The sequence below is a fragment of the Paenarthrobacter sp. NPDC089988 genome, from assembly GCF_044748465.1.
Taxonomy (GTDB): Bacteria; Actinomycetota; Actinomycetes; order Actinomycetales; family Micrococcaceae; genus Arthrobacter.
On sequence record NZ_JBIVGD010000006.1, the window covers coordinates 113,738 to 205,622 of the forward strand.

The following is a 91,885-nucleotide window of genomic DNA, read 5'->3' on the forward strand; positions in this document are numbered from 1 at the left end:
GCTGCCGTAGCCAAGGAGGTCCGCGATGGCCGCGTTGCCCGTCACGGAACCCGAGGCCAGTGGCGATACTGCAGTGCCCTGCTTGGCCAGGATCAGTGTCCCCGCGGTGCCGCTCGGGTTCAGCGTTCCCGTGGCCTGGATGTCAGCCGGTGGAAGGGCCGGGGCAGTGGACGTGCCGCTGTTGGTGGCGCCTTGGATCAGGAAGTAGCCCTTGGCCGGGATGCTTCCCGTCAGTGCAGTGATGCCGGTGGGTGCAGCGGTTCCCGTTGCCGAACGGTACTGCAAGGACCAGCCGGCCAGGCTGACAGGTGAGTCGGAGGAGTTGTACAGCTCAACGAACTTGTTCTTGAATGCTGCGCCGCTGCTGCCTCCACTCAAGTAGGCCTCATTGATGACCACAGGTGACGTGCCCGGAGTGGGATCATCAGCTGCGAAGGCCGGAACGGCCGTCAGCGGGGCCGCTAAGAGCCCCGCCGACAGGACCGTGCCCGCCAAGAGTTTCCAATTCTTATGGTTCATCCGCTCTAACTTTCATCAGGGAGCCCTGTAGGGCTCTATGGACGACGCCCCCTGTCTTGCGCAGGGGGCGTTGTGCCGGAAGTTACTCCCGGGTAAAGCTGCCTCGGACAAAGCTGAACACGAACGGATGAATGGGGAGTGGCTTGCCGGTGGCCGGAGGGTGGCCCCGGTCACCGGCAGGAACTACTTGGCAGCGCCTTTCAGCGTGCCAGTGACGGCAGCACCGGACGCGCCGCCGATAAGGCAGACGATTTCGCGGTCCTTTTGCTTCCATGTCTGGCTGCTGGGGTAGAAATAGGTCATATCCAGCGTCGACTCGTCATAGGGAATACCAACGAACGTCGCGAATTCTGCGCCGCAATACTCCTCCGACTGCGCTTGCACCTCGGACTGGCCCGGGTAGGAGTCAGCCACGATGTTCTTTGCCGCGAACGCCTCAAGATCGTGGCTTTGCTCGCACGGAATGATGGACACATCCTGGAATTCGTCGCTGGATGGCTGGGCCATGCAGTCCCCGACCTTGACCTTGAAGGCGTCAGCGACAGACGTCTCGGTGGGGCGGCCGGATTCGTCCCGCTTGGCATCGCCGCTGCTGATTAAGGAACAACCGGCCAACGCGATGGACGCAACGCCGAGCACGGCGGCAGCTTTGATGGTTTGTGAAAGGTGAAGCAATTCCGGTCCTCATTCCCAGAAGGACCACAGCCTGGTTTTTCGAAGGGTGCGGTCTAACGATGGGGGACCAGAAACTATGCCCACGCCGAACGATCCCCCAGACCCGGGAGTGGGCAGGTCCCGCCGGCCATCCTTGGGTAGGGGATGGCCGGCACGACCCGAAAATCAAGAGTCTAAGCCGTCTGGCCCAAATCCTGGATGACCTTGAACGTGGCGCCTGTTGGATCCGACAACGTAGCCAGGCGTCCGAACGGAGTGTCCTCGGCTGCTTGGACCACAGTGGCGCCAAGTCCCAGGGCCTGCTCAACCGTGGCGTCCGTGTCCTCTACGGCGAAGTACACGCTCCACATGGACGGCACCTGCTCTGGAAGGAAACCAGCGGCGTCCATGATCCCGGCCTTGGCGTTGTCGCCGGCGCCCAGCGTGGTGTAGCGGAACTCCGGAGTGTCGCTCATGACCTCCGTTTCCCAGCCGAACACGTTTTGGTAGAAGGACACTGCGGATTCATAGTCCTTGGACAGGAGCTCGTGCCAGGCGGGCGTTCCGGGCTCGGCCGCGAGTTCGTAGCCCTTCATCTCACCGAACTGCCACGCTCCGATGGAGGCGCCGGAGGAGTCGCCGTACATGGCCATGCTGCCCTGTTCGGGAACGTCCATTGGTTCCATGAAGACGTGGCCGCCATTCGCGGCAGCGGCTTCTGTGGTGGCTTTGATGTCATCCGTGCGCAGGTAGGTGGACCAGAGGTCCGGCATGGCGCCCATGTCTTCCTGCTTCTGCATGATGCCGGCTACGAGCTTCCCGTCCTTGGACGCGGTGATGTAGCCGCCGTACTTCTCTTCGTCTCCGGTCTCATAGGTCCAGCCGAAGAGCGCGTTGTAGAAGGACTTCGCCTTTTCTGTATCGGACGTCATCAGGTCGATCCAACATGGCGAACCGGCGGTGATATCGGGCGTAGGCATGTGTACAGCTCCTGTTGTCAGGCCGCGGCAAGCTCCGCGGCTGATGGTGTAGTGGTGGAGACACGAAGAACACTATGCGGGGGCTCTGACACTTTTCAACGAAAAATGCCCCGGATCAAAGACCCGGGGCATTCGCGTGGCGGAAGGTAAGGGATTTGAACCCTTGGTACGGGGTTACCGCACACTGGTTTTCAAGACCAGCTCCTTAGGCCGCTCGGACAACCTTCCCTGCCTAGTAGTGTTTCATAGGGAGTTGGCTGTACCAAAACATCACGTGCTTCCCGTCCCGGCCCCGGGTCTGGAAGTGCCAGCAAGAATCCGGGAGTTCGTCATGAAAGCCGTCTACATTTCCCAGCCAGGCGGGCCCGAAGTCCTCGACGTCAGGGAAGTCCCGTCTCCGGTGCCCGGCGAGGGCGAGGTGCTGATCGACGTCGTGGCCGCGGGGCTGAACCGCGCCGATGTGCAGCAGCGCCGCGGTTTCTACCCGCCGCCCCCTGGCGCCTCCGAGGTTCCCGGCCTTGAGGTTTCCGGCAGGATCGCCGGGTTCGGCCCTGGAGTCACCAAAGCCTTCTCGCTGGGGGACAAGGTTGTGGCCCTGTTGGCGGGCGGCGGCTACGCCCAGCAAGTGGCCGTTCCTGCCGAACAGGTACTGCGGCTTCCCGACGGCGTTGACCTGGTCACCGCGGCCGCTTTGCCCGAAGTGGCGGCCACCGTCTACTCGAACCTCATCATGACGGCGCAGCTCCAACCCGGCGAAACTGTGCTCATCCACGGTGCCACGGGCGGCATTGGAACCATGGCCATCCAGATGGCCAAAGCGTACGGCGCCAACGTGGCCACCACCGCGGGCACTGACGAAAAAGTGGGCACCGCCAAGGCGTTCCTTGGTGCGGACATCGCCATCAATTACTCCGACGAGGACTTCGTCGAAAGCCTCAAAGCGCAAAACGGCGGCAAGGGCGCGGACGTGATCCTCGACGTCGTGGGCGCCAAATACCTGCAGCAGAACGTAGACGCACTCGCCGACTATGGCCGCCTGATCATCATCGGGCTGCAAGGCGGTACCAAAGCCGAGATCAACTTGGGGCAACTGGTCAGCAAACGGGCTGCCGTGATCGGCACGGCCCTTCGTCCGCGGCCCGTGGCCGAGAAGGGCGTCATTATGTCCGCCGTGCGTGAGGTGGTTTGGCCCATGCTCGCCGACGGCCGGATCAAGCCGCTGGTGGCCAAGTCCTTCCCGTTGGACCGCGTGGCGGAAGCCCACGAGTACTTCGATTCCGGCGAGCATGTGGGTAAGGTCCTGTTGCTGCTCTGACCGGCCCCCCTACAGCAAGGAGCTCCATTGTCCATCCGGCACAGCCTCCTGGCCCTGCTCCAGGACCAGCCCCGGTATGGCTATGAGCTGCGCGTGGAGTTCGAGGACCGGACGGGCGCGGCCTGGCCGCTGAACATCGGCCAGGTCTACACCACCTTGGACCGCTTGGAGCGGGACGGGCTGGTCAGCAACGACGGCGACGACGGCGGCGGCCACGTCGTCTACAGCATCACCGACGCCGGGGTCGCCGAAGTCGGGGCTTGGTTTGACGGGGCAGTGGACCGCGGCACTCCGCCCCGCAACGAGATTGCCATCAAGCTTGCGCTCGCGGTGACCCTCCCGGGCGTGGACGCCTCGGCCGTGATCCAGTCGCAGCGCGAAGTGTCCGTGCGCGCCCTGCAGGAACACACCCAAGCCAGGAAAGCGGCGTCGGCCAACCAGCGCTCAGCCGATACTGCGTGGTTGCTGGTACTTGATTCCCTGATCTTCCAAGCCGAGGCAGAGGTGCGCTGGCTGGACCTGTGCGAAGCGCGGATGCTGCAGGTGCAGGAGCGCGCGGGGGAGTGAACTCCTCCGGCATTACTCTTATCTAATTCCACCGTTTATGGCGTGTTTTGAAAAAGACAATGAGTTTTGACATGATTTTGATCAAATCATCGTAGTACAAGCAGACGTTTACTCTTGCTCCTGCAGTTCTCTCTTGCTAGAAACGAATCTGAATCCAGAATCCTGGATTGCAAAACAAGGAGTCTATCTTGAGTTCTCGTGTATTTAAGAAGGCAGTTTCGGGTGCCAGCGTCGCCGTGCTGGCAGGCGGAATCGCTCTTTCGGCCGCCATGCCGTCCTCAGCAGCAATTGATGGCATGACCAACAACTACTCAAGCTGGTGGGTCGCCCATGCTCAGGTCTGGATTTTCAACAGCAGCAGTCGGCTTCAGTCTGTGGCACATCTCGGCAACGTTTGGTATTACGGACCACCCTCCTGGTCCGAATCGCGCGCACACGTGGATGGATATAGCTGGACTCACGAGGCCTATCAAATTCGCTGGGCCTAGAGGAGTCACTGCGTAAATGGCACTGAAGAGCCTGAGAATCCAGGTATCGCTCGCATTGGCGGCCTGCGTGATTCCTCTGATGGCGGCCTGCTCGGGTGAATCATCGGAAAATTCTGAGCGCCGGTATATTGCCAAAAACTTTACCGAACTTGTCATCACCGGGTTGAAAGATCCCAAGCTCCAGGAATTCGACAGGGACGTCTTGGAGCGGGCCAAAGTTTCAGGGCGAATTGAACAAGCGGACTATGACGAGGCGTACAGCCGTTTTGAGCGGTGCATGGCGGCATCCGGAAAGCCTGTAAAGCTAACAAAGCTAAGCAACGGACTCTATAAGATCGAGAACCAGCCGTTATCCGACGGGGAATCGATTGAGTCTGCCATGTCGATAGTAGTCAAGTGTCAGGAAGGTACGATTAACGAGATCGGAGAGCTTTTTGGCATTCAGCAAGGGAATCCCGACTTGCTTGCTGATGCTGATGAAGTCGCATACAACTGCTTGGCGGCTAAAGGTATCGTTAATTCGAATTTCTCGAAAGATGACCTGAAGAAGGCCTTCAATGATCCCGGGAACGGCAAAAGGGGCCTAAAGGATAGGCTCCCGTTCGACCCCTACAGTGACGAGGCCCAGGCCTGTTTCGTGGGGGCCAACATGGCTGTTGGCCAAGGAAGGTCATAGTGAGCCGGAATCCCTGCGTCAGTCTCAGACATCGAATCCTTTCGATGCGGACAGTGACCAAGCGTAGGCGTGGTGCGGAGGAACCGAAAAGGCTGTGGGGTTAGCGGAAAAGCCATGAAGAAGGGAGCCTGGCTGCCATATGCCCTTGTCGCCATTTCGAGTGCGGCGTTGACCGCGGTCTGCATCTTGGGGACGACTGCCAACGTTCCGCCGTCGACCCTGAGCGTGGCGCATGAGGCGACAGTTGCCGCCGTCGTAATGAGCGAATACCGGGACGAACGAACAGTGGCTGCCGAGATCGACGCTGCCCAGCCAGTGGAAGCGTCACTCGGCCTTTCCGGTACCGTGACTGCGTCGGCGTGCGTTGCCGGTGGCGGGATTGAATCAGGCCATGTGGTCGCTTCGCTGAGTGGGCGTCCGGTGCTGGGCCTGCATTCGGGGGTGCCTTTCTACCGGGACATTGGACCTGGAACCAAAGGCGATGACGTGGACGCGCTTCGTCAGCAACTCAGGTCCATGGGCTTTGATGTGCAGGACAAGGGCGCATATAGCGCTGACCTGAACACGGCAATCTACAAGATCCAGACGGACTTCGCGTTGAAAAATCGTGACGGAATTCTGCATCAGGACGAGACACTTTGGCTACCTGCGGACAACGTTCGTGTGAAATCCTGCGATGCGCTGCTTGGTTCCCAATACCTTCCAGGTTCCCCGTTTCTCACCATCGTGGGGTCGGTGAGCAGCCTGCGTGTTGTCTTTCCTCCGGACCAGCCGCCGGCCGCGGGTGCCAGGACCGTGACGTTCGGCAATGTGTCTGCACCCGTAACTGCCGACGGAACGGTTTCAGATCCGGCATTGATGGCTGAGGTGTCGCGGAGTCCCGAATTCGCTGAATCGCAATCTGGTAGCGCTCCAAAGCCACTCAGCATCAAGACGGCGCTGAGTTCGCCGTTGGTAGTCGCCAAAGTTCCGGTCGCAGGGGTTTTCGGTGCCCGGAACAGCAGCGCATGTGTCAAGTCACCGGATGGGATCACCTTTCGTATCACAATTGCCGGTTCAAGTGCTGGTTCTGTACTCGCTACCTTTGAGAAGGACGCTCCGAAGGAGATTCTCTTGGGCTCAGGCATCGGGAACAAGGAATGCGCCTAAACGCCCGTGCAGGAGCCGCCAGTGATATTCCGCGGGTGGCGCTGAGGGGCGTAGGGCATGGCTTCGCAATAGACCACTATCTCTTTCGGCATCTGGACATTGAAATCACATCGGACTTGGTCACCGGAATCTGCGGCCCGTCCGGGTCTGGGAAATCGACTCTTCTGTCCGTCATTGCCGGATGGGAGAACCCCAAGGAAGGAACCGTGGAGCGGACAGGGATTTCCTCTGTCCGCTGGGTCTTCCAGAATCCTCTGGGCGTCCCACAACGAACTGCGCTCGAACATGTCGCCTTGCCGTATCTTGCCTCGGGGCTGAGTCTCGATCATAGCGAGGAGTTGGCCCTCCAGCGGCTGATGGAATTCGAACTTCGAGCAAGTGCGCACAAACGATTTTCCCAGCTCTCGGGCGGTGAAGCGCAGCGATTGATGCTCGCACGGGCGGTTGCCGGGGATCCCGACCTCATACTGGTCGATGAACCGACGGCCCAACTTGATCGGGCAACGGCTGCCACTGTCAATGGCGTTCTCGGCAGTCTGGCTCAAAGCGGGGCGGTGGTCATCGTAGCAAGCCACGATCCGGACACCCTTGCCTCGTGTGGAGAGGTTCTGGACTTGTCAACGGTGAGTCGAGAGGATGCTCGCCCATGATGCGCCCGGAAACCGTCTTTCACGAGGCCTGGCGCAATGTTCAAAGTGGCGCGTCCAAAGCCAGTTGGCTTGCCTTGGCACTCATTCTTGCCATCGCCCTGACGTCTTCGACCGAAGTTTTGACGGTCTCGGCACTGGACAGGCAAGCCCGCGACTATTACGCCTCTGGGGCATCTATACGAGTCCTCAAAACCGAGGGCACGGTGGACCCGCAACGATGCGAGGCACTGGCCAAGACCACGGGCGTGCAGTCGGCCGGAGCCTTAAAGGCGGCATCTCCGATCCATATCTCAAGCCTTCCCGGAATCACCACGCCGTCATTCGAAACGACGATCGGGCTCCAAGCCGTCCTTGGCCTGGACACCACTCTGGACCAAGGCGTGCTTATCTCCGAACCGCTCGCCAAGCGTTGGCGGGTTCGCTCCGGAGAATCGGTAGAAACCGACCGGGGTCCAATGAACATCGCGGCAGTCTTTCCCTACTCTGACAGCGATGGTCGCGACAGCCGTCTCGCTAACGCGGTGCTCATTCCGACGTTGGGCGAAGGCTCATTTGATGAATGCTGGGCCGACGTGTGGCCTTCAACTGCGGCGTTTGATTCTCTCCTGCGAGGCTCCCAACTCGCGGTGACCAGAGAAAATGTGGCAATCGTTTCAACGCTTAATCCCACGCTCGGCCTCGTGTTTACGGGTGCTGACGAATACCAAAACCGCCTCACACGGTATGCACCCCTTGCCTCCGGTGCGCTCGGACTCGTCATTTCGTTGCTGGGAGGACGCCGTCGGCGACTTGAGTACGCGTCCTCGCGACATGCCGGCGTGGCAAGGGCTGACCTCACGCTCATCGCACTGGTCGAGTCTGCCATTTGGGCCGGGGTCAGCAGCTCAATCGCCACGGCCCTCGTCCTAGTGATGGCCCGTTTCGCCGCACCTAACGTTGCGGATCCCCTTTACTGCCAGCTCGTCATCATTGGAGCAGCAGGCTTCTTGGGTGCCACAACCGGTGGACTTCTGGCTGCTGCATCCAGCCGTGAATCCCGCCTCTTCACGTACTTCAAAGAACGAAACTAGGCAGCCATACCGTTCACCGCAGCACAACCGCCGCTCGTCGCACCACGGCTGACCATCCGGTAGCTTCCGCCACGCACGGGGAACCTTCATTGCTAGCGTGCCCGTGACGCCCGGCTGTGCCCTAACGGAGCCACGGCAGCAAGAAGGTTCTCAAGGAGGAGACATGAACGCCATCCCGGAACAAGAACTCGAAAGGGAGCTGGACCCCACATTGCCGCCGCCGGCCGTGGATGAGTCCCGGCGGGAAAAGGAAGAGCGGAAGTGGACCCCGGCCAAAATCGCCCTTTGGGTGGCCATTGCCCTGCTCGGCGGGGTGGCTTGGGTAATGCTGGCGCTGGTCCGTGGCGAGACGGTCAACGCCATCTGGTTTGTCTTTGCTGCCGTGTGTACCTACTTGATTGGTTACCGCTTCTATTCCAAGGTCATCGAGCGGTACCTCCTCAAGCCTGATGACCGGCGGGCAACCCCTGCCGAGTACAAGGCTGATGGCAAGGACTATGTCCGCACCGACCGGAACGTCCTGTTCGGCCACCACTTCGCTGCCATTGCCGGTGCAGGTCCGCTGGTTGGTCCGGTCATTGCTGCACAGATGGGGTACCTCCCCGGCACTATCTGGATCATCATCGGCGTCGTACTTGCCGGTGCGGTGCAGGACTATCTGGTGATGTTCTTCTCGATGAGGCGAGGCGGCCGGTCCCTCGGCCAGATGGCCCGTGAGGAACTTGGCGCTATTGGCGGCACAGCCGCCTTGGTCGCCACCCTGCTGATCATGATCATCATCGTGGCCATCCTCGCGCTGGTGGTGGTCAACGCCCTGGGCGAGAGCCCGTGGGGTGTCTTCTCGGTAGGCATGACCATTCCGATCGCGCTCTTCATGGGCGTCTACCTGCGGTACCTGCGGCCGGGCAAGGTCATGGAGGTCTCGATCATCGGCTTTGTGTTGCTGATGGCCGCGATCATCGGCGGCGGTGCCGTGGCCGGAACGGAATGGGGCGCAGCCTTCTTCCACCTGGATAAGGTGACCATCGCCTGGGGCCTCATCATCTACGGCTTCATCGCGGCGATCCTGCCCGTCTGGCTGCTGCTCGCGCCGCGTGACTACCTCTCGACGTTCATGAAAGTCGGCGTCATTGTGATGCTCGCCCTTGCCATCATCGTGGTGCGTCCGGAAATCAACGTTCCGGCCTTCAGCGAGTTCGCCGGCCGAGAGAACGGCCCGGTTTTCTCCGGAGCGTTGTTCCCCTTCCTGTTCGTGACCATCGCGTGCGGTGCCCTGTCCGGATTCCACGCATTGATCTCCTCCGGCACCACTCCGAAGCTCATCGAGAAGGAACGGCAGACCCGTTTCATTGGCTATGGTGGCATGCTCATGGAGTCCTTTGTGGCCATCATGGCGCTGGTGGCGGCCATCTCGATCGACCGTGGCATCTACTTCGCCATGAACGCACCCCTCGCCCTGACCGGCGGCACGGTGGAGTCCGCGGCCCAATGGGTGAACAGCCTGGGCCTGGCCAACGTCAACATCACCCCGGACGTCTTGGCGCAGACCGCCAAGGACGTGGGGGAGGAGAGCATCATTTCCCGTTCGGGCGGCGCTCCCACCCTGGCTGTTGGCCTGGCGCACATCATGCAGCAATTCATCGGCGGCCCCGGCATGATGGCCTTCTGGTACCACTTCGCCATCATGTTCGAGGCACTGTTCATCCTGACTGCGGTCGACGCCGGCACCCGGGTTGCGCGCTTCATGCTGCAGGACTCGATCGGCAACTTCGTTCCCAAGTTCAAGGAAGCCTCGTGGCGGCCGGGGGCCTGGCTGTGTACGGCGATAATGGTTGCTGCGTGGGGAGCCGTGCTGCTCATGGGCGTCACTGACCCGCTGGGCGGCATCAACACACTGTTCCCGCTGTTCGGTATTGCCAACCAGTTGCTCGCTGCCATCGCCTTGGCCGTGTGCATGGCCATTGCTGCGAAGCGGGGGGTGTTCAAGTGGCTCTGGATCGTCGCGGTCCCGCTGGCGTTTGCCGCCGTCGTGACCATCACGGCAAGCTTCTTCAAGATCTTCTCGCCCGTTCCGGCGGTGGGCTACTTTGCCAACAATGCCGCTTTCAGCAAGGCCTTGGCGGACGGAAAGACCTCGTTCGGGACGGCCAAAACGGTTGAGGCCATGGAAGCGGTGGTCCGCAACACCATGATCCAGGGCGTGCTCTCGGTGATCTTCGTCGTCTTGAGCATCATCGTGATCATCACGGCTGTCATTTCCACAGTCCGGGCCTTCCGTGCCGGTGGCGGGCAGGACCACGAGGATCCGGCGGTGCCGTCACGGGTATTCGCGCCGGCCGGACTGATCCCGACGGCGGCGGAGAAGGAACTGCTTGCCGAGTGGGAGTCCCTGCCGGCGGACAAGCGACCCGTGAGTGCAGGGCACCACTAGTGGGAGCCCTGGCAACAGGTTTTCGTGGATTCGCCGGATACATGCGGGGTCTGATGGGGGCCGATGCCTACCAGAAGTATTTGGAGCACTTCACGTCCTCCGGCCACGAAGGTCCCGCCATGACTGAGCGCGACTTTTGGCGGGACCGCATGGACCGGCAGGACAGCAACCCGCAAGGGCGCTGCTGCTGAGGCTACCGGGAGTTTCGCTACGAACGAAGTCCAAAATCCGGTCTTGGCCGCGGGCTTGCGGGAACCACGTGAGAGTATGAAACGCATGAGCGATCTGAACGACATTCAGCCCACGGATGAGGCTTCGGACGACCAACCCGTGGAGGGTACTCCAGTGGAAGGCACAGCCTTGAACGGCGCTGACCAGCGGGCAGCGGAGGCGCCGGACCCGGCCGAGGACAGGCCCAAGGGCACCAACCTTCAGGAGCTCGTGGATGAGCCGGCCAAGGTGATGCGGATCGGAACGATGATCCGGCAGCTTCTTGAGGAAGTGAAGAGCGCACCGCTTGATGACGCTGCACGTGGTCGCCTGGCAGAAATCCATGAACGTTCCATCAAGGAACTGGAAGACGGCCTGGCGCCGGAACTCATTGAAGAGCTGGAGCGCATCAGCTTGCCGTTCCCGGAGGAGAAGGCGCCTTCGGACGCGGAACTTCGCATCGCCCAGGCACAGTTGGTGGGTTGGCTCGAGGGTCTGTTCCACGGCATCCAGGCTGCCATCGCTGCCCAGCAGGCTGCCCGTGACCACGCAGCAGCCCAGCACCAGTTGCGCCAACTTCCGCCCGGAACGGTGATCGCGCCCGGCATTGTGATCGGCGAGAACGGCCAACCCCAGCGGGCCAAGGCGCCGGGCGGGCCCGGCATTGTGTCGCCCGGCCAGTCAGATGACCCCGATCACGGCCCGGGCCAGTACCTCTGAGCCTGGCCGTGGGTTTCTTTGGGGCCGTCCGGCAGGGACGGAAAGACGATCTTGAGCTTGGCAAGGGGCTGTGGCGCCGCGCCCATGACCGCTTCCACCGTGGCTTGGACCGGTATCACCAGGTTCTGGAAGGCGTTGACGACGAGGAGTTGTACAACGAGCTGGTGCAGATCGCCAACGAGCTTGCAGACTTGCTCCCCCGCGTTCGGGTGATCTGCGTAGAGGCGCAAAAACGCGCCCCCAGCGACGGCCTCGACGTGCCAGGTTCCCTTGCCGGCGTCCACCGTGCACTGTCCAAGGCCGGCAATTCGCTGGCCACGACGGCAGAGGCCGCGGCCATGCTGCGGCTGGCCGTTGGTCCTGTCCCGGTGGGCGCGCTGTCCGTACGGCGCCGGGCCGAGTCTGTTTTTGAACAGGTCGCCGACGCCGAGCGCCTCCTTTCGTACTGACTGAAGGCCAATGGACTGAAGACCGCCCGGATAAGTGTGCAGCGTATGCAACTACCAGCGTGCGCGTTTATTCCACTGACGCAATAAGTTAAGCGGATAGCTGATCTGCGTAATATTTGGTGCTTTGAGCAACTTCATGCTGGCAGGATTGCAGACATGACTTCCTCACCAACGCTTACGTTCAACGACGGCAACACCATTCCCCAGCTCGGCTACGGGGTATGGCAGGTTGAAGACGATGTAGCCGAAAAGGTGGTCCGCCAGGCATTCGAGGCCGGCTTCCGCCACATCGACACCGCCAAGATCTACGGCAACGAATCCGGCGTTGGCCGCGCCATTGCCTCCTCCGGCCTCTCCGCGGAGGAAATCTTCATCACCACCAAGCTGTGGAACGCCGACCAGGGCTACGAGGCAACGCTGGAGGCCTTCGAGAAGTCCTTGGACCGCCTCGGCATCGAAACGCTGGACCTGTACCTGATCCACTGGCAGCAGCCCAAGCAGGACAAGTACGTGGACACCTGGAAGGCCCTGATCGAGCTGAAGAAGCGCGGCCGCGTCAAGTCCATCGGTGTCTCCAACTTCACCACCGAAGGCTTGCAGCGCATCATCGATGAGACCGGCGTTGTCCCGGCGATCAACCAGATTGAACTGCACCCCTTCTTCAACCAGTCCGAGCTGCGTGCCTTCAACGCTTCCAAGGGCATCCTCACCCAGGCCTGGTCCCCGCTGGGCCAGGGCGGCGAGCTGTTGGAGAACCCCACTGTGGCTGAGATCGCGGCCAAGCACCAGGCCACGCCCGCCCAGGTGGTCATCGCCTGGCACCTGGCCATCGGCAACGTCGTCATCCCCAAGTCCGTCACGGAATCCCGCATCCAGGAGAACTTCGCGGCCCTGTCCGTGAAGCTGGACGATGCCGACGTCGAGGCCATCAACGGCCTGGATCGCGGCGCCGAAGGCCGCATTGGCCCGGACCCGGCGGTTTCCGACTTCGCCTAGTCCCGGCACACAAGTGCCCCGCGCCCGGTTGGGTGCGGGGCACTCGTCGTTAAGGCAGCGCTCGTTGCTAGAACACCGCTCGTTAGGGCACGACGGCGGGTGGCCGGGTGCCACGGTCAGGCAGCGCTTGCGCCTTCGCCACCTGCGCCGGAGGCAGCCGGCTGTGGTTCCGCGCCCGAGGACGGATGAGCCGCCACGTTCGCGGCATGCTCAGCCAGGATGCCTGTCTGGTGCCGGATCTTCAGGCGGTAGAGAAGGGCCCCACCCACGGTGACGGCAGCCACGAAGATCACTCCGCCCCACTGCAGGTACCACTCGAAAGGCGGCACGGAGTTGTAGATCTCCTGCCGTGGCCAGATCAAGTTGATGGTCATGCCACCGCCCCACAGCACGGCGAGGATGTTCACCGGCAGGCCCCACTTCCCCAGGGAGAAACCGGACTCGGAGCCGGGTGCGTCCGCGATCGGCCACTTCTTCAGGAACCGCTTGCGCAGCAGCGGAACCGTGACCAGGAGGTACGACAGGTAGATCAGCACAATGCTGATGCTGGACAGGATGGTGAAGATGGCCGGCTGCATCACGTTGATGAGCAGCGGAATCACGGCCAGCACGCCGATCACGATAGCTGCCACAGTTGGGGTCCGGCGTACCGGGTCCACCTTGCTGAGCTGGCGGCTGAACGGGAGGTTGTTGTCCCGGGCCATGGCGAACATCATGCGGATCGCGGCGGCATGGACGGCCAGCGTACAGACCACCACGGCGACTACGATGCACACCAGGAACGCTTTGCCGAAGGGTCCGCCGAGGACACTGAGCACAATGTGCTGGAGCCCGCCGTCGGCTGCGCCCACCTTGGGGTCGGTGAGGTCCGGTGCTGCCAGGATGCCAAACAACAGGATCAATCCGCCCAGCAGGAAGGACGCCGTGACCGCCCGGATGATCGCTTTCGGTGCCGTCTTCTTGGGGTCCTTGGTCTCCTCGCCCAAGGAACTGGCGGTGTCGAACCCGTACATGACGTAACCGGAGGCCATGGCACCGATCAGGAAGACGCCGAAAAAGCCCAGGTCATGGCCTTCGCCGAAACCTGCCGTGTCGAAGAAGACTTCCGGACCGCGGACCACATGCCAGCCGAGCGCCAGGATCAGCAGCACCGCGGCAATCAGCTCCACGAAAACGCCGATGCTGTTGATTCGCGTCATGAGCTTGACGCCGAACGCGTTGATCAGCGTGGAGATGGTGATCATGATCGTCGCCAGAACCACACCGTTCATGGCGAAATCAAAGGGTCCGGTGCCGTCGCCCACAAACTGGAAGCCGGACCAAAGTTGGGGCAGGGTGATCTGCAACGCCAATGCTACAGAACCCAAGGCCATGATGGAGGACAACATCAGCAGCCAACCTGCCAGCCAGGACGGGGTCCCGGAAGAAAGCCGCTTGGCCCAGTTGTAGACCGACCCGGCCACCGGATAGCGGCCGGCAAGCTCGGCGAAGCAGAGGGCAACCATGAGTTGGCCTACGAAGACGATGGGCCAGGACCAGGCGTAAGCCGGTCCGGCCATGGAAAAGCCGAAATAGAACAGCTGGAAAACACCGGTAAGGATGGAGATATAGCTGACACCGGCCGCGAAACTGGCGAATTTGCCGATGCTGCGGTCCAGGGTCTGCGTGTAGCCAAATTCGTCCATGCCGCTTGAATCATTACTCTTGATGGGTTCCATGGTGGACTCCTAATCAGGAAAGCAAGATGGGATCGGCCGCCCTGGGGCGCGGCGAATCGAAGTTTTGCTGTGGTGGTTGTGCCCGGCAGGAACAGCCCAGCCGGGCTTGGCGCTTAGGCATACGAAGGCGAGAAATCCTCCTCTTCCCGTTCGAGGGCTGCGCCGTTGGCGTGAAGACGGCCGGACCGGATCAGATCGGCACACCGCTCGCCGACCATCATGACGGTGATGTTGGGGTTGACGGTGACGTGTTCGGGCATGACGGACGCATCGGCGACCCGGAGGCCGGTGACCCCCTTGACCCGCAACTCGGGATCCAAAGGTGACATGTCGTCGTCGTACGCTCCCATACGGACCGTGCCCACCGGGTGGTACACGGTGTTGTGGGTCTTGCGGATGTAATCCCGCAATTCCTCGTCCGTCTGCGCGTCGATGCCGGGCGAGAGCTCCCTGCCAGTCCATTCAGCCATTGCGGGCTGCGCGGCGATCTCCCGGGCCTTGCGGATGCCCGCAACCATCACACGCATGTCGTGGCCTTCGGGGTCCGTGAAGTAGCGCGGGTCCACCATGGGCTTGTCGCGGAAGTCCCTGCTGCGCAGGCGAACCGTGCCGCGGGAACGGGCGTGGGTGACGTTCGGGGTGAGGCTGAAGCCGTTTTCCGTGGTGGGGTAGCCGTGGCGCAGGGTGTTCATGTCGAACGGGACCGAGCCGTAGTGCATCATGAGGTCCGGACGGTCCAGGCCTTCTTCGGTTGGAGTGAAGATGCCGATTTCCCACCACTGGGTGGAGGTCTGCACCATGGGCTGCTTGGCCTCGTATTGCACCAGGCCTTCGGGGTGGTCCTGCAGGTTTTCGCCAACTCCGGGAGAGTCGACCAAGGCCTCGATGCCGTGCTCCGCGAGATGTGCGGCCGGGCCAATGCCGGAAAGCATGAGCAGCTTGGGGGAGTCGATGGCTCCCGTGGAGAGGATCACTTCCTGGCGCGCTGCCAGCCGGTGGGTGCGGCCGAACGCCGAATCAACAACGTCGACGCCGGTGCAACGCTTGTCCGCGTCGAACACCAGTTGGCGGGCCCGCAGGCCGGTCAGCAGAGTGAAGTTGGGGCGCTCGATGATGGGATGGATGTAGGACACCGAACTGGAGGACCGGGTGCCGTCCGAGCGGCGGTTGATTTGGAAGAAGTTGGCTCCGTTGACCACCGTGGTGCCTGTGTTGAACTTCGCCCGGGGAATGCCTGCCTGCTCGCAGGCATCCAGCAGTGCGACTCCGGAAGGATCTGCCGGCGGGACGTTCATCAGGTGCACAGGGCCCGAGTCTCCGTGGTGCGGGGAATCAGGACCGGCGTCCTCGTTCGTTTCCAAGCGCTTGTAGAGCGGCCAAGCGGCTTCTGAGTTCCATCCCGTGGCGCCGTACTTCGATTCCCATTCGTCCAGGTCCTCGCGGGGAGCCCAGAACGCGATACAGGAATTGTGGCTGGAGCAGCCGCCCATGACCTTGGCACGGGCGTGCCGCATGAACGAGTTGCCGTTCTCCTGCGGCTCGATGGGGTAGTCCCAGTCATAACCGGATTCCAGCAGCTCCATCCAGCGGTCCAGCTGGAGGATTTCGGGCAGGTTGCGGTCGTCCGGACCCGCCTCGACGAGGGCCACTGTCACGTCCGGATCCTCGCTCAGCCTCGCGGCCACGGCTGCGCCGGCGGACCCGCCACCGATCACGACGTAGTCGAACGTGCGCTCGCCGAGGTTGTCTATGGTGTCGAAGTGCATCTAGTTCTCCTTGCTGTGGTCAGCGAACCAGCCGGTTACCTGGGGGCTGGTGTTCTGGTAGATGTGCTTGGCTTCCTGGTATTCGGCCAGGCCGGTGGGCCCGAGCTCGCGGCCCACTCCGGATTGGCCGAACCCGCCCCATTCGGCCTGGGGGAGGTAGGGGTGGTAGTCGTTGATCCAAACCGTGCCGTGCCGCAGCCGCTTTGCCACGCGTTGTGCCTTGCCGGCATCCTGCGTCCACACGGCACCGGCCAGTCCGTAGATCGTGTCGTTGGCAGTGGCCACGGCCTCGTCCTCCGTCCGGAACGTCTCCACCGTCACTACTGGCCCGAAGGCCTCGTCGGTGACCACGGACATTCCCCGGGTGACGCGGTCCAGGACGGTGGGCTGGTAGTAGAACCCGGCGTCGTACGTTCCGCCTGCAACCGGCGCGCCGCCGGTCCGCAACCGGGCGCCCTCCTGGAGGCCCCGCTGGACGTAGGCGTGGACCTTGTCCCGGTGGGCCGAGGAGATCAGCGGTCCGGTCTCGGCTTCATCGTCGAACGGGCCGCCCAGGCGGATGCTTCCGGCGCGGCGGACCAGCTCATCGACGAAGCGCTCGGCGATCGATTCCTCCACCACCAGCCGGGCACCCGCCGAGCAGACCTGGCCGGAGTGGACGAAGGCGCCGTTGAGGGCATTGTCGACGGCGGCGTCGAAGTCCGCGTCAGCGAAGACCACGTTGGGGTTCTTGCCACCCAGTTCCAGCGCCACTTTCTTGACGGTCGCGGCCGCCGCCGCGGCGATCCGCTTGCCGGTTTCCAGGCCGCCAGTGAAGGAGACGAGGTCGACGGCGGGATGTTCCGAAAGCGGTGCACCCGCCTGGGCGCCGGGTCCCGTCACGAGGTTCGCGACGCCGTCGGGCAGTCCCAGGTCCTGGAGGAGCTGCATGGCGAGGATGCTGGTGGAAGGTGTGAGCTCCGACGGCTTGAGCACGAAGGTGCATCCGGCTGCCAGTGCCGGGGCGATCTTCCACGCGGCCTGCAGGAGGGGGTAGTTCCACGGGGTGATGAGGCCGCACACGCCCACCGGCTCGTAGTCGATCCGGCTGACGACGTCCGCGTTGCCCGCATCCACCAGCCTGCCCGCCTGCTGGCCGGCGATCCTGCCGAAGTACTCGAAGCAGGCGGCGATGTCATCGATGTCGATCCGGCTCTCGATGATCCGCTTGCCGGTGTCCAGCGATTCGGCGCGGGCGAACTTTTCCCGGTGCTCCCTCAGCCCGGCTGCGACCTTCAGGAGGAAGGCGCCGCGCTCCGGTGCGGGTGTGCCCGGCCAGATACCGGAATCGAAGGCCGCACGTGCCGCCTCGATGGCGCGTTCGGCGTCCTCCCTGCCGCCCTCGGATACGGTGGCGACCAGTTCGCCGTCGGCGGGGTTGCGGATTTCGCGGACGGCGCCGGAAGCAGCCGCCTCCCATGAGCCGTTGATGAAAAGCGTTTTTGGCATGGATCTCCCTAGGTATTGGGCCCTGTGTTCAATTTCCGGGCGGGTGTTTCAGGGGCGGAGTTGAGGTTCCGGCGCGGCGTTTTTGGGTACAGCGCAGCTACGCCTTGTAAGGCGCGGGGCTGGCGGGTGGCGCGGGTGCTGTCCGGTGTGTTGAGTTTTGCGGAGTGGTTCAGCGTTGACGACTTTGCAGAGGATTGGAACTGGGCGGGTGGTTCGCCGGCCCGGAGTAGGTGTGTCCTAAGTCATAAAAGAACACTAAACCACTTTGAACGATCGTTCAAGCGTTTTGAGGCGAGATATATCAATACGCGTGTTTGTGACTCTGTCTCGTTAGGAGACTTGTGGCGAGCTACTTGGCGTCGCGCGCCGGGGCGAAGGCGATTTCCTCCGTGCGGGCGATGCTGCGCTGGATGGCGCCTTTGTCTATTCCCAGCAGGGAGGTCAGCCACATGCCGTTTTGAATGACGACGATCTCAGCGGCGCGGTCCCGGCATTCCTCCCAGGAAAGCTCGGGCTTGGCGTTGTTGATTAGGGTTGCCACGCCGTCGAGGTAGCGGTCGAAGGCGGCAGCGTTGATTTCTGCGTAGCCCTCGTCGGCCTGGGCCAGGGCCCAGAGGTGGAGGCGCAGGGAAAGGTAAGGGGTGGTCAGCAGGTCGGGGCCGGCGACCCGGCGGAGGGCCTGGCGGAGTTGATCGGTGGGATCTGCGTCCGGCTTTGTTGCTACGAGGAGAAGGTCGTCCTCATCCACGCGGCGCAGGGCCGCACGGATGAGGCTCGTTTTGTCGTCGTAGTAGTAGTTCACCAGGCCCAGGGCCACTCCGGCTTCGCGGGACACTGCCCGCATGCTCACTCCGGCGATGCCGTGGCGCGAGAGCAGCTCCATGGCTGCGTCGAGAATGCGGGACTGTTTGTCCAGCTGTTCGCCGTTATTCTGCGCACCGTGGTTCAAGGCATTCTTCCCCATGAGGCCACACTATTGCCTGAGTTGGCTGGGGCGCACTTTGGGTCGACGCGGGTGTCACAGGGTGATGGGAGAAGACCGTCGATCAGGCGTCTGAGTCTGTAAAACTCAAAACAACGGCAATAAACTAAACTCTAAATCTTTGGTCCAGTAGGCTGGTGGGTGTGAAGTCCGGACCCCGCGAAGACCTTACGGTATCGCCTTCAGCAATCAGGCTGTTGCTGCTCCTTCGAGGCAGTGAGCCTGACGGGCTTGGCCGCACGGAACAGGTCACGTACATGCTGGAGACAGCCATCGCTATGGGCATCTTGGGCGAGGGGGAGAGGTTGCCGCGGGAGTCTGTCTTTTCCGCGGAACTTGGCATTTCCTCGATCACTCTCAGGCAGGCGTTGAACACCTTGCGTGTGAAGGGTGTGATCACCACCAGCAGGGGCCGCTCGGGTGGCAGTGTTGTCCAAAAGCCCAAGGAACCGACGGCCGAAGAGATTCGCCAGAGGCTGCGCCAGACCAGCACCGAGGATCTGCGGGACATGTGGGATCACTGCGGCGCCGTAGCTGCTGCCTCGGCGAAACTCGCAGCCCAGCGGGCTGATGAGCAGGACATTGAATATTTGGCCGGGCTCGCGGCCCGGTTCGATCAGAGCACTACTGCTCAGGAGCGGCGCCGGGCTGACACGCGCTTCCACGTGACTCTCGGAGTTGCGGCACAGTCAAGCCGCCTGACTGCGGCGATGCTTCAGATACAGGCCGAGTTGTCGAACTTCTTGTGGATCGAGCAGGACGCTGATTCGGCGGTGGCAGAGGCAACACGTGAACACGCGGGCATTCTCCGTTGCATTGCCGAGCATGACCCGGTGGCGGCAGCTGCGGCCGCGGAACTGCACAGCAACAGCGAGATGGAACGCATCATCAAACAGCACCTTCAGATGCTCATGGTGTCCGAGGAGGATGCATGACCGCCGACTCTTTGAACGAGATCCTGCAGCGCACCGCGCTGGCAGTCGCCACCAGTATCGACAGGGTCTTCAGCGAACTTCAGGTTCTCGAAGCGGAACTGGTCGCCACTGCCGCGGACATGCCGGATGCTCTTGAAAGTACCCAGTTCTCTTTCCTTCAGCCGCTCTTCGAAGAACTGCTGGTCAGGAACAGCCCTCTCATAGAGGGGGGTGGGATCGCGTATGCTCCTGGTTCCCTGGGGGACGCCGAGTACTGGTTGGAGTGGTGGCGTATGCAGCCCAACGGCCAGCCGAAATTCATCGGCCACGACCTGAACCCCGGATCCATCCGCTACTACGACTACGCCACCAGAGACTGGTTCAAAGTCCCGGCCGCAGCAGGGCATCCAATCGCCGTAGGCCCGTACATCGACATGGGAGGAATCGACGTCAATACCGTCACCTTGACCGTGCCGGCCCTGACCAGCCATGGAACCCACGTGCTGGGGTGCGACCTGTCGTTGTCCACGCTGGAAGGAATCTTTTTGCGTGCCGTCCGGGCCCCTGAGCCTCCCTTGGCCCTTGTGGGCCGAAACGGACGCATCATCGCCTCGAATTCACCACGCCTGGTGATCGGCACCCGGGCCGCCGTCGATGAAGCAACGGAAACCGTGCTCGTAGCGCCCCAGAAGTACGACGTTCTTCCGTGGACCCTGCTGGTCATGGACCAGCAACAGTAGCCTCCACACCCCCTAACTTTTCCTGACGAAACCAGGGCTGCCAGCGGGCTGCCGGGTCTCTCTGTGGACCTTGGCGTGTCCGCCTGGCGTCGTGCCCACCTCCAACCTTCACCGGGCTCTGCCGCCGTCGGCGCCCGCCATCTAGTGTTTCCGCAGGTCAGCGGGCTTGTCCAAAAGTTTTTCAAAAAAGTTCGCCTCTAGCTATTGAATTTAAGATGTACTTTATTATCTTTTAAGTGTGACAGTCCCCACAAGGGGTCGTGGTCAAAACCATTAGCTGTTCTGCAACGGAGTCTGAAAACTATGAACGCCACGCTCACCACCACAGCCGTACGCCGCGGCAGTGACGCCGAACTCGTCGCCAGTGACGAGTTCCCGCCGCTGCAGCATTTCATCGACGGTGCTTTCGTCGATGGGGAATCCGGTGCCCGGACACCGGTGGTCAACCCAGCCAACGGGCGTCTGATCTGCGACGTGCCCGAAGGAACTGCCGGGGACGTTGACGTGGCCGTGACCGCCGCACGGCGTGCACAGGGCCCATGGGGTGAGCTGACGCCCGCCGAACGCTCCGCAGTGCTGCTCAGCGTCGCCGAGAGGATGGAAGAGCACGGTGACTTGCTGGCCCGGCTGGAGTCCCTGAACACGGGCAAGCCACTGGCAACGTCCCAGGACGACGTTGCGGGTTCCGTGGACACGTTCCGGTTCATGGCCGGCGCCGGACGCGCACTGACCTCGCTGGCCGCGGGCGATTACGCCGCGGACCACACCTCCGTGATTCTCCGTGAGCCCGCGGGTGTCGTGGGCGTCATCACCCCGTGGAACTACCCGCTGCTGATGGCAGCCTGGAAGATCGCCCCGGTCCTGGCTGCCGGCAACAGCCTGGTCCTCAAGCCCTCCGAGCAGACACCACTGACCACCCTGAAGCTCGCCGAGATCATCGCCGACGTCCTGCCTGCCGGTGTCTTCAACATCGTCACCGGCCTGGGCCCGGGCGTGGGGGAGCGGTTGGCAACCCACCCTGACATTGATCTGGTTGCCCTGACCGGAAGCGTCACCAGCGGCAAGGCCGTCGCCGCAGCAGCCGGTGACACTGTCAAGCGGGTGCACCTGGAACTTGGCGGCAAGGCACCCGTAGTGGTCTTTGCCGACGCCGACTTGGCCGCGGTCGCCGAGTCCCTGCGCACGGCAGCGTTCTACAACTCCGGCCAGGAATGCGGTGCCGCGTGCCGGGTTCTGGTCCACGAATCCGTCGCCGAAGAATTCACCGGCCTGCTGGTCGAGCAAGTCCGCTCCTTCGTCGTTGGCGACCCGACCGCCGGCGGCGACGTCGAGATTGGCCCGCTGGTCTCCGAAGCCCACTTCAACCGCGTCGCAGGTTTCCTGGAACGGGCGAAGAGGGACGGCCTCACCGCAGCCATCGGCGGTGCCCCGCTGGATGGCCCGGGCTTCTTCATCGCCCCCACAGTCCTGACCAACGTCCCCGCCGGGGCCGAGGCAAGCCAGAACGAAATCTTCGGCCCCGTGGTCACCATCGAAACCTTCTCCGACGAGGACGAAGCCATCGAACGGTCCAACGAAACCCCCTACGGCCTCGCCGCCTCGGTCTGGACCCGCGACGCTGCCCGCAGCATCGACGTTCCCCGCAAGCTGCACTTTGGCACAGTCTGGGTCAACTCCCACCTGGTCCTTGCCAACGAAGTGCCCTGGGGCGGATTCAAAGGCTCCGGCTACGGCCGTGACCTGTCCATCTACGCCCTGGAGGACTTCTCCCGTACCAAGCACGTGATGATCAACCACGCCCGCTAAGGACACCCCCCCAACCATCACGGGCACCACCAAAGCTCCCAGGTGACACCGCAACAAAAATTCCCGGGCGGCAAAGCCGCCGCCCCGGACCAACTGAAGGAAAGCATTCACATGCCTCAGCAGCTCTACCCCCTTCCCCCTATCACCCACGACACGGAAACCCCTTGGACCAACTGGGGCGGCAACCAGTCCTGCACCCCGGCCTTCACCGTCCGCCCGAAGACTGAGCAGGAAGTCCTCGACACGGTCCGCTTCGCCATCAAGGAAGGTCTGCCCGTGCGCGCCGTCGGCGCCGGACACTCCTTCACCCCGCTCGTCCAGACCGGCGGCATTCTGATGGACCTCCGGCTCCTCGCCGGCCTGACCGGAACGGACACCAGCACCAGCCGGGTTCGTATGTACGGTGGAAGCCGCATCAGCGATGTCGGTGCCCCGATGTGGGACAAGGGCTTGTCCCTGACCAATCAGGGCGACATCGACAAGCAGGCCATCGCCGGCGCAATCGCTACCGGAACGCACGGCTCCGGCATCGAGCTCGGAAGCTTCTCCTCGGCCCTGCGCTGGGCCAAGATCGTCAACGGCCACGGCGAAATCATCGAAGTCGGCGAAGACCAGCTCCGCGAGCTTAAGGCAGCGCAGGTCGCCCTGGGCACCTTGGGCATCATGGTCGAGGTCGAACTGCAGGCTTCCCCGGCCTACCACATCGAAGAAGAGATCACCTACCCGATGTGGGATGAAGTGGAGCGTGGCTGGGAAGAGAACATCCGCAACAACCGCCACTACTCCTTCATCTGGTGCCAGGACAACGGCTCGGCAGAGATGTACGAACTGCCCACCCCCGCGGGTGAATCCATGATCAACCGCACCTACACCAAGAAGTACCGGGCCGCGACCCTCAACGAACCCCACGAACTCTCCTACGTCGAGGGCGCCCGTAAGGACCGCGCGTACAACATCTACGCCGGCGGCTACATGATCCCGTTCCACGAGTTGGAGTATTACGTCCCGGCCGAGCAGGGCCTCGAAGCGGTCAAGGCCGTCCAGAACCTGCTCCACACCACGCACAAGGACCAGAAGTACCCGCTGGAAGTCCGCTGGGTGAAGGGCGACGAGGGCTACATCTCCCCGTTCTACAAGCGCGACACCACCGTGCTGTCGGTTTCCGGCGCACCGGGCACCAACTACTGGCCGTACCTGCGCGATCTTGATGCCCTTCTGGAGGACTTCGATGCCCGCCCGCACTGGGGCAAGATCCACTTCATGACGCGCGAACGCATGCAGCGGGTCTTCCCCGAATACGACACCTTCGTCCAGGTCCGCAAGGAATTCGACCCCAACGGTGTCTTCCTCAACGACCACACCCGCGCCCTCGTCGGCTAACCGGTCAAGGAAAACTCACATGTCCAAACACCAAGACACGAGTGGACTCGACGAATTCGGGTACACCCAAACCCTTGACCGCAGCATCGGTAAGTTCGCCAGCTTCGCCGCAGGCGTCAGCTATATCTCCATCCTCACGGGTGTCTTCCAGCTCTTCTACTTCGGCTTCGGCACCGCCGGCCCGGCCTACGCCTGGTCCTGGCCGATGGTCTTCGTCGGGCAGCTCATGGTCGCCCTGTGCTTCGCGGAACTGGCCGGCCGGTACCCGGTCGCCGGGTCCGTGTACAACTGGGCCAAGCGCCTGTCCTCGGCCACATCCTCGTGGATGGCCGGCTGGCTGCTGCTGATCTCCTCCATCGTCACCGTTGGCGCAGTTGCCCTGGCCCTGCAGATCACCCTCCCGCAGATCTGGTCCGGTTTCCAGATCATCGGCGATGGCACCGGACCGTTCGACTTCGCCGTCAACGGCGTGCTGCTGGCCTCACTGCTGATCACCTTCACCACTTTGGTGAATGCCTTCGGCGTGAAGCTGACCGCACGCATCAACAGCACCGGAGTTTTCGTCGAACTCATCGCGGCCGTGCTCCTCGTCGCAGCCCTTGCTTTCCACATCATCAACGGACCCGAGGTTCTCTTCGATGTCCAAAGCTTCGGCGAAGGCCAACCTCTCGGCTTCTTCGGGGCCTTCCTGATCGCCTCAATGGCCTCCGGCTACGTCATGTACGGCTTCGACACCGCAAGCTCACTCGGTGAAGAAACCAAGGACCCCAAGCGCACCGCGCCCAAAGCCATCATCAGGGCCGTCACCGCGTCCTTCGTCCTCGGCGGGGCTCTGCTCTTCCTCGGCATCCTCGCCGCACCGGACCTCTCAGACCCGAAGCTCGGTGAGGCAGACGGCGGCCTGCAGTACATCATCCTTTCCGTGCTCGGCGGACCCTTCGGCAAGGCCTTCCTGATCTGCATCGTCGTGGCGATCATCGTGTGCACCCTGGCCATCCAGGCGGCAGCGATCCGCATGATGTTCGCCATGGCCCGGGACAACAACCTGCCCTTCAGCAAGCAGCTCTCCAGGGTCCATCCGGTCCGGAAAACCCCGACGGTCGCGTCCATCACGACCGGTGTGCTAGCCATCATCCCGCTGATCGTCAACATCTCCCAGCCGGCGATCTTCACGATCCTCTCCAGCATCGGTATCGTCCTGATCTACATGGCCTACCTGCTGGTTACCACGCCCATGCTCCGCAACCGGTTCCTGAAGAAATGGCCGATCCAAGACGGCGCCGAAACAGGTTTCAAACTCGGCAAGTGGGGCTTCATCGTCAACCTCATCGCGGTTCTCTGGGGAGCGGCCATGACGATCAACCTCATCTGGCCACGACAGGAAATCTACAACTCCGTACCGCCGTTCGAGTGGTACCTGCAATGGGGCGGCGTCCTCTTCGTCGGATTCGTCATCATGGCCGGTCTCATGCTCTACAGGCTGAGGATCCGCCACCGCACTGGAGTTCTGGCCGAGCACTCCGCGGCCCTCCATGGTTTCGCCGACGCCGGGGAAGAAGGCCAGTCCCAATCGGTCAAAGCCGCGCACTGACAAACTGAACCCAGAAGTGCGGTGCCGCACACAGCGGCGCCGCACTTTCCAACGCTGGCACCTCCGCGAAAGGATCCTCGTATGAACACCGCCACCCTCTCCGGCAAGCGCCTGGCCTCCCTCGTCCAGCAGCGTGCCCAGGACCAGGCCCGGCTGGCCCAACACGAAGGCATCCACGCCACCCTTGCCGTGGTGGTGGCCACCGACGACGAGTCCACCCACTGGTACGTGCGTTCCATCGAACGGGCGGCGGACAGGGCAGGCATCGATTGCCGGATCGTGGACCTTGGACCCGATGCGACGGAACAGGTCCTCGCGAGCGTCCTGAAGGACCTCAGCTCCGAACCCTCGGTGCACGGCATCATCCTGCAGACGCCCCTGCCAACCGGCGTTGCGGCTGACAGCCTGGTGGGGCTGATCGCTCCGGAAAAGGACATCGACGGCGCCAATCCCCTGAGCCTGGGCCGCCTGGCTGTGGGGCGGCCGGCTTTCGCTCCGGCCACGGCCCGCGCGGTGGTGGAGCTTCTTGAGCACTTTGAGGTGCCGGTAGCGGGCCGCAACGTGACCGTCGTCGGGCGTTCCGCTGTGGTGGGCAAGCCGTTGGCCCTGCTGCTGCTGGAACGGGACGCAACCGTTACTGTCTGCCATTCCAAGTCAGGTCCCCTGGAGACGTACACCCGGCCGGCCGACGTCGTGGTTGTCGCCGCGGGCCGCACCGGCCTCCTGACGGGCGCGCACGTCACCGAAAAGACCGTAGTGATCGACGTCGGCACCAACGTCCTGCCCGACGGCACCCTGGTGGGGGACGTCGACGAGGCGAGCGTCACCGGCGTAGCGGCGGCCTTGACGCCGGTACCCGGCGGCGTCGGATCCGTCACGACGGCGTTGCTGCTGCTCCACACCGTCGAGGCGGCACGGGCACAATCCTTACCCTTCGCATCAAAGCTGACGGTCATGGCCTGATCAGGCAACGAGTTCCGGGCCCACACGGGAACCGCCCCGCTCAACCGCAACCCTGAACCCGTTCCAACCTCGCGGAGAACCGAAAGGACGCCAGCAATGGTAGTCACCACGCAAAGCACCGGCTTGCTCATCAATGACTGGACCTCTTTGGACGGATCCGACGCCGAAATAGTCCGCGAAGGAAAGAACGTTGTCCGGGGAATCATTGACGGGGTCGCGGAAGACGGCTCCATCATCTGGGTCCGGGACAACATCGGCTACCGCAGGCTTTACGAACGATGCGAGCACTATGAGGTATGGGTATCTCGTGGACACGCCGCGCTAAATTTCCAAATCGCGAAAACCGGTGCCTGACCGCTGACGGTCCTTAAGGCTTACTCCACAAGCTTGCCCACGGTCGAGACTTCCTTCATCAAGGCAGAGATCTCGTCAGGGATGGCCGGTATCTCTTCGCGGACCACGCCCAAGGTAGGTGACCAGACGAGGTTGACCTGCAGTTGCGCATCCATCCCGGGGTAGTCGCTGCGGTTGTGGCAGCCTCGGGTTTCGCGGCGTTCGACGGCGGATTCCAGGGTTGCGCGTGCGGCCAACGCCGAGGCTTTCAGATCGAAGGCGTGGGCCAGGTCCTGGTAACCGGCGAGGTCCGGGTGGACGCCGATGTTTTGCATGCGTTCTTCGATGGCGTTGAGTTTCGCGAGGCCGGTCATCAGTCCGTCTTCGTCCCGGACGACGCCGGCGTGTTCGGTCATCATGTTGCGGATGGCCCGCTGCAGTGCCCGCACGTTCTCGGTGCCATCGGCGGCGAGCAGATCGTCGATCTCCGCCCGGGCTTGGGCCAGGGCTTCGGCCGAGCGGGGCTGGGACGTCAGGGACGCAGAGTAGCCGGCGGCTGCTTGTGCGACGATCCGGCCGAAAACGAGCAGTTCGATGAGGGAATTGCCGCCGAGCCGGTTCGCGCCGTGGAGCCCGCTTGATGCTTCCCCGATGGCGTACAGGCCGGCCACGTCCGTGCTGTGGTCCTCCGGGCGAACCCAGACACCGCCCATCGAGTAGTGGGCGGTCGGCGCAATCTCGATCGGAGTCGTCGTGATGTCGAGCATCTGGACTTCCAGCATGGTCTGGTAGACCCGCGGCAGGCGGTCCATGATGGTTTCGCGGGGGAGGTGGGAGACGTCGAGCCAGACTCCGCCGTTGGGGGTGCCGCGGCCTTCCTTGATTTCGGTGTAGGCGGCCAGGGCCACCCGGTCGCGGGTGGACAGCTCCATGCGTTCCGGGTCGTAGCGTTCCATGAAGCGTTCGCCCAGGTTATTGCGCAGGATCCCTCCTTCGCCGCGGGCAGCTTCGGAGATCAGGGTGCCCGCGGCGTTTTCGGGTTCGATGATGCCGGAGGGGTGGAACTGCACGAGTTCCGCGTCGCGCAACCTTGCTCCCGCATCGACGGCCAGGCGGAACGAGTCTCCCGTGTTTTCATCGCGTCGAGATGAGGTGCGGCGCCAGATGCGGTTGTGACCTCCGGCGGCCAGGACCACCGCGTCGGCGTGGATGAGGTAGCGGGTGCCGCTGTTGAGGTCGAAGCCGTAGGCGCCGAAGACTTGGTTGTCTTTCACAAGCAGGCGGGTGATGTAAACCTCGTCCAGAATGGGGATCTCCAGTTGCTGGGCCCGGGCAACCAAGCTGCGTTGGATCTCCAGCCCGGTGTAGTCCCCGGCGAAGGCCGTGCGTCGGAAGGTGTGGGCGCCGAAGAAGCGTTGGGAAATGCGTCCGTCGCCTTCGCGGGCGAAGGCCATTCCGTAGCGTTCCAGGTCCTCGATGCCTTGGGCGGCTCCTCGGGCAACGATCTCTACCGTGTGGGGGTTGGCGAGGTAGTAGCTTTCCTTGATGGTGTCTGCTGCGTGTTGCTGCCAGCTGTCGTCTTCATCCATGGTGCCGAGCGCTGCGTTGATGCCGCCGGCGGCAAGGGACGTGTGCGCGTCGGTGCGCTGGCGCTTGCCGACGGCCAGCACGTCGACGCCCATTTCGGCCAGTTCAATGGAAGCGCGGAGGCCTGATCCGCCCGTTCCAATAACCAGGACGGTGGTGGAGATCTGCTTTTCAGTGGGTGAAGTGTTCATAAATTCATGCTAAAAACCCACTCGATGATCAGTCCAATGCATTGTTTGGCTCAACTTGATGCATATAGGCTATGGAGGTGAATCTTGAACAGCTCCGGAGCTTCGTGACGGTACACCAGATGGGGCACTTCACCCGGGCCGCCGCGCATCTGCATCTGGCCCAGCCATCACTGAGCCGGCAAATCTCCACCCTTGAGTCCGACCTCGGAGCGGCCCTTTTCCATCGTGTCAGGGGCAACGTCACCTTGACCGCGGCGGGGGAAGCGCTCTTGCCCTTGGCCACCCGGATGCTGGCAGATGCCGACACCGTTCGATTTGAAATGCAGGAGTTGGCCGGGCTCAGGCGCGGGAGGGTGCGCATCGGTGGTACCCCGACGTTGTGCATCAGCCTGGTTGCCGAAGTCCTGACCTCCTTCCATTCCGCCTATCCGGGCATCGAGTTGCACCTGTCCGAGGGTGGCTCGCTGGGCCTGCTGGAGGAGCTGGCCAATGGTGCGCTTGACCTTGCCCTCGTCACCACGTCGGAGGACTCGCCATCCCCGGCGCCCAGCCTGGGAATGCTTCCGATCCTGAGTGAGGAACTGGTGGTCATCTCTTCGGCCAGGAGCGATTTCCTGGAGGGGTTCGAAACACTCACGCTCACCGAATTGGCCGAACTGCCGCAGATCACCTTCCAGGAAAACTATGAACTGCGGGCAACCACCACACAGGCCTTCCGCGCTGCGGGCCTGACTCCCAGGATTGTCCTTGAGGGCGCCGAGATGGACGCGGTACTGCGCTGCGTGGAACGCGGACTGGGTGTGGCCGTGGTCCCGGCCATGGTGATGGTGGACAGGCCGGGCCTGCACTCGGTGCGGCTCACGGCCCCGCGCTTCACTCGTTCCATCAGCCTGGCGCACCGAAACGACGTACCGCTCACCCGCGCCGCCCAGGCCATGCAGGACCTGATCATTGAGACGGCCAACGACCTGTCCTCAACCAGCGCAGCGACGGCAGGCCTGCTCTCAGCGACACCGGCTCGCAAGCGGTGACCCTCATGCCAAGATAGGTCCATGGTCCCGACACCCCTGCCTGACCGTGCCGTACCGAACCTTCCGTCCGCGGACTTCGACGTGACCGAAACCTTCTACGGTGGGTTCGGCTTCGAACGGGTTTTCCGCGATGAGGGCTGGCTGATCCTGACGCGGGGCGGCGTGCAGTTGGAGTTCTTTCCCGCCCCGGAACTTGACCCGTTCAGCAGCAACTTCATGTGCTCCGTTCGGGTTGCCGACGTCGATGAGCTCTACGACGCCATACAGCGTTCAGGTGTGCCGGTGAGGGCCACTGGTATGCCCAGGCTGCACTCCGTAAGGATGCAGCCGTGGGGCCTTCGCGCAGGCTACCTGGTGGATCCAGACGGCACCCAGCTGGCGCTGATCGAGCAGTCGCTTTGAGCAGAAGCCGACGACGGCGGCGCTGGCGTTGGGCGCGCAGGCGGCAGTCCGTCGTCGTTCGCCTGGTTCGGCCTAGATCCGCTGGCCTGACCGCGCCGGCAGCGCGAGCAGTGCGTTCAGGCTGCGTCGAGCAACCGCCCAACAAAACCTTCACCCCACCCTCACCCGCTGTTCACAACGGCTCGAAAGGGTGGACGGCATGACTGACCTTTCACGCCGCACCCTCGTCAAGTCCTCGCTCGCTGGCCTCACCCTCGCCGGACTCGTCACTGCCGGAACCCCAGCGAATGCCGCCCCGAAGGCCGTCCCCTTGGTCCGCAAGCGACTCACCCTCCCCACGGGGATCGCCACCGGCGATGTCACCACCGATTCCGCCGTCCTGTGGTCCCGCGCCTCCGGGCCGGGTCGCCTCACCGCCACCCTCCGGGCCATCGACGACGCAGGAGAAATCCTTCGCGGCCGCTACGGCTTCAGCCGAACCATCCGTGGCCCCTTGGCCACTGAAGCCAGCGACTTCACCGCGAAGATCCACGCCAAGGGACTTCCCGCCGGAACCCGCTTCAAGCTGGAGCTGAACTTCGAGGACGAGAGCGGCCCGGGGGAGGCACTTCAGGGCACCTTCCGCACGGCGCCGGGCACGAACAAAGCCAACGACGGCGGCACGCAAGACGCGCGCGGTGGCGGCAGGCCGGCGTCGTACTCGCAGTCCTTCGTCTGGACCGGCGATACCGCCGGGCAGGGCTGGGGCATCAACCCGGACATCGGCGGCATGCGCGGCTACCAAGCCATGCACCAGACCCGCCCTGACTTCTTCATCCACTCCGGCGACACCATCTACGCCGACGGCCCCATCGCCGATACCGTCACCGAGAAGGACGGCCAGGTGTGGCGGAACATGGTTACTGAAGAAGTCTCCAAAGTGGCCGAGACCCTGAAGGAATACCGCGGCCGCCACCGCTACAACTCCCTGGACACGAACATGCGTGCACTGTTCGCTGATGTGCCAGTGATCGCCCAGTGGGACGACCACGAGACCACCAACAACTGGTACCCCGGCGAAATCCTGGACGACCCCCGCTATACCGAACGCAACGTGAACGTCCTCGCTGCGCGCGGCCGGCAGGCGTGGCAGGAGAACATGCCGATCGCGGACTCGGCTGCACTCTGGCGCCCGGGAACATACGACGCCGGCCAGTACCAGCCCGCGCGCATCTACCGGAAGATTTCGCGCGGCCCGCAGTTGGACATCTTCTGCCTGGACATGCGGACGTTCAAGTCGCCGAACACTGACGGCAAGGAGCCCTACTCCACCAACATCCTGGGCCAGGAGCAGGTGGACTGGCTGATCAAGGAAGTCCGGCAGTCGAAGGCGACCTGGAAGGTGATCGCCGCCGACCTTCCCCTAGGAATCGTTGTCCCGGACGGTGCCGTGAACCAGGAGAGCCTGTCCAACCGGGACAACGGTGCGCCGCTTGGCCGCGAGCTGGAGATCGCTGGGGTGTTGAGCGCGTTCAAGAAGTACGGCATCAAAAACACGGTGTGGCTGACGGCGGACGTGCACTATTGCGCAGCACACCACTACTCTCCGGAACGCGCGTCCTTCACGGACTTCGATCCGTTCTGGGAGTTCGTCGCCGGGCCCATCAACGCGGGTTCCTTCGGGCCGAACGATATGGATGGGACGTTCGGGCCGGAAGTAGTGTTCTCCAAGGCCGGGCGTTTCCCGGGTGAGTCACCCCGCGACGGCGAGAACCAATACTTCGGGCACGTCGAACTGGGTTCCGACAACACCTTCAACGTGAGCCTGCGGAACGCCAACGGTGCGGTCATTTTCTCGAAGACGCTGAACCCGGAGCGCTGACACTTCCCAGGCTGGGATGACACCCCTAGTGGACGCCGATCTGGTTGCGGACGCCGCGCATTTGCGAGGGGGTCATCTGGTAGGCGCGTTTGAACCAGTGGATGAGGTGTGAGCTGTCGGTGAAGCCGCACTCATGTGCTATCTGGGTGACTGAGCGGCTGCTGTTGAGGAGCATCCAGTGTGCCGCTTTGATGCGAATCTGCCTCCAGTACTGGGCGGGCGGGGTTCGCAGGTGCTGTTTGAACAGCCGTGTCAGCTCGCGTTCCGTGACGCCGACCGCTTTGGCGATGCCTGCCACGTTGCCGGTTTCGTACAAGCGCTGGCGCATCAGCCCGACGGCGTTGACCACCCGTTCGTCCGGGCATTTGAGGCCGATATCGCGATCCTCTTTCAGGACCTGCATTTCGTCGAAGCCTCGGTCTGCCATCAAATAGTGCAGGGTCTTGTTGGAACGGACGCTGCCGCAGTGCTCTGTGACGAGCTGCATGGCCAGGTTGATGGAGGCCAGGCCGCCCGGGCAGGTGATGAAACCGCCGTCGCGTACTACCGGCTGGTCGGTGACCGGGATGACTTGGGGCCGCGCCTGCTGCAATGCCTCCACCATGGAAAAGTGGACGGCGCAACGGAGTCCATCGAGCAGGCCAAGGCGGGCCAGGACGAATTGGCCGGTGCACAGGCCAATGACCGGAACACCGGCAGCGATGGCCGCTTCGACGAAATCAAGCAGGGCCTGCGGAACGGGTGTTGTGCCGTGCTGGATGCCACCGTGGACCACGACGTAGTCGTAGTCGCGGGGATCGCCGAAAAGCCGCGTCGGCGTCACAGGGAATCCGCAACTGGAGAGAATCGGTTGCTCGTCGTGGGACAGCAGGTCCCAGGCGCAGTAGAGCTGCCGGCTGTAGTCCCGTTCATCGGCTGATAGGCGCAGGAACTCGACAAAGCAGGACAGGGACAACAGGGTGAAGTCCGGTGTCGGGGCGATGCCTATCCGCAACGGTGTGTCGACTTGAAGGGTCGGCTTGGTCAAGCCCGGGTGGTCTACGAGTGCCTCCATCGACGCCATCTCCAGTTCCTGCCGATATCTACTATTACCGGTCTCAAATCTACAATTCCGGCCCGCAGATCATCAATACAGTGGTTCTCGTAAACAGCGTCGGGACGCGTTTTTTCTATCCAGGAGTTTGCTTTCATGAAGATCACCAGCATCGCTATCCACCAGGTCGACCTCCCGCTCAAGGAAGGTTCCTATAGCTGGTCCACGCAGAGCTTTGCGGCGTTCGACAGTACGGTGCTGATCATCGAGACCGACAGTGGCCTGACCGGCGTCGGCGAAATTTGTCCCTTGGGGCCGTCCTATCTTCCGGCCTACGCAGAAGGAGCAAGGACCGGCCTGGCGCAGCTGGCCCATGGGCTCATCGGCGAGGATCCCCTGCAGATCGGCTGGATCAATCAGCGCATGGACGACCTTCTCAAGGGGCATCCCTACGTCAAGTCCGCCATCGACATGGCCTGTTGGGATTTGCTGGGTAAAGCAACCGAACAGCCCGTTTACAACCTGCTGGGCGGCATGCTCCAGGAAAAGGTCACCCTGTTCAAAGTGATCAGCAGGCAGGATCCCGCTGCCATGGCGAACAAACTGGCCGACTACCAGGACCAGGGATTCCGCCAGTTCCAGATGAAGGTGGGCGCCGATGCCAGCGACGATATTGACCGTATCTTCGCAGTGTCAGAGAAGCTGGCTGCGGGCAATGTCCTCGCAGCTGACGCCAACACCGGCTGGAAGCAGCACGAAGCGATCCGGGTGGTCAAAGCCGTCCGCAACGTCGACATCTACATCGAGCAACCTTGCCTCACGTACGAAGAGTGCCTGGCAGTTCGCAGGCACAGCGACCACGCGTTCATCCTTGACGAATGCGTCGATGACCTGCGGGTACTGATCCGCGGTTACCAGGACAGTGCCATGGACGCCATCAACCTGAAGATCAGCCGGGTTGGCGGCATCACCAAGGCCCGCCAGTTCCGCGACCTCTGCGCCAGCCTCGGAATCACCATGACCATCGAAGACACATGGGGCGGCGAAATCGCCACCGCCGCGATCGCCCACCTGGCCCACTCCACGCCCCAGGGATTCCACTTCCAGTCATCCGCCTTCCACGAATACCACAGCCTGGCGATCGCCGAAGGCGGACCCGTCATCGAAGACGGCTACATGGTCGCCTCCTCCGCGCCAGGCTTGGGAGTCACACCGAATATGGACGTTCTGGGCAAACCCCTGGCCGTTATCCGCTGACCGCACCCGGAACTTCCAAGGCTTTCGCATCGCCAATCTGAAAACCAGTCTCCGGCATCACGACGGGGATCAATGTAAAGGAACAACCATGTCCCAAAAAACCCGCACCGTGGTGCGAGCACTCGCCGCCGGCACTGTCGGCGGCCTCCTCGCCCTCTCACTCAGCGCATGTGGTGGCAACGACGCCGCCAGCGGCTCAAGAGACTGCACCCCGGCGCACAAGGACCTCACAACGGTCACCAGCGGTGAACTCACAGTCGCCAGCTACGATTACGCACCTGCCACGATTCTCGACGGCGACAAGGTTACCGGCATGGAAGGCGATCTGATCAACGAAATCGCCGCCATGGAGTGCCTCAAGGTAACTGTCAGCACCTCGGGCGGAGCCGGCGCCGTCATTCCTTCTGTGCAGTCCAAGCGCGTTGACCTTGGTTCCGGCAACTGGCTCCGCACCAAAGTCCGCGAAAAGATCGTTTACATGAGCACGCCCCTTTGGCTGAACAACGAGGCGGTGATCTCCACGAAGGGCATCACGAGCGATCAACTCGAAGGCAAGAAGATCGGATCGGTTGCAGGCAACCTCTATAACGACAGCCTGCAGAAGTGGCTCGGCGACAACTTCAAGATCTACCAGGACGACGAATCCATCTACGGCGACCTCAAAGCAGGCCGCATCGACGCGCTCCTTGCATCCGAAACGTCCGCCAAGGGACGCTTCCAGAAGGCACCCATCGAGGGCGCCACGGTGATCCCGGTGAAGCCAAACGCCAACGTGCCGGAGTTCTCAGCGGTAGGCCAGGTCATGCTCCCGTCGAGCCTCGAGAACGAAGCCTTGGGCAAGGCGCTGGACGCGGATATCGAGAAGCTCCGCGAAAACGGCACCATCAAGAAGATCCTCGAAAAGTACGGAATCGACCCCTCCGTCGGAGAACCCGGCGCAGCCACAGAACTCTAATGCACATAATTTCAGCCGAACAGATTCAAGAAGTACTGGACTGGGAAGGGGTACTCGGGGCCCTGAACCAGGCCCACCTCGGCCCTCGACCGCTCGGGGGCAGCTATTTCCTCGGCGACGCCGATGACGGACTGTTCAGCCGCGGCGTGATCCTGCCCGGCACTGGCGCGGGATTCAAGCTGGTTTCCATCCATCCGGCAAATGCCAACGCCACACCGCCGCTGCCCAGCGAGCATGCAGCCTTCGTGGTGATCGACCCGACCACCAAGGCCATCGCCGCCGTGCTCGACGGCCCGCCCATCACGGCCTGCAAGACCGCCGCGGACTCGGCCCTGGCTGCACGACGACTCAGCCGCGAGGACAGCAGCGTGCTCCTGGTGCTCGGCGCGGGACCGGTAGCCAGGGCTTTAACGGATGTGTACTTGCACATCCGGCCGTCCATCCGTCAGGTTCTGCTGTGGAACCGCTCACCGCAGAAACTGGACGGGGCACAGGCAGACCTGCAGGGCAGGGGCGTTGATGTTTCCATCGTGGACGATCTGGATGAGGCCGTAAAACGCGCCGACATCATCAGTTCCGCTACCAGTTCGTCCGCGCCCCTCATCCACGGACGCCACGTCAGCCCCGGAACCCATGTGGACCTGGTGGGAGGCTTCCGCGCCGACATGCAGGAAGCCGACACCGAACTTCTGGGCAAAGCGCGGATCTTCGTTGACGACCACCAGTCGGCCTCGGCTGCTGGGGACATCCTCATTCCCTTGGAGGAAGGTGTGATCAATCCGGGTTCAATCGAGGGTGACCTCTTCGATCTGACCCAGTGGCCGGCCTTCGAACGAGGACGGGATGAGGTCACCGTGTACAAGAATGCCGGCGGCGCACACCTGGACCTGGTGGTCAGCCAGTATGTGTTGGGACGCCTGGCGCAGCCCTAGCGCCGGATCATCTCCAGCACGGAGTCACGCACACGCCCCATGGTCTGGGCGTCCTTGGCTTCGACGTTGAGCCGCAGCAGTTCTTCCGTGTTGGATGCGCGGACGTTGAACCACCAGTCTCCTGATTCCGCCGTCACGGTCAGGCCATCCAAATCATTGAGGTGGACGCCGTCCATGTCTGCATACGAACTGTGAATGTCCGCGATGGACCTGGCCGCGTCCGCCACAGCCGAGTTGATTTCGCCGCTTGAGGAATACAGTTCGTACTTTTGCGCCAAGCTGGAGAGTGGTCCGGGCTGCTCGCCGAGAGCGGCGAGGACGTGCATTGCGGCGAGCATGCCGGTATCCGCGTTGTAGAAGTCGCGGAAGTAGTAGTGGGCGGAATGTTCGCCACCGAACACAGCGTTCTCTTCGGCCATGCGGGCCTTGATGAACGAGTGGCCAACCCGTGTTCGGACGGAACGGCCACCGGCGGCCTGGATGAACTCCGGAACCGACTCGGACGTAATCAAGTTGTGGATCACGGCCGGCTCTGCCTCCCCGGCCGCCTGTGCCCTGGCGATCTCACGTACCGCGATCATGGAGGTGATGGCGGATGGCGTGACCGGTTGTCCCATCTCGTCGACGACGAAGCAGCGGTCCGCATCGCCGTCGAACGCCAACCCAAGGTCGGCGCCGTGCGCGACCACGGCAGCCTGCAGGTCGCGGAGGTTTTCCGGTTCCAAAGGGTTGGCGGGATGGTTCGGGAAGGTGCCGTCCAACTGGAAGTAAAGGGGAACAATCGTCAGCGGCTGGGCCTCCAGGTGCTGGCTGCCAAGCACCGCCGGAACGGTCATCCCGGCCATGCCGTTTCCGGCGTCGACCACTACCTTGAGTGGGCGGATGCCGGAAAGATCCACGAGGGACCTCAGCTTGCGCGCGTAGTCGCCAAGTACGTCCAGTGCAGCCACGGTCCCTCGTGAGCCGGCTGCAGGAATTCCTTCAGCGAGGTAGCGCTGGGCGAGGTCCCGGATGTTGAACAGCCCTGAATCGGAGGAAACGGGGACGGCTCCGGCCTTGGCCATTTTGATCCCGTTGTACTGTGCCGGGTTGTGGCTGGCCGTAAAGATGGCGCCGGCCGCGTTGAGGGATCCGCAGGCAAAGTAGAGCTCATCGGTCGAAATAGGGCCGAGGTCAAACACCTGCGCGCCCCGGGAAGCCGCGCCTTCCGAGAATGCCGAGACAAACTCCGGGGATGACGGACGCATGTCACCGCCGCAGAGCACGGTCTTCCCGGCAAGGCCCAGGACGTCGACGAAGGCGGCACCGATGGCTTCGGCAACCTGGCCGGTCAAGGAGACGCCGACGATGCCCCGGACGTCGTAGGCCTTGAATGACGAAGAAAGATCCATGATTCAGCGAGCGCCGAAGTCGGTATCCGTGTACGAGCCGGCGCGCCGCTCAGGGGCTCCGCTGCACCGGCAGTTGGTGTTGATCTCAAGTCGGACTCCGTTCGGGTCAACCGTGACGGACACGGGTTCCCCGTTGGAGGTGGAAACACGCAGCGTGCCTTCTTTGGGGGAGACGTCAAACATGGTGGTCCTTTTCTTAGTGAGTTATTGGTCTAACCGATGGCGTCCAGGACGCCCCGGACTATCGTTGCGGCCGCACCGAGGTAGGCCAGCACGATCAGCAGGATCTGCGCGGCGCGCGCCGATACCCGCTTGGAGGCGAGGTCGCCCAGGATGAGTCCCACCAAGCAGGCGACGGCGACTGCCACCCACATGGCTGCCGGCAGGACGGGAAACGAATCCGGTGCCGTGACCGCCTTGGAGATCAGCGACAAGGAGCCGATGGTGAAAAAGTAGGGCTGCATGGTGGCTGCGAACGATTTGTGCTGCCACCTGGTTGCGATGGAGTACATGCTGACGGCTGGTCCGCCCACCCCTGCCGCGGTATTCATGAAACCGCTGAGCCCTCCGGCGGTGAAGAGGTACCGGCGACGTTTGGGCAGCGTCGCGGATTTCATGAACAGCAGGACTGTCAGTCCGACGGCGAGGATGACGCCGATCGAGATCTCCAGGACCGGGGGCGGCATGAACCGGATGAGGATGGCCGCGGGGACAATCCCCAGGAGGGCTGATGCGGCCAGTGCCAGGTACCGTTTCCAGTCGATATCCCTGACTACCCGGAAGATGATGGCCCCGGCCGTCACGGCTCCGCACACGTTGACCAGCACTACGCCTTCCACTGGGCCCAGCAGCAGGACCAGGAAGGGAGCCGCCACGAGGGCGAATCCCATCCCGGTCACCCGCTGCATCCCGGCGCCCATCACGACGGCGCCCAGCACCAGCCCGGTGGTTAGCATCTAGGCTTTCCAGGCAACGTACTGGACCTCCTCGAATTCCTCGAGGCCCAGGCTGGATCCTTCCCGGCCCAGGCCGGACTGCTTTGCCCCGCCCATGGGTGCGAAGGCCACCGACGGAAGGGGATCGTTGACGCCGACGATGCCGGCTTCCAGCTGCTCGGGAATGTCCCAGCCGCGCTTGGGGCTGTTGGTCCAGACGTAGGCTGCGAGGCCCATTTCCGTGGCATTCGCCTTGCGGATCGCTTCCTCTTCCGAAGCGAAAGTTACGACGCCGGCTGCCGGGCCAAAGACTTCTTCGTTCACCAGAAGCGCGTCGTCCGGAACGTCCACGAGGAGCGTGGGTGCCATGAAGGATCCTTCGCGAGGAACCTCGGTGCGCTTGGTGATCCGTTGGGCGCCGCGGTTGAGGGCATCGTCCACCAGGGCCTGGACAGCTGCCACCCGTTCGGCGTCGATCACTGGACCAAGGTCCGGTACCGATGTGTCGCCGTCGGGAACGCCGTGCCCAATCGTCATCGCATCAAACCGCGCGGCCAGCTTCCGGGCGAATTCGTCCGCGATGCTGTCCTGGACCAGGAAGCGGTTCGCTGCAACACAGGACTGGCCGGTGTTGCGGAGCCTGCCAAGCACTGCGCCGTCGACGGCGGCATCGAGATCGGCGTCTTCGAAAACGATGAAGGGTGCATTGCCACCCAGTTCCAGCAGCGGCCGCACCACCCGTTCGGAGGCGGAGGCCATGATCTGCCGGCCGACACCGGTGGAACCTGTGAAGCTGACCGCCCGAACGGCGGGGTGCTTGAGCAGGGCCGCGGTTATCTCCCGGGATGGTCCATGGACCAGATTCACGACGCCGGCGGGGAACCCTGCGTCGTGCAGGATCTCGAACAGCCCGGTTGCGGCCAGGGGTGCCTTCTCGGACACGCGGCCCACCACGGTACAGCCCGCGGCGAGCATGGCGGCGAGTTTCCGGGCCTGGATGGACACCGGGAAGTTCCACGGTGTGAGGCTCAGGGCGACGCCGATCGGCTTGCGGGAGCTGAGGTGGTGGCGTCCCCGGAGCTCAGGTGGGCTGATTGTCCCAGTGGTTCGCCGGGCTTCCTCCGCGAACCACCGGAGGTATTCCACTGAGAAGTCCACTTCTCCCTGTGCTTCGGGAAGTCGTTTGCCGGCTTCCAGTGCCAGGGTTTGGGCCAGTTCGTCGCGGCGTTCGGCCAAGAGACCGGCAGCGTTGTGGAGCAGGTCGGCCCGGGTTCGGGCGGTGGTCCGGAACCAACTGCCGAACGCTTCGGCTGCGGCATCGGCGGCTTGGGTGGCGTGGTCCGCGCTGCCCCAGGCAACTTCGCCTACCGTGGAACCGTTTCCGGGATCCGTGACGTCTTTGGAGGTTCCGGCCGAATGCCAGGTTCCGTTGATCAGGTGTTGTGCAGATTTCAGGTTCATGCGTTGTGCCTTTCCGCTGGGTGGCGTGGTTATCCCTTGCTGGCGCCGGCAGTGATGCCTGCCACGAAGTAGCGCTGCAGGAAGATGTAGGCCACCACCACCGGCAGGGAAGCCAGGATGACTCCGGCGAACAGCAGCGGGTAGTTGGTCTGGAATTCGCCCTGGAAGCTCAGCAAGGCCAAGGGCAGCGTGCGGTTTCCGGGGGATTGGATGAACAAGAGGGGATACAGCAGTTCGTTCCAATGGATGACGAAAAGGAAGATTGCTGCGGCCGCGATTGATGGTGCGGACAGCGGCAGTGCGATCGAGGCGTAGGTCTTCCACGGCCCGGTTCCGTCGATGGAGGAGGCTTCGTAGAGTTCCTTGGGCAACGTCCGCATGAAGCCGCCAAGAATGAACACGGCGATGGGCAGTGTCGAGACCACGTTGGCCACGATCAGTCCCGCGAGGTTGTCCAGCAGTCCCAGACGTCCGAAAAGTACGTAGAGCGGGACCATGTTGGCTTGGGCGGGAATGGCCATGCCCAGCACCAGGAAGCCGAAGATGGCCCAGGACACGAAGCCCCTGAGCCGCGACACGGCGTAACCGGCCAGGCTGGCAATAAAGAGCGTGACTGGTACGGAGATGGCGGTGACGACGACGCTGTTCCAGAAGGAGGAACCCAGATCCTGGCCACCGATCACCTCGGCGTAGTTGGCGGGGGAGAGGGACTGCGGCAGGTTGAACGGACCCTCGAACAGTTCTTGCGTGGATTTGAAGCTTCCGAAACCAACAACGGTCAGCGGAATGATGATGATGATCGCGTAGATACCGAGGATGGCGCGGCGGCTGATTGAAGCGAGCATGCTGTTATTCCCCCTTCGGGGTCAGCCGGAGCAACCGGCGCTGCAGCCAGGTGACCAGGGCGATCATCGCCATGAAGATGATCGACTGTGCGGCGGCGTAGCCGAACTCCGAGTTGGCAAAAGTGCTGTAGATGCGGGTGGAGAGGATGTCCAAGGAACTCTTGGGTGGGTTGCCTGCGATACCAAGGATCAGGTCGAAAGCCTTGAACGACTGCACAGTGGTGTAGGCCACCACAATGGACGTTGCCGGGGCCACGAAAGGCCACGTGATGGACTTGAACTGCTGCCATTTGTTGGCACCGTCCATTTCCGCTGCTTCGTAGAGTTCGCGCGGTATGGACTGCAGCCCGGCGATGTACACCACCATCATTTGTCCGGCGTGGAACCAGACCTGGGTCACGGCCACCCAGTAGAGCGCCTGGTTGTTATCTCCGAGGTAGGACCCCTGGAGTCCTTCAAGTCCCACCGCACCCAGGGCCGAGTTGGCCAGGCCGAAGTTGGGATCGTAGATGAACTTCCAAATGAAGGCCACCGACACGGAGGACAGGATGGTGGGGAAGAAGAACAAGGCGCGGAGCAGGATGCTGCCGCGGGAGTTCTTGGTGAGGAGCAGTCCGAGCAGGAGCGAGAATGCGGTTTGGGCTATGACCACCAGCAACACGAACTTCAGGTTGTTGGTCAGCGCGTTGGTGAACAACGAGTCCTTGGTGAACGCCCGGATGAAGTTGTCCACGCCCACGTAGTTGAACGCTGCCGAGAAGCCGTTCCAGTCGGTGACGGCATACTGGAACGCCTGAAGGGTAGGCATCACCAGGAAGAAGGCGATGACCGCGACGGCGGGGAGCGGGAAAAGGTACAGCGCAGGATTTACGCGCGTAGGGGACCGGCGCTTCTTCGTGGCAGTTTCCGCGCTGCTGTCCGGTGCCTTTCGCTTCGCAGCCATTCCGGTGTGGGTGCTCATAACCGTTCGTCCACAATCTTCTGGGCAGCTTCGGCCGCCTGTTCAGGGCTGGTACCGGAGATGACCGCCGTCGCGCTTGCCTCCACGGCGTTGCGGATGTCCAGGTTCAGGAACTGGAAGCGGGCGGCCAGCGCCGTTTTCTTGTCCAGCCACGGGCTCAGCCGCTTGAGGTCCGCGTTGGTGTAGTCGACGTCCTTGACCGAGACGTGCTGGGCTGTCTGGTTGGCGTAGTACCCGGCGTTTTCCGGTTCGGACAGGAAATCGATCCAGGCTGCCGCTGCGGCCTGGTGCTTGCTGGCCGAGTTGACGCCGAGGATGAACGTGGCGTTGTAGACACCCTCATACTTGGCGTTGCCGTCGGTTGAAGTATTGGGGAAAACCAACTCGATCGGGAACTTCGCGCCCAGGTTCCGGACCGCCGCGAGGTGGTAGGAACCCGTGGCCAGCATGGCGGCCTTGCCTTGGGAGAACAGGTTCTGTGCCGGCTCCACCGCGGTGCCCGTGGCGTTGGACTGCAGGAACGGCGCCAGATCCTTGTACTGGTTCAACATCCTGATGAACCAGTCGTCAGTGCACTTGAGCTTGCCCTGCTCGATTTGTGCACACATGTCGTCCACTGGGGCGTTGTTGGCGATCATGCAGTTGAAGAGCTGGCCACCGTTTCCCACATCGCCGCCGGGCCACGAGATGGGCGTGACACCGGAAGACGCCAGCTTCTCGCACATGGCCAGGAAGGCGTCCCAGTCCTTCGGTGCCAGCTCGGCGCCGGCTTTGTCGAAGAGGTCGGTGTTGGCCATCGGCATAGGGAACACCACTTGGTAGGGCAGGCCAAGTTGACTGTCGCCGGACTGCCCGGCTGTGAGCAGGCCCTTCTGGTAGTTGCCAACGGCCTTGCTGTTCTTCAGCTCGGTGTAGATTCCGGCCTCACCGAAGTTCTTGAACTGTGCACCCCGGAAGGTCGCAAACGCGTCGCCGATGGCCGCGCCCCGGACCTTCTGCAAACCCTGGGCGTTGTAGTCGTTGGAGGTCGAGATGTCCTGGACAACCTCCGCGCCGCTGTTCTTTGCAACGAAGCGCTTGATGAGCTCGTCAAACACTGCCTTGTCTTCGCCACGCCAGTGGGCGAAGGACACCTTGCCAGTGATGTCACCGGTGGCCGGAGCAACCGGCCCGGTGGCGCCACCAGGGGCTGTGGAACCGCCGGGTCCTGCGCATGCCGCCGCAGTGGCACCGAGACCCAGGGCGCCGAGAACGGCCATGGCCTGCCTGCGTGAAATCTGACTCACAATATTCTCCTCATTGAGTGTTGCTGTGCCTGGTTGGAATGGGGCGTTGTTTGGAAAGGGGCGTTGTTTGGAATGGGGCGCCTTCACGGCCGCCGGGGCGGATCAGGCGGTGGTGCGTTGTGCCGCCACCACCTCGTCCACTACTGCGCAGAGCCGCTGCAGCCGACGGACAGCATCCGTGGACAGGGACTCTTCTACGTCGGTGGAGCCGATGCAGGACGCCCAAACGGCCCGTCCGGACAGGAAGCCGCTGGCCCCTTCCAGGCACGCCCACCGGACGGCGTCGGGAAAGACGTCCTCCGGGACTCCGGACGAAAGGACCACCCATGGGCCGTCGATGGCTTTGGTCAGTTCGGCGCACGCTGCCCGGACCTCTGCTTCAGGGGCCTGGCCCTTGAACGGGACCTCGGCCTTGTAAAGGTCGGCGCCCAGGCTGCCGAGTTCCTTGGCTGCGGCCAGGATGCCGGCATTCCAATCGAAGTCGCCGCCGGCCAGGGGCTTACGGGAGACGGGTTCGATGATGCTGATGAGCCCGGCGGACTTGCAGCTCTCTACGAACTCGCGGACCATTGCCACGCGGCCTTCGGCGGGTTCGTCCGGACGGTAGAGCACCAGGAGCTTGAGGGCCTTGGCTCCCAGCGCCGCGTACTTGGCGGGATCCACCAGCTTGTCGATGGTCACCTCGCCCACCAGCTCGCCGTGGGCAGACTCGAAGTGGTCTGCGGAGGCGATGAGCCCGCAGCCGGGCGCGACGACGTTCGCTTCAATGGCCTGGTCCAGTGCGAACTGGCGGTCAATGAGGACGCCGGATGCATACGGAGTGAGGATCCGGGCCGCCGCGAGCTTGAAGTCACGGAGGTCCTCGTCGGTGACGGGCTGGTCGGTGTGCTCGGCGAACATGCTCCGCATGGCTTCGCGCTGATCGACTGCGAGCATCGCGAACGCACCTGAAGGCCGCTGGAGGGGAGAAAGGTCGGTGGTGGTCATGGGCTGCTTCTTTCAGCTAGGCAGTGGGATTGATGGTCAAAACGGGGGTGATGGCCTGGCGGGGAATCATGGAGCGTCCGTCCAGACCCGCGCAGGACGCCGATGCCGTGCGGCTTGCGAAGGCGGCGGCGTCAGCCAGGGGGAGCCCGGCTGCTACGGCGGCGAGGATGGCGCCGTGGTAGACATCGCCGGCGCCGAGCGTCGAGACGATCTCGGCTGGTGTTGCGGGTACATGGAAGGGAACGCCGTTCCGTTCCACGCCCCAGGCACCCTCGGAACCTGCCGTCGCCACCACCGCGGACGCACCGCCGTCGAGCGCTTTTTGCACCAGGGCCTCCGGGGACAGGTGGTCGCCGAACTCTGCCCGCAGGCGCTCGATCGTGGGCACATACAGCGCCACGCCATCCGGGCTGAAGGAAGGGATGGGGTTCCCCGCGTCCACGCTGATCCGCAGGCCCTGCAGATCCGCGACGGCATTCCAGCCCAGGTGGTCCACATGGACCCAGGCGGCACTGCGCACCAGCTCATGGAAACGGCTGCCTGCGGGAAAGCGGACGGGAGGCACAGGCCGGGTGACGATCGCCCGGCTTTCGGTTGACCTGCTGACCACGATCACGCTGGCGCCCGTCTTCACCGCGGGGTTGCGGATGACGGCCGAGGTGTCGACGCCCTCAGCTTCGAGGCCGCTGATGATCCGGTCGCCTTCCTCGTCTTCACCTACGACGCCGGCAAAGGCCACCTTTGCGCCGGCACGGGCTGCCGCGACTGCCGCGGTGGCGGCCGGTCCGCCGCCCGCCGTCGCAAAATCTGTGGCCACAGTTCGGCTGTCGGCACCGGGGTATTCCTGCACCAGGGCGATGGAGTCCAAAGTGGCACACCCGACGAAGAGCAGGGTTCCGGATGACGGTTGGGGCACGATCCACCTCGTTGTAGTTGGGCTGGTTTGAAAAAATATACACACGCTATGTGTGAAAAACAACACATTCTGTATAGTGATGTTTGGGATGCAACGTCGATCCCCCATTCAACGCAGAGAAACGGAGCAGCTCATGGCATTGCCCTCTGAGGAAACAGCCCAGACCATTCGCTACGGACTCATCGGCGCCGGCCACATGGCCCGCGAACATGTGCGAAACCTTGCTTTGATCCCAGGAAGCCGCATCACAGCGGTCTCCGATCCCACGCCCTCCTCCCTCGAGGAGACCTCTCGCGAAATTGGCTATGAGGTGAAGACGTTCTCCTCGCACCAGGACCTGCTGGCATCCGGGCTGGTGGACGCCCTCGTGATCGCGAGCCCGAACGATACGCATTTGGGAATCCTGAAGGACATCTTCGCCAGCGGCACCAACCTGCCGGTCCTGGTGGAGAAGCCGGTGTGCACCAGTGCGGAGCAGGCCGACGAACTGGAAGCGCTGGCCGCTTCGTACCCCTCCCCAGTATGGGTTGCCATGGAGTACCGCTACATGCCGCCGGTGCAGGAAATCATCCAGGCCGCGCATGGTGGCAAGCTCGGCAACATCCACATGCTCTCGATCGTCGAACACCGCTTCCCGTTCCTGCACAAGGTGGACGCCTGGAACCGGTTCGCCGAGCGCACCGGCGGCACCCTGGTGGAAAAGTGCTGCCACTTCTTCGACCTGATGCGCCTGATCCTGCAGGACGAGCCCACCCGCGTCTACGCCAGTGGCGGGCACGACGTCAACCACCTGGACGAGTCCTACGACGGCCGCACACCGGACATGGTGGACAACGCCTACGTGATCGTCGATTTCAAGGGCGGCCGCCGGGCCATGCTCGAACTGTCCATGTTCGCCGAGGGGTCCAAGTTCCAGGAACGCATCTCGATCGTGGGGGACGCAGCCAAGATCGAGACCCTCATCCCGGTGGCAGCGAACCACTGGATCGAAGGCGACGAAACTGAAGCAACCGTCGAGTTCAGTCCGCGCTCGCCGCTGGGTCCGGAAAAGCATGACGTTCCAGTGGACGAGGCAGTCCTTGCCGCAGGGGCGCACCACGGCTCCACCTACTACGAGCACCTCGGTTACCGGAAGGCCATACTGGGTGAGGGACCTGTGGATGTGACAGTGGCGGATGGCCTTCAATCAGTCAGGATGGGCCTTGCAGCCGAGCAGTCCATTGTGGAAGGACGCGCCATTGAACTCCAGGCACCGATGGTTGGCGCCCGGAAGTAAGTAGGATTGTGTTGGAATTGCAACACAATGCGACACCTTAGGTGGTCCAAGGGCATGACAGGAAAGGGGAAGCCATGAGCATCGCACGGGAAGAGGCGCCGCTGACGCCGCGTCAGCGCACCATTCTGGACGAGCTCGGCCGGCGGGGATTCCTTTCCACGGCGGACCTGGCCGGGACTTTCGACGTCTCGGACATGACAGTCCGCCGCGACACCCGGGCGCTGTCCAAGCTGGGACTGGTCAAGGTGGTCCATGGTGGGGTAAGTGCGGTTGAAGGACATGGACAAAACGCTGACTTCGCGGCACGTGCCCGTGAGGATGCCGATGCGAAGCAACGTGTTGCCAAGGCCTGCGTGGACATGGTGGCCGAACGTGACGCCATCATCCTTGATGCAGGAACCACGACGTACCAGATCGCCCAGGAACTGCCGGCGTCCTTCATGGGCACGATCATCACCCATTCGGCGCCAGCCATTCAGCGGTGCCTGCAACTGACGTCCGCGCGGACCATTTGCCTGGGCGGCGAACTCTTGCTGGACAGCCAGGCGTTCAACGGTCCCATGACGGTCAGTGCCGCCCAGGGCCTGCGCGCCAAGACCGCCTTCATCGGAGTCAGCGGGATCCACGATGAAGCGTTCTACATTGAACGTGATGTTGAACGGGCCACGAAGCTTGCCCTCATGGCATCGGCCGAGCAGGTGGTAGTGGTCGCTACCCACCAGAAAATGCTGCGGTATGCGCTGGCCAAACTGGCGGTGTTTGATGCGGTCGATGTTCTGGTAACGGACGCGCCGCCGCCACGGGAGATTGAGGCCGCATTGAAGGCGGCCGACGTGAAACTCATCGTGGCGGCCTGACCGCATTACTGCGGTCCTGCCTGCCGGAGCGGCAGGCTCCTGACCAGCCTTGGCGATTGACCGGCGTCGGGCATCCTGGCGTCCGGATTGACGACGGCGGAACCCGCCGTTGCACGGCGCGTCGTCAACCTTGGCGCAGCCTTGAAATGTAAATGTCTGAATTCAAACTCTCTCTGGTGGAATTCCATCAGCAGGAGTTAAGATCACACCAGGCCCCTTTGGCGGCCCCACAATCATTGAGGAGAAGCACATGACGTGGCTGAACAGCGCCGCTCACGCACGTTGGCTCGAAGCAGAAACGGACCGGCTCATCAACTTCGCGGCCGGTTCAAAGGTCGCCACAGGATTCGGTTGGCTCGACAACTACGGCAAGGTAATGGCCGACAAACCAACCCATCTTTGGATTACTGCCCGCATGGTCCACAGTTTTTCCGTCGCCGCGTTGATGGGCCGCCCGGGTGCCGGGTCCCTTGTGGACCACGGCATAGCCGCGCTCAATGGCGTCTTCCGGGACAGCGAGTTTGGCGGCTGGTACGCGGAGGTGGATGAGAACGGACCCGTGAACGACGCCAAGTCCGGGTACCAGCACTCGTTCGTCCTCCTGGCTGCGGCCAGTGCCGTCGCGGCCGGACGGCCCGGTGCCCGGGAGTTGCTCGACGAAGCCCTCCATATAGCCGACTCCAAATTCTGGGACCACCAAGCCAACATGTGCTTCGACTCCTGGAACCGCGACTTCACGGAAACCGAGGCCTACCGTGGCGGAAACGCAAGCATGCACTCCGTGGAGGCCTACCTCATTGTTGCTGACGTGACGGGCGAGAACCGCTGGATCGAACGCGCCCTCCACATCGCCGAGGTGCTCATCCATCAGTTCGCCCGGAACAACAACTACCGGGTCTTCGAGCACTTCGACCCGGAATGGAACCCGATCCCCGAATACAACACGGACGACCGCGCAAGCCAATTCCGTGCTTACGGCGGAACGCCTGGTCACTGGGTGGAATGGGCGCGCTTGCTCCTGCACCTCCGTGCCGGCCTTGAGGCCCGGGGCCTGGAGGCGCCGCCCTGGCTGACGGAGGACGCCCGGGGCCTGTTCGCCGCCGCCATCCGCGATGCCTGGCAGCCGGATGGCCATCCCGGATTCGTGTACTCCGTGGACTGGGAGGGGAAGCCCGTTGTCACGTCCCGCATCCGTTGGGTGCCGGTGGAAGCGATCGGCGGTGCGGCCGCGCTGTACATGGCCACTGGAGACCAGAGCTACGCAGACTGGTACGAGCGGATCTGGGACCATGCACGCGACTGGTTCATCGACTACGAGCATGGCTCCTGGAAGCAGGAACTGGACGAGCAAGGCAACGTGGCTTCCACTGTGTGGTCGGGCAAGGCAGACATCTACCACTTGTGGCACTGCCTTGTTGTTCCCCGGCTCCCACTGGCGCCTGGCCTGGCTCCGGCCCTCGCGGCCGGGTTGCTGGACTCGCGCCTCCACTAAGCTGCTGCGTCAACCCCGGGCACTTGACATCATTACGGGGAAGGCGGACCGGGGGATCATTTTGACTTTCCCCTGCTATGGGACGACCTGCGCGGTAGGGCCGGGGTGCCAGGACTTGCCTGTCGCCCCGGCTGGGTCGGCCCCGGCTGTGTGGGCTCCCTATATTCTGTCCGTGGGCCCGTGACAGCAACCCTGGGCTCCACCGAACCGAAGGGAGCGCCCACGGTGTTGTTTGACGCATTGGAGCGGCAGATCGTGGCCGCCCTCCAGATCGACCCGCGCTGCCCGTGGCGCAAGATGGCCGCGGTGCTGGGGGAAGCCGAGCGCACGGTTGCACGCCGGGGCTCCCAGCTCCTGGAGTCGGGAGCGGTCGCGGTGGTGGGCGTCCGGCCCAAACCGGCGGCGGTGCTCTTCGAGATGCGGTGCATTCCCGGAACGGTGCGGACGGCCGCGAAAGCACTGGCCCAGCGAAAAGACATCACGTTCGTCTACACCACAACAGGCACCGGTGACTGCGTGGCAGAGATCATGACGGACCCCAAGCACATGGCTGACGTGCTCTCGGACGAACTCCCTTCCACCATCGGCCTGAGGGATTCAACGAGCTACCCGGTCCTGCGATACTTCCGGACCATCCGGGGGTGGCGGCCGGAAATCCTCAGTGCGGACCGGGCCGAGGCACTGCGGTCACACCTCACTGTGGACTCGGGCATCCTGGAGGCCCAGAAGGAACTGAGCCGCCAGGACAACGAGATTGTGGAAGCCTTGTGCGCCGATGGCCGGATGAGCTTTGAAGCGCTGGGCCGTCGGGTGGGCGTCTCGGAAGCGACCGCCCGCCGCCGCAGCGAATGGCTCCTGGCCAACAACCAGGTCCATTTGCGGGTGGTGATCGAACCGGCAGCTTTCGGCCTCGCCGTTGAAGCCTTGCTGTGGATCCGGGCGGCGCCACAGCACGTTGAACAACTGGGCAAGAGCCTCGCCGAACTCCCCATGGTCCGATACGCCGCAGCAATCGCCGGCGACTACCAAGTGATCGCCGACGTCACCGTGGGGGATATGTCGGCCCTTTACCGTTTCATCACAGCTTCGGAGTGGGCACAGTACGCATCCGGCGTGGACGTCTCCATCCTGCTCGACGCCCAGAAACGCGGTGGCCGCTTTATGCGGGCACCGTCGTAAGGGCCGGCAGCCCGGTTGCGATAACAGGCGCGACGGCGGCGTACCCCGTCTGCTGCTCGAAGGCATGCCCCCAGCGGAGCAACTGCATGTCCGTGTAATGGTTGCTGGCCAGTTGGAGGCCGATCGGCAACCCGCCCCGGCTGAATCCCGCGGGCACGCTGAGCACCGGAAGGCCCGTGGCAGAAAGCACGCAGGCCGAACGCATCCAGTCGAGGTACGTTTCGGAGGCAACGTCGGCAACCGAGGCCGGGTACCGCAGGGTCGCGTCGAACGGGAGCACCTGGGCGCAAGGACTCGCGAAGAGGTCGTAGCGGCCGAAGAATGACTGGACTCCGGCTTCAAGCCGGGTCCGGGCAGCAGCAGTTTCAATCAGGTCCCGGGCAGTCAGGGCGAGTCCCTTGTTCACGTTCCAGTGCACTTCGGGCTTGATGACATCGCCCGCACGTTCCACAAGGGGCCCCAGCCCTGCAGCGAAATCCATGGCCCTCGTGTTGCCGAACACCAGGTCCGCTTCGCTGAAGTCCGGGGTGGCTTCCTCCACAATGGCGCCAAGCTCCTCGAACACCGCAAGCTGCCGTTCCAGGTGTTCCACGATCTCGGGCTCAACGGGGATGCCGATCCCGAAATCCCGCGACCAGCCGATCCGCACGCCGCGCATGTCCGTCTCCAGCGACGCGCGGAACACTTCCGGTTTCAGCCCTGCAGGGTGGGGGACGCGCCGGTCGGGTCCGGCGGTGACGGACATGAACAGGGCGATGTCCTCCACGGTCCGTGCCATCGGCCCCGTCCGTCCCAGCCAGGCGTAAGCGTTGACGTCGGACGGCATGGGGATCACCGCCGTCGACGGCCTGAAACCCACCACGTTGCAAAAAGACGCCGGGATGCGGAGCGAACCGCCCATGTCACTGCCGTCTCCGATGCTTTGGACGCGGGCGGCGACGACGGCGGCAACCCCGCCGCTGCTTCCGCCGGCGCTCAACGTGGGCGCGTAGGGATTGGTGGTGGTTCCGAAGAGGTCGTTGAAGGTGTGTGATCCTGCGCCGAATTCCGGGACATTGGACTTGCCGGTGCTGACTACGCCGGCCGCCTTGAGCCGCGCAATGATGAGGTCGTCGGCGTCGGGCACAAAGTCGCGCAAGGCGAGGGAGCCCTGGGTGGTGCGCATCCCGGCGGTGTTGTTGGTGTCCTTGTGCGTCATGGGCAAGCCGTGCAGCGGCGGCAGCTCGGCTCCGGACGCGGTCAGTTGGTCGGCTTGATGCGCCAAAGCCTGCGCGCCTTCGGGGTCCAGCGTTACCACGGCGTTGATGGTCGGATTCACCTCTGCGATGCGCTGGAGGTGATTGTCCAGGGCCTCCCGGGCCGAGATTTCCTTCGTGCGGATCGCCGCGGTGAGTTCGACGGCGGACAGCTCGCCAATGGTGTCGGACATGGTGCTCCTTTGCTGGATGGTCGCTGCCTGAAAGTGTGCCGAGTCACACCGAGCCATTGGAAGTCCCGCATGATGCCAAGGCCTTGTTTGACCGTTTCGGCCAACTAGATGGCTGATTCCGTCAGCTATTGTTTGTGATCCGGCTCATAGCGGAAGGTGTTCCTAACCCGTTGGCCGATCTGGTCGACGGGCCTGGATTTGCCCCCTCAGCAGGAAACAGCCGCAACGATGTGGTTGGGATGTGGACTGCGCGGGGCCCGCAACCGGAGGTTTCCATGCACCAACCCCTGGCATTTCAACCGCTCGCATCCAACAGCCCCACCGACATCCTGGCCATCGCCAACAATCCCGTTCTCTGGATCTGCGTGGCCGGCGTTTTCGGTGTCATCATCATCCAATCCCTCATCTTCATGAAGGCAGCCCGCCGCGCGGCGCCCTCCGTCGAGATGAGCACGCAGGACATCAAGACCTCGTTCCGTTCCGGTGCCGTTTCCGCGATCGGACCTTCCTTGGCCGTCTCGCTTGTGGCCATCGCACTCCTTGGCCTCTTCGGGGCTCCCGCGGTGTTGTCCCGTATCGGCCTCATCGGTTCCGCTGCCTACGACGTCTCCGCTGCAGGCATCGCAGCAGGTTCCATGGGAGCCAAGCTTGGCGATGCCAGCTACACCCAAAGCGTCTTCGCCGTTGCCTTCTTCGCCATGAGCATCGGTGGTGCCATGTGGATGCTTGCAACCCTCATCCTCACCCCGGTGCTCCGCAAGGGCGACGCCAAGATCCGGGCCGTCAACCCTGCAGCAATGGCCATTGTTCCCGCCGCGGCCCTGATCGGCGCATTCTCCTGCCTGGGCCTGACGGAACTTCCCAAGTCCGGCATCCACGTCCTTTCCTTCATCGTTTCGGCCGCGGTCATGGGCATCTGCCTGCTGTTGGCCAAGAGGCTCGGCAAGAGCTGGCTCCGGGAATGGGGCCTCGGTTTCTCCATCGTCATCGGCCTGGGTGCGGCGTTCCTCGCCGCCGGCGCCTGAGCCCGCAAGCACTGAGCACCTTTGAGTGAAGGGAACACCCTCATGACTTCCACAACTTCTGCCGCCATCACCCCCACCACCGGCACGGCCATGGCCGAGTTCAACCGGACAACCTCCCGCTGGGGCCAAATCACCATGATCGCGGGTTTGCTGATCTCCGTGGCCGGACCGCTGTACCTCGTGTTCGCGAGTGGACTGGACATTGGACCCGCGCAACTCTGGATCGCCTTCGCCGCCGTTGCCGCGACGTTCGGCATCATCTGGATCGTCGAACCCTTGACGTACTACCCGATCCTCGGCCCTGCCGCCATGTACCAAGCCTTCATGATCGGCAACATCTCCAACAAGCTCCTCCCAGCCGCCCTCATCGCCCAAACCAACATCGGCGCCAAGCCGGGCAGCAAGCGCGCCGAACTTGCCGCCGTCGTGGCCATCTGCGGAGCCGCCGTGGTGCACCTGGTCTCCCTCGCGATCTTCGTGGGATTGCTGGGCAGCTGGCTGATCAGCGTTATTCCGCCATCGGTACTGACCGTTACGCGCTTGTATGTCCTGCCCACCGTTCTCGGCGCAGTGCTGGTTCAGGCAATCGTCTCCATGAAGCAGCCCCGGACCACGGTCTTCGCGCTCTTGGTCTCCGCCGTCGTCGTGTTCGTGGTCCTGCCGCTGCTGCCGTCCCTCGCGATGGTGTCCACCGCCATTGCCGTGCTCGGCACCATCCTGCTGGCCTGGTTCTTCCGCGGAAAGCAGGTGGCGGCCGCGAAGCCCATCCACATCGAGTAACCCCAGTTGCACGGCAAGCCCACAGAACGCACCAGTAGGAAGATCACCATGACGCAAACCGCCACCGCCTTGGAACTCGACAGCGAACAGACCACCAAGCTCCACGCCCTGTACCGGCGCCTGCACGCCCACCCCGAACTGTCCATGCAGGAGCATGCCACGGCAGCCCTCATCGAGGAGCAATTGAATGGCTTAGGCATTGAGCATTTCCGTTGCGGCGGCACGGGAGTGGTGGGCATCCTTCGGAACGGCGAAGGGCCGGTGGTTGCCTTCCGGGCTGACACTGACGGCTTGCCCATCGAGGAAGCCACCGGCCTGGAGTATGCCAGCACGGACAAGGGCACGCTGGACGGAACGGAGGTTCCCGTGATGCACGGTTGCGGCCATGACACCCACGTGGCGAGCCTGCTGGGAGCCGCCGAAATCCTCGCCGGAAACCGGGACGCGTGGGCCGGGACCTTGGTGCTGATCTTCCAACCCGGTGAAGAGACTGCGGCAGGTGCGCTGGCCATGCTCGACGACGGGCTGTGGGACAAGGCTCCACGGCCGGAGGTGGTGTTCGGGCAGCACGTCATGCCCCGCCTGGTGGGTACCGTGTCCATCTCCAGCGGACCGGTGGCAGCCATGGCGGATTCGCTCAGGGTTACTGTCCACGGCCAGCAATCCCACGGTTCGCAGCCGCAGGACTCCATCGATCCCATCGTCATGGCCGCGCACATGGTCACGCGGCTGCAGACCATCGTGTCCCGTGAGCTGGACCCGCGGAAGTCCGCCGTCGTGACCGTTGGGACTTTCCACGCCGGACTCAAGGAGAACATCATCCCGGCCTCGGCCGAGTTCACGCTCAACATCCGTACCTTCGACGAGGACGTTCGTGGCCAGGTCCTCGGCGCCGTCCGCCGCATCATCGAGGCCGAAGCCGCCGCGTCCGGGGCTCCAACCCCGGAGATCGAGGAGCTGTACCGCTTTCCGCAGTGCTACAACCACCCCGACGCCGTTCCTTCCGTTCTTGAGGCACTGCGCGGTGCACTCGGGGCTGAGTCCGTGGAGGTCACCCCGCCGATGATGGGGAGCGAGGACTTCGGGCACCTGGGTACGGCCATCGGCGTGCCGTCCGTGTTCTGGATGTTCGGTGGCACGCCGGCGTCCGCCTTTGAAGGCCCCGGAGCGGTACCCGTGAACCATTCGCCCTTCTTCGCCCCCGAGCTGGAAGGTTCGCTCGCCGGCGGAGTATCGGCCGCCGTCGCCGTCCTCCTGTCCCGCCTGGGCAACTGAGCTTGCTTCGGCAACTGACCTTCGAGGAATGTCCATGACTTCAGTACTCACCGAAACAAAATCTGTCCTTCGGGATACCGGCGGTCCGCTCTCCGGCCGCCTCGTGGTGGACCTGAGCCGAGCGCTCGCCGGCCCCCACGCCGCCATGATGATGGGCGACCTCGGTGCCAGGGTCATCAAGATCGAGAACCCGGGCACCGGGGACGACACCCGGGGTTGGGGTCCGCCCTTTGTTGGTCCCGAGGATGATCCGCAGGCCACCTATTTCCTGTCCTGCAACCGCAACAAGGAATCCCTGGCCTTGGACCTCAAGAGCGACGACGGCCGGACCGTCCTGCGGCAGTTGCTGGAACGTGCCGACGTGGTGGTGGAAAACTTCCGTCCCGGCGTCCTGGAACGGCTCGGCTTCAGTACCGACGCCATGCACGCCATCAACCCCCGCTTGGTGATCCTCTCCATCACAGGTTTCGGCCACGATGGCCCGGAGTCCCACCGCAGCGGCTACGACCAGATCCTGCAGGGCGAAGCCGGGCTCATGTCGCTTACGGGTTCCGGCCCCGATGACCCACAGCGCGTCGGAGTTCCCATCGCCGATCTCCTGTCCGGAATGTACGGCGCCTACGGAGTGGTCGCGGCCCTGCTTGAACGCGAAAGGACCGGCCAGGGGCAAGTGGTGCGGACGTCCTTGCTGGCGTCCCTCGTCGGGGTGCACGCGTTCCAGGGGACCAAGGTCACCGTTGCGGGGGAGTCGCCCGAAGCGCAGGGCAACCACCATCCCTCGATCGCGCCGTACGGGCTCTTCCGTTGCCGGAACGGGAGCGTCCAAATCAGTGTGGGGAGCGAAAAGCTGTGGGCTGCCTTCACACACGCCTTTGGCCTTGATCCTGCCGCGGACGGCTTGGCCAGCAACGCGGACAGGGTTCGGAACCGAGCCCGCGTCATTGATGTGGTGGAAGCAGCGTTCGCTGGGTACGACGCTGAGCCGCTCCTCGCGAAGCTCGCCGACGCCGGCATTCCCGCCGGCAAAGTCCGTTCCCTGAAGGAAGTGTACGAGTGGCCGCAGCTCGTTTCGCAGGGGTTGTTGGTAGACGTGGAACACCCGCTCCTGGGCTCCGTCACCTTGCCCGGGCCGCCGCTGCGCTTCTTCGACAACGCCTCCGGTGCCGAGTCCACCCGCCGGTCCCACACGGCACCCCCGCTGCTCAACGAGCACAGCGACGGCATCCGTGAGTGGCTGTCCACAGGGGAGGAGAACTGAATGACCGCCATGGCCACCCGCCGCCGCCTCGGCGCCCGGGAACTGCTTGAGGAAACGCTCGACGCCGGTACTTTCGTTTCGTGGGATGCCCCGGTTCGTGGGGTGGTTGGCTCTGACTCCGCTGGCGCCGCCTACGCCGCAGACCTGTTTGCCGCGCAGGAAAAGTCCGGCAGCGACGAGTCGGTGCTCACCGGCGAGGGCCGGCTACGGAACCACCGCGTCGCCGTCGTCGTCTCCGATTTCGCTTTCCTGGCCGGCTCCATTGGCCGGGATGCGGCACAGAGGCTGGTCGCCGCCGTCGAACGTGCAACCCAACTGGGCCTGCCGCTCGTGGCCATGCCCGCGTCCGGTGGAACCCGCATGCAGGAAGGGACCGCAGCATTCCTGGCCATGGTGGAAATCGTGGCAGCGGTCCAAGCACATCGTGCTGCCGGGTTGCCCTATCTGGTGTACCTGCGGCACCCAACCACCGGCGGTGTCATGGCATCGTGGGGTTCCTTGGGGCACGTTACCGCTGCCGAACCGGGTGCCCTGCTGGGGTTCCTTGGCCCAAGGGTCTATTCAGCCCTCCACGGAGCGGAGTTCCCGGGCGGCGTGCAGACGGCCGAGAACCTCTTCGATCACGGACTGGTGGATGCAGTGATACCTCCCGAAGGGCTGGGCGCGTACTTCGGCCGGGTGCTGGACCTGCTGGTGGCCCCCGGCGTGGCTGAGGTTGCTGGGACGTCCGCTGCCGGCGTTGGTGCGGCCGCCGCGCGCCATCCCGCCGCGCAGGACCCCGCCGGGCCACTTCACCCCGCAGCGCAGCCTGCAGCGTGGGACTCCGTGCAACAGTCGCGAAACCCTCAGCGGCCTTCCACCGAGGCCCTCCTTCGAGAGGCAGGAAGCGTGGTGCTCCTGCGCGGCGCCGGCGACGGTGCCAAGGAGAACGGGATGCTCGTTGCCTTGGCCCGCTTCAGGGATAAACCATGCGTCGTGGTGGGGCATGCTTCCGGGAAAGCCCTGGGCCCCGCATCACTGCGGGACGCCCGCCGGGGGATGCGGCTGGCGTCCGAGCTCGGGCTTCCCCTGGTGACCATCATCGACACCCCGGGCGCCGCACTGTCCAAGGAAGCCGAAGAAGGTGGGCTTGCCGCCGAGATCGCACGCTCCCTGTACGACCTTCTCGGCCTGTCCACACCCACACTGTCCGTGCTCCTGGGGCAAGGGACGGGCGGGGGAGCGTTGGCGCTCCTGCCCGCAGACCGGACTATCGCCGCGCAACACGCGTGGCTGGCCCCCTTGCCGCCCGAGGGTGCATCGGCCATCGTCCACCGGACTACGTCCCACGCACCCGCGCTCGCAGAAAGCCAAGGCATCACGGCCGCGGCGCTCGCGGGAAGGGGAGTGGTGGACGTTGTGGTGGCGGAACAGCCTGATGCCGCTGCCGAGCCCGTGGAGTTCTGCCGGCGCCTCGGTGACGTGATCGCCGTCGAACTCCACGCGCTGGCCGCTTCGGGAGCGCTGGGCGGTCTGGGAGTCCCGGCCGCTTCGGGGTCCGCACGGCTGCAGGCCCGCCGTGCAAGGTATCGCGCCCTGGTGTCCTAGAGCCGCGGGTGGCTAGTGGCTGCCCGGGGTTTCGCCGTCTTCGAAGATCCTCGAGGCAGGGCCCACGATCAGGGCGTCGGGTGTGCCCACCAGTTCGATGTCCTTGCCGGTGTAATCGAAGCGGTTGAGGACGTGACGCATCGCTTCGAGGCGTGCACGCTTCTTGTCGTTGCTCTTCACCACTGTCCACGGCGCCCAGTCCGTGTCCGTTTCCAGGAACATGGCTTCCTTCGCGGCGGTGTACGAACCCCACTTGTCCAGCGACGCCAGGTCCATGGGGGAAAGCTTCCACTGCCGGACAGGGTCCACTTGCCGGATGGTGAACCGCGTCAGCTGCTCGGTGCGGGACACCGAGAACCAGAACTTGATCACGTCAATGCCATCGTCGACCAGGAGCTTCTCGAAAATGGGCGCTTGGTGGAGGAAGTTCTCGTATTGCTCCTCGGTGCAGAAGGACATCACGCGCTCCACGCCGGCCCGGTTGTACCAGGACCGGTCGAACATCACCATCTCGCCGGCAGCGGGCAGGTGCGAGACATAACGCTGGAAGTACCACTGGCTCTGTTCGCGTTCGCTGGGCTTTTCCAGCGCAACTACGCGGGCTCCGCGTGGATTGAGGTGCTCGGTGAAACGCTTGATGGTTCCGCCCTTGCCTGCGGCGTCGCGGCCCTCGAAAACCATCACAACCCTGCGGCCTGTGGACTTGACCCACTTCTGCAGCTTCAGGAGTTCGATCTGGAGCAGCCGCTTTTCCGACTCGTACGTTTCCCGGTCCATGCGGGCCGCGTAGGGGTAGCCCTCACGCCAGGTATCCACCAGCTCGCCGTCAGGGCCGAGCAGTACTGGATCGTCGTCGTCATCGTCCAGGACCGAGAAGCCGTGGAGGTCGGAGCCAAGAGCAGTCATGGCCAGAACGTAGCGCCGGGAAGTTAACGGATCGTGAATGCAGGGAATACCGCGGCCGGAAGCTTTCAACGCCTCCGGCCGCGGTGATCCGTGCGTCCTTAGGCGCTCGTCACGTCCTGGACCTCTCCCACGAGTTCTTCGATGATGTCCTCGAGGAACAGCATGCCAGTGGTGGCTCCTTCGGCGCTGAAGACGCGTGCTACGTGGGCGCCGCTCCGGCGCATGGACGCCAGCGCATCTTCGAGTTCGCTGCCAACATAGACGGAGGCCAGGCGACGGATGCGTTTCTCCGGCACTGGACTGCTGAACTTCTCCGGCGCGGTCAGGTCCATGACGTCCTTGAGGTGGAGATAGCCGGACGGCTGTCCATCCGTGTCCGTCAGGATGTACCGGGAGTAGCCGTGCTCAGCAACAGTCCGCTGGATGTCCGCCGGCGATGACGTGGCCGGTAGAAGCACCATCTCGGCGATCGGAACCTCCACGTCGGCCACGGTCTTTGCAGTGAACTCGAAGGCGGCAGTCAGTGTTCCACTCGTGTCGTTGAGGGTTCCTACCCGCGTGGATTGCTCCACAATGGTGGCCACCTCGTCCAAGGTGTAGGCGCTGGTTGCCTCGTCCTTGGGTTCCACGCGGAACAACCGAAGGATGGCGTTTGCGATCCCGTTCAGAGTCCAGATCACGGGCTTGAACACCTTGGCCACCAGGACGAGCGGAGGCGCCAGGATCAGGGCCGCCCTGGTGGGAACAGAGAACGAAATGTTCTTGGGGACCATTTCGCCCACCACAACGTGCAGGAAGGTCACCAGCAGGAGCGCGACGGCAAAGGCGATGATGCTGATAGCCTCGGCCGGCAGGGACGTGAGCCCCAACGGAATTTCCAGCAGGTGGTGGATGGCCGGTTCGGACACGTTGAGGATCACCAGCGAACATACCGTGATGCCCAGCTGGCTCGTCGCCAGCATCAGGGTGGCATGTTCCATGGCCCACAGCGTGGTCTTGGCGGCCTTGCTGCCTGCCTCGGCCTTGGGTTCGATCTGGGAACGCCGGGCGGAGATCACGGCAAACTCGGCGCCGACGAAGAACCCATTCACCACCAGCAGGATCACCAGCCAGATGATTCCGGGAAGATACTCACTCATGGCCAAGCTCCTCGGAAATCTTGTCGATGATCCGGTCGTGGGTGGTGGTTGTCTCCGCATCGGGATCCGGTGTGAAGCGGATACGTCCCAACTGCGGGCCGGCTACCCGTTCCACACGCAGCACGCCATCGGCGATGGCAACTTCGTCACCGAGCTCCGGAACGCGGTCCAGCTGGTCGGACATGAAGCCAGCCACAGTGTCGTACTCCTCGCCTTCGGGCACCACAATGCCGGTCCGGTCCAGCAACTCGTCCGGCCGCAGGGAGGCGTCGAAGGTCACCGAACGGCCGCTGCGGACCACCCCGGCCCTGGCACGGTCGTGTTCGTCCTCGAGTTCGCCCACGATTTCCTCCACGAGGTCCTCAAGGGTGACGATCCCTGCCGTTCCGCCGTGCTCGTCGGAGACAATGGCCACTTGCAGGCCCTGCTTGCGGAGGAGGACCAGAAGAGCATCCACGTCCTTGGACTCCGGAACGTACAACGGCTCGGTCATGAGGGAAGTAGCGGCAACGGATCCGCGTTCTTCCAGCGGCACCGCGAAGGCCTGCTTGACGTGGAGGACTCCCTGAACGTCGTCACGGTCGCGGCCGATCACCGGGAACCGCGAGAACCCGGTGGCGGATGCCAGCTCCACGATTTCGGCGGCCGTGTGATCGGAATCCACGGCTACCATGCGGATGCGAGGCGTCATCACGTCTCCGGCCGTGTGCTCCGAAAAGCGCAGGGTCCGGTTCAGCAACTCGGCATGGTCGCGGTCCAGGACGCCTTCCAACGCCGAGCGCCGCACCAATGAGGTCAGTTCCTCCGCGGACCGGGCACCAGAAAGTTCCTCCTTGGGCTCAATGCCGAAGGAACGGATGATGCGGTTGGCTGTGTTGTTGAAGAGCAGGATCGCCGGTTTGAACACCGTGGTGAAGAGGGCCTGGAAGGGTACCACTACCTTTGCGGTGGCCAGCGGCAAGGCCAGGGCGAAGTTCTTGGGAACCAGTTCTCCGATCACCATGGAGAAGATGGTGGCCAGGAAGATACCTGCCACCGCACCGACGCCGGGAATGAAGGCCGCGGGCAGTCCGACCGATTGCAGCGGGCCGCGGAGCATGCTGCTGATGGCTGGTTCAAAGGTGTAGCCGGTGAGCAGGGTGGTGAGGGTGATGCCGAGCTGGGCACCGGAGAGGTGCGTCGACGTGATTTTCAGGGCGTTGATGGTCGGCCCCAGCCGCTTTTCACCGCGGGCTTGGCGGGCTTCGAGTTCAGTGCGGTCCAGATTGACCAGCGCAAACTCGGAAGCGACAAAGAATCCTGTGCCGACAGTGAGGACAAGGCCTATGCCGAGCATGATCCATTCATACATTCGGGCGCCCCTCTCCCGTGAGGACCGGCAGTCCGGTCAGGGGGCAGAGGGGCCTGGGCATATGTGAAGGAGGGTCATCCATAGTGGGCCAAGTCTACGGGGTGGCCGCCCAAGTCCGGATCTTTGTGCGCCGCAGGCTGAAGCGGGAACCGGCAGGGGGCCTCGGACGTTGACGAACGGACGCCCCTAACCTGGAAACAGAGAACCCCCGGAAATCCGCAGATTTCCAGGGGTTCAACCGAGCTTCCTATCAGAATCGAACTGATGACCTTTTCATTACGAGTGAAACGCTCTACCGACTGAGCTAAGGAAGCACCGCGCCCATCTACCGGTTTCCCGGCCGATCACGCAAGACATAACTGTAATAGAGGCACGCCGCCCGGGTCAAAACGGCGGCGGCGGCGGCCGTTGCGGGGATGTTCACCCGCGCGTCGGGCCGGGTTCAGGCCACCTTTCCCCTGCCGCCGGAAGCTGGGGAATCAACTGTTGCCGGGGTCGTCCGGCACGCAATACTCGCCGAGGGAGCCGCGCAATGACTGGGGACGCATTGACCAGGGATACCAACCACACGCCCAACAGGTTGCGGCTCGCGGTGGTGGACATGGTGGGAACCACCATCACGGACGACGGCCGGACCGAGCGGGCCATGTCCCTGGCGTTGGCCGAACACGGTGTGGAGCCCGGGAGCGCCCGCTTTGAGAGCATGCTCGGCTATGCGCGGGACACCATGGGCTTCTCCAAGCGAACGGTCTTCAGCCATCTTTTCGACGACACCGTGGTTGCCGAAAGCGCCAACAAGACGTTCGAGCTGGTGTACGACGAATTGATCGACGACGGCGGCGTCCGCGCCATTCCGGGGGCGGAGGACGCCATCCATTGGATGCGGGAATCAGGAATGCAGGTGTGCCTCGCAACAGGCTTTGGCCGGCACACCCAGAACATGGTCCTGGAGTCCCTGGGCTGGATGGGCCTGGCAGACCTCAGCCTTTGCCCGGCCGACGCCGGCCGTGGACGTCCCTACCCGGACATGATCCTGACCGCTGTGCTTGCCTTGGACTTGGACGACGTCCGGGAAGTGGCGGTGATTGGCGACACGAGTTCGGACATGCTGTCCGGCGTACGCGCCGGGGCCTCGCTCATGGCCGGCGTGTTGACCGGTTCGCACTCGGAAGCGACCCTCCGGGCAGCCGGAGCCACCGAAGTGGTCGACTCCATCAAGCAGTTGCCGCTGCTGCTGGAGAAGCACGAGGCCCGGCACTTCTAGCGCCGGGCGGCCAAAGCTAGCACTTCAGGCCGTCCTGCGGCTGCTTTCCGTCGATGAAGTAATCGTCAACTGCGTTGCTGACGCACGAGTTGGAGCGGCCGTAGGCGGTGTGCCCTTCGCCTTCCCACGTAATAAGGGAGGCGTTCTCCAGCTGCTTCCGGAGCGACTGGGCCCATCCCAGCGGAGTAGCAGGGTCTCCCGTGGTGCCGATGACGACGATCGGCGCCGAGCCTGTGTAATCCACCGCTCCTGGAGTTCGCGTGGCCTTGTACGGCCAGTCCTTGCAGCTCACGCCGCCGTAGGCAAAGAACTCACCGAAGGTGGGGGATTCCTGCTTCAGGCGGACTTCCTCGGCCCGCATCCCTGCGGTGTCGGTAACCATGGGGTAGTCCAGGCAGTTGATGGCCGTGAAGGCAAAGTTCGAGTTGGAGCTGTAGGTGCCGTTCTGCTCCCGGTCTGCGCCGAGGTCGGCAATCCGCAGCATCTGCGAGACGTCTCCTGAGAAGGCGCTGGCCAGGGCCTGGGTCAGGGCGGGCCAGCTTTGGTCATCGTAGAGCGGCAGGATGAGCCCGTTGACGAACTCGTTGCCCGTCACGAGTCGCCCGTCCTTGGCTGTCTGGGGATTGTCGTCCACAGCCTGGATGAGGTCGCGGATCTCCTGGACACCGTTGTCCACGTTTCCGCTGAGCGGGCAGTCCTTTTGGTTCAGGCAGTCGGAAACATAGGAACGGATGGCCTTCTCGAAGGCTACTGCTTGCCCTGAGGTGAGGTCCTCGTTGCTGAGCGACGGATCCACGGCCCCGTCCAGCACCAGGCGTCCGACATTGTCCGGGAACAGGGCTGCGTATGTAGAGCCGAGGAAGGTTCCGTAGGAGTAGCCGAGGTAGTTGAGCTTGGCATCGTTGACCACGGCTCGGAGGACATCGAGGTCCTTGGCGGCGCTGACGGTGTCGATATGTTCCAGCACTGGCCCGGTCTGCTGCACACACTGTTGGATCACGGACTTGTTGAAGGCCAGGGCAGCAGCAAGTCCCTCGTCAGTGTTCTCCTTGAAGATCTTTTCCCGTGCGGCATCCCGCTCAGCGTCCGAGGACATGCAGGTGACAGGAGCTGAACGCTTGACGCCGCGGGGGTCGAAGCCCACCATGTCGTAGTTGGAGCGCAGCTTTTGGGTGAAGTGGGTCTTGCCGCCGTCCCTGACGAAGTCCACCCCGGAACCGCCGGGTCCGCCAGGGTTGACCAGGATGGTGCCCTTCTTGTTTCCGCTGCTGGAGAGCTTGATCGCCGAGAGTTCGATGTCCCCGCCGGAAGGGTTCCCGTAGTCAAGCGGGACTTTGACGGTGGCGCATTGGAAGCCGCTCTCGCAGCTACTCCACTCCACTTCCTGCGAGTAGTACTTTTCCAGTCCCTTCGGTGCCGACGCGGCGATGGAAGGATCAACCGTACTCGTGGATGGCTTCGCCGTGGGAGTAGGCATGAACGGAAGCGAGCACGCACTGAGGACCAGCAATGAAACGAGCGTGAGGCAGAGCGCTGCGAGCCCCCGGCGGCGGCGTGCGGACTTCATGGATTCTCCTATTGCTGGATCAGGCTCGTCGCCATGGACTCCACTGCCAAGAGCGGTGCCACGTTGGTAGTGGTGATGCGGACCCGTGCTTTGTTGATGGCGTCCATCCGGGCAAGGGTGGTCTCCGGCGTCGATTGGCGCGCGTATTCTTCAAGATCGCCCTTGAGTTCAACGTTGACCAACTCCACTGCGTTCCCGAGCTGGATGATCAATACGTCCCTGTAAAAGGACAGCAGGTCAGTCAGCGTCCTGTCCAACGAGTCGGTAATGGACCGCTTGGCGCGCCGCTTCTGGTCGTCCTCCAGTTGTTTGACCTGGCTGCGCATGGACGGCGGGAGGGTTCCGGATTCCGGAGCGCCAAGGCTGGCCAGCAGGGCAACCTTCTCCGCGGCATCCCGTTCGTCATTGGAACTGTTGGCCTCGTCGGTGGCGATCTTGACCAGTTTCTCGGCCATCATCACCGCTGCCGTGACGCCGCGCAGGCCCAGCGGGATCCGGACAGTTTCCAGCCTGCGTTCCCTGGCGTCGGCATCGCGGGCCAAGCGGCGTGCGATTCCAATGTGGCTTTGTGCTGCGCGTGCGGCGCGTTCAGCCAACTGCGGGTCGATGCCATCGCGGCGAACCAGAAGGTCTGCGACGTCGGACGCCGGCGGCAGGCGTAGGGTAACCGGCCGGCAGCGGGACCGGATGGTGACCAGCACGTCCGCGGGGGAGGGCGCGCACAGCATCCAGATGGTCCGCGGCGTTGGTTCCTCGATGGCCTTGAGCAGGACGTTGGTTGTCCGTTCGGCCATTCGGTCCGCGTCCTCCACTACGATGATCCGCCAGCGGCCCGTGGACGGCCTGTCTCCGGCCTTGGAAACGAGTTCCCGGGCCTCATCGATGGTGATGGTGACTTTCTCGGTTCGCACGAACGTCACGTCGGAGTGCGTTTCCCCAAGGATCGTGTGGCAGGAGGGGCATTGTCCGCAGCCGCGAAGGGTCACGTCGTCCTGTTCGCAGTTCAACGCAGCGGCGAAGGCCTTGGCCGCATTGGAGCGTCCAGAGCCGGGCGGCCCGGTGAAGAGCCAGGCGTGGGTGAGTCCCGCTTCGCCTTGCGCGGCCTGTTTCAGCTGCGCAACAACCGGAGCCTGCCCCTGGAGGTCGTCCCAAACGCTCACTGGGGAACCCGCCCACCAAGCAACGCCTCAACCCGTTCCAGGATCCGGGAAGCCAACGTCTCAATATCCAAGGCTGCGGGCAACACGAGATAACTGGACGGCGACGCGGCGGCGAGGTCCAGGAAGGCATGGCGGATGGCCGAGTGGAAGTCGTCCGGCTCTGACTCCAGGCGGTCTTCTGCTGTTTCGCCGGCGGTGCGGCGCTGGCGCCCGTCTGAAGGGTCGACGTCGAGCAGTACCGTCAGGTCCGGCTGCAGGCTTTCGGTGGCCCACTCGTTGAGGGAGCGGACCTGCTCTGCGCCGAGGCCCCGGCCCGCGCCCTGGTAGGCGACGGAGGAGTCGATGTAGCGGTCCGTAATGACCACCGTGCCCGCTGCCAGTGCGGGGCGGATCACCTGGTTGGCGTGGGCCGCGCGGGCAGCGGCGAACATCAGTGCCTCAGTGCGGGCGTCGATCGTGCCATGGCCGTGCTCAAGGACCAGGGAGCGCAGTTTTTCGCCGATGGGAGTTCCGCCGGGTTCGCGGGTTCGAAGGACGGTCAACCCCCGGGATTCAAGGGCGTCGAAGAGCCGTGCGGCCTGGGTGGATTTGCCCGCTCCGTCCCCGCCTTCGAAGGCAATGAACAGGCCAGGACTCTGAATACTCACCTGCCTAGCCTACCGAGCAGGTGCAAACGTAACGGCTTTCATCCACACCCGTGCCCCCGATTACGCTGAAGCCATGAGCCTTTCCGAAGAGCACGCCGCAGCTTTGTCCCCGGAAACCCTTGTGGTGGCTGCGGGCCGTCCCGAGCGCAAGCACGATGAGCCGGTCAATCCCCCCATTGTCTTGTCCTCCACATACTTCGGAACGGGTCCACTAGGCGACGGCGACCGCGGCTACGGCCGCTACGCCAACCCAACGTGGGATCCGTTTGAGGAGGCCTTGGCCAAGCTCGAAGGCGCAAAGCTTCCCGGACTGCTCTACGGGTCGGGACTGGCCGCCGTGAGTTCGGTGCTTTCCCTGGTTCCTGCCGGAGGTGTGGTGGTCATGCCATCGCACAGCTACTCGGGATCGCTGGTGATGGCCTCCGAGCTCGCGGACAAGGGCTTCATCGAACTGCGCACCGTGGACATCGCGGACACGGACGCGGTCAAGGCCCTCATCAGCCCCGAAAACGGCAAGCCCGCAGACCTGCTGTGGCTCGAGAGCCCCACCAACCCCATGCTGGGTATCGCCGATGTCCGTGCCCTGACTGAAGCCGCGCACGCTGCCGGGGCGATCGTCGTCACGGACAATACGTTCTCCACGCCTTTGGTGCAGCAGCCGCTCGCCCTGGGGTCCGACGTCGTTCTTCACTCGGTGACCAAGTACCTGGCCGGCCACTCGGACGTGGTCCTCGGCGCCTTGGTGACCTCCAATCCGGATCTGCGCGCCGCGCTGCTGCATCACCGGATCATCCACGGCGGCATCGCGGGTCCCTTCGAAGCCTGGCTGGCCCTCCGCGGGCTGCGGACGCTGGCCTTGCGGATCGAGCGTTCGCAGGCGTCCGCCGCTGTCCTCGCCGGGCGCCTCAGCACCCACCCGAGGGTGGAAGCCATCCGCTACCCGGGCCTGGCAAAGGATCCCGGCCACGAGCGTGCCAAGGAGCAGATGAAGGGCTTCGGCTCCATCCTCTGTATCCAGATTGCCGGCGACGACTCCCGCAGCGGCGCCGACGCCGCCGACCAACTGGTCCGCGCGTTGCAGCTTTGGCTCCCCGCTACGTCCTTGGGCGGCGTCGAGTCACTCATTGAACGCCGACGCCGGCACACGGCTGAGCCGCTCAGCGTCCCGGAGAACCTGGTCCGGTTGAGCGTGGGCATTGAGAACGTCGAGGACCTTTGGTCCGACCTCGAGCAAGCGCTGAAGTCGCTGGACAGCTAGGCTAAAGGGCGTGGACGGAAAATTCTTGATCGCCATTGTCACCAACGCGGTCTACTTCATCTTGGGACTGGTGGCCCTGGGCTTGGAAATCTGGGCGTTCGTTGATTGCCTGCGCCACCGGCCGGCACTGTTCGTGGCTGCCTCCAAGCGCACCAAGACGTTCTGGGCGGCCCTCACCGGCGTCGCCTTCGCCATCGGCGCACTGACCGTACTCAGCGGCGGCAGCGGCCTGGGCCTCTTCGGTATCGCGGCAGTCACGGCATCCTGTGTGTATCTCGCCGATGTCCGCCCCGCAGTTCGCGAGGCCGGCAGCGGCGGCAACCGCAACGTGGGCCCGTACGGCCCCTGGTAAACACTCTCTGGTAGGCCAGGGTCAGAGCGGCGCCACGGCGTCCCACGCCACGGTCACTTCACCCAGCCGCCACCGCGACGCTCCATCCTGAAGCGGCCATCCGGCGTCGAGCAGTGAACGGCACATGGCGGTCCACCGCTGCCGGTTCCCGAACGATGCCAGCGGCGCGGCCTCCTGCCAGGCGCGGTCCATGGCCTGCAAGAACGTGTGCACCGGCTCTCCCGGGACGTTTTGGTGGATCAGGGCCTTGGGCAGACGCTCGGCCACCTCGGACGGCAACTCGAAACTGCCGAAGCGCACGGACAGGCTCAGGCTCAAAGGCCGTTCGGAGTCCAACGCCACCCACGTGACCCTCCGGCCGATTTCGTCGCATGTACCATCGATGAACAGGCCGCCCGGAGCAAGCCGGGACTGGACCAGTCCCCAGATTGCCGGCACGTCGGCCTCCTCATACTGGCGCAGCACGTTGAAGGCCCGCACCAGGACGGGATTGCCTGGCACGGGAACCTCGAAGCCACCGACGTGGAAACTCAGCCCGGGGCGTTCCAGCGCTTTCGCGGACCGGACCCGGTCAGGCTCGATTTCGATCCCGCAGACCCGTACATCCGCCCGCACGGCTTGCAGCCGTTCAAAAAGTTCGACGGCGGTGGCCGGCGAGGCGCCGTAGCCCAGGTCCACCACCAAAGGCTCGACGGCGGCGCGCAGCCGCCACGCCTGCGGCCCGGCAAGCCACCTGTCCAAGCGGCGCATCCGGTTGGGATTCGTGGTGCCGCGGGTGATGTTGCCAACCGGCTTTCCGCCCCTGTTGCGGGGAGAGCCCACGCGTTCAGCCTTTTGCACCACGGCCCCCACTTTATCGCCTGCCATGCTCCGCACCCGTTGCCGCGCTTCGCTGCCCTGAGGTGCCGCACCCGTTGCCGCCTTTCGCTGCCCTGGGGTGCCGCACCCTTTGCCGCCACACGCACCCCGGACCACGGGTGCGCGTGGCGCGAACGGGTGCGGCAGATGCGCGAGTGGGTGCGCGTGGCGCGAACGGGTGCGCGGGGCGTAACGCCCGGCAGCGCACGGGGCTGCTCGGCTAGGATAAAAACCATGACTTACAAGCTCATTCTGCTGCGCCACGGCCACAGCGACTGGAACGCCAAGAACCTGTTCACCGGCTGGGTGGACGTCGACCTGAACGATCAAGGCCGCACCGAAGCAGTACGCGGTGGAGAGCTCCTGGTTGAGAACGACATTCTCCCGGACGTGCTCTACACCTCGCTCCTTAAGCGTGCCATCAACACCGCAAACATGGCCCTGGACAAGGCCAACCTCGGCTGGATCCCGGTCAAGCGCGACTGGCGCCTCAACGAGCGCCACTACGGCGCCCTGCAGGGCAAGGACAAGGCCCAGACGCTGGCCGAGTTCGGCGAAGAACAGTTCATGGAATGGCGCCGCAGCTACGACACCCCGCCGCCGCCCCTTTCGGATGACAGCGAATTCTCGCAGGCCCACGACCCCCGGTACACCGGCCTGGGCGACGCACTGCCGCGCACGGAATGCCTCAAGGACGTCCTGGTCCGCCTGCTTCCTTACTGGGAATCTGACATCAAGGAAGACCTCAAGGCCGGCAAGACCGTCCTGGTCACCGCACACGGCAACTCCCTGCGCGCCCTGGTCAAGCACCTTGACGGCATCAGCGACGACGCCATCGCCTCCCTCAACATCCCCACCGGCATCCCGCTGGTGTACGAACTGGACGAGGACTTCAAGCCGGTCAACCCGGGCGGCACCTATCTGGATCCCGAAGCCGCGGCAGAGGCCATCCTCGCCGTAGCCAACCAGGGCAAGAAGTAAAGCTTCGCCAATCACGACGGCGGCCGGTCACCTGGGGTGACCGGCCGCCGTCGTCGTTCAGCGGTAAAGGCTAGAAGCCCTCAGGCTGCCATTCGCCCGTCACCAGGTAGGTGACCTTGCGGGCCACGGAAACACCGTGGTCGGCGAAGCGCTCGAAGTAGCGGCTGGCCAGGGCAACGTCCACCGTGGTGGAGGCGGATTCGTTCCAGTCCGGTGCGGCGATGGCCTTGAAGACGCTGAGGTGGAGGTCGTCCACGGCGAGGTTGATCTTCAGGATGTCGCGGGCAACTTCCAGGTCGCGGGTTTCGAGGAGCTCGATGACCTTGGCGACGATCTCGATGTCGTGCTGGGCCATGGCCTTGAAGGTCTGGGTCAGCGGGGACGGAATGACGGTGGCGGGGTAGCGGAGGCGCGCCAGCTGGGCCACGTGGCGGGCGAGGTCGCCCATGCGCTCCAGCGAGGCGCTCATGCGGAGCGAACCGACAATCATGCGGAGGTCGCTGGCCACCGGACCCTGGAGTGCCAGGATGTCGATGGCACGCTCGTCCAGGCTGTTCTGGAGGAAGTCGATGCGGGCATCGGCTGCGATGACGTCCTGGGCAAGATCGACGTCTGCCCCTTCAAAGGCAGTGGTGGCCTTGGTGATTGCTTCGTGAACGAGTTTGGAGATCTCGATGAGGTCGTCGCCCACCTGGGTGAGCTCCGCCTGAAAAACCTTGCGCACTAAGGCGTCCTTTCCTTGGAAATCCTGTGCCCGTGGTGGCGGCTGGATTTCAAAACCATGGTTAGTCCAACAAGTAACACTGGCAGTCGGCCATGAACTGTTGCGCACCTTTAGGTGAACGTTAGTTGAACCGTCCGCGTTTGGCGCAGGATCCATGCTTTGCCGTGTTTTCACAGCATAAGCTGGACAGGTGGATCCGTTGCTTATAGGTGTCATTGCAGGCCTGGTTGGCCTGTCTTTGGGCGTCTTCGGCATGCTCGCATTCAGGATCAGTGAACGGCAGCGCAGGATTGTTGACCTGGATGTCACCGAACCGCTGCTTCCCGAGGGAGCGGCCGAGGTGCTCTCTGTGGTAGGCCGCGCTTTCGTCGTGGTGGACGCAATCGACGGCGTGGTCCGGGCCAGTCCCGCGGCGTACGCGTACGGCCTTGTCCGCGGGCACACGGTGGTCCACAAGCAACTCCTGGACATGACCGCCAAGGTCCGCCGCGATGGCGTGATCCTGGAGGACCAGTACGAACTTCCGCGGGGTCCCCTGGGCAAGGGAGCGATCGTGGTCCAGGTCCGGGCAGCGATGCTCGGCCAGGAATACATCGTGCTGCTCGCCGACGACCGCACGGAAATCACCCGCACCGAAGAGATCCGCAACGACTTCGTGGCCAACGTCTCCCACGAACTGAAGACCCCCGTGGGCGCCATTTCGCTCCTGGCCGAGGCTTTGGAGGCCTCCCCGGATGACGAAGACGCCGTACGCCGCTTTGCCAAGCGCATGCACAAGGAATCGGGCCGCCTCGCCGCCCTGGTGCAGGACATCATCGAACTGTCCCGCCTGCAAGGCGCCAACGTGGCACAGCAAGGCCACGCCGTGGACATTAACGCCGTGATCACCGAGGCCGTTGACCGCTCCCAGCTGCCCGCCGAGAGCAAGAACATCCAGATGGTGGTGGGCGGCCACTCCGAATCGTTGGTCTTCGGCGACCGCGACCTCCTGGTGACAGCGCTCCGCAACCTGATCGACAACGCCATCCGGTATTCCCCGGAGAACACCCGCGTGGGCGTGGGTGTCCGGACGAGGGAAGGCGTGGTTGCCATCTCCGTCACGGACCAGGGCGAAGGCCTCACCCCGGAGGACCAGGAACGCGTTTTCGAGCGCTTTTACCGGGTGGACGCTGCGCGCTCCAGGCACACGGGCGGTACCGGCTTGGGCTTGAGCATCGTCAAGCACGTAGTGTCCAACCATGGCGGCGAGGTGACCGTTTGGTCCCAGCCGGGCCAGGGCTCCACCTTCACCATCCGCCTGCCGGAGATGGAAGGCCAGGACGACGACGCCCTGCCGCCTTCCGCTGCCACCGCGGACGCCTCTCCCGGACTGCCGGTGGCCGCAGCTGCCGCCGTCGAACCCCAAAGCGCGACCCAACAAGCTCGCGCACGTCAACAAGCGGGCGCCACAGGCGCCCAAGAGCAAGGAGCCAGCGCTTGAGCCGGATTTTGATTGTGGAGGACGAGGAGTCCTTCAGCGACCCCCTGTCCTACCTTCTGGGCAAAGAGGGTTTTGACGTTGAAGTGGTGGATAACGGCAGCGACGCCCTGGTGGAGTTCGACCGCAACGGTGCCGACCTGGTGCTGCTGGACCTCCAGCTCCCGGGGACGCCGGGCACCGAAGTGTGCCGCCAGCTGCGCCAGCGCTCCAGCGTCCCGGTGATCATGCTGACCGCCAAGGATTCGGAGATCGACAAGGTGGTGGGCCTCGAGCTCGGTGCCGACGACTACGTGACCAAGCCCTACTCTTCCCGCGAGCTCGTGGCACGCGTGCGGGCAGTGCTGCGCCGGCAGGGAGAGCCGGAAGAGCTGATCACTTCAACCGTCCAGGCCGGCCCGGTCCGCATGGACATTGAACGCCACGTGGTCAGCGTCAACGGCGAGCAGGTCTCGCTGCCGCTCAAGGAGTTCGAGCTCCTTGAAATGCTGCTGCGCAACTCCGGCCGCGTGCTGACGCGTGGGCAGCTGATCGACCGCGTGTGGGGTTCCGACTACGTGGGTGACACCAAGACCCTGGACGTCCACGTCAAGCGCCTGCGCAGCAAGATCGAGCCGGACCCGTCCGCGCCGCGGTACCTGGTTACGGTCCGCGGCCTGGGCTACAAGTTCGAGCCGTAACAGACCCCGATAGAACAAAGGAAGGGTTCCGCTGAAAAGCGGAACCCTTCCTTTGTTATGTGGCTTGTGACCCTTAGTGGCCGGCTGCTGCGGATTCGGTGGAAGTAGCAGTCGGAGTGGCCGTGGACGTTGCCGAGCCAGTGGGGCTTGCCGACCCGCTGGGGGTGGGCAGGTACTTCTGGTACTCGGGAAGCGTGCCGTCGACTACGGGAACGTTGATGGTGCTGGAGTCGGAACCGCTGCGGATGGTCACTGGAGTCAGGCCGCCGGGCTGGGTGCCTGCGGAGCTGAGGATGGCGGCGTCAGCCTGGTCGTTCAGGTAGGTTTCGGAACCTGCCTTGACCGGAATCTCGGTCTGCGAGCCGTTGGCGCCGCTGATGGTCAGCGTGGCGTCGGAGGTGCCTTGGTTGAACACGGCGCCGATAACGCGGCCCGGCTGGTTCTCGCCGTTGGCGACGATCAGGATGTTGCGGAGCTGCAGCTTGCCGAGGTCAGCCTTGACCCCGTCCGATGCCGAGTACTGGTGCGACGTCTGCTGGGCGTTGACGAAGCCGCAACCGGTTACGGACAGAACGCCGACGCCGATCGCAGCGGCCGCCATAGCCAGCTTGCCGCGCTGGACAGTGTTCATCGCAGGAAAGCGCACGACACCTACTCCTCAAGAGTCATTGGAAAGTTTTCAGCCATAGCCTATCGGCAAACAGCCCGAAACGAGGATTCGGGAGGGCATTGTGGCGAGCTGCGACCGGCCGGACCTGAGGCTCACTTTGATTGACTAATGCATCTTTCAGGGTTTTCGTCAAGGGGTGGTTTGTGACCCTTTGAGGCCTCTTTCCCTTTATTTGCGCGGGTGCAGGGGCCGTCCGGTGCCAGTCGTATGCCTTAATCGTGATAGACTAGTCTGCGGGAAAGGGGAAAGTCCACATGGTTTTTGAGGTCGGCGAGACAGTAGTTTACCCTCACCACGGTGCAGCGAAAATTGAGGAAATCAAGATGCGCACCATCAAGGGCGAAGAGAAGATGTATCTCAAGCTCAAGGTGGCTCAGGGTGATCTGACCATTGAAGTTCCAGCAGAGAACGTTGACCTTGTTGGGGTCCGGGACGTAGTGGGCAAGGACGGTTTGGAGCACGTATTTGACGTTCTCCGCGCCGAGTTCACGGAAGAGCCCACCAACTGGTCGCGTCGTTACAAGGCAAACCTGGAGAAGCTTGCTTCGGGCGATGTCATCAAGGTGGCAGAGGTCGTTCGCGATCTTTGGCGCCGTGATCACGATCGCGGCCTTTCCGCAGGTGAGAAGCGCATGCTGGCCAAGGCGCGGCAGATTCTGATTTCAGAACTGGCCCTGGCTGAAAAGACAGACGAAGAGAAAGCAGCAAGCGTTCTCGACGAGGTCTTGGCTTCCTAAGAATTGATGCCCGGTGGTGCGAAAGCGCCGCCGGGTTTCTTTTTGCCACGAAGTACCCTTGTGATCATGACTCAACCTTCGAAGCGCTCGGTCACAGCCGTCATTGTTGTTGCGGCAGGTTCAGGGGAGCGCCTGGGCTACGGCATGCCCAAGGCCCTGGTGCCCTTGGGCGGTGAAGCCATCCTGATGCACGCCTTGCGTGGTGTGGTGGCTTCGGATGTTGCCCGGCAGATCTGCATTGCCGTGCCCAAGGGAGACACAGAACTCCGGGAATTGATTGCGGAATTCACGGTGGAGCTGGTTGACGGTGGCCCCGAAGTCACAGTCGTCGACGGCGGTTCCACCCGCGCGGATTCCGTCCGGGCCGCCCTGGCTGCGTTGGAGGACGGCACTGAATGTGTCCTGGTCCACGACGCCGCCCGTGCGCTCACTCCGGAACGGGTCTTCCAGCGGGTGGCCGACGCCCTCGCCTCCGGTGCCAAGGCAGTCATCCCGGCCATGCCCGTGGTGGACACCATCAAGACAGTCTCGGTCACGGACGATGGAGATGCCAGGATCGCGCCCGAAATTGTGACCGGAACAGCACCGCGCGAACAACTCAGGGCCGTGCAGACTCCCCAGGGTTTTGAGTTGGCAACGCTGCGGCGCGCCCACGATGCCGCCGGTCTCTTTGACGACAAGCAGTCCGCCGCCGTCACCGACGACGCCATGCTGGTAGAACTCCTGGGTGTCCCGGTGCATGCCGTCCGTGGCGCCAGTCAGTCGCTGAAGATCACTACGCCGCTGGACCTGATCATCGCTGAAGGCCTGTTGGAAGGTCCCTTGGGCATGCGTTGGGTGGAAGGCTGATGGCGCCCGTTCTTCCCCGTACCGGCATCGGTGTCGATGTGCACGCTTTCGCGCCCGCCGATGATCCGCAACCGCTGTGGCTTGGTGGCCTCTTTTGGGAAGGTGAACAAGGACTTTCCGGCCATTCCGACGGCGATTGCGTGGCCCACGCGGCGGCGGACGCACTCTTTTCTGCCTGCGGAATCGGTGATCTCGGCACGCACTTCGGCACGGATCGCCCCGAGTTCAAAGGCGCCTCCGGTGTGACCCTCCTCGGCGAGGCCGCCAGGATTGTTCGCGCGGCCGGCTTCGAAATCGGCAACGTCGCAGTGCAGTTCGTCGCAAACCGGCCCAAGTTCGGCCCCCGCCGCGAGGAATCCCAGCGGGTGCTGAGCGAGGCCGCGGGTGCCCCGGTCAGCGTCACAGCCACCACCAGCGACGGGCTCGGTTTCACGGGCCGTGGCGAAGGAATCTCCGCCGTGGCCACTGCCCTCGTGTATGCCGTCCCGGCCCCAACGAAAGCTCCGAGGAATGACTAAGCCGAGTTCCGCCGTCGTACGCCTTTCGGCCGTGACCGGCGCCCTGGCGGCTGCGCTCCTCCTGGGCGGGTGCGGCGGCACGCCCACCATGGACGTCAAGGCCAGCTGCGAGTTCCTGAACAACGATGCTTTCAAGCCGGACGGCAACCAGCAGCAGCAATCGAAGCAGTTGGCGGCGCATTATCACGAGATTGCGGAGAAGCTCGCGCCGGAGGTTGGCAACCCGATCAAGGAGATGGCCGCCATCATGGACAAAGCCGCGGCTTCCTCGCTCGGCGCGGCCACGCAGGAACAACAGCAGCAACTGACAGTCCAGTTCAACAAGGTAGGCGAGTACTGCAAGTAGGCGGTTCATGGTTCGTCATCGGCTAATCTGGAGCGGTGACCCTGCGCTTTTATGACACCGCCTCCGCCGAAGTCCGCGACTTCGTTCCCCTCGAACCCGGCAAGGCCAGCGTGTACTACTGTGGGGCCACGGTCCAAGGCATGCCGCACGTGGGGCATGTCCGTTCCGCGATCGCCTTCGACCAGCTGACCCGCTGGCTGGAGTTCCGCGGACACAAAGTCACCGTGGTGCGCAACGTCACGGATATCGATGACAAGATCCTGGTGAAGTCGGCCCAGTCGTTCGAGCCGGACTGGTTCTCCGAACCCAGCGCCCGCATGGACGAGGAATGGTGGGCCCTTGCCTACCGCTACGAGCAGGAATTCGAGAAGGCCTACGAAACGCTCGGCGTGCAGCGGCCCACTTACGAGCCCCGCGCCACCGGCCACATCCCGGAAATGCACGCGCTGATCCAGCGCCTCATCGACCGTGGGCACGCGTACCCGGCGCTGGACGATTCGGGCGACGTCTATTTCGACGTGCGCTCGTGGAGCAAGTACGGCTCGCTGACCCGCCAGAACATCGATGACATGCAGGGAGCCCCCGACGCCGACCCCCGCGGCAAGCGCGATCCCCGCGACTTCGCGCTGTGGAAGGGTTACAAGGAAGGTGAGCCCGCCACCGCCAAGTGGGATTCGCCGTGGGGCGCCGGACGGCCCGGGTGGCACCTTGAGTGCTCCGCGATGGTTACCAAGTACCTGGGAAGCCGCTTCGACATCCATGGTGGGGGACTGGACCTCCGCTTCCCGCACCATGAGAACGAGATGGCCCAGTCGCAGGCCGCCGGGGACGAGTTCGCGAATTTCTGGATGCACAACGGCATGGTCACCTACGAGGGTGAAAAGATGTCCAAGTCCATCGGGAACACCGTGAGCCCGGCCGAGATGCTGGAACTCGCTTCACCGCGCGTCGTCCGCTACTACCTGGGACAAGCCCATTACCGCTCCGTGTTGGACTACCGACCCACGTCGCTGCAGGAAGCCGCTGCCGCCGTCGAACGCATTGACGGCTTCGTCACCAAGGCAGCAGCCAAGGTCACTCACGATATGGGCGGGCCGACGGCGTATGCGGCGGCGCCGATGGCCCACATGCCTTCCGCCTTCATTGCTGCCATGGATGACGACCTGAACGTTCCGCAGGCACTCGGCGTGCTGCACGAAACCGTCCGGGCGGGCAATACCGCACTGGCGGCCGGTGACCTTGAGGCCGCCAAAGCCGCTTTGTACAGCGTGAATGCCATGACCGGCGTCCTTGGCCTGGACGCCGTCAAGCGTCCCGAGGCAGTGCAAGGCCGCGAACATGCAGCGCTCGACGTGTTGGTGGAGGCTCAACTCGCTGCCCGAGCCGCAGCACGGGCCGCCAAGGACTGGGCGGCGTCCGACGCAATCCGCGACACGCTCGCCGCGGCGGGCATCGTGGTCGAAGATGGTGCGGACGGGGCCACCTGGAGCCTCAAACGCGACTGACAAGAGGGCTCGTCCGCCGAATTGCACTGGGTCAGTAGACTTGATTCCAGACTCATTACAACATCAAGGATGGAATCCCATGGCCAACAACGGTAACCGGTCGGTCAAGAAGAAGAAGGGCCCCACCATCGGAACCGGTGGCCACGGCCGCAAGGCGCTCGAAGGCAGAGGGCCCACGCCCAAGGCGGAGGACCGCGTCTACCACAAGGCATACAAGAACAAGCAGCTTGCGGAGCGTTCGGCTGCCAAGCGTGGTGCCGCACCCCGCGGTGCCGGCCCCCGCCGGAGCACGGGTCCCAAGGGCCGTGCCACCGAGGAACTCGTCACCGGCCGCAACTCGGTGGTCGAAGCCCTGCGCGCCGGCATCCCTGCGAAGGCGCTGCACGTAGCCATCCGGATTGAAATGGATGACCGCGTCAAGGAATCGCTCAAGCTCGCAGCCGAACGCGGCATCCCGCTGCTCGAAGCAGGCAAGCCCGAGCTGGACCGCATGACCGAGGACGCCGTCCACCAGGGCCTCGTACTGCAGATCCCGCCGTACGAGTACGGGGATGCCTACGAACTTGCCGAGGAAACCATTACCAAGTGGAAGAAGGGGCACATCGCCAACGCCCCGCTCTTCGTGGCCCTCGACGGCATCACCGACCCCCGCAACCTCGGTGCGATCATCCGCTCCGTTTCAGCGTTCAGCGGCCACGGCGTGATTGTTCCGGAGCGCCGTTCGGTAGGCGTTACTGCCGCGGCGTGGAAGACCAGTGCCGGCGCAGCTGTGCGCGTTCCCGTGGCACGTGCTTCCAACCTGAACAATGCCCTCAAGCAGTTCAAGAACATGGGCATCTACGTGCTCGGCCTCGATGGCGACGGCGACGTATCGCTGCCGGACCTCACGGTTGCCACCGAACCGGTGTGCATCGTGGTTGGCTCCGAGGGCAAGGGCCTCAGCCGACTGGTCCGCGAGAACTGCGACCAGATCGTCTCGATTCCGATCGACTCGGCCATGGAGTCGCTCAATGCGTCCATGGCCGTCGGAATCTCGCTGTACGAAGTATCGCGCCAGCGCGCCTCGTAATCCTCACCCAGGCACCACAAGCGCCATCCTCCGCGTGCTGCTCCCCACCGTCCCCCTAGCCTCGCAAGCTCGGCCAAGGAACCCTGACGGTGTGGGCCCACTTCGTCGCTTTGACGCACGCTTCCGGTGGCCCTTGCGGCGCCTTTCGGGCATCGCTCTCTCACCGTTGGGCGCTTTTTTCGGTTCCCTCTCTCACCGTTGGGCGCTTTTCGGAGATCGCTCTCGCACCGTCTCTTTGGTGGGGGCGGTTCGGTGGGAGAGGGTTCGGCCCAGGGGGCGGTTCGGTGGGAGAGGGTTCGGCCCGGGGGGGGTTCGGTGAGAGAGCGTTCGGCCCAGGGGGCGGTTCGGTGAGAGAGCGTTGAAAGCGGGGCGCTAGAAGTCGCGGCGGTTGGCCAGGACCGGGAGCTTTTGCCGGGCCTCGTCAACCACTGCGGGGTCGAGGTCTGCGAAGAGCATGCCCGGCTCGCCTTCCAGCGCTTCCAGCACCTGGCCGAACGGTGATACGACGGCGGAGTACCCAACGCCCGTAGGCGCGGAACCTTTCGTTTCGATCCCCTGGGTGGCCGGGTCGCCTTGGCCGCAGGCCAGGACGAACGTGGTGGTGTCCACGGCCCGTGCCCTGGCCAGGAGCTGCCATTGCTCGGCCTTCCCCGGTCCTGATCCCCAGGAAGCGGAAACAATGTTGACCAGGGCGCCGCGTTGGGCGTTGGCCGTGAACAAGGCCGGAAAACGGACGTCATAGCACGTGGCCAAGCCAAAGGTGAGGCCACCGGCGTCGAACGTCACGGGGTCCTTACCCGCCTCAACGGTGTCCGACTCCGCGAAGCCGAACGCATCGAAAAGGTGGATCTTGTCGTAGCTGGCTTCCACGCCCGGACCGGTGGCCAGCAAGGTGTTCCGAACGCGGGGCTTACCGGCATCCGAGTCGGTGCCGGGCGTAAACATGCCGGCCACGATTACCAACCCGAGTTCGGCAGCGATTTCGCGGACGCTGGTGGCCCATGGACCGTCGAGCGGCTCGGCGATATCCAGCAGGGAATTCCCAAACGCACGCATCATGGCCTCGGGGAAGACCACCAGCTGGGCACCGCCGTCCTTGGCCCGGCGGGCGTACTCCGCCAGGAGCCGCAGGTTGTCGGCAACATCCCGTCCGGTAATGACTTGGGCCAGTGCCACACGCACCATTCGAAACCTCCAGTTCTCTTCGTTTTCAGTATGGCAAGCCGGTCAAGGGAAACACCGTGTGTGTCGTCACATGGACCCCCAAAGAGGCACATACTTGGCGTGGAACTAAACTTGCAAGCAATGGTTATGCCTATTTTGGACACAGCAGCCACGCTGGACGCGTCGCGTCCCACGCCCCTCGGACTGAGCACCCCGCAGCCCGGAGGTTTGGGCGCGGCCGGCGACACCCATGTCAACGTCGCGGTCTTTGCGCCGGACCTGGAGCGCGTGGAGATTGCCTATCAGGCGCCCGGCGATGGCTGGCGCGTGCACACCCTCCCCAACATCGAGGACGGCATCCACTTCGGCCTGGTGAGCGGCATGCCTCCGGGAACGCGGTACGGTTTCCGCGCGGCGCCGTCGGAGGGCGGACTGCCGCTGTCCGTCCCGTCACTGGATTTCGACGACGACGGCGAGCAGTCGCTCCTGCTCGACCCCTATGGCCGCGCCGTGGACCAGCGCGGTGAGTTCCTGACCAGCGTCCACATGGCCGCTGGTTTCGATTGGGGAGACGACGCCGCCCCGCGCACTCCGATGCGGACTTCGGTGATCTACGAAGCCCACGTCCGCGGCCAGACCATGCTGCACCCTGAGATTCCGGAACACCTCAGGGGAACCTACGCGGGCATGGCGCACCCGGTGATGATCCAGCACCTGACCGAGCTCGGCATCACCGCCGTCCAGTTGCTGCCCATCCACTTCCACTTGGATGAGGCACACCTGCAGGACCTGGGCCTCACCAATTATTGGGGCTACAACAGTGCTGCGTTCTTTGCCCCGCATGCGGATTATGCCACCGAGGCAGCCCGGAACGCCGGCCCGCACGCAGTGCAGGACGAGCTCAAGGGCATGGTCAAGCTGCTCCATGCCGCCGGCATAGAGGTCATCCTGGACGTTGTGTACAACCACACGGCCGAGGCTGGACCCGACGGACCGGTCATCAGCTTCCGTGGCTTGGCGGAGAAGCGCTACTACCGCCACGATGCCCACGGACGGTACCTGGACACCACCGGTTGCGGAAACACCATGGACTTCAGCGATCCCGTGGTGGTGCAGCTGGCCTTGGACTCCCTCCGCTACTGGGTGGACGAATTCCATGTGGACGGCTTCCGGTTCGACCTCGCAGTCACGCTTTGCCGCGACGCGGGCAACCAGTTCGATCCCAAGCACCCGTTCCTCCAAGCGATAGCCGAAGACCCTGTGCTTTCCGAAGTGAAGCTGATCGCTGAGCCCTGGGACGTTGGCTATGGCGGCTGGCAGACGGGCCGCTTCCCACAGGGCTGGTCCGACTGGAACGATCACTTCCGCGACGGAGTCCGGCAGTTCTGGTTGTCCGACCGCGCAGCGATCGAGGCCGGCGGACAAGGAAGCTCGGTGGCTGCGCTGGCCGAAATCATGGCCGGCTCTGCGGGCTTCTTTGCCCCGTCCGGCAGGTCACGGTTGGCGTCGGTAAACTTTGTCACCGCGCACGATGGCTTCACCCTCACTGACCTGGTGAGCTACGACCGCAAGCACAACGAGGCCAACGGCGAGCAAAACCGTGACGGGCACGGCGACAACCGCAGCTACAACCACGGCTTCGAGGGCCGCAGCGAGAATGAGTCGATCGTCGCCGCCCGGGCCCTGTCGATCCGCAACCTCATGGCTACGCTGTTGCTGTCCATCGGCGTACCCATGATCACCGCAGGCGATGAACTGGGCCGTACCCAGCAGGGCAACAACAACGCCTACTGCCAGGACAACCCCACTGCCTGGCTCGACTGGAGCCGCACCCACGAGGCAAACGCGATGTTCCAAACCACCCGTGAACTGGTCCGGCTCCGGCGGTGGTTCCTTCGGCAGCAGCCTGAAAGTTTTCCCGGCAAGGCCAACGACGCCAGCTTGCAATGGTTTGACGACAAGGGCAAACGGATGACCCCTGCCCGGTGGAACGATCCCAACGTCCGTTCGGTCCAACTCCTCATGGGAAACGAGAACAGCACGGTCCGTGGGTTGATCGCGGTGAACGGGAGCAACCAGGACCTCAAGATGGTGCTGCCGGAGATCCTCAGCGAAACCGGGATCGGCAAGCGCATGTTCGAACTCCGTTTCACCACCTCTGTGCTGCACGATCACCGCAAGGGTGCGCTGGTGGCGTCCGGCGAGCGGGATATCCTGCAAGCCAACACCATCAATATCTACCGCACCTGAGCGGCCGAACGGCATCAAAGGGAGTCCTCCACATGAAGCGGAGCAAGCTGGCTGCATTCGCAGCCTTGGTGATTGCCGCCGTCGTGCTGGTGGTTGCCATGGTGAGCGGACAGCAAGCTACGGCACCCGGCAGCGCCTCAAGTACGACGTCGGCGCCTCCTGCCGCCGTTAGCGCACCGGAGAATCCTTCCGGACTCCCTGCGATCAACGCGTCACAGTTGCCCAAGGAAGCGCGGCAGACGCTCGTGCTGATAGCCAAGGGCGGGCCGTACCCCTATGACCGGGATGGCGTGAACTTCGGCAACTTCGAAGGGCTCCTCCCCAGGAAGGCCAGCGGTTTCTATCAGGAGTACACGGTTGTGACGCCCGGGGAGTCGGACCGCGGCGCCCGCCGGATCATCGCGGGCAAGGACGGGGCGAAATACTACACCCCGGACCACTACGAATCGTTCAAGTTCATCGTCGAGGACAAGTAGGAGCCCATGAAGATCTACTCAGCAGACACCTGGACGCTCGAGGAACTGCAGGAGCAAGTCTCTGACGCCGGTCGCAGGACCATCCTGGTCCCGCCTGCCGCAAACAAGCAGGCGGTCCTTGAGGTCTTCGGCCAGGTCCTTGATTTCCCCGAGTACTACGGCGTGAACCTGGATGCCTTGAACGATTCGCTGCACGACTTCGCCGACTCGCTCTCGGACGACGACGGTACCCCCGTGACCATGATCTGGCAGGTCCCCGCCGCCTACCGCACGGACCGCTCCTTCGCCGTGGTCTGCGAAATCCTCCAGGACGCCGAGCGCTACGCAGGCCGCGACCTCGCAGTCATCGCAGTCTTCCAGCATTAACGTCGCTGGCCCGCTGTTCCGTCGTTGCGCAACAACGGTACAGCGGGCCAGAAACGTGTTTACTAGGCGTTCGCGATCAACCCAAGTTCAGCCTTTGATGCCAGCGCTGAGTGCTTCGGGAATACGCGGACCGTGTAGCCGAAGGAACCCGAGCGGTTGATGACCAGCGAGCCGTGGAAAAGGTGCCGCCCGTTGCCGAGGTCTTCCTTGGCGTCCAGTTCGGCAACCACCACGTCGTCGAGTTCGTCGCTTTCCTCGGCGCGGCCGAAGGCTACCTCCACGGAGACATCCTCCGGTGCCAGGTCGTTGAGGGCCACGTAGGCGTTGACCTGCAGGCTGTCACCAACCTGGGGCTCCTCGGACAAACCGACCGAGTCCACGTGTTCCACCACCACTCCGGGCCAGGCGCCGCGCACCTTGGACGTCCAGGCGGCGAGTTCCTTGGCTTCCTTGTGCGAGTCGGCGCTGGCGCGGCGTCCGGAAACGGCGGCGGGGCAGTAGAGCAGGTTCACGTAGTCGTGGAGCATGCGTTCCGCGGACACGGCCGGGCCCAGGTGTGCCAGGGTGTGCTTGATCATGGAGACCCAGTGCGTGGGGACCTTCTCCGTGCTGGATTCGGACGGACCCGCGGCTCCGGCACCCTGGGAGACGGTGGTGCCGTAGAAGCGCGGTGCCACCTGGTTTTCGAGCAGTTCGTAAAGCGCGGCTGCCTCGATGTCGTCGCGTTCGTCGGCGGATGCCCCGTTGTTGGCGGTGGGGATGGCCCAGCCGTTTTCGCCGTCGTACATTTCGTCCCACCAGCCGTCCAGGACGGATAGGTTGAGCGAGCCGTTGATGGCGGCCTTCATGCCGGAGGTGCCGCAAGCCTCGAGCGGGCGCAGCGGGTTGTTGAGCCAGACGTCGCAACCGGGGAACAGTGTGCGGGCCATGGCAATGTCGTAGTTGGGCAGGAACACGATCCGGTGGCGTACCTCGGGGTCGTCGGTGAAGCGGACCAGGTCCTGGATCATCTTCTTGCCGGCGTCGTCCGCAGGGTGGGACTTACCGGCGATGACCAGCTGGATGGGATGCTTCGGGTCCAGCAGCAGGGCTTTCAGGCGGGCGGGGTCGCGCAGCATCAGGGTGAGCCGCTTGTAGGTGGGGACGCGGCGGGCGAAGCCGATGGTCAGCACGTCCGGGTCCAGCACCTTCTCGGTCCAGCCAAGCTCGGCGTCAGCGGCGCCGCGTTTCTTCCACGAGGCGCGCAGGCGGCGACGCACGTCCTCGATGAGCTGGACACGCAGTTCGCGGCGGAGCGCCCACACGTCCTCGTCGCTGACGTTGTAGGCCAGGTCCCAGCGGCCCAGGGCTTCGGCTTCGGCACCGAACTGGTGACGGGCCAGGGAGGAGATCCGCGGGTCTACCCAGGTGGGAACATGGACGCCGTTGGTCACTGAGGTGATGGGCACCTCGGAGTGGTCGAATCCCGGCCACAGGCCGGAGAACATTTCGCGTGAGACGACGCCGTGGAGCTTGGCCACGCCGTTTGCGCGCTGCGCCAGGCGCAACCCCATCACCGCCATGTTGAAGACGGAAGGGTTGCCGCCGTCGTAATTCTCGCGGCCCAGCTCCAGGATCCGGTCCACGGGCACATCGGGCGCAAGCCCGGCGTCGAAGAAGTGCTTGATCTGCACTGCCTCGAAGCGGTCAATGCCGGCGGGAACGGGAGTGTGCGTGGTGAACACGGTGGAGGCACGGCCTGCGGCCAGGGCTTCTTCCCACGTGAGCGGATCGTTGGCGTCCGCCATGGCTTCCTGGATGCGTTCGATCCCGAGGAAACCTGCGTGGCCTTCGTTGGTGTGGAAGACTTCCGGCGCCGGGGTGCCGGTCAGTTCCTGGTACACGCGCAGCGCCTTCACGCCGCCCATGCCGAGCAGCAGTTCCTGCTGGAGCCGGTGGTCGCCGCCGCCACCATACAGGCGGTCGGTGATGCCGCGGGCGGCTTCGTCGTTGGAGGGCACGTTGGAGTCGAGCAGCAGCAGCGGAACGCGTCCGACGTCGGCACGCCACACGTGCGCGTGGAGTTCCCGGCCGTTGGGCAGCGGGAGGGAAATCTGGACCGGCTTGCCGGGTACGCCCTCCTTGGCGGGGTGGCGGAGCAGTGTGAGGGGCAGGCCATCCGGGTCGAGGACGGGATAGGTTTCCTGCTGCCAGGCGTCGCGGGAGAGCGACTGCTTGAAGTAGCCGGCCTGGTAGAGAAGGCCGACGCCGATGAGGGGCACGCCGAGGTCCGATGCGGCCTTGAGGTGGTCGCCGGCGAGGATGCCGAGGCCGCCGGAGTACTGGGGGAGTACCTCGGTGATGCCGAATTCCGGTGAGAAGTAGGCGATGCGGCTGGGTGCATCGTCGCCCAGGCCCTGGTACCAACGCGGTTCGCTGAGGTAGCGGTCCAGGTCGGCTGCGGCTTCCTGCACGCGGTTTACAACGTCGCCGTTGTTGGCCAGCTCCTGCAGTTGCTCGCGGCTGATCGATCCAAGCAGCGCGATGGGGTCGTGCTGGGCTGCCTCCCAAAGAGCCGGGTTGAGGCTCTCAAAAAGCTCCCTGGTGGGCCGGTGCCAGGACCAGCGCAGATTGGTAGCCAAACGGGCCAAAGGCCGGATGGACTCAGGGAGGACGGTACGGACTGTAAACCTTCGAATTGCCTTCACGAGCGCCACACTAACCGACTCACATGGCAGCCGGAACCGGTTTGGGTTTCTTTTAGGTAAAAGACATCTTGCGTCAAGAAGAAAGGTCGTGTGCTTAGCATTCTGTGATTTTTGTCGCTAACGTCGTGCTTGTGACGAATATCCAACGAACCAGTACCGCTCTGAAATCCAAGACCAAAACGGACATCACGGACGGACTTCGTTTCGGCCGGTTCCCCATCACGGCGGTCCAGCCAGTGGTTGAGGGTGGCCGCTTCCCGGCCAAGGCCCTCCCCGGCGAGGACATCCAGGTGGCCGCCACCGTGTTCCGCGAAGGACACGACCAACTGGGCGTCTCGGCAGTTCTCCTGGATCCCCGCGGCAAAGAGCGCCAGAGGATTCGTCTTGAACCGTCCCAGCAGGAACGGTGGAAGGGCCGTGACCGCTGGGAAGGCCTGCTGACGCCCACGGCGGCGGGGCCCTGGACCTTCGTCATCGAAGCCTGGCACGACCGCTACGGTACGTGGCACCATAACGCCGAAGTGAAGGTGGCCGCGGGAATCGACGTTGAGTTGATGCTCGCCGAAGGTGCCGTGCTCCTGGCTGAAGCGGCAGATGACGACGCCGGCCGCAGCGCCGCGGACAGGCGCACCTTCCGCGCAGCTTCCGTGGCACTGGCCGACACCACAAAATCTGCCGAGGAGCGCCTTGGTGCCGGTTTCAGCGCAGAGGTGCTGGCCGCCGTCGGGCGTGTCCCGATCCGTGAGCTGGTAACGGTCTCCGAGCGGTTCCCGCTGAAGGTTGAACGGGACCTCGCCGGCCGTGCCGCTTGGTATGAGTTCTTTCCGCGCTCCGAAGGCGCCGTCCTGGACCACGCCACAGGGGTGTGGACGTCAGGCAACTTCCGCACTGCAGCCAAGCGCCTGGACGCCGTTGCGGAGATGGGTTTCGATGTCATCTACATGCCTCCGATCCACCCGATCGGATTCCAGCACCGCAAGGGCCGCAACAACACGCTGACCCCGGGACCGCAGGATCCCGGCTCGCCGTGGGCTATCGGTTCCAAGGACGGTGGCCACGACGCCATCCACCCGGAGCTGGGAACCTTTGAGGACTTTGACGCTTTCGTGGCCCGGGCCAATGACCTCGGCCTGGAAGTGGCCATGGACCTTGCTCTGCAGGCCGCTCCGGACCACCCCTGGGTCACTTCCAACCCGGAGTGGTTCACCACCCGCGTGGACGGCACCATCGCTTATGCGGAAAACCCGCCCAAGAAGTACCAGGATATTTACCCGCTGAATTTCGATAACGATCCTGCGGGAATTTCCAAGGAAATCCTGCGGATCGTGCAGCTGTGGATCAGCCACGGCGTGAAGGTTTTCCGCGTGGATAATCCGCACACCAAGCCGGTGTGGTTCTGGGAATGGCTGATCGGGAAGATCAACAAGAAGAACCCCGAGGTGGTTTTCCTAGCCGAGGCCTTCACCCGCCCCGCCATGATGCATGCGCTGGGCCGCGCGGGCTTCCAGCAGTCCTACACCTACTTCACGTGGCGCAACACCAAGACCGAACTGGAGGAGTACTTCCACGAAGTCAGCCACGAAAGCGCCGCGTTCTTCCGGCCGAACTTCTTCGTGAACACGCCGGACATCCTCACCGAGTATCTGCAATTCGGTGGTCCTGCGGCCTTCAAGGTCCGCGCCGCGCTCGCTTCGACGGCCAGTCCGCTCTGGGGCGTGTACGCAGGCTACGAGCTGTATGAGCACGTGGCCCGGCCGGGCGCCGAGGAGTACATCGACAACGAGAAGTTCGAGTACAAGGCCAGGGATTGGGACGGCGCTGCCGAGTCGGGACGCACCTTGGCCCCGTACATCACGCGCCTTAACACCATCCGCAAGGACCACCCGGCACTGGGCGACCTGCAGAACCTGACCCTGCACCGGAGTACGGATGATGCCACGATCGTGTACTCCAAGCACAAGACCCTCCCGGACGGCACCAAGGACACGCTGATCATCGTGGTCAACGTGGATCCGCACAGCGCCCGCGAGAGCACAGTGTCCCTGGATCTTGCAGCGTTGCACCTGGACCCCGCGGACCTGGATGAGAATGGCCGCTACTGGGTTGACGACCTCATCAGCGGCCAGAGCTGGGCGTGGGGCGAGCACAACTACGTCCGCCTGGACGCCCACGTTGAGCCGGCACACGTACTCAGCATCCGGAGGCAGCCTTAAGTGAGTTTCTCTCCGCAAAACCCGAGCCAGTACTTCACCCCGAAGAACACCTTCGAGCTGAACGCTCCCGGTCTCCAGCACGATCCCCACTGGTACCGCAAGGCTGTGTTCTACGAAGTACTGGTCCGGGCCTTTGCGGATGCCAACGGCGACGGTTCGGGAGACTTCCAAGGCCTGATCGACAAGCTGGATTACCTCCAGTGGTTGGGCGTTGACTGCCTCTGGCTGCCGCCGTTTTTCCATTCGCCCTTGCGTGATGGCGGCTACGACATTGCCGATTACACCTCTGTCCTGGACGAGTTCGGCACCATCAGCGACTTCAAGCGGCTCGTGGCAGAAGCCCACGCGCGGGGCGTCCGGGTGATCATCGACCTCCCGCTGAACCACACCTCGGACCAGCACCCCTGGTTCCAGGAATCCCGTAAGGACCCCACCGGACCCTACGGTGATTTCTATGTCTGGAGCGATACGGACGAGAAGTACCAGGATGCGCGCATCATCTTCGTGGACACCGAGGAATCCAACTGGACCTTCGATCCCATTCGGCGCCAGTTCTTCTGGCACCGCTTCTTCAGCCACCAACCAGACCTGAACTTCGAGAACCCCGCCGTGGTGGAGGCCTTGCACGACGTCATCCGGTTCTGGCTGGACCAGGGCATCGACGGGTTCCGGGCTGACGCCGTGCCGTACCTGTTCGAGGAAGACGGCACCAACTGCGAAAACCTCCCCAAGACCCACGAGTTCCTCCAAGGGCTGCGCAGGATGGTGGACGCGAGCTATCCGGGCAGGGTGATCATCGCCGAAGCGAACCAGCCGCCGCACGAGGTAGTGGAATACTTCGGGACCGAGGATGCTCCGGAGTGCCACATGGCCTTCCACTTTCCGATCATGCCCCGCCTGTACTACGCGCTGAGGGACCAGAAGGCTGCGCCGATCATCGAAACGCTGCGCGAAACACCGGACATCCCCCGGGGTGCCCAGTGGGGAACGTTCCTGCGCAACCACGACGAGCTGACCCTGGAGATGGTGCCTGCGGACGAACGGGCCGCGATGCTCGGCTGGTACGCGCCCGACCCCCGCATGCGGGCCAACATCGGCATCCGACGGCGGCTGGCACCACTGCTGGACAACTCACGCTCCGAAATCGAACTCATCAACGCCTTGCTGTTGTCCCTTCCCGGGAGCCCCTTCCTGTACTACGGGGACGAGATCGGAATGGGGGACAACATCTGGCTGGACGACCGCGATGCCGTGCGCACTCCGATGCAATGGAATCCGGACCGCAACGCAGGATTCTCCAGTGCGGATCCGGGCAAGCTCTTCCTCCCGGTGATCCAGTCGCTTGTGTACAACTTCGGGATGGCGAACGTGGAGGCGCAGGCCGCGCACTCCGGTTCGCTGCTCCGGTGGACCCGGCAAATACTCAGCGTCCGCAAGAACCACCCCGCCTTCGGCTTGGGCAATTTCCGCCACATCGAGGCCGACCACGAGGTGGTTCTTGCGTACGTCCGGGAACTTCCGCCGGGCAATGCCGAAGGCGAAACCGCAGAAACCATCCTGTGCGTCTTCAATCTTTCACAACATCCAGTGGCCGCTTCCCTGGACCTGCCTGAGTTTGTGGGCAGGGGATTCCGGGACATTTTCGGCGGCCAGCCCTTCCCCGCCGTGGGCGATAACGGCCAACTCAGTGTCATGTTGGGAAGCCACAACTTCTACTGGTTGCGGCTGCGCTCTGCGTCTTCCAACCCATCGTCGCCCTTTACGCAGGCGATTCCCGTGGTGTCGACCAAAGGATGAGATGAGCAAGGGAACACTTAACCCCGCCGTTGAAAGCCTTCTCCGGAACTGGCTGCCCACCAAACGCTGGTTCCCGGTGAAGAATCCCGACTTTGCGCTGGAGCGCGTGGGAGGCTTCCACCTTCCGGCCCCGGGAGGGAAGCCAGCCTCGGAGGTCCTGCTGCTCGGGGTGACGTACAGGACGGCCGACGGCGGTCCCCGGACCGACGTGGTGCAGGTCCCGCTGAGCTTCCGCAGCCAGCCCTTGATCGAGGCGCCTACGGCCCTGCTTGGCGAGGTAACGGACCCGGAGCACGGCCTGCAGCTGGTCTACGATGCCGTCTTCGATGGCGCCTTCATTGAGTCGTGGCTTGAACTGATGCGCGAAGGCGGCGCGGCAGGGGAGGGCACTGTCCGCGGTCACCTCACGCAGGGACGGGTTACCTTGCCTGGGCGCCCCCGCTCCGTGAAGGTCCTCTCCAGCGAGCAGTCCAACACCTCCGTCATAGTGGACGACGGCGGGTCGTCGGCGATCGTGAAGATCTTCCGTGTGTTGGCGGCCGGGAAGAATCCGGAAATCGAGCTGGGTGCGGCACTCACCGCGGCCGGCACGAGCGAGGTGCCCGCCACGCTCGGCTGGATCACCGGCTCTTGGGAGTCGGCGGATGATCCATCCACGGGTGAGCTCACCGTTGCCCACGAGTTCCTGCACGGTGGCCAGGACGCGTGGCGCCTGGCGGTTGAGGCTGCTGCCTCCGGAACCGACTTCACGGCTGAAGCGCGCGGGCTGGGTGCTGCCACGGCAACTGTCCACGCACGACTCTCGGAAACCTTCGGCGCCATTGACGGCAGCGGTCAGGGAGCCCACATTATCGCGACGCTCGCCCGGCGGGTCCGCCAGTCATGGGCGGAGGCGGCTGCCGCCGTCGGGCCTTATGACCAGAGTCTTGATGAGCTGCTGTCCGCCCTGGACACTACCGCAGTGGGCCAGTTGCAGCGCGTCCACGGCGACCTCCACCTCGGCCAGATCCTTTGGGTTCCGGCCGGGGAAGGACAGCCGGGCAGGTGGGCCATTCTCGACTTCGAGGGCGAACCCCTGCGCACCATCGAAGAACGTAACACTCCGGACCTGCCGCTGCGCGACGTGGTGGGAATGCTCCGTTCCTTTGACTACGCCGCGGGTGCCGCCGTCCGCGAAAATGCGGATGCCACGGTGCCGGGAGCCTGGGTGGAGGACTGCGCTGAAGCGTTCCTTGCCGGTTATGCCGAAGTCAACCCCGGTACCGTGGACCGCGGCTCGCCGCTCTTTGTGGCATTGTGGCTGGACAAGGCCTTATACGAGGTGGTTTACGAGCTGCGGAACCGGCCGGACTGGCTGTCCATTCCGGTCAACGCAGCCCGGCAAATCCTCGACAAAACGAGCCGCGGCAAGCACGCTGCGGCTACAGCGGAAGGTAATGACATGACTGGCTCTGCACGCACCGAACGGCCCCGGGTCCCGATGCCGGTTGACCCCGAGACCTTGGCCCGTGTGGCAGCCGGTGCCTACCACGCGCCGCACTCGGTGCTCGGCGCACACCTTGACGATCATGGCCACGTAACCATCCGCACGGTGAAGCACCTCGCCAAGTCCGTAACGGTGGTGACTGAGGCCGGTCGCACGCCCATGGAGCACGAATCCAATGGTGTGTGGGTAGCGGTCTTGGAACCGCTGCAGGCCGGCCACGTGCCGGACTACCGCTTGGACGTGGTGTACGACGCCGAATCGGTCACCATTGATGACCCGTACCACTACCTGCCCACGGTGGGTGAAGTGGACCTGCACCTCATCGGTGAGGGCCGGCACGAGCGGCTCTGGGATGTCCTGGGCGCGCACCTGCAGGACTACCGCACCTCGCTGGGGGACGTCTCCGGTGTTTCCTTCGCAGTGTGGGCGCCGAACGCACAGGCGGTCAGGGTCAAGGGCGACTTCAACGGCTGGGATGGCCGGAACCATGCCCTTCGGTCCCTGGGTTCGTCCGGTGTCTGGGAGGCCTTCATTCCCGGGGTTGTAGCAGGGGCGTGCTACAAATACGAGATCCTTACCCGCTCCGGTCACTGGGTGGAGAAAGCCGATCCTCTGGCATTTGGCACGGAGGTCCCGCCGCTGACTGCATCCCGGGTTGTTGACTCCAGCTACCGCTTCAAGGACTCGGAATGGATGGCGGCGCGTGCCCAGCGCGATCCGCACAACTCGCCCATGAGCGTCTACGAAGTCCACCTCGGCTCCTGGCGCCTCGGCCTTGGCTACAAGGAACTGGCCAAGGAACTCGTGGAGTACGTGAAGTGGCTTGGCTTCACCCACGTGGAATTCATGCCCGTGGCCGAGCACCCCTTCGGCGGATCCTGGGGCTACCAGGTCACGTCCTACTTCGCGCCGACGTCCAGGTTCGGGCACCCCGACGAGTTCCGGTTCCTGGTTGATTCACTCCACCAAGCGGGCATCGGTGTGCTCCTGGACTGGGTACCCGCGCACTTCCCCAAGGACTCGTGGGCCCTGGCCCAGTTCGATGGCGAAGCGCTGTACGAACACTCCGACCCAGCCCTGGGAGAACACCCGGACTGGGGCACGTTGATCTTCGACTTCGGCCGTCGCGAGGTACGCAACTTCCTGGTGGCCAACGCCCTCTACTGGCTCGACGAATTCCACATCGACGGGCTGCGGGTGGACGCCGTTGCGTCCATGATCTACCTGGACTACTCCCGCGAGGAAGGCCAGTGGCGGCCCAACAAGTTTGGCGGACGCGAAAACCTTGAGGCGATCTCCTTCATGCAGGAAGTCAACGCCACGGTCTATAAGACGCACCCCGGTGCGGTGACCATTGCCGAAGAGTCCACGGCGTTTCCGGGAGTCACGGCTCCCACCAGCCACGGGGGACTTGGGTTCGGCCTCAAATGGAACATGGGCTGGATGCACGACTCCCTGAAGTACATCTCCGAAGACCCGGTCAACCGCAAGTGGCACCACGGAACCATCACGTTCTCCCTGGTGTACGCGTTCTCGGAAAACTTCCTTCTGCCCATCAGCCATGACGAGGTTGTGCACGGCAAGGGATCCATGCTCAGGAAGATGCCCGGCGACCGTTGGCAACAGTTGGCCAACCTCCGCGCCTTCTTCGCGTACCAGTGGGCGCACCCCGGCAAGCAACTCATCTTCATGGGCACCGAATTTGGGCAGGAAGCAGAGTGGTCCGAGCAGCACGGCCTGGACTGGTTCCTCGCCGATATCCCTGCGCACCGCGGACTCCAGTTGCTGGTGAAGGACATCAATGCGGTCTACGCGGGCACCCCGGCCCTGTACAGCCAGGACAACGACGCCGCCGGGTTCCAGTGGATCAATGGTGGAGACGCCGACAAGAATGTGCTGACCTTTGTGCGATACGACCGTGCCGGCAAGGCACTGGTTTGTGCCGTGAACTTCTCCGGCGGCCCGCACGAGGGGTACATCCTGGGGGTTCCGTCGGCAGGGGAATGGAAGGAAGTGCTCAACACCGACGCCGAAGCCTATGGCGGTTCCGGTGTAGTGAACGCCGGGACGTTGAAGGCTGTCTCGCCCGGCACCGATGGCCAGCCGGCAGCGCTGACCGTAACACTTCCGCCGCTCGGCGCCTCGTGGTTCACGCTGGCTGACTAGTCTGCTGTGGCGGACAGGAGGGCCCGGTCCCAATGAGACCGGGCCCTTCTTCCTTGTGTTTCCGCGGTTTTCGCTCGCTTCGAGGGGGCCGTTCTCCCTCGGTTTTGCGATCCGGGAAGAGTAGGCGTATAGTTAGTACCCGCGCTGCTCCTCGAGCAGGGATCGCAAGCTGACAAGAAACCGCAAGGAAAAATCAAGTCAAGCTCGCCGATTTGACTCGAAGGAAGCGCGCGGGTAAGTTTGAAAAGTTGCTCCGGAGCGATCTGCTTGGCCCTTTATGGGTTGGTGGTGGTGCCGGTAGTGTCTGTTGTTTGAGAACTCAATAGTGTGCCAAGTTTGTTGATACCGATTGTTTTATTGATTGGTTGAATTTTTTTGCTGGATCATTGCGCACCCCCGTGTGTGGTGGTTTGGTTTTCAGCTGGTTTCAGATTTGCAGCTGCTTTTGCCGTGATTTCCGGTGGGGGTGGTTGTGTTT

General features: G+C 63.7%; 82 protein-coding genes and 2 tRNA genes (1 of these 84 only partly in view). 52 read left to right on the forward strand and 32 right to left on the reverse strand.

What is annotated here, in order from left to right:
- The 4 genes from ACIPV6_RS09685 to ACIPV6_RS09700 all read right to left on the reverse strand — a co-directional run.
- On the reverse strand, positions 1–519 hold the start of the coding sequence (locus tag ACIPV6_RS09685; protein ID WP_400270661.1) for an ExeM/NucH family extracellular endonuclease. It extends 4,005 nt beyond the left edge of the window; 519 of the gene's 4,524 nt are visible here — the first part of the coding sequence; its start codon is at positions 517–519; its stop codon lies off the left edge, out of view.
- Positions 520–702: 183 nt separating this feature from the next.
- Positions 703–1,194: a septum formation family protein gene (locus ACIPV6_RS09690; RefSeq protein WP_400270662.1), complete on the reverse strand. Its 492-nt coding sequence runs from the start codon at positions 1,192–1,194 to the stop codon at positions 703–705.
- Positions 1,195–1,367: 173 nt separating this feature from the next.
- On the reverse strand, positions 1,368–2,153 hold the full coding sequence (locus tag ACIPV6_RS09695; RefSeq protein ID WP_400270663.1) for a VOC family protein: 786 nt from the start codon (positions 2,151–2,153) through the stop codon (positions 1,368–1,370).
- A 137-nt stretch (positions 2,154–2,290) separates the two neighbouring features.
- Positions 2,291–2,381: transfer RNA gene (locus tag ACIPV6_RS09700), tRNA-Ser, on the reverse strand.
- Positions 2,382–2,484: 103 nt separating this feature from the next.
- On the opposite strand from ACIPV6_RS09700, the gene ACIPV6_RS09705 reads away from it, so the two are divergent.
- The 12 genes from ACIPV6_RS09705 (at position 2,485) to ACIPV6_RS09760 (ending at position 12,874) form a co-directional block, all read left to right on the forward strand.
- Positions 2,485–3,468 carry an NAD(P)H-quinone oxidoreductase gene (locus ACIPV6_RS09705; RefSeq protein WP_400270664.1) on the forward strand — a complete coding sequence of 328 codons (984 nt, stop codon included), beginning with the start codon at positions 2,485–2,487 and terminating at the stop codon, positions 3,466–3,468.
- A 27-nt stretch (positions 3,469–3,495) separates the two neighbouring features.
- A complete protein-coding gene (locus ACIPV6_RS09710; protein ID WP_397326030.1) occupies positions 3,496–4,035 on the forward strand; it encodes a PadR family transcriptional regulator in 540 nt (179 codons plus the stop codon).
- 188 nt (positions 4,036–4,223) lie between these two features.
- Positions 4,224–4,523, forward strand: a complete 300-nt coding sequence (locus ACIPV6_RS09715) for a hypothetical protein (RefSeq protein WP_400270665.1) — start codon at positions 4,224–4,226, stop codon at positions 4,521–4,523.
- Between the two features lie 16 nt (positions 4,524–4,539).
- On the forward strand, positions 4,540–5,199 hold the full coding sequence (locus ACIPV6_RS09720; protein WP_400270666.1) for a hypothetical protein: 660 nt from the start codon (positions 4,540–4,542) through the stop codon (positions 5,197–5,199).
- Positions 5,200–5,313: 114 nt separating this feature from the next.
- Complete coding sequence (locus tag ACIPV6_RS09725; protein WP_400270667.1) at positions 5,314–6,348, forward strand: hypothetical protein; 1,035 nt, start codon at positions 5,314–5,316, stop codon at positions 6,346–6,348.
- A complete protein-coding gene (locus ACIPV6_RS09730) occupies positions 6,339–6,998 on the forward strand; it encodes an ATP-binding cassette domain-containing protein (protein WP_400270668.1) in 660 nt (219 codons plus the stop codon). Before ACIPV6_RS09725 ends, ACIPV6_RS09730 begins: the two co-directional genes overlap by 10 nt.
- Positions 6,995–8,068: a hypothetical protein gene (locus tag ACIPV6_RS09735; protein ID WP_400270669.1), complete on the forward strand. Its 1,074-nt coding sequence runs from the start codon at positions 6,995–6,997 to the stop codon at positions 8,066–8,068. Before ACIPV6_RS09730 ends, ACIPV6_RS09735 begins: the two co-directional genes overlap by 4 nt.
- Positions 8,069–8,231: 163 nt before the next feature.
- Positions 8,232–10,499: a carbon starvation CstA family protein gene (locus tag ACIPV6_RS09740; RefSeq protein ID WP_400270670.1), complete on the forward strand. Its 2,268-nt coding sequence runs from the start codon at positions 8,232–8,234 to the stop codon at positions 10,497–10,499.
- On the forward strand, positions 10,499–10,690 hold the full coding sequence (locus ACIPV6_RS09745) for a YbdD/YjiX family protein (protein ID WP_400270671.1): 192 nt from the start codon (positions 10,499–10,501) through the stop codon (positions 10,688–10,690). Before ACIPV6_RS09740 ends, ACIPV6_RS09745 begins: the two co-directional genes overlap by 1 nt.
- 85 nt (positions 10,691–10,775) lie before the next feature.
- Entirely contained in the window at positions 10,776–11,429 is a 654-nt protein-coding gene (locus ACIPV6_RS09750; protein ID WP_400270672.1) for a bacterial proteasome activator family protein, read from the forward strand.
- 8 nt (positions 11,430–11,437) lie between these two features.
- The gene (locus tag ACIPV6_RS09755) at positions 11,438–11,878 is read left to right on the forward strand and encodes a hypothetical protein (protein ID WP_400270673.1); all 441 of its coding nucleotides are present in this window, start codon (positions 11,438–11,440) and stop codon (positions 11,876–11,878) included.
- A 156-nt stretch (positions 11,879–12,034) separates the two neighbouring features.
- A complete protein-coding gene (locus ACIPV6_RS09760; protein WP_400270674.1) occupies positions 12,035–12,874 on the forward strand; it encodes an aldo/keto reductase in 840 nt (279 codons plus the stop codon).
- A 116-nt stretch (positions 12,875–12,990) separates the two neighbouring features.
- Here the strand turns inward: ACIPV6_RS09760 and ACIPV6_RS09765 are convergent, their stop codons facing one another.
- The 4 genes from ACIPV6_RS09765 to ACIPV6_RS09780 form a co-directional block, all read right to left on the reverse strand.
- A complete protein-coding gene (locus tag ACIPV6_RS09765; protein WP_400270675.1) occupies positions 12,991–14,592 on the reverse strand; it encodes an APC family permease in 1,602 nt (533 codons plus the stop codon).
- A gap of 113 nt (positions 14,593–14,705) precedes the next feature.
- Positions 14,706–16,358 carry a GMC family oxidoreductase gene (locus ACIPV6_RS09770; RefSeq protein ID WP_400270676.1) on the reverse strand — a complete coding sequence of 551 codons (1,653 nt, stop codon included), beginning with the start codon at positions 16,356–16,358 and terminating at the stop codon, positions 14,706–14,708.
- Positions 16,359–17,846, reverse strand: coding sequence for an aldehyde dehydrogenase family protein (locus ACIPV6_RS09775; protein WP_400270677.1), 1,488 nt, complete (start codon positions 17,844–17,846; stop codon positions 16,359–16,361). It abuts the gene before it with no gap.
- Between the two features lie 349 nt (positions 17,847–18,195).
- Entirely contained in the window at positions 18,196–18,810 is a 615-nt protein-coding gene (locus ACIPV6_RS09780; protein ID WP_400270678.1) for a TetR/AcrR family transcriptional regulator, read from the reverse strand.
- A gap of 161 nt (positions 18,811–18,971) precedes the next feature.
- On the opposite strand from ACIPV6_RS09780, the gene ACIPV6_RS09785 reads away from it, so the two are divergent.
- The 7 genes from ACIPV6_RS09785 (at position 18,972) to ACIPV6_RS09815 (ending at position 26,576) form a co-directional block, all read left to right on the forward strand.
- Positions 18,972–19,763, forward strand: coding sequence for a FadR/GntR family transcriptional regulator (locus ACIPV6_RS09785; protein WP_400270679.1), 792 nt, complete (start codon positions 18,972–18,974; stop codon positions 19,761–19,763).
- Positions 19,760–20,482, forward strand: a complete 723-nt coding sequence (locus tag ACIPV6_RS09790; RefSeq protein ID WP_400270680.1) for a cache domain-containing protein — start codon at positions 19,760–19,762, stop codon at positions 20,480–20,482. Before ACIPV6_RS09785 ends, ACIPV6_RS09790 begins: the two co-directional genes overlap by 4 nt.
- Positions 20,483–20,785: 303 nt before the next feature.
- Positions 20,786–22,288 carry an aminobutyraldehyde dehydrogenase gene (locus ACIPV6_RS09795; protein ID WP_400270681.1) on the forward strand — a complete coding sequence of 501 codons (1,503 nt, stop codon included), beginning with the start codon at positions 20,786–20,788 and terminating at the stop codon, positions 22,286–22,288.
- A gap of 111 nt (positions 22,289–22,399) precedes the next feature.
- Positions 22,400–23,668 carry a D-arabinono-1,4-lactone oxidase gene (locus tag ACIPV6_RS09800; RefSeq protein ID WP_400270682.1) on the forward strand — a complete coding sequence of 423 codons (1,269 nt, stop codon included), beginning with the start codon at positions 22,400–22,402 and terminating at the stop codon, positions 23,666–23,668.
- Positions 23,669–23,687: 19 nt separating this feature from the next.
- Positions 23,688–25,259, forward strand: a complete 1,572-nt coding sequence (locus ACIPV6_RS09805; protein WP_400270683.1) for an APC family permease — start codon at positions 23,688–23,690, stop codon at positions 25,257–25,259.
- An 81-nt stretch (positions 25,260–25,340) separates the two neighbouring features.
- Positions 25,341–26,222, forward strand: coding sequence for a bifunctional 5,10-methylenetetrahydrofolate dehydrogenase/5,10-methenyltetrahydrofolate cyclohydrolase (locus tag ACIPV6_RS09810; RefSeq protein WP_400270684.1), 882 nt, complete (start codon positions 25,341–25,343; stop codon positions 26,220–26,222).
- Positions 26,223–26,318: 96 nt separating this feature from the next.
- On the forward strand, positions 26,319–26,576 hold the full coding sequence (locus tag ACIPV6_RS09815) for a hypothetical protein (RefSeq protein ID WP_400270685.1): 258 nt from the start codon (positions 26,319–26,321) through the stop codon (positions 26,574–26,576).
- Between the two features lie 20 nt (positions 26,577–26,596).
- Here the strand turns inward: ACIPV6_RS09815 and ACIPV6_RS09820 are convergent, their stop codons facing one another.
- Entirely contained in the window at positions 26,597–28,333 is a 1,737-nt protein-coding gene (locus ACIPV6_RS09820; RefSeq protein ID WP_400270686.1) for an L-aspartate oxidase, read from the reverse strand.
- A gap of 71 nt (positions 28,334–28,404) precedes the next feature.
- Here ACIPV6_RS09820 and ACIPV6_RS09825 point away from each other — a divergent pair, with 71 nt between their 5' ends.
- The 3 genes from ACIPV6_RS09825 (at position 28,405) to ACIPV6_RS09835 (ending at position 31,627) form a co-directional block, all read left to right on the forward strand.
- Complete coding sequence (locus ACIPV6_RS09825) at positions 28,405–29,364, forward strand: LysR family transcriptional regulator (protein WP_400270687.1); 960 nt, start codon at positions 28,405–28,407, stop codon at positions 29,362–29,364.
- A gap of 21 nt (positions 29,365–29,385) precedes the next feature.
- Complete coding sequence (locus tag ACIPV6_RS09830) at positions 29,386–29,766, forward strand: bleomycin resistance protein (protein WP_400270688.1); 381 nt, start codon at positions 29,386–29,388, stop codon at positions 29,764–29,766.
- Between the two features lie 199 nt (positions 29,767–29,965).
- Positions 29,966–31,627 carry an alkaline phosphatase D family protein gene (locus tag ACIPV6_RS09835; RefSeq protein ID WP_400270689.1) on the forward strand — a complete coding sequence of 554 codons (1,662 nt, stop codon included), beginning with the start codon at positions 29,966–29,968 and terminating at the stop codon, positions 31,625–31,627.
- A 25-nt stretch (positions 31,628–31,652) separates the two neighbouring features.
- Here ACIPV6_RS09835 and ACIPV6_RS09840 read toward each other — a convergent pair whose 3' ends face one another.
- Positions 31,653–32,690 carry a GlxA family transcriptional regulator gene (locus ACIPV6_RS09840; RefSeq protein ID WP_400270690.1) on the reverse strand — a complete coding sequence of 346 codons (1,038 nt, stop codon included), beginning with the start codon at positions 32,688–32,690 and terminating at the stop codon, positions 31,653–31,655.
- A 126-nt stretch (positions 32,691–32,816) separates the two neighbouring features.
- On the opposite strand from ACIPV6_RS09840, the gene ACIPV6_RS09845 reads away from it, so the two are divergent.
- From ACIPV6_RS09845 to ACIPV6_RS09855, 3 genes are all read left to right on the forward strand, one after another.
- The gene (locus ACIPV6_RS09845) at positions 32,817–33,917 is read left to right on the forward strand and encodes a cis-3-hydroxy-L-proline dehydratase (RefSeq protein ID WP_400270691.1); all 1,101 of its coding nucleotides are present in this window, start codon (positions 32,817–32,819) and stop codon (positions 33,915–33,917) included.
- A gap of 88 nt (positions 33,918–34,005) precedes the next feature.
- Complete coding sequence (locus ACIPV6_RS09850) at positions 34,006–34,872, forward strand: substrate-binding periplasmic protein (protein WP_400270692.1); 867 nt, start codon at positions 34,006–34,008, stop codon at positions 34,870–34,872.
- Positions 34,872–35,804, forward strand: coding sequence for an ornithine cyclodeaminase family protein (locus ACIPV6_RS09855; RefSeq protein ID WP_400270693.1), 933 nt, complete (start codon positions 34,872–34,874; stop codon positions 35,802–35,804). Before ACIPV6_RS09850 ends, ACIPV6_RS09855 begins: the two co-directional genes overlap by 1 nt.
- Here ACIPV6_RS09855 and ACIPV6_RS09860 read toward each other — a convergent pair.
- The 9 genes from ACIPV6_RS09860 to ACIPV6_RS09900 form a co-directional block, all read right to left on the reverse strand.
- Positions 35,801–37,195, reverse strand: a complete 1,395-nt coding sequence (locus tag ACIPV6_RS09860; protein ID WP_400270694.1) for a phosphomannomutase/phosphoglucomutase — start codon at positions 37,193–37,195, stop codon at positions 35,801–35,803. The two genes, ACIPV6_RS09855 and ACIPV6_RS09860, sit on opposite strands and share 4 nt — an antisense overlap.
- A gap of 3 nt (positions 37,196–37,198) precedes the next feature.
- A complete protein-coding gene (locus ACIPV6_RS09865) occupies positions 37,199–37,378 on the reverse strand; it encodes a hypothetical protein (RefSeq protein ID WP_400270695.1) in 180 nt (59 codons plus the stop codon).
- 29 nt (positions 37,379–37,407) lie between these two features.
- Positions 37,408–38,151, reverse strand: a complete 744-nt coding sequence (locus ACIPV6_RS09870; protein ID WP_400270696.1) for a sulfite exporter TauE/SafE family protein — start codon at positions 38,149–38,151, stop codon at positions 37,408–37,410.
- A complete protein-coding gene (locus ACIPV6_RS09875; protein ID WP_400270697.1) occupies positions 38,152–39,591 on the reverse strand; it encodes an NAD-dependent succinate-semialdehyde dehydrogenase in 1,440 nt (479 codons plus the stop codon).
- Positions 39,592–39,620: 29 nt separating this feature from the next.
- Positions 39,621–40,436, reverse strand: coding sequence for a carbohydrate ABC transporter permease (locus tag ACIPV6_RS09880; protein WP_400270698.1), 816 nt, complete (start codon positions 40,434–40,436; stop codon positions 39,621–39,623).
- Between the two features lie 4 nt (positions 40,437–40,440).
- Positions 40,441–41,397, reverse strand: coding sequence for a carbohydrate ABC transporter permease (locus tag ACIPV6_RS09885; RefSeq protein ID WP_400270699.1), 957 nt, complete (start codon positions 41,395–41,397; stop codon positions 40,441–40,443).
- Entirely contained in the window at positions 41,394–42,683 is a 1,290-nt protein-coding gene (locus tag ACIPV6_RS09890; protein WP_400270700.1) for an ABC transporter substrate-binding protein, read from the reverse strand. Before ACIPV6_RS09890 ends, ACIPV6_RS09885 begins: the two co-directional genes overlap by 4 nt.
- A 102-nt stretch (positions 42,684–42,785) precedes the next feature.
- Positions 42,786–43,670: an aldolase gene (locus ACIPV6_RS09895; RefSeq protein WP_400270701.1), complete on the reverse strand. Its 885-nt coding sequence runs from the start codon at positions 43,668–43,670 to the stop codon at positions 42,786–42,788.
- A gap of 16 nt (positions 43,671–43,686) precedes the next feature.
- Positions 43,687–44,586, reverse strand: a complete 900-nt coding sequence (locus ACIPV6_RS09900) for a PfkB family carbohydrate kinase (protein WP_400270702.1) — start codon at positions 44,584–44,586, stop codon at positions 43,687–43,689.
- Positions 44,587–44,719: 133 nt separating this feature from the next.
- On the opposite strand from ACIPV6_RS09900, the gene ACIPV6_RS09905 reads away from it, so the two are divergent.
- The 4 genes from ACIPV6_RS09905 (at position 44,720) to ACIPV6_RS09920 (ending at position 49,390) form a co-directional block, all read left to right on the forward strand.
- Positions 44,720–45,862, forward strand: a complete 1,143-nt coding sequence (locus tag ACIPV6_RS09905) for a Gfo/Idh/MocA family protein (RefSeq protein ID WP_400270703.1) — start codon at positions 44,720–44,722, stop codon at positions 45,860–45,862.
- Between the two features lie 74 nt (positions 45,863–45,936).
- Entirely contained in the window at positions 45,937–46,719 is a 783-nt protein-coding gene (locus tag ACIPV6_RS09910; RefSeq protein ID WP_262277358.1) for a DeoR/GlpR family DNA-binding transcription regulator, read from the forward strand.
- Between the two features lie 250 nt (positions 46,720–46,969).
- Entirely contained in the window at positions 46,970–48,211 is a 1,242-nt protein-coding gene (locus tag ACIPV6_RS09915) for an AGE family epimerase/isomerase (protein WP_400270704.1), read from the forward strand.
- 180 nt (positions 48,212–48,391) lie between these two features.
- The gene (locus tag ACIPV6_RS09920; protein ID WP_400270705.1) at positions 48,392–49,390 is read left to right on the forward strand and encodes an Lrp/AsnC family transcriptional regulator; all 999 of its coding nucleotides are present in this window, start codon (positions 48,392–48,394) and stop codon (positions 49,388–49,390) included.
- Here the strand turns inward: ACIPV6_RS09920 and ACIPV6_RS09925 are convergent.
- Complete coding sequence (locus tag ACIPV6_RS09925; RefSeq protein ID WP_400270706.1) at positions 49,371–50,819, reverse strand: amidase family protein; 1,449 nt, start codon at positions 50,817–50,819, stop codon at positions 49,371–49,373. The genes ACIPV6_RS09920 and ACIPV6_RS09925 overlap by 20 nt on opposite strands.
- Positions 50,820–51,094: 275 nt before the next feature.
- Here ACIPV6_RS09925 and ACIPV6_RS09930 point away from each other — a divergent pair, with 275 nt between their 5' ends.
- Genes ACIPV6_RS09930 through ACIPV6_RS09950 form a run of 5 tightly spaced genes read left to right on the forward strand, consistent with a single transcriptional unit; the run spans position 51,095 to position 56,744 of the window.
- Positions 51,095–51,844, forward strand: a complete 750-nt coding sequence (locus ACIPV6_RS09930) for a DUF5058 family protein (RefSeq protein ID WP_400270707.1) — start codon at positions 51,095–51,097, stop codon at positions 51,842–51,844.
- A gap of 42 nt (positions 51,845–51,886) precedes the next feature.
- Positions 51,887–52,624, forward strand: a complete 738-nt coding sequence (locus tag ACIPV6_RS09935) for a hypothetical protein (protein WP_400270708.1) — start codon at positions 51,887–51,889, stop codon at positions 52,622–52,624.
- Between the two features lie 48 nt (positions 52,625–52,672).
- On the forward strand, positions 52,673–53,899 hold the full coding sequence (locus tag ACIPV6_RS09940) for an amidohydrolase (RefSeq protein ID WP_400270709.1): 1,227 nt from the start codon (positions 52,673–52,675) through the stop codon (positions 53,897–53,899).
- 34 nt (positions 53,900–53,933) lie between these two features.
- Positions 53,934–55,157: a CaiB/BaiF CoA transferase family protein gene (locus tag ACIPV6_RS09945; RefSeq protein ID WP_400270710.1), complete on the forward strand. Its 1,224-nt coding sequence runs from the start codon at positions 53,934–53,936 to the stop codon at positions 55,155–55,157.
- Complete coding sequence (locus ACIPV6_RS09950; protein ID WP_400270711.1) at positions 55,158–56,744, forward strand: carboxyl transferase domain-containing protein; 1,587 nt, start codon at positions 55,158–55,160, stop codon at positions 56,742–56,744.
- A gap of 12 nt (positions 56,745–56,756) precedes the next feature.
- Here ACIPV6_RS09950 and ppk2 read toward each other — a convergent pair whose 3' ends face one another.
- From ppk2 to ACIPV6_RS09970, 4 genes are all read right to left on the reverse strand, one after another.
- Positions 56,757–57,650 (reverse strand): polyphosphate kinase 2, encoded by an 894-nt coding sequence (gene ppk2 / locus ACIPV6_RS09955; RefSeq protein ID WP_400270712.1) that lies wholly within the window; start codon positions 57,648–57,650, stop codon positions 56,757–56,759.
- A 98-nt stretch (positions 57,651–57,748) separates the two neighbouring features.
- Complete coding sequence (locus ACIPV6_RS09960) at positions 57,749–58,789, reverse strand: hemolysin family protein (RefSeq protein WP_400270713.1); 1,041 nt, start codon at positions 58,787–58,789, stop codon at positions 57,749–57,751.
- The gene (locus ACIPV6_RS09965) at positions 58,782–60,140 is read right to left on the reverse strand and encodes a hemolysin family protein (RefSeq protein ID WP_400270714.1); all 1,359 of its coding nucleotides are present in this window, start codon (positions 60,138–60,140) and stop codon (positions 58,782–58,784) included. Before ACIPV6_RS09965 ends, ACIPV6_RS09960 begins: the two co-directional genes overlap by 8 nt.
- Before the next feature lie 241 nt (positions 60,141–60,381).
- Positions 60,382–60,454, reverse strand: a tRNA-Thr gene (locus ACIPV6_RS09970).
- Between the two features lie 218 nt (positions 60,455–60,672).
- On the opposite strand from ACIPV6_RS09970, the gene ACIPV6_RS09975 reads away from it, so the two are divergent.
- Positions 60,673–61,404 carry an HAD family hydrolase gene (locus ACIPV6_RS09975; RefSeq protein ID WP_400270715.1) on the forward strand — a complete coding sequence of 244 codons (732 nt, stop codon included), beginning with the start codon at positions 60,673–60,675 and terminating at the stop codon, positions 61,402–61,404.
- A gap of 16 nt (positions 61,405–61,420) precedes the next feature.
- Here the strand turns inward: ACIPV6_RS09975 and ACIPV6_RS09980 are convergent, their stop codons facing one another.
- The 3 genes from ACIPV6_RS09980 to tmk are packed head-to-tail and all read right to left on the reverse strand — an operon-like array spanning position 61,421 to position 64,778.
- A complete protein-coding gene (locus ACIPV6_RS09980; protein WP_400270716.1) occupies positions 61,421–62,971 on the reverse strand; it encodes an alpha/beta hydrolase in 1,551 nt (516 codons plus the stop codon).
- 8 nt (positions 62,972–62,979) lie between these two features.
- Positions 62,980–64,131, reverse strand: coding sequence for a DNA polymerase III subunit delta' (locus tag ACIPV6_RS09985; protein WP_400270717.1), 1,152 nt, complete (start codon positions 64,129–64,131; stop codon positions 62,980–62,982).
- The gene (tmk, locus tag ACIPV6_RS09990) at positions 64,128–64,778 is read right to left on the reverse strand and encodes a dTMP kinase (RefSeq protein ID WP_400270718.1); all 651 of its coding nucleotides are present in this window, start codon (positions 64,776–64,778) and stop codon (positions 64,128–64,130) included. Before tmk ends, ACIPV6_RS09985 begins: the two co-directional genes overlap by 4 nt.
- A 73-nt stretch (positions 64,779–64,851) precedes the next feature.
- Between tmk and ACIPV6_RS09995 the strand changes: the two genes are divergently transcribed.
- On the forward strand, positions 64,852–66,036 hold the full coding sequence (locus tag ACIPV6_RS09995) for a trans-sulfuration enzyme family protein (RefSeq protein WP_400270719.1): 1,185 nt from the start codon (positions 64,852–64,854) through the stop codon (positions 66,034–66,036).
- A gap of 10 nt (positions 66,037–66,046) precedes the next feature.
- Positions 66,047–66,388 (forward strand): DUF2516 family protein, encoded by a 342-nt coding sequence (locus ACIPV6_RS10000; RefSeq protein ID WP_400270720.1) that lies wholly within the window; start codon positions 66,047–66,049, stop codon positions 66,386–66,388.
- A 21-nt stretch (positions 66,389–66,409) separates the two neighbouring features.
- Here ACIPV6_RS10000 and ACIPV6_RS10005 read toward each other — a convergent pair whose 3' ends face one another.
- Positions 66,410–67,255 carry a class I SAM-dependent methyltransferase gene (locus ACIPV6_RS10005; protein ID WP_400270721.1) on the reverse strand — a complete coding sequence of 282 codons (846 nt, stop codon included), beginning with the start codon at positions 67,253–67,255 and terminating at the stop codon, positions 66,410–66,412.
- Positions 67,256–67,480: 225 nt separating this feature from the next.
- On the opposite strand from ACIPV6_RS10005, the gene ACIPV6_RS10010 reads away from it, so the two are divergent.
- On the forward strand, positions 67,481–68,227 hold the full coding sequence (locus ACIPV6_RS10010; RefSeq protein WP_400270722.1) for a phosphoglyceromutase: 747 nt from the start codon (positions 67,481–67,483) through the stop codon (positions 68,225–68,227).
- Positions 68,228–68,297: 70 nt separating this feature from the next.
- On the opposite strand, the gene phoU is transcribed toward ACIPV6_RS10010, so the two are convergent.
- Positions 68,298–68,951: a phosphate signaling complex protein PhoU gene (gene phoU / locus ACIPV6_RS10015; RefSeq protein WP_400270723.1), complete on the reverse strand. Its 654-nt coding sequence runs from the start codon at positions 68,949–68,951 to the stop codon at positions 68,298–68,300.
- A gap of 199 nt (positions 68,952–69,150) precedes the next feature.
- Between phoU and ACIPV6_RS10020 the strand changes: the two genes are divergently transcribed.
- Positions 69,151–70,431, forward strand: coding sequence for a sensor histidine kinase (locus tag ACIPV6_RS10020; RefSeq protein ID WP_400270739.1), 1,281 nt, complete (start codon positions 69,151–69,153; stop codon positions 70,429–70,431).
- Positions 70,428–71,108: a response regulator transcription factor gene (locus ACIPV6_RS10025; protein WP_020608526.1), complete on the forward strand. Its 681-nt coding sequence runs from the start codon at positions 70,428–70,430 to the stop codon at positions 71,106–71,108. The genes ACIPV6_RS10020 and ACIPV6_RS10025 overlap by 4 nt, the downstream gene beginning before the upstream one ends.
- A gap of 73 nt (positions 71,109–71,181) precedes the next feature.
- Here ACIPV6_RS10025 and ACIPV6_RS10030 read toward each other — a convergent pair whose 3' ends face one another.
- Complete coding sequence (locus ACIPV6_RS10030) at positions 71,182–71,739, reverse strand: hypothetical protein (protein ID WP_400270740.1); 558 nt, start codon at positions 71,737–71,739, stop codon at positions 71,182–71,184.
- A 293-nt stretch (positions 71,740–72,032) separates the two neighbouring features.
- On the opposite strand from ACIPV6_RS10030, the gene ACIPV6_RS10035 reads away from it, so the two are divergent.
- The 6 genes from ACIPV6_RS10035 (at position 72,033) to rlmB (ending at position 76,802) form a co-directional block, all read left to right on the forward strand.
- The gene (locus tag ACIPV6_RS10035) at positions 72,033–72,515 is read left to right on the forward strand and encodes a CarD family transcriptional regulator (protein ID WP_009357288.1); all 483 of its coding nucleotides are present in this window, start codon (positions 72,033–72,035) and stop codon (positions 72,513–72,515) included.
- A gap of 66 nt (positions 72,516–72,581) precedes the next feature.
- Complete coding sequence (gene ispD, locus ACIPV6_RS10040) at positions 72,582–73,364, forward strand: 2-C-methyl-D-erythritol 4-phosphate cytidylyltransferase (RefSeq protein ID WP_400270724.1); 783 nt, start codon at positions 72,582–72,584, stop codon at positions 73,362–73,364.
- Positions 73,364–73,882 carry a 2-C-methyl-D-erythritol 2,4-cyclodiphosphate synthase gene (ispF, locus tag ACIPV6_RS10045; RefSeq protein ID WP_400270725.1) on the forward strand — a complete coding sequence of 173 codons (519 nt, stop codon included), beginning with the start codon at positions 73,364–73,366 and terminating at the stop codon, positions 73,880–73,882. The genes ispD and ispF overlap by 1 nt, the downstream gene beginning before the upstream one ends.
- Positions 73,875–74,228, forward strand: coding sequence for a hypothetical protein (locus tag ACIPV6_RS10050; protein ID WP_400270726.1), 354 nt, complete (start codon positions 73,875–73,877; stop codon positions 74,226–74,228). Before ispF ends, ACIPV6_RS10050 begins: the two co-directional genes overlap by 8 nt.
- A gap of 35 nt (positions 74,229–74,263) precedes the next feature.
- The gene (gene cysS / locus ACIPV6_RS10055) at positions 74,264–75,733 is read left to right on the forward strand and encodes a cysteine--tRNA ligase (RefSeq protein WP_400270727.1); all 1,470 of its coding nucleotides are present in this window, start codon (positions 74,264–74,266) and stop codon (positions 75,731–75,733) included.
- 79 nt (positions 75,734–75,812) lie between these two features.
- Positions 75,813–76,802, forward strand: coding sequence for a 23S rRNA (guanosine(2251)-2'-O)-methyltransferase RlmB (rlmB, locus tag ACIPV6_RS10060; protein WP_400270728.1), 990 nt, complete (start codon positions 75,813–75,815; stop codon positions 76,800–76,802).
- Between the two features lie 372 nt (positions 76,803–77,174).
- On the opposite strand, the gene ACIPV6_RS10065 is transcribed toward rlmB, so the two are convergent.
- Positions 77,175–77,984 (reverse strand): carbon-nitrogen hydrolase family protein, encoded by an 810-nt coding sequence (locus ACIPV6_RS10065; protein WP_400270741.1) that lies wholly within the window; start codon positions 77,982–77,984, stop codon positions 77,175–77,177.
- 123 nt (positions 77,985–78,107) lie between these two features.
- Here ACIPV6_RS10065 and glgX point away from each other — a divergent pair, with 123 nt between their 5' ends.
- Genes glgX through ACIPV6_RS10080 form a run of 3 tightly spaced genes read left to right on the forward strand, consistent with a single transcriptional unit; the run spans position 78,108 to position 81,058 of the window.
- Positions 78,108–80,216, forward strand: a complete 2,109-nt coding sequence (glgX, locus tag ACIPV6_RS10070; RefSeq protein WP_400270729.1) for a glycogen debranching protein GlgX — start codon at positions 78,108–78,110, stop codon at positions 80,214–80,216.
- A 32-nt stretch (positions 80,217–80,248) separates the two neighbouring features.
- Positions 80,249–80,692 (forward strand): ribonuclease domain-containing protein, encoded by a 444-nt coding sequence (locus tag ACIPV6_RS10075; RefSeq protein ID WP_400270730.1) that lies wholly within the window; start codon positions 80,249–80,251, stop codon positions 80,690–80,692.
- A 6-nt stretch (positions 80,693–80,698) separates the two neighbouring features.
- A complete protein-coding gene (locus ACIPV6_RS10080) occupies positions 80,699–81,058 on the forward strand; it encodes a barstar family protein (protein ID WP_400270731.1) in 360 nt (119 codons plus the stop codon).
- Between the two features lie 62 nt (positions 81,059–81,120).
- On the opposite strand, the gene glgP is transcribed toward ACIPV6_RS10080, so the two are convergent.
- Complete coding sequence (gene glgP, locus ACIPV6_RS10085; RefSeq protein ID WP_400270732.1) at positions 81,121–83,745, reverse strand: alpha-glucan family phosphorylase; 2,625 nt, start codon at positions 83,743–83,745, stop codon at positions 81,121–81,123.
- Positions 83,746–83,876: 131 nt separating this feature from the next.
- Here glgP and ACIPV6_RS10090 point away from each other — a divergent pair, with 131 nt between their 5' ends.
- The 3 genes from ACIPV6_RS10090 to ACIPV6_RS10100 are packed head-to-tail and all read left to right on the forward strand — an operon-like array spanning position 83,877 to position 91,407.
- Positions 83,877–85,958: an alpha-1,4-glucan--maltose-1-phosphate maltosyltransferase gene (locus ACIPV6_RS10090; protein ID WP_400270733.1), complete on the forward strand. Its 2,082-nt coding sequence runs from the start codon at positions 83,877–83,879 to the stop codon at positions 85,956–85,958.
- Positions 85,959–87,755 (forward strand): maltose alpha-D-glucosyltransferase, encoded by a 1,797-nt coding sequence (treS, locus tag ACIPV6_RS10095; RefSeq protein WP_400270734.1) that lies wholly within the window; start codon positions 85,959–85,961, stop codon positions 87,753–87,755.
- Between the two features lies 1 nt (position 87,756).
- Positions 87,757–91,407 carry a 1,4-alpha-glucan branching enzyme gene (locus tag ACIPV6_RS10100; protein WP_400270735.1) on the forward strand — a complete coding sequence of 1,217 codons (3,651 nt, stop codon included), beginning with the start codon at positions 87,757–87,759 and terminating at the stop codon, positions 91,405–91,407.
- The last annotated feature ends 478 nt before the right edge of the window (positions 91,408–91,885 follow it).

Excerpts from the sequence above, each read along its gene's own strand:
- ACIPV6_RS09695 (WP_400270663.1), bottom strand. The coding sequence starts at position 2,153 with ATGCCTACGCCCGATATCACCGCCGGTTCGCCATGTTGGATCGACCTG.
- ACIPV6_RS09705 (WP_400270664.1), top strand. The coding sequence starts at position 2,485 with ATGAAAGCCGTCTACATTTCCCAGCCAGGCGGGCCCGAAGTCCTCGAC.
- ACIPV6_RS09720 (WP_400270666.1), top strand. The coding sequence starts at position 4,540 with ATGGCACTGAAGAGCCTGAGAATCCAGGTATCGCTCGCATTGGCGGCC.
- ACIPV6_RS09725 (WP_400270667.1), top strand. The coding sequence starts at position 5,314 with ATGAAGAAGGGAGCCTGGCTGCCATATGCCCTTGTCGCCATTTCGAGT.
- ACIPV6_RS09730 (WP_400270668.1), top strand. The coding sequence starts at position 6,339 with ATGCGCCTAAACGCCCGTGCAGGAGCCGCCAGTGATATTCCGCGGGTG.
- ACIPV6_RS09735 (WP_400270669.1), top strand. The coding sequence starts at position 6,995 with ATGATGCGCCCGGAAACCGTCTTTCACGAGGCCTGGCGCAATGTTCAA.
- ACIPV6_RS09740 (WP_400270670.1), top strand. The coding sequence starts at position 8,232 with ATGAACGCCATCCCGGAACAAGAACTCGAAAGGGAGCTGGACCCCACA.
- ACIPV6_RS09750 (WP_400270672.1), top strand. The coding sequence starts at position 10,776 with ATGAGCGATCTGAACGACATTCAGCCCACGGATGAGGCTTCGGACGAC.
- ACIPV6_RS09760 (WP_400270674.1), top strand. The coding sequence starts at position 12,035 with ATGACTTCCTCACCAACGCTTACGTTCAACGACGGCAACACCATTCCC.
- ACIPV6_RS09765 (WP_400270675.1), bottom strand. The coding sequence starts at position 14,592 with ATGGAACCCATCAAGAGTAATGATTCAAGCGGCATGGACGAATTTGGC.
- ACIPV6_RS09770 (WP_400270676.1), bottom strand. The coding sequence starts at position 16,358 with ATGCACTTCGACACCATAGACAACCTCGGCGAGCGCACGTTCGACTAC.
- ACIPV6_RS09775 (WP_400270677.1), bottom strand. The coding sequence starts at position 17,846 with ATGCCAAAAACGCTTTTCATCAACGGCTCATGGGAGGCGGCTGCTTCC.
- ACIPV6_RS09780 (WP_400270678.1), bottom strand. The coding sequence starts at position 18,810 with ATGGGGAAGAATGCCTTGAACCACGGTGCGCAGAATAACGGCGAACAG.
- ACIPV6_RS09790 (WP_400270680.1), top strand. The coding sequence starts at position 19,760 with ATGACCGCCGACTCTTTGAACGAGATCCTGCAGCGCACCGCGCTGGCA.
- ACIPV6_RS09795 (WP_400270681.1), top strand. The coding sequence starts at position 20,786 with ATGAACGCCACGCTCACCACCACAGCCGTACGCCGCGGCAGTGACGCC.
- ACIPV6_RS09800 (WP_400270682.1), top strand. The coding sequence starts at position 22,400 with ATGCCTCAGCAGCTCTACCCCCTTCCCCCTATCACCCACGACACGGAA.
- ACIPV6_RS09805 (WP_400270683.1), top strand. The coding sequence starts at position 23,688 with ATGTCCAAACACCAAGACACGAGTGGACTCGACGAATTCGGGTACACC.
- ACIPV6_RS09810 (WP_400270684.1), top strand. The coding sequence starts at position 25,341 with ATGAACACCGCCACCCTCTCCGGCAAGCGCCTGGCCTCCCTCGTCCAG.
- ACIPV6_RS09815 (WP_400270685.1), top strand. The coding sequence starts at position 26,319 with ATGGTAGTCACCACGCAAAGCACCGGCTTGCTCATCAATGACTGGACC.
- ACIPV6_RS09820 (WP_400270686.1), bottom strand. The coding sequence starts at position 28,333 with ATGAACACTTCACCCACTGAAAAGCAGATCTCCACCACCGTCCTGGTT.
- ACIPV6_RS09825 (WP_400270687.1), top strand. The coding sequence starts at position 28,405 with ATGGAGGTGAATCTTGAACAGCTCCGGAGCTTCGTGACGGTACACCAG.
- ACIPV6_RS09830 (WP_400270688.1), top strand. The coding sequence starts at position 29,386 with ATGGTCCCGACACCCCTGCCTGACCGTGCCGTACCGAACCTTCCGTCC.
- ACIPV6_RS09835 (WP_400270689.1), top strand. The coding sequence starts at position 29,966 with ATGACTGACCTTTCACGCCGCACCCTCGTCAAGTCCTCGCTCGCTGGC.
- ACIPV6_RS09840 (WP_400270690.1), bottom strand. The coding sequence starts at position 32,690 with ATGGCGTCGATGGAGGCACTCGTAGACCACCCGGGCTTGACCAAGCCG.
- ACIPV6_RS09845 (WP_400270691.1), top strand. The coding sequence starts at position 32,817 with ATGAAGATCACCAGCATCGCTATCCACCAGGTCGACCTCCCGCTCAAG.
- ACIPV6_RS09850 (WP_400270692.1), top strand. The coding sequence starts at position 34,006 with ATGTCCCAAAAAACCCGCACCGTGGTGCGAGCACTCGCCGCCGGCACT.
- ACIPV6_RS09855 (WP_400270693.1), top strand. The coding sequence starts at position 34,872 with ATGCACATAATTTCAGCCGAACAGATTCAAGAAGTACTGGACTGGGAA.
- ACIPV6_RS09860 (WP_400270694.1), bottom strand. The coding sequence starts at position 37,195 with ATGGATCTTTCTTCGTCATTCAAGGCCTACGACGTCCGGGGCATCGTC.
- ACIPV6_RS09865 (WP_400270695.1), bottom strand. The coding sequence starts at position 37,378 with ATGTTTGACGTCTCCCCCAAAGAAGGCACGCTGCGTGTTTCCACCTCC.
- ACIPV6_RS09870 (WP_400270696.1), bottom strand. The coding sequence starts at position 38,151 with ATGCTAACCACCGGGCTGGTGCTGGGCGCCGTCGTGATGGGCGCCGGG.
- ACIPV6_RS09875 (WP_400270697.1), bottom strand. The coding sequence starts at position 39,591 with ATGAACCTGAAATCTGCACAACACCTGATCAACGGAACCTGGCATTCG.
- ACIPV6_RS09880 (WP_400270698.1), bottom strand. The coding sequence starts at position 40,436 with ATGCTCGCTTCAATCAGCCGCCGCGCCATCCTCGGTATCTACGCGATC.
- ACIPV6_RS09885 (WP_400270699.1), bottom strand. The coding sequence starts at position 41,397 with ATGAGCACCCACACCGGAATGGCTGCGAAGCGAAAGGCACCGGACAGC.
- ACIPV6_RS09895 (WP_400270701.1), bottom strand. The coding sequence starts at position 43,670 with ATGACCACCACCGACCTTTCTCCCCTCCAGCGGCCTTCAGGTGCGTTC.
- ACIPV6_RS09905 (WP_400270703.1), top strand. The coding sequence starts at position 44,720 with ATGGCATTGCCCTCTGAGGAAACAGCCCAGACCATTCGCTACGGACTC.
- ACIPV6_RS09910 (WP_262277358.1), top strand. The coding sequence starts at position 45,937 with ATGAGCATCGCACGGGAAGAGGCGCCGCTGACGCCGCGTCAGCGCACC.
- ACIPV6_RS09915 (WP_400270704.1), top strand. The coding sequence starts at position 46,970 with ATGACGTGGCTGAACAGCGCCGCTCACGCACGTTGGCTCGAAGCAGAA.
- ACIPV6_RS09925 (WP_400270706.1), bottom strand. The coding sequence starts at position 50,819 with ATGTCCGACACCATTGGCGAGCTGTCCGCCGTCGAACTCACCGCGGCG.
- ACIPV6_RS09930 (WP_400270707.1), top strand. The coding sequence starts at position 51,095 with ATGCACCAACCCCTGGCATTTCAACCGCTCGCATCCAACAGCCCCACC.
- ACIPV6_RS09935 (WP_400270708.1), top strand. The coding sequence starts at position 51,887 with ATGACTTCCACAACTTCTGCCGCCATCACCCCCACCACCGGCACGGCC.
- ACIPV6_RS09940 (WP_400270709.1), top strand. The coding sequence starts at position 52,673 with ATGACGCAAACCGCCACCGCCTTGGAACTCGACAGCGAACAGACCACC.
- ACIPV6_RS09945 (WP_400270710.1), top strand. The coding sequence starts at position 53,934 with ATGACTTCAGTACTCACCGAAACAAAATCTGTCCTTCGGGATACCGGC.
- ACIPV6_RS09950 (WP_400270711.1), top strand. The coding sequence starts at position 55,158 with ATGACCGCCATGGCCACCCGCCGCCGCCTCGGCGCCCGGGAACTGCTT.
- ppk2 (WP_400270712.1), bottom strand. The coding sequence starts at position 57,650 with ATGACTGCTCTTGGCTCCGACCTCCACGGCTTCTCGGTCCTGGACGAT.
- ACIPV6_RS09960 (WP_400270713.1), bottom strand. The coding sequence starts at position 58,789 with ATGAGTGAGTATCTTCCCGGAATCATCTGGCTGGTGATCCTGCTGGTG.
- ACIPV6_RS09965 (WP_400270714.1), bottom strand. The coding sequence starts at position 60,140 with ATGTATGAATGGATCATGCTCGGCATAGGCCTTGTCCTCACTGTCGGC.
- ACIPV6_RS09975 (WP_400270715.1), top strand. The coding sequence starts at position 60,673 with ATGACTGGGGACGCATTGACCAGGGATACCAACCACACGCCCAACAGG.
- ACIPV6_RS09980 (WP_400270716.1), bottom strand. The coding sequence starts at position 62,971 with ATGAAGTCCGCACGCCGCCGCCGGGGGCTCGCAGCGCTCTGCCTCACG.
- ACIPV6_RS09995 (WP_400270719.1), top strand. The coding sequence starts at position 64,852 with ATGAGCCTTTCCGAAGAGCACGCCGCAGCTTTGTCCCCGGAAACCCTT.
- ACIPV6_RS10005 (WP_400270721.1), bottom strand. The coding sequence starts at position 67,255 with ATGGCAGGCGATAAAGTGGGGGCCGTGGTGCAAAAGGCTGAACGCGTG.
- ACIPV6_RS10010 (WP_400270722.1), top strand. The coding sequence starts at position 67,481 with ATGACTTACAAGCTCATTCTGCTGCGCCACGGCCACAGCGACTGGAAC.
- ACIPV6_RS10030 (WP_400270740.1), bottom strand. The coding sequence starts at position 71,739 with ATGAACACTGTCCAGCGCGGCAAGCTGGCTATGGCGGCCGCTGCGATC.
- ACIPV6_RS10035 (WP_009357288.1), top strand. The coding sequence starts at position 72,033 with ATGGTTTTTGAGGTCGGCGAGACAGTAGTTTACCCTCACCACGGTGCA.
- ispD (WP_400270724.1), top strand. The coding sequence starts at position 72,582 with ATGACTCAACCTTCGAAGCGCTCGGTCACAGCCGTCATTGTTGTTGCG.
- ispF (WP_400270725.1), top strand. The coding sequence starts at position 73,364 with ATGGCGCCCGTTCTTCCCCGTACCGGCATCGGTGTCGATGTGCACGCT.
- ACIPV6_RS10050 (WP_400270726.1), top strand. The coding sequence starts at position 73,875 with ATGACTAAGCCGAGTTCCGCCGTCGTACGCCTTTCGGCCGTGACCGGC.
- rlmB (WP_400270728.1), top strand. The coding sequence starts at position 75,813 with ATGGCCAACAACGGTAACCGGTCGGTCAAGAAGAAGAAGGGCCCCACC.
- glgX (WP_400270729.1), top strand. The coding sequence starts at position 78,108 with ATGGTTATGCCTATTTTGGACACAGCAGCCACGCTGGACGCGTCGCGT.
- ACIPV6_RS10075 (WP_400270730.1), top strand. The coding sequence starts at position 80,249 with ATGAAGCGGAGCAAGCTGGCTGCATTCGCAGCCTTGGTGATTGCCGCC.
- ACIPV6_RS10080 (WP_400270731.1), top strand. The coding sequence starts at position 80,699 with ATGAAGATCTACTCAGCAGACACCTGGACGCTCGAGGAACTGCAGGAG.
- ACIPV6_RS10100 (WP_400270735.1), top strand. The coding sequence starts at position 87,757 with ATGAGCAAGGGAACACTTAACCCCGCCGTTGAAAGCCTTCTCCGGAAC.